Here is a 112,958-nt window from a genome sequence, read left to right on the forward strand (position 1 = left end):
TGGGAGAGGTGATGCGGGTCGCGGAGAAATATGATCTCTGGCTCGTCGAGGATTGCTGCGATGCGCTCGGCGCCACCTATGGCGGGCAGAATGTCGGCACTTTCGGCGACATCGGAACGTTGAGTTTCTATCCCGCCCATCACATCACCATGGGCGAAGGGGGAGCGGTCTTCACGGACAAGCCACGGCTCAAGCGCGTTATCGAATCGATGCGCGATTGGGGACGGGATTGCTGGTGCGCCCCGGGTATGGACAATACATGCGGCAAGCGCTTCTGCCGCAAGCTCGGTGATCTGCCGATGGGCTATGATCATAAATATACCTACAGCCATTGCGGTTATAATCTGAAGATTACCGACATGCAGGCGGCCGTCGGCCTGGCCCAGCTTGACCGCCTTGAGGGTTTCATAACGGCCCGGCGGCGCAATTTCGATTTGCTGACACAGCTTCTGAAGCCTTTCGAAGACGCATTCATCCTGCCGGAAGCCACGCCGGATAGCGAGCCTTCCTGGTTCGGATACCCGATCACCATCCGTCAGAGCGCGCCTTTTACGCGCGATGAGCTGGTGCGACACCTTGATGCGCACCGCGTTGGTACGCGGCTCCTGTTCGGTGGCAATCTCATCCGCCAGCCCTATATGCGCGGGCGCAATTATCGCGTCGTCGGCTCTCTCGACAATGCGAATTTCGTGACCGAAAGCACCTTTTGGATCGGCCTTTATCCCGGACTGGGTGAACTCCACCTGGAATATGTGGCGGAAACCATAGAGGCTTTTTTAAGGAATTATGTTAATAACTAAGCCTTGCGACTGTGACAGCGGCCGCTTGGGGCGGGGGAATTTTCGTGACTGAGTCCATTTTCAGCGACCTGTTCGTACTTGAACTGGCCAATAATCACTGGGGCAAGCTTGAGCGTGGCCTGAAGATCATCCGCGATTTCTCGCGCGTGGTGAAATTCAACAATGTCCACGCCGCGATCAAGCTGCAGTTCCGCGAAGTCGACAATTTTGTCCATCCTGATTTCCGTGACCGGGCCGATATCCGCTATATCAAGAAGACGCTCGATACACAGATGCCATGGGAAAATCTGCGACTGATGGTGGAGACCGTGCGCGACTGTGGCATGGTCACGATGGTCACGCCGTTCGATGAAGTTTCCGTCGATAAGTGCGTCGAGTTCGGCGTGGAAATCCTCAAGATTGCCAGCTCGGACGTTCGCGACAAGACTCTGTTGCAGAAGATGGCGTCGACCGGACTGCCCGTCATCGCCTCGACCGGCGGTGCCAGCCTCGAACATATCGACGAGCTCGTCGCCTTTTTCACCTCGCGCAACATTCCGTTCGCGCTCAATCATTGCGTGTCGCTTTATCCCTCCGAAGACGGCGACCTCGAACTCGATCAGATCGACTTCCTGAAGGCACGCTATCCCGGCATCGTGATCGGATATTCGACCCATGAATATCGCGACTGGTGGGATTCCACTCTGATCGCCTACGGCAAGGGTGCCCGCACCTTCGAGCGTCATATCGACATCGACTATGAAGGCGTGCCCGTCAGCCCCTATTGCACCAAGCCCGAACAGGCCAATATCTGGTTCCGCGCCATGAAGAAGGCGCAGGAAATGTGCGGCGGCGGTTCCGCTGAACGGCGGGCCGTACCGGAGGGCGAGCGCCGTTACCTCGATGCACTGGTGCGGGGCGTTTACGCGAAGCGCGATCTTTCCGCCGGGGAAATACTGACGGCTGATGACGTGTTTTTCGCCGTTCCTCTGCTCAAGGGGCAGCTCTCCACCCGAGAATTTGTCGGGGGCGAGCGCTTGACTGCTCCCATCGTGGCCAATGCCCCGCTTGACGTGCAGAGCTTGGATGCGCCGGCGCTTCGTGATCCGGCGCTGCTATCCCTGATTCTGGATCGCGGGCTCGACACCTCGACCGCGCGCACCGCGATCGCTTCCTGAGATGAACGATATGGGGCGATCAAGCGAATTCGAAGTGCGACAAGAGTCGAGCAACGCGGCCAGTGTCCGAATGCGGCTGGCGGATTATGTGGCTCGTCGCATCGCCGAGCATGGCGTGCGCCATGTCTTCATGCTGACCGGGGGCGGCGCCATGCATCTCAACGACGCGCTCGGTCGCGCCGAAGGGTTGCATTATGTCTGTTGCCATCATGAGCAGGCGGCGGCCATGGCCGCTGAAAGCTATGCTCGCCTTTCTGGGCGGATGGCGGCGGTCAATGTGACCACTGGGCCCGGCGGCATCAATGCGCTGAACGGCGTCCATGGCGCCTATACCGATTCCATTCCTATGATCGTGCTGTCAGGACAGGTGAAACGGGAAACGCTGCGGCATAACGCCACGGTCCTCGTGCGCCAGCTGGGCGATCAGGAGGCTGATATCACCGACATGGTGAAGTCCATCACCAAATTCGCGGTCACGGTTTCAAGCCCCCTCGACATCCGCTACCTGCTGGAAAAGGCGCTTTGGCTTGCCCAGAGCGGTCGCCCCGGCCCGGTATGGCTCGACATTCCCATTGATATTCAATCGGCGCTGATTGATCCGGCACAGTTGCGCGGTTTTGATCCCGTGGCGGAAGGCTATGGGCACAAATTTGCCGTTCCTGGTGAATATGGCTGGCTAACGGGCGCCGATCTGGATCGTGCCGCACAGCAGGTCATTTCCGCCATTCGCGAGGCACGTCGACCGGTCTTGATGCCGGGCACCGGCATTCGCATCGCCGGCGTGTACGAACCCTTCCTTGAACTGGCCGACAAACTGGGTATCGCCATCGCTCCGGCTTGGAATGCCCAGGATCTCGTTTCTGACGATCACCCGCTCTATGTCGGACGACCCGGAACCGTCGGTGACCGATCCGGCAACTTCGCTGTCCAATGCAGCGATCTGCTGCTGGTTCTGGGCTGCCGCCTCAATATCCGCCAGATCAGTTACAACTATGCCGGCTTCGCCCCGGACGCGAAGAAGATCATGGTCGATGTCGATGCGCCCGAACTGTTCAAGCCGACCATATCGATCGACATGCCCATTCATGCCGATCTGCGGACCTTCGTCCCCGCCATGATCAAGGCGCTTGACGGATATGAGGCGCCTTCCGCCCATCGCACCTATGTCGACTGGGCCATGGAAAGACGGCAGCGCTATCCCGCCGTTCTCCCTGAATATTGGCAGACGCAAGGGGTCGTAAATCCCTATTGCTTCACGGAACGCTTGTTCGAAGCGCTTGAGCCGGACGAAGTCATTGTAATGGCTGATGCCACCGCCGCGGTCGTCACAGTGCAGGCGGCTAAGCTCAAAAAGGGTCAGCGCCTTTATTCTAATTCAGGCGCGGCCTCGATGGGCTATGATTTGCCCGCCACAATCGGTGCCTGGCATGCGATGCCTCCCACCGCGAAGCGGGTTGTCTGCCTTGCCGGCGACGGAAGCATCATGCAGAATTTGCAGGAATTGCAGACGATCATCGGTCAAGGCATCCCGGCCAAGATTTTTCTCTACAACAATTCCGGCTATCACTCGATCCGGCAAACGCAGCAGGCATATTTCGACGGTCACTCCGTCGGCTGCGGCCCTGATTCAGGGGTTACCTTCCCTGATTTCGGCAAAGTGGCGCAGGCCTTTGGCTTTGCCTACACACGAACGTCCGAGCATGAAGACATGGTGCGTGCCATCACTGACACCCTTGCGGCGCCCGGTGCGGCAATCTGCGAAATCTTTATCGACAAAGGTCAGAATTTCGCTCCGAAGGTTTCGTCGCGACGCCTTGAGGACGGCAGCATGGTCACTGCGCCGCTTCACGATCTCGCACCCTTTCTTCCTCGGGACGAACTGGTCGAAGCCATGCGAGTGCCCGAATAATGAGCCCTGTACAGAACATCATATTTGACCTCGACGGCACGCTCATCGACAGCGCGCCCGTTTTCGTGGAAATTCTGAACGAAATGCTGCACGAGCGTGGCAGCGCCCGCCATGTGGGACTTACCGAAATCCGGCAATTCGCAAGCCTGGGCGGACCGGCACTTGTCGGCGGGGTACTCGCCCAGGAATGTGGTGATCTCCGGCAGGAGGTCGTCGATTTTCGCGCGCGCTACGCGCTGTACAAGACTCCGTTTGAATCCTTGTATGAAGGGGTCGCTGAGGGCGTAAAACAGCTCACGGCTCATGGATATAGGCTAGCTATCTGCTCCAACAAGCCGCAGCAGCTTTGCGAAAAGGTCATAGGCGATCTGGAGCTGACCTCGCATTTTCCCGTCATCGTCGGCAGTTCTCCTGATCGAATGGCCAAGCCGGCGCCCGATTTGATGGAACTTGTCATGTCCGGGTTGGGCACAACGCCAGCGGAATGCCTCTATGTCGGCGACAGCGAGATCGATCATGCACTGGCCAGGGCGACAGGTGTGCGATTCGCCTTCGTCACCTACGGATATGCAACCGATCAGTTCGGTGCTGACCAATGCGAGCAGTTCAGTCGGTTTTCCGATCTTGTCCAGTTCTTGAAGGAAGAACGGGAACCTTTGCATCCCGCGCGTGGGGTTGCCTAGAAAGGCGGCGCCAAGATGACCTTCACCGCCCATATAGCGGCAGCTTTGCGGCAAAGCGAGCATCGCATTGTCATGACCGGTGCCAGTGGATGGCTCGGCCGCGCTACATTGGACCTGTTACAAAATGCGCTTGGCGATGCGTTTGCGGAGCGGGTGTTTTGTTTCGGATCGCGGCAGGCTGAACTGCGCCTGTCCGAAACGCAACTGATCATGCAGCGGCCGTTGGCTGATCTCATTAAGCTGCCCTACCAGCCGACATATCTGCTTCATTTCGCCTTTCTTACGAAAGATCGCGCCGAAACGATGCAGGAGGCCTATTATTGCGCTGCCAATCGCGCCATCCGGCAGTCGATTCTTGATGCTCTTGATCCCATCGGCGTGGAGGCAGCGTTCATCGCTTCCTCCGGCGCCGCGCAATTTGCAGATGACATGCTCGCCAAGCCCGCGATGCGGCTGTACGGCATGCTGAAGCGGGAGGATGAAGATGCGTTCGCAGCCTGGGCTGAAAGTCAGGACAAAAGCTTGGTGATCGCGCGGATTTTCAATCTGTCTGGCCCGCACATCAACAAGCTGTCAAGCTACGCGCTGTCATCTTTCATCCTCGACGCTCTTTCGGGAGGACCGGTGATCGTCCAGGCCCGTCATGATGTACGGCGCGGCTATGTTGCGATACGCGAATTGATGTCGCTCGCATTCGCGTTGCTACTCGAGTTGCGGCATGAAGTGCTCCGGTTCGATAGCGGAGGGGACGACATTGAACTGGGCGAGCTTGCCTCTACAATTGCGTCCCGGATGGACTGCTCCGTCGAACGCCCCAGCCGAGGCGGCGGTCCCGCAGATGTCTATCTCGGCGATGACCGAAACTACCGGCGCCTCCTTGACCAGCACCGCATAGATCGCGTGTCGCTCGTCGAACAAATCAATGAAACGGCGGCCTTTTTGAAACGTGCGTCCACTCCGGGCGCTTCACAGGATTCCTATGCTTAGCCCCTCCGCAACGCCTGAAATCTCGGTTGTCATTCCCTGCCTCAATGAGGAGGAGAATGCTGCGGCGATCGCGAATGCCGTGACCAAGCAATTGGAACACCTTACCGACAGCTTCGAAATCATTTTCATCGACAATGGTTCAACAGACGGAACAGCAGCTATTGTCCGGAACCTGTGTGCGCGTGACGCACGCATTCGATTAATCATCAACACGCGAAATTTCGGCCAGTTGCGTTCCCCAGCACATGCGCTGTTCCAAGCGAGGGGACGAGGAATTATCGGCATTGCCGCCGATTTTCAGGATCCTCCCGAACTCATCCCCGACCTCGTTCAACGTTGGCGCGCGGGGACAGATATTGTGCTGGGCGTCAGCGAGACGAAAAAAACCTCTCCTCTCTACTCGAGCTTGCGCAAATTATCCTATGATCTGCAACGCAAGTTCGGCGACTATCCGATCATCCCCAATGCCACGGGCTTTGGTATTTATGATGCCAAAGTAATCCGCACTATCGGAGAGCTAAACGAGCCAGAACCGTTTGTTCGCGGGTTACTCGTAGAAACCGGATATACCATCGACACGGTGGCGTTCAAACGGCCCGATCGCGCCGCTGGCCGTTCGAAAAATGGCTTCTTTGCTCTCCTCGACTTCGCGCTATCAGCCCTTGCTTACTCCTCAAAGGGTCTGCTTCGTGCGCCACTTTATTTCAGCTTTATCGCCTTTGCGGCAACCATTATCAGCATGCTGGGCGCGGCATGGTCGATCGCTTGGGCTCAAAACCCTAGAATGTGGATGTTTGCCGCACTGCTGGAATTTCAATTTGGGCTGTTATTCCTCTTCTTAGGCATACTCGGCGTGCAGGTTCGCCTGATCTCTGACCGGACTCGGGGAATGCCACTGGTGATTGAACGGGAACGCGTTAACTTCGCGCCTGAGGACTGACGCATGGCGCCACTTTCTTCATCACGGCTAAGGGTTTGGCGTTATTATAAAGTCGGTGTCATTAACACGCTGTTTGGTTACGGCGTTTATGCGCTACTGCTGTCGATAGGCCTAAACATGTATGCTGCCCAGATCATAGGGCACATTATTGGGGTCTTCTTCAATTATTTCACCTATAGTCGGCACGTTTTTCAAGATGCGGCCGCATCGAAGCTCCGTTTCATAATCTCTTACATACTGAATTATGCTATTGGTCTCGTTTTCCTTGCAATTTGTGCAATCATCTTGCCTTCACCTTATCTCGCAGGATTGTTGGCGCTGGTGATCACCTCGATCATCAATTTCCTTGTTTTGCGGAGATATGTATTCGCGTCCGGCCCACATGCAGTGCCGTTACCACGGCCAGCGGTAGTCAGTGAGAATATTGACCATGCCTCCTTTCGATAGCCCCCGCGACGCGGACCGCCTCATCGTTTACGGCCTGGGAACCGTAGGGCAGGCCATCGTCGATGATCTGCTAGCCGAGGGTATCAACATCGAACTCATCCTTGATCGCGGAAAAGGTGGGGAGAGCTACCGGAACATTCCGATCCTGGCGATCGAGGACGCTGGCGATGACCGCCTTACTGGCAAAACAGTCCTTGTCGGACTCCACAATCATTATGTCGACATCAACCTATTGCATGCCAACCTCCTTGCAGCAGGCGCGGCCCGGATACTGACCCCTATAAATTTACCGGAGTTGGCCCCGCAAGCCCGGACACAACCGGGCTACTGGCTTGATCCAGGCTTCAGCTATGCGGCGCACCAATGCGAATTTGCGCGCATACGTAACCTGCTTGCCGACGAGATCAGTCGAAGCCTTTTCGACGCCATCCTGGCTTATCGCCAGAGCGGGAATATCGCGGAATGCCCCGTGCCCAGCCTAGAGGATGAATATACCCCGATCGGCCTGCCCCGCTTTGCGGAACCATTGCGGATCATTGACTGCGGCGCCTTTACTGGCGTTGCCATCCACAAATTCCTCAAGGCGGGATATGAAATAGCGAGTTTCGTCGCATTCGAGCCGGATCCCGCCAATTTCGCAATATTGGCTTCGCGCAATTTTCCAGTTGATCGAAGGATTTGCCTACCGCTCGGGACCTGGTCAACGACGCGGCAATTGAGCTTCGCGAGCAATGGATCAATGGCCAGCCACTTAAGCGATGCTGGCGACACAACCATTCAATGCGTTGCTATAGATGATATCCTTCATGGAGAGCAAATAAATCTAATCAAAATGGATGTTGAAGGCGCGGAAGTAGAAACTCTCAAAGGAATGCGGAATATCATCGAACGGCAGAATCCTCACCTACTCATTTCCGCCTATCACACCCCGGAGCACCTTTACGAGATTGCCGACCTAATTAATTCTTGGAACTTGCGATATAAATTTCATCTCAGGGTGCACGAATACAATACTTTTGGAACGGTTATTTATGCGTTTCCTGACGATGGAATGGGCTAATCATCCGACCTGATACGCCCCATTTATTCACAGGCAACAGCAATTACGCCAGCCGACATGCCACTTGCAGGATATGCACTTCAGATCCGGCGACTTCGGTTACAAGTTTATTCCTTTTCAAAATGTCAAATCCGCAATTTTCCAACAGAGCATCCATGGATGATTGCGAATAAAAATTCACATGTTCATGCCAGTGTCGTTTTTTATTTTCTTTATTTTCCATGCCGGTACGCATCACTTCTTCATAAGGAACCTCGATGTAAAGGACAGATTCTTTATCCATTGCTTCGCGAACTATGCGCAAGACATCCGATGGATAGGGAATATGCTCGAGAATTTGTGCACAAACTATCAAGCGATATTTTGATGATGTCGCCTCTTCGCGAGTGACAACCCTCGCATCTCCCTCGACCGCCTTGCCGCTTATATCGAATATGTCCAAACTAACGCGCCGCTTCTCGAAGGGCGTGTTCGCTCCGGTGTCACCGCCCCAGTCCAAGATGGTCAACGGATCTTTGACGAAGGCCGATAGAAAATCCTCTATGTAACCTTTGTAGGTAATAGATTGGGACAATCTATTATTCCGCTCACGATAGCCAGGCTCGTAATAATCTCGCAAACTCACATAGGCTTCTTCACGGTAACCCGAATAGATGGAATTCATCTCTTCGTCTGAAAATCTAATGTCGCAGAAAAGGTGCCCGCACCTACGGCACCTTAGCGTCTTACATATTGAATAGGCATTTCCATTTTGGATCGTTTTCAATCCCCAGCTATCGTCGATGATAACAGGCCTCCATCCAAATGCCCGATCGGCAACGAAAGGCATCAAGATAGCAGGCGAAGCGGCCAAGTCTTCTGATCCGCAGCACACACAGAAAGAAGCCAGCCGCTGAGGTGCAAATGTCGCACGCGCTAACTCATTCTTGAATTCCATTTTCAGCCCCCGAGCTCGATCTTTGTCGCATATAGTAACGACCTTAGCAAAATATTGCGAAGCGGCAGGCCACTACCCTGCATGCGATTTAGCTATGAGGACATGTGGCCACAATTTTGCATTTCAGCAAGACTTCAGCCCTTTCCGGCGCGCGGCGGTAAAACGCTCGGGCGGCTTCAAGAAAAGCTACGAGCATCGCCGGTAGAAAAGCCGCGACAGGCTACTCGCTCTCATAGTCTGTTGAATCGGTTGAAGCGAGCTACCCGCTTGCCTTTCCCTCTCACCTCCGATTTCGCTCCAGCAACCGATGCAGACTGGCGACCGGAATGAGCGTGGCCGAACCGATCTTGACCACATCGATCGCCCCTTGCCGGATCAGCTCATAGAGCTTTGACCGCCCGATCCCGGTCATCCTGACTGCGGTCCCAATGCGGACGCTGATCGGCGCGATCATATGATCCTCTGGAGCTTGAGGCTCCTCTAAAGGCAATGATCTGGGCTCGACAAAATTCCGTGTGACACGACGCATGAGAAATTCCTTTTGATAGCGATAGGGTGAAAATCAGGCCGGATTGGCGGGTCCGAATGGCCCATTGGGCCGACTCTGCTGCCAGATGGCACCGCCGTCTGCGCCGCTTCGTGGCCCGATCAAGCTTATGTCCGCGTGACGATGGCGGCCGTTGGTTGCATTGGGACTGTCGGCATCGTCTGGAGCGTTGGCAGCGGTTGGATCGATGGTTTCCGACGCTATCGGATCAAGCCGAACCGTCGGCTCCGTCCGATCGACATAGGCGGGCTGATCCGCCTTTGCGGGATGATAGCGGTCGGTGAACCGGATCACCGGAAGGTCACGCCCGAACCGCAGATAGCCGGTCAGATTGGGCAGGTTGACAATCTCGGTCGGCAAGACCAGCGGCCGCGTAACCTGTGTCCGCGAGAGGCTGACCCCGTCGCGCATGTCATTGACGCCATAGGACATGCCCTCATTGGCTTCGACCTGCTCGACCTGCCCCAGATTGCTGGAAATATGCCGCGCGGTGGGTTCGTCATTAGCCCGCAGCGCAACCCAGGTGGAGCAATAGCCGGTCAGCGCCGCCGCCTCCTGCCGACCATAGGTCGCCTCAAGCTGGGGATAGGATTGGAACCCCAGGATGCCGCAGCCACCATATTTGCGGGCACGGGCCAGGAAATCCGAAAGCGACGGCAAGCGTTGCAGCGAAGGCAGCTCGTCGATGACGCAGTAGAGCCGCCGTTGCTGGTCAGGCGTCATGCTCATGATCGCGTTGATGGCGATGTCGAGCCACATGGTGATCAGCGGGCGCAAGGTCGGCAGCTGATCGGCTTTGACGGTGATGAACAGCCAGCCATCATCCTCCTCATTAGTCACCCACCGGCGGATGGAGAGACCAGCTCTCGTGTCGTCAAGATAACGAAAGCCGCGCAGGACGGAGGCGAGTTCGGCCTGGATACCAGCCGACGTCCTCTCCCCTTCCTGCGATATGAAAGCGGCGCCGTCGGAACCCTCCACAAATTCGGCCAGGCTCTTGAGCCCCGAACGGGTGATGACGTCGAGCATCACCGAAATCAGCATCCGGTTCTGCTCCTTCAAGCCGCGCATGACCGCGACCAGCGTGCCGCGCGCCGACTTCGCCCAGAAAGGATCCTTGCCGCTGTCGGGCACGACCGATTCCGCGATCTGGTCGTAATGATAGTCGATAGGGGCATCCATCCAGGGCGCCCATTGCGACGATCGACTATCGAAGGGATTGAGGATGATGTCCTTGCCCGGGCGGAAGAAGCGTTCGACGAAGCTGCCCGCCGTGTCATAGACGATCGCGCGCTTGCCCTCCTTGCGGATACCCTCAAGCATGACGTGGAGGATGTTGGTCTTCCCCGTTCCGGGGGCGCCGCTCAGCAGCAGATGCTCCGGCTCATAGGCGGCCGGAATCTGGATGCCGCCGACCTTGAGGCAACCCTTGGGTAGCCGCCGCAAGCGCCGCCGCAACTCTCGCGCCTTGGCGAAGCTCGCCCCACGCAGGAACTGATTGGAGCCGATATGCCGACCGGACTTGGTGAAATAATACCAGACGGACAGCATGATACCGAACGCGATGAGCGCGGCGCCGCTGCCGTAGAAGATGAGATATTCCTGTCCCTCGGCCAGCGCCTTTCGGGCGGCGTTCGACTGGAGGATCGCATCGGCCCGGGTCCAGTAGCGAAAGCCACCTGGCGTCATGAACTGGATGGCGCTCGATGGACTGCCCACCACATAGACCTGAAACCAGGCCTCTCCGATCCGCTTCAGCAGATATTGCGTATAGGCCGGCACCCATTCCAGAAGCGCCCAGCCAGTGAGCATGATCCAGACGATCAGACAGGCGATGCCGGTCTGACGGATGACCTGCATCGTCATCCGCAGATTGTGAACGATGGCCTGACCGCCGCGGGTCATGGAGCCCAATGTGTCGTTGCGGAAGATGCTCATTGTCCATCCTCCTCGCCGCGGAAGCCGCCGCGCCCGACATCAGACAGCGGGTCTTCGGAAGGGTCGAGCAGCCCCCGGTCGCGCATCAGCAGGCGGGCGTTGGCCGTCCCCCGCGCGAGCAATTGCGGCGACCGGTCGGCGACCATTTCCGCGACCAGGGCGTAGGTCTGGATCGCGATGCCCATCAGTTCATCCTGGCCGGTGTAGCCGCCGCGACCGATGGCGACATCCTCGATCAGGGGACGGACGAGAGCGGAGATGGAAAGATTGGCGGTAGCGGCACGGCGCTTGAGGCGGCGGTGCAGCTCTCCTTCAAGTTGGATGGTGATCACGGGCATGTCAGTTCCTTTGTTCAGGTGCGGCCGCCACGGATGGATGGAGATATCAGCGCGCCGATGCGCATGAACAGAGGGGAGGCAATGAAGTGCGCATTGGGCATTTCATTGCCCATTGCGCACTATATTGCGCATGCTCGATAAGCCGGCCCACGCTCATCTAAGCCAGCTGGGAACGGGCCGCTTTCTGTCTCGGCCAATAACCCTATTCGCCCGATTTTATCGTTTATGAACAATGACCTATGCCCATGAATGACGCGCCGGCCGAATAAGATTATTCGGATTTTGTGATCCGCCGAATAAGCTTATTCGGCTATATCTAATTGAAATTTATCAATAAATCGACGCAGCACCCGTGCGTAAGGTGCATTACACTCGGCCTTGGCCGTGCGTCGGATACTTCGCAGCGCCCCGCCGCTGCGCCCGCATTTGAATTTCGATGGGCGGACCATCCGGCCTGTCGGTGACAGCGCCGCCCAACGGCGCTACCCGCTATCGATAATCGAACCAGAAAGAGGACCGGCGCCATGCTGCCGGCGCGCACCTATAGCATATCGATCAACCGCGACTGGCAGGCGCTCTACGAAGCGATCTGGCGACCGGAGCTCTTCCCCAAATGGGCATCGGGGCTCGCTGAATCCGACCTGCGGCAGGAAGGTGGGAAGTGGCTCGCCGATGGTCCAGAGGGGCCGATCTCGATCCGCTTCACGCCACATAACGGCTATGGCGTGATGGATCATTTCGTCGACACCGGGGATGGCAAGGAAATCCATGTCCCCCTTCGCGTCATCCAGAATGGCAACGGGGCTGAGGTGATGCTGACGCTGTTTCGTCAGCCCGGCATGGATGATGAGATGTTCGCGCGAGATGCCAAGTGGATCACCCGCGACCTGCGGGCGCTCAAGAATTTCGTCACCGGCTAGAGGGCAGCCTCAAGGGCGGCGATCTTCTCGCTACAGACGATATGGACGACGCGGCCCAGCTCCTCGACCTGGGTGCCGAGCCAGGCCAGCTCTTCCTCGCTGATGGTGTAATGTTTGGAATAGCGCGCCTTCACATAGGCGTCCTTCAGCTTTTCGAACATTGCCCGTTCTGCCCGCGTGGCACGCGGCCAGACGTTGAACAGACGGAAATCGAGACGCTCGGCTTGGGTGCGGAGGAAGCCCAGATTGTGGACGTGAGGGGTATGAAAGGTCGTTACCAATAGCACCGCGTGATACAGCCGTTCGGCGGCCTGATGATATAGGAAGGCGGCAAGTTTCTTGTCGCCGTCTCGCACAGCATAACCGGCGTTCCGCTGAAATCCTCCGGCCGATGGCATCCACTCCTCAAAATATTCTTTCGCCATCGCCAGCGCTTGCGCTGGCGTTTTCGGCCTCGGCTTGTGGAGTTCGCTGGCGTCGGCTTGGTAGAGCGCGATCCCCTCGCCGGCGACGTCCATGAAGAAATAGCGGCCATGCGCCAGCCCATCATTCACCTCCTGCAAGGTGTGGACGATGAAGTTCACCGGCGTCTTGAGCGTCTGGGTAATGGCCAGTTCGCGCATCAGCCGCTCGTCGGTCTTCTCCCAATATTGGACCCGGTCGGTGAGTTCCTTCTGGTTGACGATGATGAGCAAGTCATAGTCGGACTTGTAGCCCTTGGCGGTGTGCGGCTCGTCGACCCATCCGCCCCGCGCATAGCTGCCGTAGAGGATGATCTTGTGGATGCGGCCCGCCTTGCGCTTGCCGGTCGCCAGATTGTTGGCGTCCCCGAACTCCTCGAAGATGATCTGCACCACGCGCTCCAGTTCGCGCTGCTTGGAGGCTGGCAGATGGTCGAGGTCGGTGCGCATCGTCCCCCTCCTAGCCAAAGAGCGCCCGTCCACCAAATGAAGATGAACGGGCGCGGCCGGGAGACTGTCGCCAAAATGGCGGTTCATGGGAAAGGCCCGTCTATCTCCCGCACCAGATGCTTGAGCGCGGTGGCGAAGTGCCGCTCCACCGCGCCCACATCCTCCCCGATGCGGAAGGCGATCTGCTCATAGTTCAGGCAATCGAGGCTATGCAGCAGGAAGACGATCCGGGGGATGGCGGGAAGCCCTGCCAGCGCGGCGCGGTAGCGCTGCCGCTCGGCGGAATGGGGATCGTGGGTCATGCCGCTTCCTCCTGCTGCTCTTCCGTCTCGTGATTTTCCTCTGCCCGGAAAGCCAGCAGATAGTCGGCCGCCTTGCTGGCCTGACTGGCGGCGCGAAAGATCGCCTTGCTGTCCTCGCGCAGGACGGACAGCCATGCGCCCAGATAGTCGGCATGGCGCACGGTCGGCACGATGCCCAATTCCGCGCACAGGAAGGCGCTGGCCATTTCGGCCACCAGTTCCTCCCGCGCATAGGCGGGACTGCCAAAGCCGGTATCGGGCAGACGATTGAGGCGCGAGCGATGCCCGGTCCAGTGCCCCAACTCATGGAGCGCTGTGCGATACCAGTTGATCGGCTCATGGAAATGTTCGGGCCGGGGCACGCGGATAAAGTCATCCTGCGGGGCGTAATAGGCTTCCCCGCCGCCGATCCGTATGTCCGCCCCCGTCGCCTCGATCAGCGTTTGCGCAACGGGAAGGGTCAGCGCCTCATTCCATGTCGTGACGGCGGCCATGGCTCGGTCGCCCAATCCATCGCACTGGTCGATGTTGAACACGGTGAAGCGCTTCAGGAAAGCAATCTGTCGCGGCTCGCCATCCGGCCCGGTCGGTGCGTTGTCGCCCTCCTTGGGCGTGAACCGATCCGCATAGCAAACAGTGGTCCCCCGTTCCCCCTTGCGGACATTGCCGCCCATGGCCTGCGCCTGGGCGTAGGTCAGCCAGCGCTGCGACCCGTACCCCTCCTCGAACAGGCGGCTCCACAAGATCAGCACATTAATCCCCGAGTAACGCCTGCCGGTCCCGGCGTTGCGGGGAAGCCCCAATGCCGCCCTGCCATCATCCCATGGCCGCACCCATGGCAAAGTGCCTTCCTCGATCTGGGCGATGATCCGATCCGTCACCTCACTATAGAGAGTAGCGCCGGTCCGTCCCTTATCCTGATACCCCATTTCCTTCCTCCTTCCCGCATCGCACCGGCCGCCGGAACGGCGGGGGTGGGCGGCAGGAGCGGACCGGCAGTCCCACCGATCGAGGCGGGCCGCACCCGAAGGGCCGCAACGCAGTGGAGGAGTTGGGGCGGCGCCCCGACTTGCGGCTCGCCGCGGTGGGACTAGAGGGCAGCGACGCCCACCCCCGCCGCGCCGGAGGCCGACAAGACATCAAACAGACGCCATCGCGCCCCGCGCGATGACCGCAGCCAGAAACTTCGCGCTGCCTACCGCAGCGCTCTGCATCCATTCAACCAGACATCGGGATCATGAGGCACATCAGCCATGACGCGCCGCCGCTGACCTAGCCAACCTCGCACACTAGGATGACGCCAGATGTCAAAAACTACCCCCGAAAGGGGTATTGACTGACACGTTCCGCAAAGAGGCAGACGACGGATGACCGCCGCCTGCCATCGTCTCAATCAAGCGGCTTGCTGGGCAGGTTCATCCTCGACCGGGTCATCATGTTCTTCGCCGACCTCTGCGCCTTCCGGTTCAACCTGTTCCGGCTCGCCCACATCCTGCGCCTCCAGAAGTGGAGCCACCGTCCCCCACCGCTCGGCGCTACCGACGCCGCCCCGATCGGTATAGGCGGACGGCGGAAAGACCATCCAGCGCGGCACCCAGCCATCGCGCTTCTCCCGACCATTGGCCCCGGCCAGACAATCCCGCACAATCTGCCGCTGCACCTTGGCGGTCGCTCCGGAATTGGCGGTTGCGGCTTCCTTCCCCGCCACATCGGCAAGGACATGGCCCATCACCTCCCGGTCGCGGATCAGGTCGAGCAGTGCGTCGTCCGCCTGCCAGCATGACGCCATGTCCACCTCAAGCTGAACGCCCAGCAGCTCGATCAGCGCCGATCCCGCTTCCAGCGTCTCGCCCATGACGATAGCGAGGATGCCCAGCACCATGGCATCATCAAGCTCGAGCAGCCGCAGATAAAGCGGGATCAATTCCCTATCAAAACCCGCACCCGTCACGGTCGGCGTGTCGGGATCGAGACCCAGCAGGTCGAGCGCGATCCGCCGCTCCTTGTCGAAATCGGCCTCCGACCTGCAATTCTCGACGCTCTCGCTGATTGCATCGGTCGCCCCGCGCTGAGAGGCAACGTCGACCCGCCACAACGAAGAACCGGCAATGGAGTGGGCAACCATCAGCCGCAGGGCGATGGCAGGCGCAGCCGCGACCTTGGCCCGCACGGCGGCATGACGATGCAGGTCGATATAGCTGGCCAGCGGCGCGGACAGTTCGGGGCGAACCGCTTTCGTCACGCTGCCGCCCTGTTCCAGCTTCCGCGCCTCCTTGAGGGTGATATAGCCCTCATGGAAACTGACGTCGCCGCCATACCCCATCGTCACATAAACGCGCCCACCCTTCGCCTTGGGGCAACGCTCATGCTCCCAACTGTGGAACAACTCGCCCCTCGCCATGACGGCAATGTCCTGCCACCCAGCGTCGCGCAGTGCCTCGACCTTCTCGGCAATCGCAGCCTCCTGCATCTGCCAGAAGAGGTCGGCATCGGCGAAATAGCTGTGGTCGCCAAACAGGTCAGCCAAGATCCCGCCCTTGTAATCCGCCGGGTCGAACAGCGCCTTGTCCGTCGCGATGGCACAGCCACCGAGCAGCCATGATTTCACATGATGCCCCATGGGCGGGCGGGCATCCTCATCGTCCAGCAGCGCCAGCCATTCGCGCTGCCGCGCCTTCGACGCCAAGGTCAGATGCCGAACGGTGACGGCATCGATCGTGTCGCTGCGATAGAGATTGCGGATGCGGGGCAGAAGATTGCCCAGTGCCAGCGTCCGCTTCACCTGCAATGCGGTGAGGCCGAAGGTCAGCGAAATATCCTCGGGCGACCGTCCCTCCTTGACCAGCCGGGTGAAGGTCTCCCAGCGCGTCACCTCATCGGGATCGAGCCGGGCGATATTCTCGATCAACGATGCTTCCAGCGCCGCTGCGTCGTCGCCCGCTTCCATGATCGCGCAGCGCAAGGGGTCGACGCTCCCCTCCTCCTGCGCCACGATCAGCGCGGCATGATAGCGCCGCTTGCCCGCCACGATCTTATAGGTGGTGGGCGACCCATTCTGCCGCACGATCAGCGGCACCAGCACGCCCCGCGCCCGAACGGAGGGCAGAATGTTAGTCAGGTCCGGCGCCTTCTTCACGCCCCGCATATTGGCGGGTGAGACCGAGAGGCAGGCAATGTCGATATGCTTGAGTTCCATGACTTTTACTCCTCTTGCACATACCCGGCCCCGGAAGGCGGGGTAGGCGGCAAGAGCGCACCGGCAGGCCCGGACAAGCGGCGGGCTGCATCCGAACGGACCGCAACGACAAGTGAAGGAGCCGCGCCAATGGCCGGCTTGCCGCCCGCCGCGACGGGCCTAGAGGGAAGCGACCGCCCACACCGCCTGGCCGAACCGGCCAACGCCATCGCTGCCCAGGCGATGTCCGCCTGCGATCCGCCCGGATCGCGCGTGAGCGATCAGCACCCGTCAGGGCCGAGACAGGCGAAGCTGGCTCGGTGGAGCGAAGCGGAATAGAGCGCGGCCCGAAAAGCGAGGCGTCCTTAAATCATCCAAAGCAAAATAACTTACGGCTTATCCGACTTCCTGAAGAAGGCCATGAGAACATCATATGCCGAGGGATAGGCGGGCCATCGCCGAATTCAAGCGGTAATGCGGGGAACTCTTGCTGCGGATGTCGGTGGTGGTCAAGCGATGTCTGCATACCCGCTTTATCGCGGCGGCATACCGCCCACCAATGCCGCGACGGCAGCTTGGCGACCGCGCGCCATCTGAACTCCGAATCACCCGGCCGCTCTGGACCGTCCGACTTTCGCTCCCTTCACCTGCCATCGCAGAAAGTCTCGTCAGCCAAGCCGCAGCGGGCTTGGACTGATGAGGAAAAAATTATTTCACCCACGTCGTGGCGAGGCATGGACGCCCATGGCCGTCCATGGCCACATTGCCGAAAAGGTGTGTTGTCTCGAACACTTGACCCGATACCAGAGACCCACAATCCTGGAGCCCAAGCGCACAAAAACCCCGTCCAAGCTACAGGAATCTGTCATGAGCTCACAGCAGCCTGATCGCATTCTTCCTATCAGTGCTGTGCTGGACCGCACCGGTCTCAGCCGGGCGACGCTCTACAGGAAAGTAGCGCGCGGGACTTTTCCACCACAGATCCACGTCGCGAACCGCAGCAAGGGATGGCAGGAATCCGCCGTCAATGACTGGCTCAAAAACCCGATGTTCTGGTCGCTTGATGACGCATGCCAGAGGCAGTCATGATCCCGGTGCTCAACCGTAGTACAAACATGCCGCTGGCGATCAAAAATCCTGACGAACACGGACAATCCAAGCTCGGAGAGCGAGAGTTGAGATCGGCCATGATACTGATGTTGGGAGACGCTGTCCCGCAATCTTCTAAACCGCTTTGCTCATGCAAGCTGTCGCCAAGTTACCCAATAGCACCGAGCGTGCATCGACATGGCTAAAAATGACGCTTTCTACCCAGCGGTTGGCTCAACCGATGCGGCGGTCCTTCATCAGGGGTACACCGCTGGAACGACGCGAGCTACGGAGCGCAAGCGACGCAGCGGTGACGGGCAGTCCGCAGGCCTGCCTGTCGGGACTAAAGGCGGCCCGACCTCCGGCACCGAGGGCGAGGAATTGGTGCGTCGTGCAGTCGCTCGCGGTCCCGCCGTCGCTCTTCTCACACCATATGACATTCTATCGCGGCTCGGCATGACGAGTACCCATCCGGCAAAATGGATGCGGCGTACCTTCGACAAATACGGCGTGCCTTACCTCCATGCGTGCGGAAAGACGCGCGCGACAGAGTCACAATATCAGCTGCTCTTGGAGAAGATCACATGCTCTCCTTCCGTATCCGTGGGAAAAACGGGATTTACTATATCAGGGGAACAATCGCGCTCGGCCGCAAGCGGATCACCGTCAAGGAATTCAGTACAGGAACGAGTGACCGCGATGCTGCATCGCACCTGATGGCGGAATACGAGACGAAGCTGCGCCACCAGCTGATGTTCGGCCCCGCCGCGATCGTGGCGCAAGGCAAAATAGCTGACGCGTTTGAAAGCTACCTGACAAAGGCGAAGCCCCCCTGCCCGTCCGATGTCCTGCGCATCGGCAAGCTCAACGGATTGATCGGCGACTTTTCCCTGCGCGAGCCCAAGCAGGCGTGGGAACATTTTCGTCGCGCCTATCTGACCGGGCACGATCCGGCGGGCCAGGATCGCTATCGCTCAGTGTTCCAGGCGGCCATCAATGTCCATTACGACCTGCACGACCTTCCGCCCTTGCGCATCAAGGCCATCCCGTTCGACAATGAACGGGTGCGCTTTCTCAGCAGGGAAGACCGCGACCGGCTGATCGAGGCCTACTCACCACACATACAGCCGATCATCACCCTGCTCGCCTTCCATGGCCCACGCATCCAGACGGCATTGCAGCTCGTGTGGGGTGTCGAGGGCGTCGATATGGAGCAAGGATCGATCCGGCTTAACCACAGCAAGAATGCCGTCATCCGGTCCGTGCCGATGCATCCCCGCGTCATGGACGTCTTGCGTCCGATCTGGGAGAAGCGAGGGCAGCCGACAAAGGGGCATGTTTTCCTCAACCGGTTGGGCAAGCCCTATTCCGACACCCGCAAGGCGAAGATCCCCGGCGGCAACCCGATCAGGAACCAGCACGCCAGCGCTTGCAGGCGTGCCGAGATAGAGGATTTCACCGTCCATGACTGGCGCCACCACTGGGCGTCCCACTGCGTCATGGCCGGGATCGACCTCATCACCATCATGAACATGGGCGGTTGGAAATCGCTCCGGATGGTGCAGCGCTACTCCAGCGTCAGTGTCGACCACATGCGTGAAGCTATAAACAAACTCAATTGACGCCGCTGTAATGCAGTACCGGATTGCCGCGGTGAATGGCAAGCGTGCCCTGCGCTGGCCTAGGAGCGGCAGCCTAAGCGCCGACCATTTGAAAATCGACTTGGCAAATCGGACCTTTCCTCGCATGAAGCCCCAAGCTGGGTCGGTTCACGCGATGGTCGGATCGGACTCTCAATATCTGTCTTTTCTTAATTGATGTGAGTGATGGCCAACAGATCCCTAAAAATTGTGCCGGTAATTCTGTCCGGCGGTTCCGGTACGCGACTTTGGCCGGTCTCAACACCGGCGCATCCAAAGCAACTCCTTCCGCTAACCGCGGATGAAACTATGCTTCAGCTTACGATCAAACGGATCGAAGGCTTTAGCACTGCGCCGCTCGCCCCCCCAATCGTGGTAGCCAATGCCGCTCATGCGAGCCTCATCGAGGAGCAGATTACTCTTGCCGGGGTCAAGGATTATCTCATCCTGCTCGAACCCTTCGGCCGTAACACGGCTCCTGCTATTGCGCTCGCGGCGCTAGAAACGCCAGCAAGCAATGCTATGCTTGTCATGCCGAGCGATCACACGATCGCCGACCTGCCCTCCTTTCACACAGCCATCGCTCGCGCATTGCCGCTGGTGGCGAAAGGCTGGTTTGTCACCTTCGGCATCACGCCCGATGCCCCGGAAACTGGCTATGGCTATATCAAAATGGGCGAGACCTGCGGCGACATGATCCATGAAGTCGTACGCTTCGTCGAAAAGCCCAATGCAGATCGCGCCGCTGAAATGCTGGCCGAGGGCAATCATGCCTGGAATGCCGGCATCTTCATGTTTCGCGCTGACGCCTATCTGGCTGCCTTGGAGCGCCATCAGCCCGACATGCTCGCGGCGGTAAAGGCTTCGCTGGAAGGGGCAGAGCGGAATGGCTTGCATATCGCCCCCGACCCACAGGCCTTTGCCGCCTGTCCTTCGGACTCCGTCGATTATGCGATCATGGAACGGGAGGCCCGCGTGGCGTGCGTACCGGTCAATATGGGTTGGTCGGATGTAGGCAGCTGGGATTCCCTGCACAGCGTCAGTGCCAGAGACACGGACAATAACGCCGTTCGGGGCGAAGCGCTTCTACTGGGCGCTCAAAATTGCCTCGTCAACAGCGACGGCCCGCGAGTCACGCTGGTCGATGTCGACGATCTGATCGTCGTCGTTTCCCAGGGCGAGGTCATGATCCTGCGTCGGGGCGAATCCCAGAAGGTCCGCAAGGTGACCGAAGCGCTCAAAGCCGCGGTGTCCGTCACCCTCGCCTAAGCGCCGCCCGCCCCCTTTTCCGCAGGCTAATAAAAATATGATCCAGCCTATCTCGATCGCCGACCTGATGACACAATCAAGCGTCGCCTTTGGCACCAGCGGAGCGCGCGGCCTTGTCAGCGCGATGACAGACCGGATTTGCTTCGCCTATACCTGCGGATTTTTGCAGCATCTGGAGGATATCGGGCAGTTCGCGCCGGGAGGCCATGTGGCGATCGCCGGCGATCTGCGCCCCTCTTCCCCGCGCATCATGGCCGCCTGCGCCGCCGCGATTCGCCATAAGGGCGGGCGGGTCGACTTTTGCGGCTTCGTTCCCACCCCTGCCGTGGCGGCCTATGGCTTTGAGCGAAAGATCGCGTCGCTGATGGTGACAGGAAGTCATATCCCTGACGACCGCAACGGCATCAAGTTCAACCGCGCCGATGGCGAGGTGCTGAAGTCGGACGAACTGGGAATCCGTGCCCAGGACGTCGTTCTTCCCAACATATTCGATGATCAGGACATGTTGCGGGAGGCTGCCCCGCTCGATCCGCTCATCGACGTCGCGACCGCCTATATCTCCCGCTATGTCGATGCCTTCGGACCGAGGGCGCTAGAGGGGCTGAAACTCGGAATCTACGAACATTCAGCCGTCGGTCGCGACATTCTGGCGGAGCTGGTCAAACAATTGGGGGGAGAAGTTCATCAGCTTGGCCGATCGGAAAGCTTCATTCCGGTCGATACCGAGGCCGTCCGACCGGAAGACCAGGCGCTTGCCCGTCAATGGGCCGCAGAACTGCAGCTTGACGCCATTCTCTCAACGGACGGGGATTCGGATCGGCCATTACTGGCTGACGAGAGCGGCGCATGGATCCGCGGCGATATATTGGGCATATTATGCGCCCGGGCGCTTCGTATTAAGGCGGTCGCAACGCCGGTCAGCTGCAACAGCGCGGTCGAATTGTCGGGTCTGTTCGATATGGTGCGCCGTACCCGCATCGGATCGCCCTTCGTCATCGAAGCGATGAACGCCCTGAGCGCCGAGGGGCAGGCCACGGTCTGCGGCTATGAAGCCAATGGCGGCTTTCTTCTGGGCTCGGCGATCAATGTCGAGAACAGGCGCCTTGCGGCGTTGCTCACACGAGACGCAATGTTGCCCATCATCGCCACGCTGTCCGATGCGCGGCACCAGGGCCTGCCTCTGTCAGCGCTTCAGGCCCAATTGCCGGCGCGCTATACCTTCAGCGAGCGGCTACAAAATCATCCCACTGCTCAGAGCCAAGCGCTGATCGCCCATCTGCAGGAGGGCGATCAAAATGCGATCCTAGCGCGCCTGACGCACATGTTCGGCGGCATCGCGGGGACTGCCGACTCTGTCGACACGACAGACGGGCTGCGTATCCGCTTCGACAGCGGCGACATCATTCATCTGCGCCCCAGCGGCAATGCGCCGGAACTGCGCTGCTACACCGAAAGTGCTACGCCTGAACGCGCAGCTTGGCTCAACACAGCAGTGTTGCGGATGTATCGCTCCGGTTACCCTTGATCTGAAATTCGGTCGCCTGATCGGACAGGGAATACAAGGCTTGCAGGGCTAGGATTTTGGTAGTGCTCCGGTGAGGGCAGTGATGAGGTGGACGGCCCCCCACCTAACGGCATCGAGTCGTGCCATGATGGTGCTGTCATCGACCATCAGAAGGAAGGAGCCGCCCACATGGAGATTACCACGATCGGACTGGATATCGCGAAGAACGTTTTTCAGGTTCATGGCATCGATGACGAGGGCGCCCGAGAAAGGTTTCACTGTCAGAATTTTGCGATGGCTTCCTCATCGCAGACAATATCGAACAAGGCGCTGCGCGAAGCCTGGCTCTGTTTCCCTTCCGCTCTCTCTTCCCGCTCAGAGCTGAGCTGCGCCGGCACTTCGTTGGTCTGGGCATAGTGGCGCATGAACGTGCGCATGACGTGGGCAACGCCCTCCTCGCGTACCTCACGCAGATCGTCTGCGAAATAGGCGCCCCTGCTGTACGATCCGGTAATGATCTCATACGATGGGAAATAATCGACGTGATCGTATTTGCGCCACATCTCATCCGCCACGACACGCAGCACCGCCTTACTATAGGTTGTCGACACCAGTGCATGACGATGTTCAAACGTAGCGATGAGCGGCACCGGCGAAACAGTCAATATGATACGGCAGGCCGGGTTGAGACGCTTCAAGTGGGCGATCACCTCGTGCAGATCCTGCCGGATAGAATCCACGTCAAAGTTAATAAATTCGTACCGGGTCTCGTCCATTATTCCGCCCGCAACACCGGGGGCAAGTGGGAAGACGGCGCCATCACTGCGTGACCGCCAACCCTCGGTCAACCCAAGGGTAAAGACGAAAATGTCCATTTCACGCAACATGGTGCGGACGGCTTTATAGTGCACATCACGCGAAGCATGCAGAGCCTGCTCATCAGCATAACCGTTTGGCTCTATCTGCGGTCGGTACGGATCGACAAGGCCATGTCCCTCTTTGGCCAGCCATGCAGCCTCTTCGGGACAATAAGCGCCCTCTACCCGCTCGATGAGCTGGAGCAGCTGGCGCACTGTGTAGATGTTGCCAAAGCGGGCGCTAAAAACGCCATAATTGCACGCCTTGGCTTCCTCCTCCTCCATCCCGATGGGCGGAGATTCCGGTACGTAATAATAGAAACCGCTTGCCTTTAGGGTGCGGGCGATGTGCTGTGCGAAACAACTTCCTGCAGTGGCGACCTTGTCCTGCGGCATAATCAGGAATTTTGGACCAACGACCGGGTCCATATCCTCGGGCTGCGGCCTAGCTACCGAATTTTTCCAGAACTGCACCTTGTCGGCCCCTGCATAAGGATTGCCAACGGCCGGAACTTTCGGGGCCGAACTGCGCAGGCCCAGCTTCTCGGCAAACCCGCTGATGTCAACGTTGAGGGACTCCAATGTCTCGCGATCGTAATTTGCGAAAGTATCATAAGAAGCGCGCACGAAATCGCGTAATTCTAGCGTACCGTGAGGATCATTTATCTTGAATGCGGTGCTGCCGCGCAAGCCAAGCCTCTCGGCGATTTCCGGATAGATGGGCCAGATTGGCTGAGCCTTGAGCGGGTCAACGAGATATTCGTGCTTGCTTTCGGCAAAGTAGAACATGCCGACGCGCTGGAGCAACTCACGGGCGATGTCTTCCATCACGGCAAGCGTTGGGTGATTGCTCGAGTACATAAACGCCTTGCCACGGCTCCACTTTTCTAGCAGCCCACCAAGTGGCATCTGGCAGGCGTCGCCCTCGCTCAGCAATTGTCGGCGCGAGTCCTGCCATTGGTCGAAATAGCCAAGCCGGGCATAAACGTCGGCATTGTAAAAGGTCACAATTTCGTCGAGCGGAATACCCTCGCGATAGCCGAACACCGCCAAAGCCGAATTGTAAATATAGAGCGGCCCCAATAACGTTTCGATGTCGCCTCCTAAATTCCGCCCACGTACGAAAGTGAGGTCTGGATGATAGGCAGAGAAGGTGATGTTCGGGAAATAAGTAACCTTGTGTGCCAGCTCTGCGGGCACCATGGAGCGTAGCTGCAAGTGGGAGAAGATGAAGGCGCTATTTTCCAGAATGGCGCGCAATTGTGTAGGATTCGCCATGACCTCATGGATCATGTAGTGGTCGATCTCGAAGCCATGATTGAGCGCGGCAATGCAAGTCGCCAGGCTGTCCTTCTGGCAATTGGCGATAATGGAAAGACGCATGATGACTCCTAAACGTTAGCCTTGGCCGCGAGCATGCGACGCAAGGAATCCTCCAGCCTAAGCCCGTTAATCGGCCCCTGTGTAAGTGCTTCCAGTTTGACCACATCGCCGAGCAGACGCCATACCTCATTCTTACGAACTAAAGCTGGATTGACCTGCACACCAATCTCGTGTCCGGTTATCTCAGTCAATATGCCGAGAAGTTCCTGTATGGAAACGGGGCGTCCAGTGCACAAATTGCAAACCTCCCCGATCGCTGCCGGATTAAATGTTAGTTTTGCAATCAGATTGCATGCATCATAAATATCAATGTAATCGCGAAATACGTTGATGTTTCCAAGATAAACGTCAGGCAAACGGTCATGAAAAGCGTTAACAAGTTTGGGCATTATAAACTCGCCCGACTGCGACTCACCAATGATGTTGAAGGGACGAATAATCGTATAATTGATACGCTCAGCATGGTTCATCAGAACCCGCTCGGCGCAAAACTTACTCATCCCATAGTGGTGCACCGGTTTTGGGCATAGTGCTTCGTGAAGGAGGTCAGTGTCCTGATTTCCATAGACGCCGGCCGTGCTAATGAACATGAACCGCGCCTGATGAGGCAAAGCCAACGTAGCGTGAATCATGTTCTCGGTGCCAACCGTATTGACCCTGTAGTAGTCCTGAGCGGCCGACGAAGTAACACTGGAAATCGCTGCGCAATGTATCACGATTTCCGGTTGCACCCTATGGAAAATATCCTCGACTGCGAGCTGGTCACGGATATCGCAATAGAAGATCGGAGCATCGACCTGCGCCCGGTTGGCAGTTCCGAACACCTCATGTCCCATTTTCTCAAAATGCCGGAACAGGTGTTTCCCTAAGAATCCAGTAGCCCCAGTGAGAAGAATACGCGCCATAATCCGGGATTTCCTCTCTGCCTTATGTCGTCACGTCCGAAGTCGCTTTGACCGATCCGCTAAACAGGGAGTCGTAAGCCGCGTAGAGCTTGTCCTTTAGCATTTCAGTCGCTTCCTCCCAAGAAACTGGGTGCCATTCGCTTTTGATCCGCTCTTCCCAGGAAATCAGCTTATCCGGATGGTTGGCATAGAACGCGATCCGTTCAGCCCAGGCTGCTGCATCGAGCGGGTGGATAAATTCCACGAAGTCCCCACCCCGCTCACGCAGCGGAGGCGTGTCCGATGCCAAGCAGAATTTGCCGTAGGACAGACTTTCCGGCAGTGGCAGGCTCCACCCCTCATAGAAGCTTGGAAGCAGCGTGAAGCGCGAATGGCGGTAAAGAGTATCCAGCCCTTCGTCGCTCGGGTTGACAGTGATAATCTTGCCCTTGACCCGATTGTCCGAAGCCAGCGTGGTAAGAAAATCGTCGTTGTTCCAGCCTGGTTTGCCTACGAAGACCATCTGGAGGGGCTTCTTCAACATCTCGCGCTGCTGCATCAGCAGGTAAGCGCGATAGAGCGTCTCATGGTTCTTGCGCGGTTCCAGCGTGCCGACCGCCAGCACGAAATCCGAATTGATGCCTATTCCATTGAGATAAGAATGGTCGTGTTGCAGATTGGCCGACATGTTGGGCGTAATGTCGAAGCCGAGCATTACCGCATCGCCCTTGGGCATTTTCCATCCGCGCCGTTTCTGTAGTGCTTCGCCATCGCGCTGCGCGGTGAAGCCACCATAGGCGAGGTAGTCAAAATTGTTCGAGACAAAGTCGCAGAACGGCTCGTACCCGTCGACCGTCTCGGACTTGTGGATTTGCGGCCAGTCGGATGGGGTGAAATCGTGCATGAAGTGGGCAAGCAGCGTGTTGCCCTCCTTGGGGCGGAGGCCATTAACCAAGTGCGTATAAGTCAATTGGGGCTTACCGCTCTTGTCGTAGAAACCGAAATCAATGCCTGAGAAGAATGCGATCGACCCTGCAGGGAAGGCTTCAAGATAAGCCGGACTCTGGCGCGGGTCAGGGATATTGCGCAGCGGGCTACGGAATGACTTCCCTTCCCGCTCGTGTTGATTCCAGAAGTTATTGAAATGGTTGTAGGATTGACTGAGATCCTTGCTCTCGTCCATCCATGCTAAATAGGACGGGTCGATCTCGAAGAAATGTCCGTTGTCCGATGCGAAGAACCGCGTCGAAGGCGCGATCTCGCGAAGAGTCTTGGCGTACATCAATTCCACCCGGGTGACACCCGTGAGCGAACTATTCCAATTGAGGTAGCTCAGCGTGAGATCCATCCATATCACCGGAGGCTTGCGAGCACGGCTGCCTGAGAGATGCTCATCATAAAGCTCAACCAGATTATGGTAAGCTAAGCCCGCTGCATCAGACCAAGTCGTCATCTGCCACTGGGTTGCAATACTCTGTTCGCTCGCAGCCAGCTTTTGATGATTTTGGGCGTAGTCGATAATAGCACGTGCCCAAGCCATGATGTCGATCGGATCGATGAACTCAGCCAAGTCAGCGCCAGTTTCACGCAGCGGTGGCGTATCCGCGCACAGACACAGCTTTCCATAGGCAAAGCTTTCGGGAAGTGTCAGGCTCCAGCCTTCGTAGAAACTGGGGAGCAACGTAAACAGGCAATTGCGGTACAGCGCCGATAGCTGGTCATCGCTCGGAGTGCGCCGCAGGATACGATCCTTCACCCGCGGATCTCGAGCCATTTGATCGTTGAGATTGTGGATGCGATGCCCGTTTTGGCCGCATATCACTAATTGTGGGAGTGGGACCGGAGAAATATCCTGGGCCAGCAGATACGCACGGTAGAGCGTGTTATAGTTCTTGCGCGGCTCGGCAGTGCCAACGGCCAGCATGAATGGCTTGGTGACGCCCATCTCTGAAAGCACGGTGACATCATCCGCTCTGCCCGCAACCTCGACTATATCGGACCCGAAGCGGATCGCGCGTCCGGGCAACGTCGGCCACTTGCGCTTACGCTGCCAAGCCTCAACGTCCCGCTTGGTATTCTCTCCACCGAATAGCAGGAAATCACAATTGTATGAAATCCATTTTAGGTATTTCTCAAACTCGTCTCGATCGCTTTTCGCATAGAAATGCTCCGTTTCAGGACGAAGCATGATAATGTCATAGACAAGATACCCCAGTGCGACATTAGGCAACTGCTCCTTGAGCGTCGAGAACAGGCGTTCCTTCTGAGAATCTTTCCAGCCCATTGAGAAAATTAGGTCATTCTCTCCATAAGGGTGAAAGAAAGCGTCAGTATCGGGAATTTCCACCTGCACTTTATGCGCTTCACCGCCCTTGCGGCCAAAAAATTCCATATAGGCTTCGGCGACATTCTCAGCCTGAAGGAGCCATCGCAGTTGGCTTTCGTCGATCTCTGCAAAGCCATGGTTCGCTTGCATTGAGAAGCGCAAGGCAGGGTATATTTTTTTGAGATTGCACGCCATCTCGAGTTCGGCACGGATGATCCCAACGACCCCCGAAGTCCATTGAAGCGACGTAGTGAGATCGAACCAGAAACTGCGGAACCGCTGCCCGCCTTCGGGACGAACCGCACGGACCTGCATCGCCCACTTCTCGGCCGTTACTGGGACGATTTGATAAGGATTGGAGGATGGGGACGGCGCGGGCACAGTTCCTGCAATCATCGCGACGGACTGAGATGACGTAGCATTATCCGCGATTATAACTGGAACGGGCAACCGTGAACCGCTCTTGAACAGCCCCTTGAACATCCTAAATGCGGAGGATTTGCGATGACGTGCAGCATTCACTAGGGCAGAGTGATGCAGCCCCTTAGACTTGCACTCATCGCTTTCCGCAAACTGGATCAGCATAGTAAGCTTGGACCTTCCCTTAGCAAGAAGATCAAGGTGATGCAGCAGCCCCCCCTCGTCTGCTTCCCGATTGAGAATCAGCCGATAGCAAGCCTTCACGAATTCCGTGCCGTCCTTAGCAAGGAGTCTGTCCAGCCCAACGTCACCCACATTAACCATCCACTTCGCCATCTAGGGAATCCATCAACACCATCGTCGATACGTTCATCAGCGATCGACACAGTATGCTGGGCCACTGTAACGGTGGCCCAGCAGATTAGAAGGAAAAGCCTCGCATGTTACGGGCGAGATCAGCATCGACCATCATTTTGCACATCTGTTCAAGCGTAGTCTTGGCTTCCCAGCCCAGCACACGCTTAGCCTTTTCAGCTGAACCGATCAGCAGGTCGACCTCGGCCGGACGGTAGAATTTCTCGTCGATCTGCATCACGTGATTACCGGTGGCCGTGTCAATCGCAACCTCATCGAGGCCCTGCCCGCGGAACTCAATCTCCATGTCCGCTGCCTTGAACGTCATACGCACGAAGTCCCGAACGGTCTCGGTACGGTTGGTCGCCAGCACAAAGGTGTCGGGCTGGTCAGCTTGGAGCATCATCCACATGCCTTCAATATATTCTTTTGCATATCCCCAGTCGCGCTGGGCGTCGAGGTTTCCAAGGCTCAGGTACGGCAGCTTACCCAGCTTGATCTTGGCAACGCTGTCAGTGATCTTGCGCGTCACGAACTCGCGACCGCGCAACGGGCTCTCGTGGTTAAACAGGATACCGCTGGCGCCGAAAATATCGTAGCTTTCCCGATAGTTAACCGTTATCCAGTGCGCATAGAGCTTGGCTACACCATAAGGGCTACGCGGATAGAAAGGCGTATCCTCTGCTTGAGGGACAGCCTGTACCTTACCGAACATTTCCGAGGTGCTCGCTTGATAGAAACGCACCTTACGATTGGTAAGCCGGATAGCCTCGAGCAAATTGAGACAGCCGATGCCCGTGATCTTCGCGGTCGTAGTCGGCTGTTCGAAGCTGACCCCAACGAAGCTCTGCGCCGCAAGGTTGTAGATCTCATCCGGCTCCACGGTCTGGACTAGATGTAGATTCGCGCCAAGATCTGTCAGGTCATACTGAAGAAGCTCAAGGTTGGGATCGTCTTGAATTCCCAATTCCTCAATCCGCCAGAAATTGACCGAACTGGACCGTCGATACGTTCCATAAACCTTATAGCCTTTGGACAGAAGAAACTGCGCAAGATAAGCACCATCTTGACCAGTAATGCCCGTAATAATAGCTTTCTTCATACTATTCCAAAATTCCCTCTTTATGCGGGACCTCGCGTTCCTTAATCGATAAGCAAGATAAGATGTCTATGAAGGAATCCTTCCAAGTCGGAATCGGATTTTCACGCTCCGATGTAGCGATGGCGCCATGATCCAGCCATCCTCTGATGGAGCCGGCTAAGGCCGGAGCAGCATCTTGCGAAAAGTAGGTCACCTTTGCAAGATTCATTGCGCGAAAGACCGGCAAGTCTCGTGCCAGCACGGGAACACCGTGCGCCAGCGCCTCTACCAGTGGCAGGCCAAAGCCTTCGGCCAGAGAGGGAACGATCACGCCATGTGCTAGGGCATAGAGATGGCTGAGGAATTCGTCGCTGGCGTTGTCGAACCAGAAGAACCGTCGCCCAGCTTCTGGATGCGCGCGAATTTGCGCCTGCAGAGCCTCGGTCCGCCAACCTACACGGCCAACGAAGACCAACGACAGGTCATCGTATGAGCGCTCTTGCCAAAGCAGATTGAAGGCGGGCAGCAGACATGCATGGCCCTTGCGCGGCTCAATAGTACCGACCACAAGCAGTGTACGCCGCTTGGCAAATTCGGTGAGCAGCGGTACGGCATCAGCGGGCAATCCCGTCGTGGGCGCGGAGCTGCTGATGTCACTTCCAAGGCGCATATAATCGATTTGCAGTCGAGCGTTACCGCGCCATGGTCGCGCTGCAACCCAGGCTGCAAGCTTTTGCGCGACATCCTGCGAGATGCAGATGATCCGGTCGCTCCGCCGTGTGACAACCCTCAGCCAGCGCCGGTAGTTGCGTCGTGTTTTTGGATTGAACCAGTCCGGGCGTTGCTCCGGCAGCAGATCGTACATCACTGTAGCAATGAGGCAGCCATTCCGCCGCCATCGCGTGATCTGCCGTCGATGGCGCGGTAGGATGTTCGCTGCAAGATCCAGACCCAGAAAGATGTCCCCTTCCCCGGCTTCCACCGAGCCGGATGGCATCACAACCGGAGGGGATCTTCCCAATAGAAGAGAAGCATCCCAATCCACGTAAGCATAGCTGTCTTTGCGCGTTGCGAAGACTGGCCGCACTACATAGCCTGCGAGGTCCGCGTCCAGCAGCGCGCTCAACAGCGCACGCACGACACGCTGAATTCCTGTCTGGGAGTCGTTACGTACTATGACGGAGACATCGACTAGCAATTGACGCGTTGAAAGTTCGCGAAGCGGCCCTTCCGGCACGGCCTCGTGCCCGTTCAGCAAGCCATCGAAAGGTGATAGCATCATCGCGGCTACCTCACTGCGCGAGGTAGAATTCATAGGCTTCTGGGACGTTATCGAACATCGTCAGGTTCGCATCGCTGAGAACAGCCGCCCGTTGGCAATGTGCCTGGATATAATTGATGTCGTGCGATACGAAGATCATTGCTCTATCAGCACGACGCTCGAACAATTCAACGTGACATTTGTCATGGAAGCGCTGATCGCCAACTGCGATGATCTCATCAATGAGAAAACAATCGAATTCAATGGTCATCGAAATTGCGAAGGCCAGACGTGCCAGCATGCCTGACGAATAGCTGCCGACTGGCTCGCGCAGATAGCGGCCGAGTTCGGAGAATTCCTCCACAAACGGTACTTTCGATTCAGGATCAACGCCGTAGACCCGGCAAATAAATCGCAAGTTATCGAGGCCAGTAAGCGACGTCTGGAAAGCGCCGCCAAACGCCAGTGGCCAAGATACCGACATTTGCCGGTGGATGTGCCCGCGAGTAGGATTCTCCACACCGCTGAGGAGGCGAATAATCGTGGATTTGCCGGCACCGTTGCGGCCTAGGATGCCAAGTTTTTCACCAGGGTGGACGTCGAAATTGACATCGCGCAACACTACTTTCAGTCCGCTACGGGTATGATAGCTTTTAGAGACGTCGCGGATGGTTATCATTTGGGAACTACCGTACGGCTGACTTGTCGCAACTTGGCAAGGCTCAGCAGCGTGAGGACGCTGTTGCAGGCGATAACGTAAGAGACGCTGTAGTGCGCGGTGAACAGAGAACCGAAATAGCCGTCACGCAGATATTCCACGCAATTGAGCATAGGCAGATAGAGCAGCAGATTACGCGGGCCTTCCGGGACAATCTCCAGCAGGAAACCCGCTCCCGACAGTGGGAACAGCAAATAAGCTGTTGGATGCCAGAACTTTTCGACCAGCTCATAGTGTTCCGACAAAGCTCCCAGCAGAATGGCAAGAGCCATGCCAAACCACGCCAGGAGCGCCCAGGCAGCAATGACCTTGAGGATGTCCTCAGGCGGGTCCACCCAACCGATGTAAATGAAGATTAGGCTGAGCAGGAAGAAGGACATCGTTGCACCAGCAGCTTCCAGCAGAAGGCGGGCGATGAAGATGTCAATAAGCTTAACGTTACGATGATACATCAGCGCCAGATTGGGCTGGATAGACGAGATTGCGCGCGAGGGCATGTTACGCCACAGCAAAACGGAGGAGTAACCACTTAGCGCAAAAACGGTGATCGGCAGGTCTGAGCCGTGCTTCGCACCCATTATGCTCCATAGCGCAGTGATGCCCAGCGTGAACATCATCGGTTCCGCGAACATCCAAAGGAAACCGATATTATGGCGTCCGAACCGCGTCAGCGTCTCGCGCATCAGCAATGCGAAGATCACTCGACGCTGTAACCGCCAGGAGCGCCAGAGCGAGGTTGTGGAGTTGTTCGCAGCCATTGGCGATCAGTCTCGGTGCTCGCGCAAACCGGCTAGAAGCATTGACAGCACACCCCAAGCAACGAGACCGAGTGCCAACGTGGAGAAGATGTTTCGCAGGCGCTTGGGCTCTACCGCCTCGTCGGGCACGTTGGGCTCAACGATCCGCTCGAGGTAGACCTGTTTGCGCCGAGCGTCGCTACGCGCGCTTTCCAGCGAGGTCATGGCGCTCGCTAGCTGCCTATCGGCAAATTTACTTTCGAGGATGAGGCGCTGATACTCGACGCTGGCGCTGGCTAGGGAGCCGCCACTGCCAGTAATCTTGGCGGTCTCACGTTCAATCTCTGTGATAAGCCCGTCGATGCGGGTCTTGAGCACCGGAATCTGCGGATTGTCGGGCGTATAGGCACGCAGCTGAAGCAACTGGGTCTTCGCCGAAATCAACTCGTCTTGCAGCTTCGAGATGAGTTGCAGTTGAATACCCGCTTGCTGTTCGGGATCGACAAGGCCGCTGCGATTTCGAAAGGCAGCCAAGGCCAGCGCGGTTCGTTCCGCTTCCTTGCGCGCATCGGCCACCTCTGCCTGGGAGAAACGGATAAGATCTTCACGGCTACGATTGTTGAGACGATTGACCAACGCCTCGCCCAAATCCAGCAAACGCTTGTTCATAGTAAACGCGTCCTTGGAATTGTAGGCGCGGACCTTCAGGATACCGATCGACGAGGCCGTCTCGTTCTTAACGTCTACCCGGCGTCGAAAGAAGCGGTACTTGCCTTCGAAGGTATTCTGGCTTCCGAAGGAATAGAACCGCTCGAACCGATCCAACCCTGGTCCAGCGATCATGCGATCCACGAAACCGTCGCGATTTAGCGCCTTGAGCGCATCACGCGATTCCACATACTCCTGTACGGCATAAATCTCATCGCCAGCAACAGAAACCCCTGGCGCCTTGAGCAGAGCTCCTAGAGCAGAGGAGGTCTGCTTATCGGGGCTGCGGATAACGAATCGGGATTCCGAAACATAGACCTCGGATGCGATAAGTCCAAAATACAAAACCGCCACAATCGTCGGGATAGCAACCGTAATCAGGAAGATTGGGTCGATTTTCTTCAATCGAACAGCAGACAAATCGCGCATTGTTCCTTCCGGGCAGGGCACCATTGGTGCGCTGCGCTATTATGTGACGGCTGAACAGCCTGACCGGGGTCGAGCCAAATTTGCCGATTGTTGCAAACTGCGGCGCTTTGCCCGACATTTCCGGTGTTTGCAACACCTGTCGTGGGTGCTTCAATTCTCCGAAAAAAGTTCTCCCGCAAATTCGGTGTGGACAGCATGAACGAATCATGAATCTGGTGTGGACCTCCTTGCACCGACCACAGCGGCTGGATCAAACGAAAGAGGAAATGAGCGTTTTCCGGGGCTGTCCACACATGCAACATCGGACAGTCGAAGAAACCTCGCGATTGGCAGATGACTTTCGGTGTGCTCGGTTGTATCGCACCGAACCGCAGCGACCCTTGGTCCAAAAAAGGCAAGAAGGCTTTCAGATGATCAGACCCGGCAGTTCTCCGCTGCTTTCCACAGTCAAAAATCTCCTCAGGCTTGGAATGCTGACCTCGGCTGCTCTAACATCCGGTTGTACCGCGATAAGCGGCGCAGGTCCCTCCTCGAAGGCGATCACTCGTGCCGACGGCCAGCCTATCGACAGCGCTGGCATCAAGATCATGGATTTGACTGATGGGCTGACCCGCCAGATAGCCGCCAATCAGCATACCGCGCTCTTCTCCGAGGTATTCGCTGAACCCTCCGACGGGGACATTCTGGTCGGTAAGGGCGACCAGATCGAGATCACTATTTGGGAAGCCCCACCCGCGACCCTGTTCGGTGCTGGCAGTAGCGATATTACGACTGCAAGCAATGCACGAACGGTCGATCCCAGCCGCATCGCGCGCCAGACGGGTCTGCCGGGGCAGACCGTAGGCGCCGATGGTCAAATCAACGTGCCTTTCGTCGGTAGCGTTCAGGCAGCTGGGCGCAACACTCAGCAGATCGCCGCCGATATTGTAGCCCGACTTCGTGGCAAGGCGCATGAGCCGCAGGTCATGGTCAAGATCGCCGATAATGCAGCTACCAATGTTACTGTCGTAGGCGAGGTCGTGCACAACCTGCGCTTACCTCTTACTGCTAAGCGCGAACGGTTGCTCGACGCCATCGCGGCAGCTGGCGGCGCACGCCAGCCGGTAGGAAAGACGACGATCCAGGTCACCCGCGACAACATCGTAGAAACGCTACCGCTGGCAACCATCATTACTGATCCGCGCCAGAACATCATGCTTCGTTCCAATGATGTCGTGACCGCATTATTTCAACCTTACAGCTTCACGGCACTTGGTGCGATCGGGCGCAACAGCGAAATCGACTTCGAAGGCACCGGTCTCACCTTGGCACAAGCCCTCGGCCGGATCGGTGGGCTGGATGACACTCGGGCAAATGCACAAGGCGTCTTTATCTTCCGTTTAGAGGACAAGGCCGCACTCGGACTGGCTGACGATCACAATGTACGCACGACGCCCGACGACAAGGTTCCCGTGATCTTCCGCGTCAAGCTGCGCGATCCCGAGGCGTTCTTTCTTGCCCAATCGTTTCTGATTAAAAACAAGGATGTGATCTACGTCTCCAATGCGCCGCTCGCCGACATCCAGAAGTTCGTGAATATAATTGGCTCGCTCGTCTATCCAGCCATCAGCGTACAGAACTCCACTCGGTAATGACTGGGCGGACATATCTTCCGACACGACAGATTGGTAAGTGAGTTATGCGCATTGCTCTGGGTGCGGAGGCCCTTTCTCCCCAACTTACCGGTATAGGTCGCTATACTTGGGAGTTGGCATCTCGACTGCCGCAAATTGCGGAGGTGGAAAACGTAAAACTCTTTCGCGATAACGCTTGGCACGATAACGCTGAGCAATTCGTACGGCCGAAGAGTCGCCCTACCCCTCGCCGGATATTGCCGCGCAAGCTACATGCCTGGTTTCACAAACGCGAATTTTCGCAGCGCCTGTACCATGGCCCAAATTTTTTCTTTCCTATCCAAGCAGAGAACGCCGTTGTGACGGTTCATGATCTATCTGTCTTCCGGTTTCCCGAAACTCATCCTGCGGAACGGATCAGGCAATTCGAAAAGGAGTTCTCCCGTTCGATCGACCATGCGCGACACATCATCACCGACACCCTATTCATCAAGGATGAACTAATTGAGATGTTTGGAGTGTCCCCGCAGCGGGTTACGGCCATTCCTCTAGGCGTCTCCGAAGAATTCTTTAACCTCAGCGATGAACACAGCGACCGCGCGCTCATCGCCGAATATGGTTTGTCTAACACACGATATTGCCTGTGCGTCGCTACGATCGAACCGCGTAAGGGGTTGGACCATGCGGTTAGGGCGTTTCTGAAATATCGCTCCAGCACCAAGTCCGACGCCATCTTGGTGATTGTTGGTGCTACGGGATGGAAAAATTCCGACCTGCACAAACTATTTGATGATGCGGCGGCAACCGGTGCGGTGAAATTCCTCGGCTTCGTATCGGATCCGGCCCTGCGAGCGATCTACAGGTGCTGCTCACTGTTCCTATATCCTTCTCTGTACGAAGGGTTCGGCCTTCCTGTCCTAGAGGCAATGGCAAGCAGAGTCCCTGTTCTCGTTTCCAACCGTTCGTGCCTGCCCGAAGTATCCGGCGGAGTCGCGATGAGCGTTAATGTAGAAGACTACGACACCTTCCAAGACGCGATATCCGAGGGAATGGAGGATGAGGCATGGCGTAGACAAGTGATTGTCTCAGGCCTTACGCTAGCGAAGCGACTTAATTGGCAGGAATGCGTTAAAAAAACAGCTGCTTTATACCGTGAAATCAACTGATCATTTAAAATAAATTTATTATGATATTTTATAATATACTATAATTGAGTAATCCATTGGAGTGCAGATAGGATCAATGATTTGTATTTTTCATTGAAATACAGAAAAGAGGGATGAGACGTTCGATTTCAGCTGATGCGGTGGGGCCGCCAGCATGGTAACTCGCATGGCGTAGAGGCCTTCGCGCTGGGCTAGAGCAGAATCCGATCACTCTGGCTTATATCCTGTGTCGGTAAAATAATTGGCGCATTCTTCTGAAGTGAAGCGGGGCAATGCGTCGCGGATATCCGCTGGCAAACCGCTCAAGTCGAAGCCGATCAAGAATGCCAGATTTCTTCAATGATGAAGTCTACTAAAGGAAAAACCGTTCTAGCTTGCTAACATCAGAGCCAGTATGATCAAACAGGTATGTAGGGCTGTGGTGAAGCCTCAAAATATGATCCGCAAAATGTCCCTCAATATTAAGCACATCATCAAGCCTGAGGCAGTATCGGCTAGACAGAAAAGCAAGGATGTCTGGCCTTGGCTCGTTGGGCGCCGCCCGCAGTGCGATCTGATGGAATTTCGATTTACCTAGCGAAAGGAGTTCCTTGCCCATGATAGCGCCCAGCGCGGCAACATTTGATGATATAGTAGCAACGCCTCTGACCAAGGGCAAAAACATCTCGGATTGCGCGACCCGGAGGTGTTCCGGCGGCATGGCAATGTTAGACTGATCTGCTTCCAACTCGGCAACCAGGGATTCCGAGGGAGGTGAGTCAGATCCGTGCCATTGGGGTAGAATTGTCCATCCATTGCCAACATCGCATGCTAGCGACCGCAACAGCGAGATCGGGTCGACCAAGGGACCAATGCCCTCGTATGTTATCCAGTCTCTCGGTTGAAGCGCGACAAGCAGCGACGCCGGGCCACGCCTTGCGCTCATGTCATCGAACCATGACGTAATGCCCTTAGCCTGAGCGGCTTCGTAAATCGGATCGACCCATTTGCGATGCCAAATGTGGGTGAAATCATCGAGCTGGGGATATGCCCAACGGTTCCGCGCAAACCAATCAAGCGCGCTGCCAATCTGGTGCCCATATGGATCAAAGTAAATTGCCGTATGCAACCCAGTCCTAGGAAGCGGACCAAGTTCCATGAAGAAGACATTCCCGGTTCCGAAGACCTTCTTCAGATATCGGTTGTCGGTCACCGCTATAACGATATCGGGACAGAAGGCTGCTTTGATTCTATTTAGCTCATCTAACAGCGCTGTATTTCGATAATCTGTTCCGAAGCACAGATCGCGGCTGTATGCGGCTCGGTCAAATGAGCAGCCTTGTAGCAGTCCTACTTGTACAATCGAATATATTTCCGCGAAATATGACGATCCTAGCGCGCAAATAAAAGGCGAAGCAGCGACAGCACTCTCCATAGCGGCGCCGGAGTGCGCAGCGAAGGTGGAACAAAAGCTCCACCAACCGCCAAGGCGAAGGGGACTATCAACGTATGTGACGGGTTCTAGATAGAATAAAATCCGCTTCCGCGTCACTTTCCGTCCTTTTTAAGCATCGTTGCCTCTAACCTCTGTTATTCACCAGAATAAGGCTGAAGGGTTGGCGGGAGTAGCGCAAGGCTCTGTTGTGGAATAGGAAATTGGGTGTCGAAGCCATTGCCTGCACAGGACAGAAAATGCCACCGGCCACCCCCACCGAGAACATCGATAGCGCGCCTCTGATCTCGTTTCCAGCGATCCATCGCAAGAAGGTCACGCTGCCTTCGACGGCGGGCAGTTGACCTCGGACGGCGGGGTTTTGCTGTTGGCTCAAGCCGAGCGCACGATGGGGATTTGCCGAGAGCTTGCCGCCTGCATTGCCGATCCGCGCGATCCTTCCCATGTGATCCACAGGGTCGATGAAATCCTGCGGGCGCGGGTCCTGGCAATTGCCTGCGGCTACGAGGGTGCCGATGATCTCGACGCCTTGCGCGACGATCCAGACTTTCGTCTGGCGCTGGGCAAGCTGCCCGGTTCGGGCGCGGGCCTGGCAAGCCAACCAACGATGAACCGGTGGGAGAATGCGCCGACCACGCGGAAACTGGCGCGGATGATGGCCGCGATGATCGGGATTTATTGTGCCAGCTACCCGGAGGTGCCCACGGCGGTGACACTGGATATCGATGATACCTGCGACGTGGTGCACGGCTATCAGCAGCTGTCGTTCTGGAATAGCCACCACGGCGAGCGCTGTTTCATGCCGACCCACGTCTACGACATCGCCACGGGGCGACTCGTTGCCATGTTGCGCACCGGCGAGACGCCCTCATACGCGGAGGCTGCGGGACACATCCGCCGCCTTGTCCGGCATATCCATAGGCACTGGGCCAAAACGCACATCACCATCCGCGGTGACGGGCATTATGGGCGGCCAGAGGTCATGGCCCTCTGCGATGCGCATGGCATCGACTATGTCTTCGGCCTTCCCACCAACGCTGCCCTGCACACCAATCCCGACATCGTCGCTGCCGCCGATGCCTGCGCGTCAAGCGTGCCGAACAGGACCGGGTGGTCCTGCGTTGCTATGCCGAAATCCGCTATGGGGCGAAAAGCTGGAAAAGTCAGCGCCGCCTCGTCGCCCGGATCGAAGCCACCACGCTCGGCATGGACATCCGCTATGTCGTCACTTCCCTGACAGAAAGCTCAGCAAAGCACATCTACGACAGCCTTTATTGCGCCCGTGGCCAGGCCGAGAACCTGATCAAACAGCATAAAACTCAGCTCAGCAGCGACCGCACCTCGTGCCGGTCGGCCAATGCAACCAGATGCGGTTGATCCTCCACACCGCAGCATACTGGCTCATGTGGCGCATCCAGCAGGCCATCCCCAAGTCGGCAGCGCTCGCCAAGGCAGAGTTCGCCACCCTGCGCCTGCGCCTGCTCCAGGTCGCTACCCGTGTCATTGAAAGCGCCAGCCGCATCCGCGTCGCCTTCGCTTCCGCCTGTCCCGATGCCGCCTTGTTCCGGACCATCGCCACCAGACTCAAGGCCGCCACGACATAGCCCGCGCAGCCGTGCCGCTGAACCACAAAGCCCCGTCCTTCAACCCGAAAGCCTATCAAACAATCGCGGTGAAATAGACGCCGCAGGATCGCTCGTCTTGATCGGCAAGCCGCTGACACAAAAGACCCAAGATCGCTGAAAACACCAGCACCATGAAAGTGCGGGCTAATCGGTTGTTCAGTCTGGGGACTTCCTGCTCAATCTGCAACCGGTCAGCATAGCGCAGAACCGTCAGCAGGTCTGACAAGGGCATGTGCAAGGTCGTGTCATTACTCGATCGTATCGCCATCGATCTTGCCATCCCTGCACTCGCGCGGGAACTCTTCGCGTCCCATGTCATGGAATATCGGCACTTGGATGAACAGCTCGACGAAATCGATGGGAAGCTGATGAAGTGGCACCGGGCCAATGAGTGCAGTTGTATTATCGATGCGGTTTGGGAACTGGCAAGCCCGTCATGCGCGCGGATCGTTGCAAAAACCGGGGATAAAGGATGCGGCCCGAGCGATCGTACCCCTCGCCGCTAATGATGCGGTCAAGATGACTGCCCGCACCGCAGCATCCTGGGATGACATGAGAAAGAAAATGGCTTAAACCGTGCAAGCATTTTCCAGCTATCGGCCAGGGTAGCAACCGATGCAAACATCAACTATCTGAGAGATCAAGGCAGTCATCCAATATATTTTGAGACCTGAAGGGAATTCAACTGTGGGTGAGTTAGGCAAATACTGGGCAGGCGCGCCGAGAATTTTCTCTATAAGCCTGATTTCAAACGATAAAAGTACCACCTACCGCTGCCTTGACATCGCAGGCATCACAAGTTCAATCCTTGCCACGCCCATCACCGCTCAGCCGGCGCGGTAGAAAGCGAATAGGGCCGGGTTCCCGCTCCCCTCCCCCAGTCCCGGTTCGGCTTTGCCTGCATGGTGAAGCGCAACGTCCCGCCCTCGCGGATCTCCCCGTCCGCGATCCAGCTTCGCCGCAGCGGCCGTCCGTTTAGTTCGACCGCACCCACATAAACATTGGCGGCGGACAGATTTTCCGCCTCCACCGTGAAGCGCTTGCCGTGGGGAAGCGTCAATACCGCGCGGCGGACGAAGGGGCGACCGACGACATATTGGTTCGATCCCGGCGTCACGGGATAGAAGCCCAGCGCCGTGAACAGCAGCCAGGCCGACATCTGCCCCAGATCGTCATTGCCCGACAGTCCGTCGGGTGTCGGCTTGTACTGGCTCTCGACGATCTGCTTCAGCCGCGCCTGCGTCCGCCAGGGCGCGCCCGCATAAGCATAGAGATAGGCGACATGATGGCTGGGTTCGTTGCCATGGATATATTGCCCGATCAGCCCGGCAATATCCTCCGCATGGCTGTAGTCGAGCTTCGACACATCATAGTCGAACATGGCGTCGAGCTTCGCGATCGCCCTGGCGTCGCCGCCCAGCAAGCGGAACAGCCCCGCCTGATCCTGCGGCACGAACCAGCTATATTGCCAGGCATTGCCCTCCGTATAATCCGAACCATAGTTGATCGCGGCCGGATCGAACGGCGTGCGGAAGCTGCCATCGGCCTTGCGCGCCCGCAGCCAGCCGCTCCCGACGTCGAAGCCGTTGCGCCAGCTGGACGACCGGGCGAGGAAGCGCTTCGCCACATCGCCGCGCCCCATGGCCTGCGCCATGCGGCCGATCGCCCAATCGTCATAGGCATATTCGACCGTCTTCGACGCCGCCTCCGGTTCCCGGTCGATGGGCACATAGCCCAGCTTCATATAGTCGCCCAGCCCGCCATAGGGCGCGTAATCCGCGCTAGCGACCATGGCGGCCAGCGCCTTGTCCGGATCAAATCCCCTGAAGCCCTTCAGATAGGCGTCCGCGATCACCGGCACCGCATGATAGCCGATCATCGTCCATGTCTCCCGCCCGGCGAACTGCCAGACCGGCAATATGCCGTGCGGGCTGTGTTCCCGGCTGGCGATCAGCGAGTTGACGACGTCGGAGGTCGTCCTTTCCGGCTGGACCAGCGTCAGCAGGGGATGTTCAGCGCGGAAGGTATCCCAGAGCGAGAAGGTCGAGCGAAAGGTGAAATCCTTCGCCGCATGAACCTGATCGTCCGGCCCCCGATAGCGGCCGTCGACGTCGCTCCAGATGCTGGGCGCCAGCAGCGTATGGTAGAGCGCGGTGTAGAGATTCCTCAGCATCGGCTCCGGCGCATCCATCTCCAGCCGCCCGAGCGCCTGCCGCCATGCATCCTCGGTCCTCCTCCGGACGGTGTCGAAGCCGGCGCCTTCGGCATCGAGATTGGCGATGGCCCCGCCCTCGTCCACCCCTGAAAGCGCGACCTGGACCTCCAACGGGCCATCGAGCCTGCCGAAGTCGAGCCTTGCCTCCAGCGCCTTGCCCAGCTTCTCGGCCAGCGCGTCGCTGCCCCGCCCCGGCGCCTGGAAGCCTTTATAGGGAACCGCCTGGTCCCGGTCGATGAAGGCATGATCCTTCAGGGGTGCGGAAAAACGCATGGCAAAGAACAGCTTGCGGCCTGCCGCCCATCCCCGCGTCTCGCGAAAGCCCGTCAGCGTGCCGTCCGGGTGGAGGTGCAGACCGGACCAGAGGATCTTGCCCGGATAATCGTAAAGAGAGGAGCGCAGGTCGATCAGCAGATGCGCCTCCCGCCCCGCCGGAAAGGCATAGCGGTGGATGCCCACCCGCTCGCCCGCTGTCAGCTCCGCCCGGATGCCGCTATCGGCCAGCGTCACCGCATAATAGCCGGGCCTGGCCGTCTCGCTGTCGTGTGAGAAGCGCTGGCGATAGCCGGAGCCCGCCTGTTTCGGATCGCCCGGATCGAGCCGGACGGCGCCCGTCTGCGGCATCACCAATATGTCGCCCAGATCGGAATGGCCCGCGCCGGAGAAATGGGTGTGGCTGAATCCCTGGATCGTCGGATCATGATAGCTGTAGCCCGCCGCATGGGCATAGCAGTCGCGCACCTGGCAGGTCGTATCGGTATCGGGCGAAAGCTGGACCATGCCGAAAGGCGCGGAGGCTCCGGGGAAAGTGTGGCCTTCCGGGCCGGTGCCGATCAGGGGATCGACGAAGGCCAGCGGATCGGCAGGCGCCTGCGCAGCAACGGGCCAGGCCGAAGCCGTCAGCAGCAGCGCGCAGATGAGCAGCGGCGCCCTCATCGGGCGGCAACCAACACGGGGTTGAAGCACGGGTTTTGCCGGATCATGATCCATTGCCTCCAAATCATCGGGTTGCGTTCGTCGCGCCCTGCCCTGTTCTTCCCGCCCTGATAGCGGTCGGCAATGGAAAAGCCGCCATCCCATTGTACAAATGTTGAATTGGGCCACGCATGACGGTGCGCTCCGAACTTGCAGGGCCTGGGGCAATATGATTGGACGGCGATGATGGATGCTGAACCGATGCTGGCCGGAATCGAACTGGGCGGGACCAAGGTCCTGGTGCTCCGCGCGCGCGGCGGGACGGTTGTCGACCGGGAGACGATAGCGACCACGACGCCGCGGGAGACGCTCTCCAGAGCCGTTGCGGTGCTGAAACGCTGGCATGCGGAGGCGCCCATCGCCGCCATCGGAATCGGCAGCTTCGGCCCGCTTCGGCTCGACCGCCGCGCCCCGGACTTCGGCGTCATGCTGCCCACGCCCAAGCCCGGCTGGGCGGGCGCGGACATATTCGGCACGCTGACCGCGCCCTTCGATTGCCCCGCGATGATCGACACCGACGTCAACGGAGCCGCTCTGGCGGAGCTGCGCTGGGGCGCGGGCGCGCTGGGGGACGCGCCCTCCGACAGCCTGTGCTACATCACGATCGGGACCGGCGTGGGCGCAGGGTTCGCGTTCAACGGCCGCACCGTCCATGGCGCCATGCATCCGGAAATCGGCCATATCCGTGTCCCGCGCGCTCCCGGCGACGGCTTTGCGGGCCATTGCCCCTTTCACGGCGATTGCATCGAGGGTCTGGTGTCCGGGCCCGCGCTCGCCCACCGCTTCGGTATGCCCGGCCATGAGATCGATCCCGCCGACCCCCGATGGGACGATGTCGCCAGCGACATCGCCCATCTCGTCTCCACCATCCTGCTGGGCACCGCGGCGCGACAGGTGCTGATCGGCGGCGGCGTAGGCATGGGGCGGACCGGTCTGCTGGCGAAGGTCCGTCGAAACGTCGTCGTCCAGCTTGGGGGCTATTTGCCGCATGTCGACGATTCCAGCATCGGCCGGATCGTCATGACGCCGCTGCTTGGCGATCAGGCCGGTCCTTTGGGCGCCGTGGCCTTGGCCATGGATGCGCTGAGCGCGGAGGGCGTCAGTTGACGCCCTTCTGCCGGAGGAGCAGCGGCAGGACCATCATCGGCGCGACCATGGCGATCACGCTGGCGACCAGCAGATCGTCGACCCACCGATAGACCGTCGTGAAGAACATCAGGAAGGCCATCGTCGCCAGAACGGGAAGGATCAGGGGAACCACCCCACCCTCCATCCGCCGGCCAAGGACGCCGATCGCATCATCCATATGGCCCGTGCGGCGCTGGCCTTCAGGGCGTGCGCCGCCGGCGCCGTTTCTCATCGGCCGGTTCATGTCCTGATCCTCACTGATCTGATCAGTTTCATATAACAACCAATAACCGGACTTCCAGACGGGAAGATCGATACGGACCGTTTCCGATCTCGACAGCAAGGCGGATGCGGGTGGGATGTCCCGCACTTCCGTTGACCGCTAGAGCCAATCGACATTCAGAAGATGACGAGCCGAAAATGGTGTTTTTCCGTGACCCGGAGCGCAGCCTACTCAAAGTAGGTGAGCACCGGAAGCACGGAAAGGCGTCATTTGCAGGCCGTCAGGGCTGAATGTCGATTAGCTCTAGCCCGATAGTGCGTCCTTTCCGGATGGAGGCCCTTGCCTGACGGGAGCGACCGTTCATAAGGAACCGCATGACCACGATCCGCCTGCTCGCCCATAGCGTCGAAAAGCCCTGGGGCCGCATCGATATTCCTGCCGCCATCGCGCCTTCGGATGGCCGTCGCGTCGGCGAAGTCTGGTTCTCGCCGCCGGAGCAGGAAGAAGGCCGGCCTTTGCCGCTGCTGGTCAAATATATCTTCACCAGCGAAAAGCTGTCGGTTCAGGTCCACCCCAATGATGCGCAGGCGCGGGAACGCGGGCTGGCGGGCGGCAAGTCGGAATGCTGGTACATATTGGATGCGGAACCCGATGCGCAGCTGGGAATCGGCCTGACCCGCGGCCTGACGGCAGAGGCGTTGCGCACAGCGGCCCTCGACGGCAGCATCGAGGCGCTGATGGACTGGAAGCCGGTGCGGGCGGGCAGCTTCTACTATATTCCCGCCGGCACGGTGCACGCCATAGGCGGCGGCGTGACGCTGGTGGAAGTGCAGCAGAATAACGACGTGACCTACCGCCTTTACGATTATGGCCGGCCGCGCGAACTGCATCTGGAAGAGGCGATGGCCGTCAGCGTGGCGACACCCTATGCCCTGCCCGACCAGGTCTTCCCGATGACGGCGCAAGAAAGACTGGTGGCGGGCGGCGATGCGCCCTTCATCCTTGACATGGTGCAGGGTGAAGCCGGAACCGGGCAGCGGATCGAAGGAGAGATGGCCTGGTTCATTCCGCTGGCCGGCGCCGGCACGATCGACGGCGAGCCGTGGCGGCAGGGCGAATGCTGGCTGATAGAGGGGACCGCCGGCCTGACCATCCATGACGGGATGAGCGCGCTGCTCGCCCGCCAGCCTTGAAACATCGGCGAATCGGGGGGACTGCATGCCACGGGGAGAAATGATCGCGGACAAGCGCGTCCTGTTCGTGATGGCGGTGGAGGATGAATATGGTCCTCACCTCAGAGCCCGGTTCGACCCGCTGATGACCGGCGTGGGCCCGGTGGAAGCCGCGCTCAACACCGGCCTTGCCCTCCAGCGGCTGGATCTGGAAGGCGCGCTGCCCGACCTCATCGTCTCGCTGGGATCGGCGGGATCGCGCATCTGCACCCTGGGCGAGGTCTATCAGGTCGCCAGCGTTTCCTGGCGGGACATGGACGCCTCCCGCCTCGGTTTTCCGAAGGGCGTGACCCCCTTTTCCGACCACCCGGCCGAAATAGCGCTGCACATGCCGCTGGAACTTCGCACCGCCCGGCTGTCCACGGGGGCGAACATCGTCGGCGGGGACGATTATGCCGCGATCGACGCGGACATGGTCGACATGGAGAGCTTCGCGGTCGTCCGCGCCTGCCAGCGCTTTGGCGTGCCGGTAATGGGCCTGCGGGGCATTTCCGACGGCCCGGGCGAATTGGCGGACATGCTGGGATGGACCCAGTTGCTGGCGCTGCTGGACGAGCGTCTGGCACAGGCGGTCGATATGCTGGAGGGAGCGCTTGGGCGCTGAGGAGATGCGGTCTTCTTAAGGCGCAATGGGCCGACTGCTGCCATTTCCCTCCCGCTGGCGGAAGGGGGAATGTCCTGGATTGGCCCCCTGGGACCTTTCTCCCCTTTATCTGAGGCGCCTGACCAGAACCGCCTCAATGCCCCTCAAAGGCGATGATCGCCGCCGACGCGACGCCGTCCGCTTCCAGCGCAGCCATGCCGCCCAGATCGGGAAGATCGATCGCGAACAGCGCCATCAGCACGGTTGCGCCCTGCTCCCGGACAAGTTGCGCCGCCGCAAGCGCGGTTCCGCCGGTCGCGATGAGATCATCGACCAGCACCACCCGCGCCCCATCCGGGATCTGCCCTTCATGCAATTCCAGCCGGTCGGTGCCATATTCCAGCACATAATCGATGCCGACGGTCTTGCCGGGCAGCTTGCCCTTCTTGCGCACGGGCACGAAACCCACCCCCAGCGCATGGGCCAGCGCCGCCCCAAGAATGAAACCGCGCGCCTCGATGCCGACGATGAAGGCCGGGTCGAGCGGCCGCGCCGCCGCCGCCATCCGCTCGACCAGTTCAGTGAGACCGGCTGCGTCCGCCAGCAATGTGGTGATGTCCCGGAACTGGATGCCGGGCTTGGGAAAATCGGGAATCGTGCGGACCAGGGCCGCCAGGCTGTCTGCGCTCATCTTCGCCCTCATAAGAAAAGGGGGCCCGGTTTCCCGCGCCCCCTCCGATGTTCTGTTCCAGACCCCGTTCAGGCGGCCTTTTTCTTGTCCGCCCAGATATTCTGGTAGGCCATATAAGCCAGGCCCGTCGCGATCAGCAGGAAGAAGATCGTCGCCAGACCCGCGCGACGGCGGTTTTCCAGCTTGGGTTCGGCCGTCCAGGTCAGGAAGGCCGCGACGTCCTGCGCCATCTGGTCGACGGTCGCCTTGGTGCCGTCTCCATAGGTGACCTGTCCGTCCGCCGTCAGCGGCGGCGCCATGGCGAGGTTCAGGTTCGCGAAATAGGGGTTGTAGTGCAGCCCCTCCGGCGTCTTCGCGTCCGGAAATTCCTTCAGCAGTTCGGCCGGCTGCGCCTGGAAGCCCGTCAGCAGCGAATAGACATAGGCGCTGCCGTGATGGCGGGCCTTGGTCATCAGCGAGAGATCGGGCGGGATCGCATTGTTGTTCGCCGCCGCCGCCGCGACATTGTTCGCGAAGGGCTTGGGGAAATAATCCGCCGGGATGGGATCGCGGGTCGACATCTCGCCCGTCTTGGGGTCGACGTCGGGGGTCTTGATCGCCCACTGCTTGGCGATCGCCTTGATTTCCGCCTCGTTATAGCCAATGCCCTTGAGGTCGCGGAAGGCGACGAACTTCAGGCTGTGGCAGGCCGAGCAGACTTCCTTGAACACCTGGAAACCGCGCTGGAGCTGCGCCTGGTCGTACTTGCCGAAGGGGCCGTCGAACGAGAAGGCGACATGCTTGGGATCGCGGTGGAATTCATGCTCCACCGTGACCGCCGGCGGCTCGGTGACATAGGCCACCGCGCCCACCAGGAAGGAAACCAGCAGCCAGCCCGCGAAAAAGAGGCCGACGAGAAATGCGCCGATGCGTATCATTAGTCTTGTCCCCCTTAACCGGCGTGCGACGGCTGCGGATCGCTGCCCATGCCGGGCAGCGCCTCGCGCTCACCTTCGATCGCATGGCGGCCAAGCACCGCCTCGGTGATCGAGTTCGGCAAAGGCAGCGGCTTTTCGAAGCGCGAGATCAGCGGCAGGATGATCAGGAAGTGGGCGAAATAATAAGCCGCCGCGACCTGGGAGATCATCACATAGGGTTCCGCCGCCGGCGCGCCGCCGCAATAGCCCAGAATCAGCACGTCGACGATCAGGATCCAGAAGAACTTCCTGAAGGTCGGGCGATAATTGCCCGACCGCACCGGGGAGGTATCCAGCCAGGGCAGGAAGAAGAGCAGCAGGATCGACGCGAACATCGCCAGCACGCCCAGCAGCTTCGCCGGAACGAAGAAGAAGTCCACGGTGAAGGCGCGCAGGATCGCGTAGAAGGGCCAGAAATACCATTCAGGCACGATATGCGCGGGCGTCGAAAGCGGATTCGCCTCGATATAATTGTCCGGATGGCCCAGATAGTTGGGCGCATAGAACAGCAGGACCGCGAACAGGATCAGGAACACGCCCGCCCCGAAACCGTCCTTCGCGGTGTAATAGGGGTGGAAGGGCACAGTGTCCTGCGGCCCCTTCACTTCCACGCCGGTCGGGTTGGAGGAACCCGGAATATGCAGCGCCCAGATATGCAGGATCACCACGGCGGCGATCACGAAGGGCAGCAGGAAGTGCAGCGAGAAGAAGCGGTTGAGCGACGCGTTGCCGGGGGCGAAACCGCCCAGCAGCCAGGTCTGGATCGGCTCGCCCACCACGGGGATCGCGCCGAACAGGCCGGTGATCACCTTCGCGCCCCAATAGGACATCTGCCCCCAGGGAAGCACATAGCCCATGAAGGCGGTCGCCATCATGAGGAGGAAGATGACGAGGCCCAGCAGCCACACCATTTCGCGCGGCGCCTTGTAGGAACCGAAGAAAAGACCGCGGAAGATGTGCAGATAGACCACGATGAAGAAGAAGCTGGCGCCGTTGGCATGGGCATAGCGCATCAGCCAGCCGGCGTTCACGTCGCGCATCGTCTGTTCGACGGTGCCGAAGGCGACCAGCGTGTTGGCGCCGTAATGCATCGCCATGATCACGCCGGTGACGATCTGGATCACCAGCGCGAGGCCGGCCAATACGCCGAAGTTCCAGAAATAGTTGAGGTTGCGCGGCACCGGATAACCGGCGCCCACGGCATTGTAGACGAGGCGCGGCAAGGGCAGCTTCTCGTCGATCCACTGCATCGCGGGATGCTTGGGAGTATAATGTTCAGCCCATGGAAAGCTCATGACAGTCCCCCTCAACCCACGAGAATGGCAGTGTCGGAAGTGAAGCTGAACTTCGGCACTTCCAGGTTCTTGGGCGCGGGGCCCTTACGAATGCGGGCGGCGGTGTCGTAGGACGAACCGTGGCAGGGGCAGAAATAGCCGCCATATTCGCCCCTGTTCTCACCCTCGCCCGCGCCCAGCGGCACGCAGCCCAGATGGGTGCAGACGCCCATGGTGACCAGCCACTGCTTCTTGCCGTCGACGGTGCGTTCCTCCAGCGTCTGCGGATCGCGCAGGCTGGACGGATCGACCTTGTCGGCTTCCGCGATTTCCTTGTCGGTCAGGTGCCGGACGAACAGCGGCTGCGACCGGAACGTCGTCTTGATCGCCTGGCCCGGCTGGATGGAGGACAGGTCGACCTCCGTCGAGGCGAGCGCCAGCACGTCGGCGCTGGGGTTCATCTGATCGACCAGCGGTATGACCACCGCGACCGCACCGACCCCGGCGAAGCTCACCGCGGCGATGTTGATGAAATCGCGACGGCGAACACCGTCGCTGCCGCCTCCATCGGAGACGGACGCCCCCTCACTCTCCAAATGTTCAACGATCGCCATGCACCTCAACCCTTGCAAGAACGTCCCTGACCCCGCCGCATTGCCCATTATGGCTATGTTATCGGGAGAGCCGCGGCGCCCAAGCAGAAGGGCGCGCCTTTCCCCCTGGCGCGGTTTGCAGGCCTGATAACCGTAGGATGCGCCATTTGCCAAGCCTTTTAGACAGGCTAGGAGAATTAACCGCGCTGTTCTATGGCGCGGCGCATGCGTATCGCCCTTTATCAACCCGAAATCGCCGGCAATGTCGGCGCGATCCTGCGCCTTGCCGCCTGCTTTTCCGTGCCCGTGGACATCATCATGCCGATGGGTTTCGCCTTTTCCGACGCGAAGCTGAAACGCGCCGCGATGGACTATGGGGCGGCCGCCGACATCACCCAGCATGCAAATTTCCAGGCGTTCGACGCCCGGCGCCGGGCCGAAGGGCGGCGGCTGATGCTGATGAGCAGCCATGCTTCGCAACGCCTGCCGGAGGTGGAATTCCGCGCCGACGACGTTCTGCTGATGGGATCGGAGAGCGCCGGCGTCCCCGACAGCGTGCGCGATCTGGCCGATGTGCGCGTGCGCATTCCGATGGCGCCGGGCTTTCGGTCCTTGAACATCGCCGTTTCCACGGGCATCGCGATAGCAGAGGCCCTTCGCCAGACCGGAAGTTTCCCGCAATGACAGAGTTACCGAAAATGACGTTGGCGCTCGACCCGCAACAGCAAGCCGCCCGCGACTGGTTCGAATCGCTGAGGGACCGCATCTGCGCCGAATTCGAGGCGATCGAGCGGGAGGCGGGGTCCGACGCCCGCTTCGACTATATCGCCTGGAATCGGGAGGCGCCCGGCCTAGCGCCCGGCGAAGGCGGCGGCGGCGTGCGCGGCGTCATGAAGGGCAAGGTGTTCGAGAAGGTCGGCGTCAACGTCTCGACCGTGGGCGGCGCCTTCTCTCCGGAGTTCGCCAGGACCATCCACGGCGCGAGCGAAGACCCGAGCTTCTTCGCCACCGGCATCAGCCTGGTCGCGCACATGGCCAATCCCCATGTGCCCGCCGTGCATATGAACACGCGCTATCTGAGGACGTCCAAAAGCTGGTTCGGCGGCGGCGCGGATCTCAACCCTCCCCTGCCGCGCGAGGAGGACACGGCCCATTTCCATGATGTGCTGAAGGCCGCCTGCGACGCCCATGACCCGGACTATTATCCCCGTTTCAAGGCATGGGCGGACGATTATTTCTTCATTCCGCATCGCGGCGTCCATCGCGGCGTCGGCGGAATATTCTACGACCATCTGGAGGGCGATTTCGACGCGAATTTCGCCTTCACGCGGGACGTGGGCGAGGCGTTCCTCAAGGCCTTCCCGCCCATCGTCCGGCGGCGCATGGGGGAAAGCTGGTCGCGGGAGGATCATGCCCGCATGCTCGAATGGCGCGGCCGCTACGCCGAATTCAACCTGGTGCATGACCGCGGCACGCTGTTCGGGCTGAAGACCGGGGGCAATGTCGACGCGATCCTGATGAGCCTGCCGCCGATGGCGAGCTGGAGCTGAGCATGGGCCTGACGCCGGTTCCCGACGATCGGATCGCGACGATCGTCACCCATCTGGAAATGCGGGAGCGGCCGAAACCCGCCCCCATCCCGCCCGCCCCGTTGCGGCTGGTGCCATGGAAGGCGCCGACGCCAGAGGCCTATCGCGCGCTGTTCCGGCGCGTGGGGGAGCCGTGGCTCTGGTTCTCCCGCCTGGTGATGGACGACGCCGCGCTGAGCGCGATCATTCACGATCCCGCGGTCGAGGTCTATGCCGTCACCGATCCCCGGGGCGTGGAGGTGGGGCTGCTGGAACTCGACTTCCGTTCATTGCCCGACTGCGAGCTGGCCTTTTTCGGACTGATCCCGGAATTGACCGGCAAGGGTCTGGGCCGATGGCTGATGGCGCAGGCCAAGGCGCTGGCCTGGCGCAAGGAGGTCACGCGCTTCTGGGTGCATAGCTGCACGCTCGACAGCCCCGCGGCGCTGGGATTTTACCGCAAGGCGGGCTTCGTGCCCTACAGGCGTGAAGTGGAAATCTTCGCCGATCCCCGACTTGCGGGGCTTTTGTCGCCCGACGCCGCGCCGCATGTGCCGGTGCTGGGTCAGCTGCCCTCCGCCTGACGATAGAGCCGCGCCAGCATCACCAGCATATAGACCTGCACCACCGTCGACACGACAGCGGCAGCCACGCCGCCGATCAGCCGGCCGCCCGTCGGACCGCCGATCAACGTCCCGATCAGGCCGAACACCGCCTGCGCCGCGCCGCCGACAATGGCGGACAACAGCGTCAGCGCCACGATGAAGCCGAACAACCGCCAGAAATGCCCCCTGGTCAGCGCCCAGCCATGGCGCAGCGACGCCATGACGCCCGCCGTCCCGTCGATCACTACAGGATTGAGCAACAGCAGCCGCACGCTCGCGAAGATGGTGACGGCCACCACTCCCGCGCCGAGCAGCAGCGCCAGCGTCGCGCCCACAGGCTTGGCGATGAGCGACAGGATCGTCACCGCCAGGGTGGCGGCGATCACCGCGCCGGCCAGGAAACCGGCGACCACCAGCGCCACGCCCAGCAGCACCGGAAGCCGCGCAAAGCTCAGCCGCAGCGCCTCTCCCACGCTGATGCCCGGGCGCAGGGCGAGCGCCAACAGGGTCAGCGATCCGAACCCGATGATGATCATCGCCAGCATCATCGCCAGCCAGAAGCTGCCCGGCACCTGCGGCATGGTGGTTTCCGACAGGTTCCATTTGGCGAGTTCCGGCGGCGTCATCTCCTGAAGGATGAGGCCCGGCAGGGCGACGAACAGCAGGGCGACGGGAAACAGCAGGCTGCTTTCGCGCGCGACGAAGGCGACCGCCTCCTCCCACGCCTTGCCGATGGACATTGTCGCCATATCTCTACGCCCTGTTCTCTACCCGATGCTCTGAAAATCGCGGAGGAGACTTGATCGCTCGCTCTGCCCAAGTCAAGGAAGCGCCATGTCCTCGCCATCCCCAGTCCAAGCCCCTGCCGCCCCCAGCGTGGAATGGCGCGTGGAAAGCGCGCCCGTCGACTACCCCCGGGCGCTGGCCGAGATGGAGGGCCGGGCCGCCGCGATCTTCGAGGGGCAGGCCGCAGAGCGGGTCTGGCTGCTCGAACATCCGCCGCTTTACACGGCCGGAACCAGCGCCGATCCGGCCGAACTGCTCGACCCGCGCTTTCCGGTGCACGATGCGGGGCGGGGCGGACGCTATACCTATCATGGGCCGGGCCAGCGCATCGGCTATCTCAACATCGACCTGCGGAATCGGGGCAAGGACGTGCGCAATTTCGTCCATCACCTGGAGGGATGGATGATCGACGCGCTGGCCGATTTCGGCATAGCGGCCCGGCGCGCGGAGGGACGGATCGGCATCTGGACCGACGATGCCCAGGGGCGGGAGGCGAAGATCGGCGCCCTCGGCATCCGGGTGCGGCGCTGGATCACGCTTCATGGCTTTTCGATCAATGTCGATCCCGACCTGTCCCATTTCGGAGGCATCGTGCCGTGCGGCCTGGCCGAATATCCTGTGACGAGCATGGCGGCGCTGGGCGTGAAGGCATCGATGACCGAGCTGGACTCGGCGCTTGCCCGGCATTTCCCGGCCTTTCTCGGCCGCCTGCGCCGGTGCCCGGTGGCAGATGGAGCGGGGGTTGAGCAATGCGGGACGGGCCGCTAGGGTCGCGGCTTTCGCCAGGTGGGGGGCTGCCGGGCATGCAACGCTTTAGGAGACCCGGATGCGTCCTGACGTCAAGACGACAATGGCAATATTGGTTTCGGCCGGCTGCATGGCGCTGGCCGGATGCGGCAGCAAGAAGGAAAGCGGCACCGCCGTCCCGATGAACAATCTGGAAGTGGTCGACGGCACCGCCACCGACGCCATGACCGATCTGGACGGGGTGCAGAGCGAGGGCGTGGCCGTCGCGCTTCCCGCCAACCGCAGCGACAATGCGGCCGCTCCGGCGGCGGCGAAGAATGAGAGCGAGGGCAAGCCCGCGGCCGATACCGAAGTGCTGTCGGATCAATAGGCTGGCGTCCGCGTTCAGGCATGATACAGACGGGCGGGAGATAGTTCGCAGCGCTCGTTACAAAGAGGGATTTCAATGACATTGCGTTATGTGGGCCGTTCCATTGGGCACCGATCCCTGGGACGCCGGGTCGTGCTGGGGCTGGCCATGACGGCGGCGGCGCTGATGGCGCAGCCGGCCGCCGCGCAATTCTTCTGGTCGCCGCCCGATTTCTCGACCCCGCCCCTGACCGACGCCGAAGCCACGACCGCGCTGGGCCTGCCGGGCGCGACCGCGGCGGAGGTCAAGGCCGGGCTGGTGTGGAACCTGCGCGCGGCGTTGAACGTCGCGGCCCTGCAATGCCAGTTTGAGCCGACCCTGCTGTCGATCAGCAATTACAACGCCATGATCGCCCATCATGACGCCGAACTGGACGCCGCGCAGACGACGCTGCTCGGCTATTTCCAGCGGACGGTCGGCAAGGGCAAGCCCGGCCAGATGGCATCGGACCAATATGGCACGCGCATCTATTCCGGCTATTCGACGGTGCAGGCGCAACGCGGCTTCTGCCAGGCGGCGGCGCTGGTCGGACGGCAGGCGATCTTTGCCCAGCGGGGCACGCTGAACGATGTGGCGCGCAACGGACTGGGGTCGATCAAGAAGTCGCTGGTCCTGGCGGGCGAGCAATTTTACGGCGATCCGGGACGCAGCTATTCGCTGACCCTGCCGTCCTTCGACCCCAAATGCTGGAAGAAGGGCAAGATGCTGCCCGCATGCCAGCTCGCATGGAACCAGAAGATCGGCGTTCAGCCTTAAGGCAACGGCGCCAATCACGACATTCCTCCTCCCGCAAACGGGAGGGGGCAGGGGGGCGGGCCGGCCCGACGTCAGCGACGGTTTTCAGCGACCAGAGCGGTTTTCATCGCTCCAGGATGGAAGCTTCCCCTGAGGCAGGCCACGGCCCTCAGCGCAATCCCAGATATTTGTGCGACTGAAGGCTGAGCCGCCAGCGGGGCCGCCCCATCACCAAATCCACCGCCGCCCGCGCGTTTTCCGCTGCCTTCGGATCGTCCAGCGGCTGCACCAGCCAATGATCGAAGGCCCAGCGCTCCATATCCTCGACATCCGCCAGGCTGTGCCCCCGCCCCGGCTGCGGCCAGACCAGCTTCAGCTCATTGCCGCTGCGCTGGACCACCTCGCTGCCCGCCTTGGGGCTGATGCAGACCCAGTCCAGCCCCGGATGCGCGGGCAAGGTGCCGTTGCTCTCGATCGCAATGGCAAAGCCGCGCGCATGGAGCGCATCGACCAGCGCATCGTCCACCTGAAGCATCGGTTCCCCGCCGGTCAGCACGATATAGCGCCCCTCCCGCCCCTCGCCCCAAAAGGCGAGCGCGGCCTCGGCCAGACCGTCCGCATCCGCGAACCTGCCCCCGCCATCGCCGTCGGTGCCGACGAAATCGGTGTCGCAAAAGCGGCAGACGGCGCTTGCCCTGTCCTGCTCCCGCCCGGTCCAGAGGTTGCAACCGGCAAAGCGCAGGAAGACCGCCCGGCGGCCGGCATGGACGCCCTCTCCCTGAAGGGTCAGGAACATTTCCTTGACGGCGTAGCTCATGGCGTCAGGGCTTCACCGCATAGTCGGTGGGATCGGGCAGACCGGCCTCCACGAAACCCTTGGACCGCAGGCGGCAACTGTCGCACAGGCCGCAATGCCTGCCGTCCGGCGTCGGATCGTAGCAGGACCAGCTCAGCCCCGTATCCAGCCCCAGCCGATAGGCTTCGCGCACGATGTCCGCCTTGCTCATATGCTGGAGCGGGGCATTGATCCGGACCGGATTCCCCTCCACCCCTGCCTTGGTGGCGAGCGCGGCCATCTTCTGAAAGGCGTCGATGAACTCCGGCCGGCAATCGGGATAGCCCGAATAATCGAGCGCATTGACGCCGATGAACACGTCATTCGCGCCCGCCACCTCGGCCAGGCCCAGGGTCAGCGACAGGAATATGGTGTTGCGCGCGGGCACATAGGTGACGGGAATGCCGGTCCCGACGCCGCCCTTGGGCACGGCAATGTCCGCGGTGAGCGCAGACCCGCCAAAGGCCGTCAGGTCCAGCGGCAGCACAATATGCGAGATGGCGTTCAGCGCCGACGCGACTCGACCCGCCGCCTGCAATTCCAGCCGATGGCGCTGATTATAGTCGATCGACAGGGCGAACAGGCGATAACCGGCCTCGCGCGCCAGCCCGCCCGCCACCATGGAGTCGAGCCCGCCCGACAGCAGAACGACGGCGAATTTTCCGTTATGGGCAACCATGAGCGCCGCGCTACGCCTCCCGACGCGTCAGCGCAAGCCGGTCGCGCCTAATGGCAGGCGCCGAGCCAGCGGCCCTCCAGCGCGAAGGCGAAGGGCGCGCCGTCGGCAATGCCCTGCGACTGGATCTGCACCAGCCGGGACGTTTCGACGCGCAGGTCCGTCCGCCCATTGCCCGCCGCGCCGCATTCATAGGTGACGACCAGCCGGTTGGCGACATCGCTGACGGTGAAGCTCTTGCAGGCATGGCCAGCGTGGCGGCTTTGCAGAAGCTGGCTGAGGCTGGAGACGCAGAGCTTGCGCGCGGCGCCATCCTCGCCCCGCCCGCGCAATTCCCATTCACCCGTCTCCAGTCCCTTGGGCAGGCGCGACGCGGGCGCGGCCGCCTGCACGGCAGAAACCGCCATCATCATCGCCGCCGCACCAAGGGCGCGCCGCTTTGCCACCATTCCGATCCCCCTGTCGATCGTTACTGATCCAGATCAGCCTTGCGCGTCAATTGCGGCAATTTGATAGCAATAAGGAGGGCGCCCGCTCATTCCTCCGCAAAGCTGGCGAGCGCGACCGGGAAAAGACGCGAGCAGAAGGCGCAATCCACGCCGATAATGCCCTGATCATCCGCCATGTCCGCCCGCTCCGCCGCCGGAAAGCGGCCGATGACGCTGCGGATATGATCGAGGTCGCAACGGCACCCCTTGCTGAGCGCCGTGGGATCGGTGACGCGCACCTCCTCCTCTTCGTGGAACAGCCGCCAGACGATGTCGGACAGCGGCAGCGCGTTGTCGGTCAGTTCCGCGTCCTTGAGCGTGTGGGCCAGCGCCTGGACATGCTCCCATTCCGGATGGTCGTGGCGGACATGCAGCCGTTCCCGCCCGACTTCCCCCTCGGGCAGGTGCTGGAGCAGCAGGCCGGCGGCAAGGCACCCCTCCCCCGCGTCGTGGCGCGTGGCGATCTGGATGATGCTGGGGATCTGTTCGGACTGGAAGAAATAATGTTCCGCCGCATCGGCAAGCGATTCGCCGTCCAGCGGGACGATGCCCTGATAGCGCTCGCCGGTCACCGCCTGGTCGAAGGTGATGGCGAGATAGCCCTTGCCGAACAGGCCGAACAGCGTCGGATCGGGGCCCAGTTCGGCCAGCCGGTCGGCATCGAACTTGGCATAGCCGCGCACCTCGCCGCCCTTATAGTCCGCCACCAGCAGGCTGACGACGCCATTTTCGGTCTGCGCCTGAAGCGTGAGCTGCCCGCCCGCATCCTTGAGCGTCGAGCCGAGCAACGCCGCCAGCACCAATGCGGAGGCGAGCAGCCGCTCGATCTGCGGCGGATAGGCATGGGCGGCAAGGACATCGTCTAGCACCGGCCCCAGCCGCACGATCCGCCCGCGCGCGTGGCGGGAGGGGATGGTGAAGCCAAGGGCCTGGTCAAGGGTAGCGGAAGAGGTCAAGTCAGGCTCCGTGCGGCGCGCCGGGGCGCGCCGATCATGCAAAGGCGCTTAGATAGGTTGCGATGCCCGGGCATGCAAATGCACTTGGGTTTGGGCTTGATCGGTGGGATGCGGACGGTCTGATCGCGGCCCGCTCCTTGGGACAGGTCGTGCTCCCGCGCCGGCGGGAACCCGGTTCAGGCGATGCGATAATCTGCGAAGGGCGGGACCGGGCTCCTGGCCGCGCAGGAGCCCCAAACTCAACCAAGCCGGCCCAACGCCCAGAGCAGCACCGACTTCTGCGCATGGATACGGTTTTCCGCCTCATCCCAGATCACCGATTGCGGCCCGTCTATCACCGCTTCCACCACTTCCTCGCCGCGATGGGCGGGCAGGCAATGGAGGAACTTCGCCGCGGGCTTCGCCAGCGCCATCAGTTCCGGCGTCACCTGATAGGGCATCATCGCCTTGAGCTTCTCCTCGGCATGGGCCTGGCCCATGGAGATCCAGGTGTCGGTGACGACGATGTCCGCGCCGGCCACCGCCGCCTGCGGATCGCGGGTGCGCAGGATGGCGGCGCCACGGGCCTGCGCTTCGGCCTCGAAGGACGGGTCGGGGTCATAACCCTCCGGCACGGCGATGCGCACGCCGAACTTCATCAGGCCCGCCGCCTCGACGATGGAATGGAGGACATTGTTGCCGTCGCCCAGCCATGCCCATTGGCTGCCGGGCAATGCCACGCCATGCTCCACCACGGTCAGCAGGTCGGCGACGATCTGGCAGGGGTGCGACAGGTCGGTCAGGCCATTGATCACCGGAACGCTGGCGTAATGCGCCATTTCCTGGATCTTCGCATGATCGTCGGTGCGAATCATGATGGCGTCGGCCATGCGGCTCAGCACGCGGGCGGTGTCCGCAATCGTCTCGCCCCGGCCAAGCTGGCTGGTCGCGCCGTCCAGGATCAGCGATGTGCCGCCCAACTGGCGGATCGCCATGTCGAACGACACGCGGGTGCGGGTCGAATTCTTCTCGAAGATCATCGCCAGCGTGTGACCGGCGAGCGGCGCATCCGCATCCGCTTTGCCCTTGGGCCAAGCTTTGCGCGCGGCCTTCCGGTCGATGGCGTCGGCAATCATGGCGGCGATCGCATCGCCGCCGGCGTCACTCAGATTCAGGAAATGATTGGTCATGAGGAACCCCCTCAACCCGTTCGGGCGAACGGAGATTAATTCAGGCCGCAGCCTCCGCAAAGCTCCGCGCGCCGGCGGAAAGCCGTTCGACGCATTCCGCGACATGGCTTTCCTCGATCACGAGCGGCGGCAGGATGCGCACGACATTCTGTCCCGCCGACACCGTCAGCAGGCCATGATTGTCGCGCAGATGCGCCACGAAGGCGCGGGCATCGAAATCATCCTTCAGCTTGACGCCCAGCATCAGGCCCAGCCCACGCACATCCTCGAACATGTCGTGATTGGGGATAAGCTGCTCCAACGCCGAACGCAGGCGCGCGCCGATGCCCTTCACATGGTCGAGGAAACCCTCGCCCAGCACTTCGTCCAGCACGGTCAGCCCGACGGCCATGGCCAGCGGATTGCCGCCATAGGTCGACCCATGGGTGCCGAACACCATGCCCTTGGCCGCTTCCTCGGTCGCGAGGCAGGCGCCCAGCGGGAAGCCAGCGCCGATGCCCTTGGCCACCGCCATGATGTCGGGGGTCAGGCCATATTGCTCATGGGCGAAGAAGGTGCCGGTGCGGGCATAGCCGCACTGCACCTCGTCCAGGATCAGCAGCAGGCCCTGGTCGTCGCACAGCTTGCGCAGGCCGCTCAGAAACTCCTGCGTCGCCGGCGTCACGCCGCCTTCGCCCTGCACCGTTTCCACCAGGAAACCGGCGGTGTTCTCATCGACGGCGGCCGTCGCGGCCTCCAGATCGTTGAACGGCACCACGGTGAAGCCGGGCAGCAGCGGTTCGAAACCGTCGCGCATCTTGGGCTGGCTGGTGGCGGAGATCGTCCCCAGCGTCCGCCCATGGAAGGCGTTGTCGAAGCTGATGATCTTGTGCCGGTGCGCCTCGCCATTGGCATAGTGGTAACGGCGCGCGGTCTTGATCGCGCATTCCACCGCTTCCGCGCCCGAATTGGTGAAGAACACCGTATCGGCAAAGGTCGTGTCGACCAGACGCTGCGCGAATTTCTCGCCCAGCGGCATGCCGTAGAGGTTCGACGTGTGCATCAGCGTCGCGGCCTGATCCGCGATCGCCTTGACCAGCTTGGGATGGCCATGGCCCAGCAGGTTGACCGCGATGCCGCTGGCGAAATCCAGATAGCGCTCGCCGCGTTCCCCGATCAGATAGCAGCCCTCGCCTCGGACCGGGCGTACATCGCACCGGGGGTAAACGGGCATGAGCGGCGTAATCGACATGGTCCTTCCCTTTCTGGGCTGATGCAAACAAAGTCCGAAACGCAAAAAGGCGGCCCCCGCCGGGCCGCCCTTTGCGAGCGCTGCCTATACAAGCGCGCCTTTGAAGGCGCAACCCCGTGCAACATGCCGTCATCCGGCGAAGGCCGGGATGACGGACGCCTTCAGCCGATCTGGTTCCACGCCTCCGCGATCTCGCCGATCATCAGGCGGGCCTGCTCCACCGGCGCGGCATCATGCTCCTTGGCGCTGACGAGCAGTAGGCGCCGCGCTTCGCGGTAGATCTGGGCGAGGCCAGTGGCGATGTCTCCGCCCTTGTCGAAATCGAGGCTCGATTCCAGCGCGAAGAGGATCGACATGGCGCGGGCCTGCTTGTCCGAAACCTTGAGCCGGTCGCCATTGCGTTCCGCCAGCGCGGCGGCATCCAGCGCCAGCAGCAGCTCGTCGAACAGCACCTTGACCAGCGCGTGGGGCGTCGCACCCTCGATCCGGCTGCCCGAATGGACCGCCGCATAGCGCCGCGCCGCTGCCGTGCCGCCGAACCCGCCATGATTGTAGAACATGATATTCCGACCCTTTCGGTATTAATTGTCGTTTTTGGTCCAGAGGGCGACCTGCTGCTGGAGATAGCTTTGCGTCGCCTTCAACGCCGACAGGCGCGTTTCCATGGCCGAATAGACCTTGGTGAGCTGTTCCTGATAGTTGGTCATCTGGGTATCGAGCTTGTCGAGCTGATCCGTCAGATCCTTCGCCAGCTTCTCATATTTGTCCTGCGTGGTGGCGAGCGGTCCGCCATCCTTCTTGATATTGTCGCGCACGCTGTCCATCAGGCCGGCAAGGCCGATATTCGTGGCGGTCTTGACCGACGGGTTCAGCAATTGCGTGATCGCCTTCGGATCGGCCGCGATCGCCTTGTCCAGCGCCTTGGTATCGAGCGACAGCGTACCGTCGCGATTGGTGCTGACGCCCAGGTCGTTCAGCGTCTTGTAGGCGCCGGTGCTGCTGAGCTGGGCCGACACCATCTGCGAAAGCTGCCGCTTCATGTCGCGGATCGAGGATTCTCCGTTCAGCACGCCCGCATTGGACGAGTCCGTGCCGGTGGAGGTGGCGGTGTTCAGCGCCTTCATCAGCGTGTTGTAGGCGTCGACGAATTCGACCATCAGGTCGCGCATCGACGTGGTCGGCTCTGTCGTGGCGAGCGTGACGCTGGTCCCAGGCGCCGCCTTGTTGAGGTCGATGCGCAGATAGGGGATCGCGCCGTCGATGGTGTTGCCGGCATAATGCTGCTCCACGCCGTCGAGCAGGATCACCGCGTCCGCCGGGTCGGCGGCGCTGGCCATGGTGCTGCCGGCCGGGACGCTGGCCTTGGTCCAGGCGAACTGGTCCAGGGACGCGCCGCTGGCATCGGGGGTGGAGGAAGAAACCGTCAGCGAGATGTCGTTGGCCGCACCGGTCGGCCCCTTCATCATCAGGCGGGTGCCCTGCGAATCGGTGATGACGGAGGCGGTGACGCCGGTACCGGACGCGTTGATGGCGGCGGCAAGGCCGGCATAGCTGTTGTTGGCCGAGGTGATGGTGACGGGAACCGCCGCGCCGGAACCGACCTTCAGCATCAGCGTGCCCGTGCCCACGGTCGCCGCCGCGCCGCTTGCCGCATCGGTGTTCGCGTTGACCGCCGACACCAGCGTCCGGCTGGTCGCCAGGTTACGCACTTCGATCTGCGCCGGAAGGCCGGTGGGCGTGCCGCCGGGCAGCGCGCTGACCGAAGCGATGCTGGGGTCGTTGGAAGCCGGCGCGCCCGAATAGCCGGTGCCCGCGAGCAGGCTGTTCAGCGCATCGGCAAAGGTGTCGAGCGAACTGGAGGCCGACGCCAGGGCGGAAATCCGCGCGGTGTTCAGCGTCTGGCGACTGGTGATGGCCGTCTGGCGCGGTTCCTTGGTGGCGCTGACCAGGCTGGAGACGAGCGACGCGGTGTCGATGCCCGATCCCGCGCCTAGCGCCGTCAAGATGCTGCTGCTCACCGAAGTCATTGGCCGTCCTTTCAAGAGAGAGAACGGCCCTAGCGCGAAGACCTTTAGGAATGATTTTCAGGGGGGAAGGCAGGAGCCCACCTCACCGACGCAACATCCAGGCCGCGTGGACGAATTTCGAAATGTCCGGGATTGGCCAATCCAAGACATTCCCCTCCCGCAAGCGGGAGGGGTTAGGGGTGGGCGCGAGCGCAGCGAGCTGCTGACTTAGCCGTTGCAAAACAGCGCAGATGCCGCGCCAGCCCACCCCCTAACCCCCTCCCGCCTGAGGGAGGGGGAATGTCGGCAATCCACCCCAACCGCTCAGACCACAGTCCTGAATTTCTCAACGCCGCCTGTAACGGCACGCTCGCGAGCAGGCGCAGGAGCGCCGCGACGAACCCGGCTCAAACGCCCGGAGACAGAATCTGATCGACCGCGCCGCGACGGATGTTGGCCTGCGCCGCATGGGCATAGGCGGCCTGCTCCGCGATGCGCTTGGCGACGCGGATCGTGCTTTCCACCGCCTCCTTGGAGGCCGGGGGCAAGGGGACCAGTATCTGCGGCTCGGGCAGCATCGACTGGATTTCGTCGGCTGCTCCGTCGACCGTCACCGTGCCGCCCTGACTGCGCAATTCAGCCAGAATGTCGGCAATGCGGGCATGCACCTTGGCATATTCGGCGCTGGTCGCGATGCTTTCTTCCACGCCCGACTGATCCTCGGGCGTCGGCGCCTGCCGGGACGATCCACCGCCCTGATGCACGGTGGCGGCCGATGAAATGGGCCCAATCGCGGACACGGCGGACGGCGCGCGGGTCGCGCCGCGCTCCACCGACAGTTCAGTCCGCGAAATATAGTCGTTCATGACGCACATCCTAATGCGTCCCCGTGAAGATTATACGGATATTAAGTCCTAAACTTAAGTTAAGGACGATCGATTTTCAGGAAACCGCTGATTATCAAGATGATTTTTTGCCGTCCGCGTCGAAGCGCAGATCGTCCGGCACGGTGATGAATGGCCGGTCCATCTCGCTCGCCACCCGATTCTCCACCCGGAAGACGAAGGCAAGGACGGTCGCGACCGCCATGTACAGCCCTTCATTGACGATCTGCCCGGCGCGCGAGGTGAAGTATATGGCGCGGGCCAGTTCGGGATATTGCAGCACCGTGACCCCGTTCTGGTCGGCAAGGTCGCGGATCGCCGCCGCCACCGCGTCACAGCCGCGCGCCACCACCACCGGCGCGGCGTCCTGCCCCGGCTTGTAGCGCAAGGCGACGGCGAAATGGGTGGGGTTGGTGATGATGACGCTGGCCTCCGCCACCGCCTTGCGGGTCGAACCGCTCAGCACCTCATATTGCTTGCGGCGGATATGGCCTTTCAGCTCGGGGGAACCTTCGCTCTCCTTATGCTCGTCCTTGATCTCCTGCTTGGTCATCGACAGCCGCCTGAACCGCTGCATGAGCTGGGCGGGAACGTCGATGCCCGCGATCAGGAACAGGCCCCCCGCCATGATCAGGCAGGTCATGATGAACATGTTGCCAAGGTCCGCCATGGCGGGCGCCAGCCCCGCCTTGCCCAGCCCGACGATCTCCGTCAGCCGGTCCCAGATCATCCAGACGCCGATCGCGCCCAGCAGCGCGACCTTGGCGACGGACTTGACCAGTTCGATCAGCCCCTGGAGCCCGAACATGCGCTTGAGGCCGGCGGCGGGATTGAGCTTCGACGCCTTGGGCGCGAAGGCGCCGGGACGGAAGCCGAGCGAGCCGAGCAGCGCCGGCCCCGCAATGGCAGCCAGCAAGGTCGCCAGCAATATCCCCGCGACCGGCAGGGCGATGCCGGACAGGAGCGCGATGCCCCGGTCGGCCGGCGCGAAATTCACGATGTCCTCCCGCCGGAAACGCAACGCCTCTATCAGCATGTCGGACAGGGATTCGACCATCGATGGCCCGGTGACCGCGATCCAGCCAATGCCGGCCATCACCACCAATGCAGTGGCGAGATCGCGGGACTGGAGAATGTCGCCATTCTTGGCCGCGTCCTTCAGCTTCTTGGCTGTCGGCTTCTCGGTCTTTTCGCCGCCGCCATTGCTCCCGGCCATGGTCAGTGCCCCTCAGCGATGGTCTGGGCCTGGTCCAGCCCGGCCTTCAGGGCGGCGGTGATCCCTTCCCCCATGATCGGCGCGGTGACGGCCAGCAGGATGAGCCCCGCCATCAGCGCCACCGGCATACCGACCGCGAACAGGTTGAGCGCGGGCGCTGTGCGCGCCAGCATGCCCATGACGATCTGCACCAGCACCAGCGCGAAACCGACCGGCAGCGCGATGGTGACGCCCGCGCCGAGCAGCGCGCCGCCGAATTCGATCAGGTGCCAGACCGCATCGTTGCTCAGCATCGCGCCACCCGGCGGCAGCGCCTGATAGCTTTGCACGACAAAGCTCACCAGCATCAGATGCCCGTCCATCGCCAGCAGCAGGAAGGTCGACAGGATGGAGAGGAACTGGCCCACCGCCTGCGTCGCCTGACCCGACGAAGGATCGACCATCGCCGCGAAATTGAGGCCCATGGTGTTGCCGATAGCCTCCCCGGCCACCAGCGCGGCGGCATAGCCGATCTGCACGGCAAAACCGATGGCGAGGCCGGCAAGCACCTCACCCGCGACCAGCATCACGCCCTGGAAACTGGCGACGCCGTCGGCGGGAAGCTGGATAGGCACGCTGTTGAGCGCTGCCATGCCCAGCGCCAGCGACAGGATCAGCCGCAATTGCAACGGCACGGCGGGCGCGCCGAAGACGGGCGCGGCGATGAAGGCGGCGCCGGGGCGGATCATGGCGATCAGCCAGATCCAGAGCTGGACTTCCACATTGACAAAGCCTGGGGCGAAGCCCGGCGCGATCATTGCAGCAGGTCCGGAATGCGCTCGAAAATCTCGCGCGTGAAATCGGCGATCAGCACCATGATGGAACCGCCGAACAGCACCAGCATCGCGCCGACGACGATGATCTTGGGGATGAAGGCCAGCGTCTGTTCATTGATGGAGGTCGCGGCCTGCACCATGCCGATGACGACGCCTGCGATCAGCGCGGGAATCAGGATCGGCGCTGCCGCCAGCGCCGTGATCCACAGCGCCTGCTGCGCCAGCCCCATGAAGAAATCGGCGTTTTCCATGGATCAGCCCGCCCCGGAGCCGTCTGGAGGAGAGAAGCGCCAGCCCTTCATGTCGCGAACGATCCGGCCAGCGAACCCATGGTCAACGCCCAGCCGTCCACCAGCACGAACAGCAGCAGCTTGAACGGCATGGAGATGATCGTGGGCGACAGCATCATCATGCCGAGCGCCATCAGCGTCGATGCGACCACAAGGTCGATGATCAGGAACGGCAGGAAGATCATGAAGCCGATCTGGAAAGCGGTCTTCAGTTCCGACGTCACAAAGGCCGGCAGCAGGATGGAGAAGGGAATGTCGGCGGGCGAGCGGAAGGCCGGCGCCTCCGCCAGATTGGAGAAGAGCTTGAGGTCCGTCTCGCGGGTCTGCTTGGTCATGAAGCCGTGCAGCACCTTGCCCGAACGGCCCACCGCCTCCTCGATGGAAATCTGCCCCTTGCCATAGGGATCGAAGGCCTGGGCGTTGATCTGGTCAATGGCCGGCCGCATCACGAACAGGGAGAGGAACAGCGACAGGCCGACCAGCACCTGATTGGGCGGCGTCTGTTGCAGGCCAAGCGCCTGACGCAGCAGCGACAGGACGATGATGATGCGGGTGAAGCTGGTCATCATGAGGATCAGCGACGGCAACACCGTCAGCAGGCTCATGAGGATCAGGATCTGCAGCGATAGGGACAGCGAACGGCCGTCGCCGCTGATCTGCCCCATGGCGCGGCTCAGCGCGCCGCCATTGTCGACGGGCGCCGGAGCGGCGGGCGCGGCCTGCGCAAAGGCGGGCATGGCAAGGACCAGGGTCAGCAGCAGCAGCGCCACCACGCCCCATTTCATCATCCCCGCGCAGGCGGGGACCCATCCCCCGGCAGCAGCCTGCGGACCCGAGGTCCGGAGAGGGGTTCCCGCCTGCGCCGGAATGACGGTGGCAAGCAGGTCAGCGCCCGGCACGATAAGGGTCGCCTTCCGCGATCTTCTCGATCCGCCCCCGCGTCACGGAAAGCAGGATCTTCTTCCCCTCGAACTCCACGACGGCGAGCTTGCCGAACGTCCCCATCGGCAATGCTTCCAGCACCTTGAGCGACCGGTCGTTCTGCCCCGCCATCATGCCCGGCTGATATTTGCGCCACAGCCACAGCGCGCCGAAGGCCATGCCGCCGACCAGAGGCAATAAAATCAGCAGCTTGACGAAATACCAGATCATGAGGGCTTTCCGCGAAGATGGTTAATTCGTCATCCGTTCCGAAAGATTGGCGCGCAAGGCAAGCGGTAAATCTGCCGCCTGCGCTTCAGCCGCGCCGCTCGACGCCCGCCAGCCGGCTTTCGGCAGCCGCGATTTCGACGATGCGGATGCCGTAGCGGCCGTTCACCGTCACCACCTCTCCCTTGGCGATCAGCGCGCCGTTGACCATGATGTCGAGCAGGTCGTCGGCCTGGCGGTCCAGTTCCACGACGCTTCCTTCGCTCAGATCCATGACCTCCGCCAGCCGGAGCGAGGTCGACCCGACCTCCACCGACATGCGGACGGGAATGTCGGCCAGCAACCGGAACTGGCGGTTGTTCACCATGCGGGAAATGCTGTCCTCGCCCACGCTGTCAAGGCGGGGGGCTTCGCTCATGTCGCTCATTGTCCGGTTTCCTGTGCAAGCTTTTCGATCTGGAATGCGGCGCGGCCATCCTGTTCGCCGATGGAGCCGTGCGCGACGATACGGTCGCCCACGATCAGCGGCAGGCTGCGGTTGATGGTGACGGAAATGATGTCGCCGGCCTTGAGCTGCATCAGCTCGGCCAGGGACAGGTCAGGACGCGCCAGCACCGTGCGGGCGGGCAGGCGGATGTCGCGCATGCGGTGGGCGATGCGCGCCTGCCACACCGGGTCGGCGCGTTCGTCGTCGATCGGGATGCGACTGCCCGTCAACGACTCGACGGCGCGCAGCGCGGACAGCGGGAACAGCAGGTCGACGGGCCATTCGGCATCGCGGCTGATGCTGATCAGGAAGCGTTGCAGCACCATCTGCTCGCCCGGCTGGGCCGCGGCGGCGAAGCCGATGCCGGTTTCCCGGACGATCAGACCGGCCTCTATGGCCAGCATGTCGCTCCAGCATTCCACCAGCCGGGCCATGAAGGCATCGGAAATCCGCGCGATCAGGCGATCTTCGGTCGGCGTGAACTCGCCGCGCGGCGGCAGCGCACGATTGCCGATGCCGCCATAGAAACAGTCGACCAGCGTCGAGATCATCGCCGCATCGAGCCGCAGCAGCACCTGCCCCTTGAGCGGCGCCAGGCGATAGACGCCGATGCTGGAGGAGCCGGGCACCTCATGCGCCCAGGCGCCGAATTCCAGCGCGCGCGCGTCCTGCGCGGCGACATGCGGGCGAACCCCGGCGATCGGCTCGATCAGGGCGCGCAAACGCCGGCCGAGCTTTTCGCCCAGCCGGTCCAGCCCCGACAGCATCAGCGGCGCCTGCGATTCCCCCCGCCCGAAGGCGTAGGCTTGAACGTCGGTCATTTCAGTCCCCAGCCGTCCCGGGCGGGGGACTTCCCGCCGATCAGGCAGCCCTATTGAATAACGAAATTGGTAAAATAAACGTTATCGACGCCGCCATAGCCCGTCTTCTGCTTCAGAATGTCGTTAATAATGCCCTTGATCTTCCCCTGAAGCGCCCTTTTCCCCTCCGGCGTCGACAGCGCCTCCACCGGCTGTTCGGCCAGCATCATCAGGACCTGGCTGCGAATCGCCATCTCATGGACCTTGATCGCCTCGACAACGCGAATGTCGTAATAGGTCGAAACGGCGATGGAAATCTGCGCAAAGGCGTCCGTATCCGACATGTTGGAGGTGAACGGCGTCTGAAGCTGGAAATAGGTCGCCTGATAGGCCGCGGGATTGGCCGGGCTGGGCAGGTCGATGCCCTTGGCCGGGACATGGACGCCCGAAGGGGCATGACCCCCGCCGCCGCCCTCATGCCCGCCGCCTTCGCCGCCGCCACCGCCGGCATAGCCATGGGCCTTCGCCACTTCCTCGGCATTTTCCCCCGCCAGCACGAGCACGGGCTTGTTCGGATCTTCCTTCGGCCCTTCTTCCTTCGGGCTGAAGAAACCCGCGGCGTAAAGACCGCCGGCCGCGCCCGCCCCGCCAACGACCATGGCGATGACGATGAGCAGGATCATCTTCATCCCACCGCCCTTTTTCTTCTTCGGCTTGGCGTCGTCACTCATCGGTCAAAGTCCCCCGCAATCCATGTCGTCAGGCATAGCGCGCGCGCGCGGCGGGATTGCCGGCATGGCGCAGCTCGTCATGGTTAAGAACGGCCGGATCGCCGGAATTTTTAGGGGCGAATGCGCTATTTTCCTGGGGACGCCAACGGCCCTGCCCCTGCGATTGCGCCATGTTCTGGCCGTTGTTCGCCCATGCGTTCGCGCCCTGGGAACCCTGTTGCTGCGCGCCCTGCTGCTGGGAGGATTGCTGTTGATTGGCGCTGTCCGCCCGCGCCGCTTCCGCGACAGGAGGCGCGCGTTCGATCTTCACCTCGGCAATGCGCACCGCCGAAAGTCCGGCATCAAGGCGCAGACGGTCGCTGTCCTGGCGCAGCGCCATTTCGGCGGCTTCGCTGGCGACGGTCAGGCTGACCGCCGCGCCGTCGCTGCCCTGGCGGATGTCCACCTGCACGGCCCCAAGCTGGTCGGCGTTGATCTGGAACCGCCCCTGCGCACCGTTCGCGGACAGCCCGGCAATCTCGCGGGCGAGGCCGTCGATCCACTGGCCGGAAACGCCCATGTCGACGATCTGCGCGCCAAGGCTGGCGGACAGGTCGGCCGGCGGCGGCGCGACGGCCGACGGCACCGGCTGCGCGGAAACGGGCTGGGCGAGCGGCATCGGGGGCACGGCATCGACCGGGTCATGCTGGACGGCATGGGCCGGCACGGCATCGACCGGCGTGGCGGCCCTGCCCGTTTCGACGCGGGCCGCGAGCGGTTCCCCGGCGCGGACCGGCGTGCCCGGCTGGCGGGCAGCGACCTGATCGCGCACGAGCTGGAGCAGGGCGAGCGCCTCGGACTTCACCGGGGCGCTGCCGGGATGCGCAGCGGGAACCGGGCCTTCCGGCTGGTCGGCCGATGCCGCAGGCGCTTCAATGGCTGGCTGCACAGGGGCGTCCGCCACGGGAGTCGGTTCAACCGTCGACTGGGCGGGAACCGGCTGTCCGGCAGACTGAGGCGGCAAGGGCGCCGCTACCGGCAGATTCTTGCCGCGATCCGGCTTGGCGGGCGCCGTTTGCGCGACCGGGGCTGTGGATGGCGGCAGCGCCTGCGCCGGAACGCTTGGCGGGGCCGGCATCTGGACAGCAGCGACGACCGTTGCCGGAGCCTGTGCCGCCTCGGCCTGCTCCTTCGGCCTGTCGCTGTCGCCCGGCTCGGCTTCCGCCGGCTCGTCGGCATGCTCCACCGCCGCGGCTTCGGGCAAGGCATCCACCTTTTCCGGCCTGGTTTCCTTGCCGGGGCGCGGGGCCTTGACCTGGGGATCGGGCGTCGCGACCGGCAGTTCCGGCCCGCCGACCTCGCCCTCTTCCATCGCGACCGGCGCCGCAGCAGGCATTTCCGCCGCGACCTCCTCGACGGAACCGCTATCCACCGCAGGGCCGGCATCCACCATAGGGCCAGCATCCACCGCAGGCGCCGTCTCCCGAACGGCGGCCTCGGCTGGCGCGTCGATCTTCCTCGCAAGTCCGGGCGGCAGCGGCAGCGAATCCTTGCGGTGGCTCTGCACCGCCCTCAATGCGTTGGCCAGACCGAAAGGCAAGGGGGAAGCCGTCTCGACCTCCGGATCGCCGCCATCGGCTTTGCCGGCCTTGGGCAGTGCGGGCTCCATGCCCTCGGCTTCATCCGCGACCGCCGGGGCGATCCCTTGCGGCGGGCCCGCGATCCCCGCGCTTTCCTGCGCTTCGGGCAAAGCGGCCATCGTGCCGTTCAGCAGCTGGGCGAAATCCGCCGCCCCCTCCGCAGGCACGGCCGACGCAGCCGCGCCATCGGCGGGCATCGGCGTCGCCGCCGAGGAAAAGAGCAGCGCCTTGAGGCTGGTCAGCATGTTCACGTCAGACATCTCCTGTCCTCTGCATCCGGCGATAGCGCGGCAGAGCCGCAAGCTTGTTCTCCCGCCATTCCTCCAGGTCCGCGCGGGCGCGATCCTTGAGCTTCACGGCGATTTCGCGATCCCGATTGGCCGCGAGGGAAAGGCCTTCCTTGACCTCCACCTTGCGGCGCGCATCGTAGAGCGCACCATCCAACTGGCGCCCCGCCTGTTCCAGACGGCCCGCCAGTTCCTGCATCGCTGCAAAATTCGCGCCAGTTGCGACGCCCTGCCCGGTAAAAAGATCGTTCCGCACATTGCGCAGCCGCTCGACATTGCGGGCAAGGCCCTCCGCCTCGTCGCGGGCGCGGGCGGTTTCGGCCGCGGCCATGGCATGCTGGACATGGCGGACGCGCAGCACGCGCTGGCGGCGGGCGACTTCGCCCTTCACGCGCCGAACTCGGCGATCAGGGCATGGGCGCTGGTGTCGAGGTCGATGAAGCTCTTCTGATCCTGACGAATGAAGTCGAGGACTTCCTGTCGCCGCTGCACGGCTTCATCGATCACCGGATCGTTGCCGGGGCGGTAGGCGCCCATCAGGATGAGGTCGCGATTTTCCTCATAGGCGGCCCAGAGGCGGCGATAGGCGGCGGCGGCAAGGCGATGCTCGTCCGGCACGACATCCGCCATGACGCGGGACAGCGACTTGCCGACATCGATCGCCGGGAAGATCGCCTGTTCCGACAGATGGCGCGACAGCACGAAATGCCCGTCGACAATGGCGCGGGCGGCGTCGACGATCGGATCGTCCGTATCGTCGCCATCGGCCAGCACGGTGTAGAGCGCGGTGATCGACCCGCCAGTCCGGGCGTCGACGCCGGCGCGCTCGACCAGACGCGGGATCAGCGCCAGCGCGGAGGGCGGATAGCCCTTCATCGCGGGCGGTTCGCCCAATGCCAGCCCGATCTCGCGCTGGGCATGGGCGCAGCGGGTCAGGCTGTCGATCAGCAGCAGCACCTTCTTGCCCCGCGCCCGGAAATATTCGGCAATGGCGGTGGCGCGGGCCGCGGCGCGCAGGCGCAGCACCGGCGGATGGTCGGCGGGCACGGCGACGACGATGCTCTTGTGCATCGCGCCCTTCAATTTGGTCTCCAGGAAATCGCTGACCTCGCGTCCGCGCTCCCCGATCAGGCCCGCGACGACGATGTCGGCTTCGGCGCCCTGGATCATCTGGCCCATCAGCACCGATTTGCCGACGCCGGACCCCGCGATGATCGCGATGCGCTGGCCGCGTCCGGCGGTCAGCAGCGCATTCACCGCACGCACGCCCAGGTCGAACGGCTCGGTGACGCGGCCCCGGTCGAGCACATTGCCCTTGACGCCGTTCAATGGCCACGACCCGCCCGCGATGATCGGCCCCTTGCGGTCCAGCGGCTGACCCATGGCGTCGATGACGCGGCCGATAAGGCCTTCGCCCACCTGCACCATGGTCGCCTGGGAATCCGGTTCGACCCGCGCCCCATTTTCCAGCGGCGCGTCGCTGTCGAGCGGCACCAGCAGCGTCCTGTCGCCGCGAAAGCCCACAACCTCGGCGCGGCAGACCGTCCCGTCCGAAGCGATCACCCGCGCGCCCGCACCGATGGGACGGCGAAAGCCGGTGACTTCCAGCATGCCCGCATCATGGCTGACCAGCCGGCCGACATGGCGCGGCTGCCGGTTCTGCACCTGCATATGGTCGAACAGCGTTTCCGCCTGGGCCAGCGAGGCGCGAATCATCAGGCCTTGCCCTCCATATCGTCCAGCAGGGCGCGCAGGCGCGACAGACGCACATCCGGGCCGTCCTCGACCCAGCCGTCGGCGGTTTCAAGGCGCACGCAGCCGCGCTGCATCGCGCCGTCGGGCACCAGCTTCACGCCGATGCTCTCGCCTTCCAACAGTTCGATGTCGTCGGGATGCAGGTGCAGCGCGCCCTTTTCGTCATTGTCCTCGATGAAGGCGGCCACGCTGTCGCAGCGCTGGAGCAGCCGTTCGATGTCGATCTCGACCTCGCCCACGATCTGCTCCACCAGCCGGACCACGGTCGCGGAAAGCATGGTGGACAGCATGCCGCTGGGCGCCGGCGCCAGCAGTTCCAGCGCTTGGGCAAGCTGCTGGCGGGCCTGCGTCTCGGCCGCATGGGCTTCCGCCGTCACGCGGCTGCCTTCGTCGAAGCCCATGGCGAAGGCTTCGATCCGCGCCTGTTCCAGCACATCCTCTTCGCTTTCCGGAATGCTGTCATGCACCGGCTGGCCGGGCGCGGCATGCGCAGGCGCGAACAGGCTGCGGAAGCCGCCGCTCGTCACCTGTCCCATGCCGCCCAGCGGTATGCTGGCGACTTCCGCATTGCTCCAGAGCTTAGACAAAATCATTCCCCTTGCCGCCCAGCATGATGGTGCCCGCATCGGCCATGCGGCGCGCGGTGGCGATGATCAGCTTCTGCGCGTCGATGACCTCGGCCAGGCGGATCGGCCCGCGTTCCTCGATCTCGTCGGCAATGGCCTGCGCGGCGCGGGCGGACATGGAACCGAATATCTTCGCCTTCAGCATGTCGTTCGCGCCCTTCAGCGCGACCACCAGGATCGAACTGTCGACGGTGCGCATCAGCGTGCCCATATTCTTGTCGTCCATGTCGATCAGGTTGTCGAAGACGAACATCTCCTCCTCGATCGTCTGGGCGACCATCTTGTCCCGCTTGGCCAGCGCCTTGATGATGCGCTGTTCATTCTCCTTGCGGACATTGTTCATGATCGCCGCCGCCTCGATGGTGCCGCCGCGCTGCGAGGCCCCGCCCTGCTTCTTGGCCATGTTGCCGCGCAGCAGGAGCTGCTCCAGATCGTCCAGCGCCTCGTTCGACACGGGGCCGAGCGTGGCGATGCGGTAGACCACTTCTTCCTGATATTCGGTCGGCAGCAATTGCAGCACGTCGGCGGCGATCGGCGCCTCCAGATGGGCGAGGACGATGGCCATGATCTGCGGATGCTCCGCCTCGATCAGCACGGCGATCTCCTTGGCGTCCATCCATTTCAGCATCTCAAGCTGGGTGGAGCGGGTCGGCGGGGTGATGCGGGCCAGCATATTCTCGGCCCGCTCCTCGCCCAGCGCCTTGGTCATCGCGCCGCGAATATGGCGGGTCGCGCCATAGCCGATAGTGGTGCGCTTCTTCGCCTTGGTGACGAAATGATCGAGCGCCTCATTGACTTCCTCGACCTGCACGTCGGCCACATCGTACATCGCATAGCCAAGCTGGCGCACTTCGTCCGGCTCCAGGCGCGAGAGGATCTGCGCGGCCTCATCCTCGTCGAACAGCATCAGCAGGACGGCGGCGGCGGCGCTGCCCTTCAGCGCCGTGGCGGTGGCGGCGTCAGGCATTTTCCTTCTTCCCTTCCTTCAGAAGGTCGCGGACGACCAGCGCCGCGCGATCGGGGTCCTGCTTCACGAAATTGCGGATCAGGTCGGCGCGCTGGGCATAGTCGTAAGTGGAGGAGATCATGTCGAGCGTGACCGGCGTCGACCCATCCGGGTTGACCGTCGCCTGACGGGTGATCTCGGTCGAGATTTCGCGGCCGATCTTCTGGCCCTCGGCGGCGACCTGTTCGGCGGCGGCGGCCTGAGCGGCGGCGCGGCGCTTCAGCAGCGGCCGGCCGATGCCGAAGATCACCAGCAGGGCGACCAGCAGCGCAGAGACGTTGCGCACCAGCGGCGACACCCATCCGGCTTCATACCAGGGCGCCTGAACCACTTCTTCCTTGGCGAAGCTGCGGGCGGAAAGGGCCACCACGTCGCCCCGCGCCTGGTCGAAACCGACCGCCCCCTTCACCAAAGCCTCCAGGGCCGCGATCTCCTGCGCCGAACGCGGCTTGCCGTCGGGCCCGTTGTCCAGCGCGACCGCGACCGACAGGCGCTTGACCGTGCCGATAGCGTCCCTGGTCACGGAAACCTCGCGGCCCAGTTCGAAGCTGCGGTTGAAGGTTTCCTCGGTCTTCATCAGCGGATTGGGCGGCGTGCCGGGCTGGGCTGCGGTCTGGGCGCTGGCGGCGCCCTGCGCGACGGCCTGGCCATTGGGATTGGTCTGCGTCACGGTCGGATTGACCGGCGCCTGATTGCTGAGCGCGCCGGGAATGCCGCTCGCTTCGCCGCCCGCGCCCTGACCGCGCGGGTCGGATGCCCAGGTGCCCTGTTCGCTGCGAAGACGCGCTTCATCCTGCGGATAGGTTTCGCGGGTCGCCTGCCGCTCCGCGAAGTTCAGTTCGGCATGCACTTCGGTCGAGAATTTGCCCGCGCCCAGAATCGGCGTCAGCAGCGCGATCACCGACTGGCGATAGCGATCCTCCATCTTGGTCTGGACGGCCAACTGGCGGTCGTCGGCGGCGTTGCTGTCATTATTGCTGAGCAGACGGCCATTCTGATCGACGACCGATATGTCCTCCGGATTGAGTTCCGGGATCGACGAAGCCACCAGATGCACGATGGCGCTGACCTGCTGGTCGGTCAGCGACCGGCCGGAGGCAAGACGCAGCATCACCGATGCGGAGGGTTTGGACCGTTCGCGCAGGAAGACGCTGGGCGGCTCGACCGCAAGGTGGACCTTGGCGCTCTCCACGCTGTCGATCGCTTCGATGGTGCGGGCCAGGTCCATTTCGCGGGCGGAGCGCAGCTTTTCGCCTTCCACCGCGCGCGATGCGCCCATGGGCAGGCTGTCGATCATGCTGTTGCCGTCGGGCGCGCTCTTGGGCAGGCCCTGGGCGGCGAGCATCATCTTCGCCTTGAAATAATCGTCCTCGCCAACGGTCATGCTGCCCGAATTGTCGAAGTCGTAGCGGATGCCATTCTGGTCCAGCACGCTCGCAACCGCCGACTTGTCGGCATCGGGCAGGGCACGGAACAGGTCGCGCTGCGGCGGTTCGCGCAGGGCGAGCCAGGCCGCGCCAGCGGTCGCGACGACGCCCAGCAGGCCCAGCAGCGGCAGGCTCTTCGCCACGGCGGGCTGCTTCATGAAGCCGGTGAAGCGCGCCTTCAGCGCATCGACGCCCTTCGCGCCGCCCGGAAAGGCGGGGCTGGTGGCCGGGAGAGCGGCGGCGCCGCCGACGGAGGGGGTGAGTGCGTTCTCGCTCATATTACACCGGCATGCTCATGATGTCCTTGTATGCGGACAGCAATTTGTTGCGGACCTGAAGGGTGGCTTCGAAGCTGACGGACGCCTGCTGCTTGGCCAGCATGACCCCGGCAATATCGGTGGTTTCCCCCCGTTCGAACGAGGCGGCTGCTTCGCCCGCCTGGTTCTGCAGGCCGTTCACCTGCTCCAGCGCCGATTTCAGCGCATCGGTAAAGCCGCCCGGCGCGGTTGCGCCATTGGTGCCGACCGCGGAGCCAGGGCCGACATTGCCGGTCTGGGCGACGTCGCGCAGCGCCGCGTTCTTCTGGAGGATGGCGTTGCGGATCGCCATCACGCTATCGGTCGGAGAAATTCCGGACATGCCCTATTCCTCCTCAGGCCGCCGCCCGCTCGCGCATCTCGGCAAGCCGATAGCGCAGCGTACGTTCGGAAATGCCCAGCTTGCGGGCGGCGGCGGCGCGATGGCCATCCGTTTCGCGAAGGGCGGCGCGGACCGCCTCCAGCTTGCTGTTATGCGCCACGTCGCGCAGCCGGATCGGATCGGCCGGCGCCAGGACCTGCTCCACGATGCGCAGTTGCGGCGCGCCGGTGATGTGCAGGTCGTCGGCATCGATACGGTCGCCGTCGCGAAGGACCACGGCGCGCTGAAGGACATTGCCCAGCTCGCGGGCATTGCCGGGCCAGACATGGCCGGTCAGCTTTTCCAGCGCCGCGGCGGTCGGCCAGACGAAGGCGTCCTGCTGGCGCAGCAGCATGGCGGCGGCGATGGCGGCGATGTCGCCCGGGCGCTCGGCCAGCGGACGCAGCTCCAGCGGCATGACATTGAGGCGCCAGTAGAGATCCTCGCGGAAGCGGCCGGCAGCGACTTCGGCGGCGAGGTTGCGGTTGCAGGCCGCGATGATGCGGACATTGACCGGCACCGGATGAGTCGCGCCGACGGGCAGCACTTCGCCTTCCTGCAGGGCGCGCAGCAGCTTCGCCTGAAGGCTGAGCGGCAGTTCGGCGATTTCGTCGAGGAACAGCGTGCCGCCGTCCGCCGCCAGGAACAGGCCCTCGGACGCATTGGCCGCGCCGGTGAAGCTCCCCTTCTTGTGACCGAAGAGCATGGCCTCCATCATGGTTTCGGGCAGCGCCGCGCAATTGACGGCGATGAAGTCGCGGGTCACGCGGCCCGACTGGGCATGAAGGAAGCGCGCCATGCCTTCCTTGCCGGTGCCCGTATCGCCCTGGATCAGCACGGTGGCGTCGCTGCGCGCCACGCGGCCGGCCAGCGTCATCAGCCGCGTGCTGCCGGCGTCGCCCACCGCGGGAACGGCAGCGGGACGGGCCAGCTCCGCGATCAGCGCGAAGGCGAAACCCATATCCTCAAGGCCGAAGGCGACGCGGGCAGGCAGGCCGTTGGCGGCGGGCACCAGCGAGGGCAGGCCGTCGATCAGGTTGATCAATATGTCGCGATGGGTCGCATGGCCGATTTCGGTGGCCAGCAACACGCGCCGGTCTTCCCGCTCGCGCGGGCTCTGGGCGTCCACGATCCGGACGGTAAAGAACGCATTTTCCAGCCAGTGCTGCAGGCCCGGAACGAGCGCGCAGACTCCTTGGCTCACGTCCAACGATGACATGAACTTGTCCCCATGTTTTGGCCGGCTTGTGCCCCCGCACGCCCCTGACCCCTTCGATGCGTTGAAACTGCCCGACTGTGGTTAGCATATGGTTAATGCGGCAAACCCCTTGCCGCATAACGGCAATTTTTTTCCGCCGAGGCGGAACTTTTCGCCGCTTCATGGATATATCGGCCCCCGCAAAGGGGCTCGAATGCCCTGTTTACGGGCCTTTTCAAGAAAATAGCAGAAAAAATCATCCCCGCCCTAAAAGCTTTTTTTCCGGTGCCGTTATCCCCTTTCGAGGCCGCAAGCAGCCTGATGGCAGCGACCTGAACGAACGAAAGGGTATCAAAATGACTGTTATCGGAACCAACTCCTCGGCGCTGCGTGCATCCAATGCTTCGGCCCAGGCCAGCAAGGCGCTCAGCACCGCGATGGAACGCCTGTCGACCGGCAAGCGCATCAACAGCGCGAAGGACGACGCGGCCGGCCTTGCCATCGCATCGACCATGACCTCGCAGATCCGCGGCATGACCCAGGGCATCCGCAACGCCAATGACGGCATCTCGCTCGCCCAGACGGCGGAAGGTGCGCTGGGCGAAGTCAGCAACATGCTGCAGCGCATGCGTGAATTGACCGTCCAGGCGCTGAACGGCACCAACGACACCAATTCGAAGGCGAACATCACCTCGGAACTCGACCAGCTGTCGACCCAGATCAACAGCGTGATGACCAACACCAAGTTCAACGGCATCTCGCTGTTCCCGACCACGGCGGCGACGATCACGATCCAGGCCGGTTCGACCGCGGCCGACTCGGTCTCGCTCTCCGTCGGCGGCATCGACCTCTCGGCCGTCGTCGGCGCCAGCGCCGCCACCGTGAGCGGCTCGGCTGCGACCACCGCCACCCTGGCGCTCTATGACACGGCGCTTCAGTCGGTCTCGACCGCCCGCGCCACGCTGGGTTCGACGCAGAGCCGCCTCGAATCGACGGTCAACACGCTGACGGCCAACGTCACCAACCTGACCGACGCCCGCAGCCGCATCGAGGACGCCGACTTCTCGGCCGAAACGACCGCGCTCGCCAAGCAGCAGATCCTGAGCCAGGCCTCGACCGCGATGCTGGCCCAGGCGAACCAGAGCCAGCAGGGCGTGCTGAAGCTGATCAGCTAAGCGGCGACACTCAGATTGACCGGCTGGGGTTTTGGTCACCCCGGCCGGTCATGCCGCCCCCGGCGCATTTACAGTCCCCACCGCGCCGGGGGTAAAAACTTCGATGAAACGACCAGCATAACGAAGCCTCCGTCCCCCCGGGCGGAGGCTTCATCGCATTTGTCGATCGGCCGGTTTCCAATCAATGCGGGATCGAAACACTTGCATTGGCGGTTGTCGCACCCATGATGACGGCCATGACCAACAATTCTTCGACAGGAATCGGACGCCGCGCAGTGATCGCGGCGTCCGGCGCTGCGCTGCTGCTGCCGCATTCCGTGCTGGCCCAGAACCGGGCCGAGGCCTTTTCCTGGACCATGCTGATCGCCCGGGCACAGCGCCTCGCCCGCGGCGCGTTCATGGTGACGCCCTTCTTCCCCGGCGCCGACAGGATCGGCTATGATGCGTTCAACGAGGCGCGCTTCCGTGACGAGCGGACCATCTGGAACGAAAGCGGCGACGATACCGGCATCCGCCTGTTCCCCCTGAGCGGCACGGTGCAGCAGCCGGTGGAGATCGCGCTGGTCGAAAAAGGCCGGGCGACGCCGCTGCGCTACGATCCCGCCATGTTCGACGCGCCGCCGGGCAATGCGGTGCGCGCACTGGGCCCCGATGCGGGCTTTGCCGGCTTCCGCATCATGAATCAGGCGCGGGACGGCGACTGGCTGTCCTTTCTGGGCGCGACCTATTTCCGCGCCCCCGCCGAAAGGCAGTTCGGGCTTTCGGCCCGCGCCGTCGCCATCAACACCAGCATCGCGGGGAAGGAGGAATTTCCCCGCTTCACCCATTTCTGGCTGGAGCGGACCGGGCGCAGCAGCGTCACCGTCTATGCGCTGATGGACAGCGCGTCGCTCACCGGCGCCTACCGCTTCGCCAATGAACTGACGCCGCAGGGCGTGCGGCAGGATGTCGACGCCGTGCTGTTCACGCGCAAGGCGATCGCGGAACTGGGGCTGATGCCGATGACCAGCATGTTCTGGTACGATCAGGCCGACCGGCGCACCCGCACCGACTGGCGGCCGGAAATCCACGATTCCGACCTGCTTTCCATCGCCGGCGCGGATGGGACCGTCCATTGCCGTCCGCTGGTCAATCCCTCCGCCCCCCGCGTCGATGTCTTTGCGGAGCGCAATCCCAAGGGCTTCGGGCTGCTCCAGCGCGACCGCAATTTCGACCATTATCAGGATGACGGCGTCTTCTACGAACGGCGGCCTTCCCTATGGGCGACCAGCCGCAAGCCGCTGGGCGCCGGACAGGTGCGGCTCTACGCCTTTCCGACCGACAGCGAATATACCGACAATGTCGCGGCCTATTGGACCCCCGCCGCGCCCACCCGCGCGGGCAGCCGGATAGAGGCGAGCTATCGGCTGGACTGGTCCGCCGCCCGCGCGCCCGCTTCCGCCGGCCTTGCCACGGTGGAGAATATCTGGACCGGGCAGTCGGGCGAAGCCGGGGTCGACCGTTTCCTGGTCGACTTCGCCGGCGTGCCGACCGGAAGCAGGCCGGACATATGGGTCGACCTTGCCGGCGGAACGCTGGTCAAGAAGGCCGGCTATCCGGTCCTGCACCAGAAGGACATGTTCCGGATGGTCCTGGATATTCGTCGGGACCGGGGCAGGCCGACCGATATCCGCGCCCAGCTCAGGGCTGGCAATCGCCCGTTCAGCGAATATGTGCATTACCCGCTGGGCGCGTGAATTAAGGGCGACAAGGGAACCAGCCGGGTTCAAGGCGGTTCTGGTGACGGGTTTCGAGCCCGTGAAATCTGGCGAAACGAGTCGGGCATGAAAGCAACGGGTGGCGTGCACAGCAACAGGGCCGGCGGAATGGCGACCGTCAGGGCGTTCGAGCATCTTCCCCCGGAGAGGCCCCTGGCCATGCCCGCGCAGGATTTTTCCGCGACCCCGCGCGACCTGCCCCACCGTCCGTTCAACATCGACCTCTGGGCCCGGCGCACCCTGGTGGTGCTGCTGGCGCTGCTGCCTGCCTCCATGGCGGCGCATGAGATGCGGCGTTCCATCGGCCTGGACGGCATTTCGGCATGGGAGGGCGTCTATCTCGCCCTCTTCATCCCGCTCTTCGCCTGGATCGCCTTCGGCTTCGCCACCAGCCTGATCGGTTTCCTGCTGCTGACCATGGGGCGCGGCCCGGGCGTCCGTCCCTATCGCGCGCGGTCGACGGCGGCGCTGCGCGGGCGCACCGCCGTGCTGCTGCCTGTCTGCAATGAGGATTTTCAGGGCGTGCTCGGCCGCCTGTCGATCATGGAGCGCTCGCTGGCACAGGTCATGGGGGGCGAGCGGTTCGAATTCTTCATCCTCTCCGATTCCAACCCGGAAAATGGGGAGAAGGAGCGCGCCGCCTATCTGAAGATGCGCAAGGGCTTTTCCCGCCCCGTCCATTACCGCCGCCGCGCACTCAATGTCGGGCGCAAGCCGGGCAATATCGCGGAATGGGTCGAACGCTTCGGCGGCGCCTATGACTATATGATCGTGCTGGACGCGGACAGCGTGATGAGCGGCCAGACCATGGCGCGGCTGGCTTCGGATATGGAGCGGCATCCGCATGTCGGCCTGATCCAGACCGTGCCGTCGATCGTCGGCGCGTCGACGCTGTTCGCCCGCTGGCAGCAATTCGCCAGCCGCCTGTTCGGCCCCATTTCCGCCGCCGGCATGATCTGGTGGTCAGGGTCGGAAGGCATGTTCTGGGGCCATAATGCGATCCTGCGGACCAGGGCCTTCGCGCAGAGCTGCGGCCTGCCCGAACTGCCGGGACGCGCGCCCTTCGGCGGGCATATCATGAGCCATGACATGATAGAGGCGGCCCTGCTGCGCCGTCGCGGCTGGGACGTGCATATCGTCATGGCCGACGACAGTTTCGAGGAATTTCCCCCTTCCCTGCCCGATCTCGCCACCCGCGACCGCCGCTGGTGCCAGGGCAATATCCAGCACATCCCCCTCCTTTCTAAGATCAGGGGCATGCACCCGGTCAGCAAGTTCCAGCTCTTCGTGGGGGCGTCGGCCTATTGCACCTCGCCGCTGTGGCTGGCGCTGATGCTGGTGGTGCTGGGCGGCGCGGCGGCGGGCGTCTGGCCGCCGAGCGCCATATTGCCGTCGGGCGGCCTGCTGGCGCTGACGGCGGTGCTGCTGTTCGGGCCGAAGCTGCTGGCGCTGCTCTGGGCGCTGGCCGATCCTGCACGGCGCATCGGTTTCGGCGGCGGAGTGCGCATGATGCGCGGCGTGATCGCGGACATCGCGCTGTCGATCCTGATGGCGCCGATCAGCATGCTCACGCAGACCATCAACCTGTTCGGCATATTGATGGGCCGCAAGAGCAGCTGGAACGGCCAGACCCGCGACCGCGACGGCATGCGGATGCTGCCGGCGATCTGGCTGTTCAAATGGCATATCCTGCTGGGCGTGGGGCTGACGCTGCTGGCGGTCGAGTCCGATACATCGCTGGGCTGGATCGTGCCGGTGGCGGCGGGTCTGGTGCTGGCGCCCTTCTTCGCGGCCTTCACGGCGCGCAAGGATTGGGGCAGCCATGTCGCGAAAAGCGGGCTGTTCCAGGTGGCGGAACCCTGGTGGCGGATGCAGAATTACCAGAAGACGCGCTATCGGCAGTTGCAGTTGGACAATGCGCCGATCAAGGACTTCTCCAACGCCGCGAACGACAGTTAGTCGATCCTGAAACACCGTGTTCCTGCGCAGGAGCACGGCACGCCTGAAGGAAAGCGAAGGGACTCAGTCCCAATCCCGCAATTTCTCGCGCAGCCTGTCCAGCGCAGCCTTCTTGATCTGGCACACCCGCGCCGCGCCGATGTCCAGCGTCGCGCCGATCTCCTCCAGATTGAGTTCCTCGACGAAATAAAGCTGAAGCACCAGCGCCTCCCGCTGCGGCAGGTCGCCTATGCATTTGGCGAGCGCGGCTTTGAGCGATTCCCGCTCCATCACATCGTCGGCGCGATCCTCGACATCGGCAAACCACATGGACTGGTCGGAATAGACCTCGTCCATGCTGCTATGCTGCACCATCTCGCAGCCATCCGCCACTTCGCGATAGGCGGCGGGGTCCAGCCCCATTTCGGCGGACATCTCCGCCTCCAGCGGCGCACGGCCCAGCTTCTGCTCCAGCCGGTTGCGGATGGCCCCTAACTGCTTGCGCTGCGACATGGCGGAACGCGTCATCGTCGCATGGCGGCGCAGATGGTCTATCATCGCCCCGCGCACGCGCATCTGCGCATAGGAGGCGAAGCCAAGGCCCCGATCCTCGAATCCATTGGCCGCCTCGACCAGCGCGACCATGCCGATCTGGAGCAGGTCCTCGATCTCGATGGCGCTCGATACCCGGCCATGGACATGCCAGGCGATCTTGCGCACCAGCGGCATATATTGGCGCGCCAGCCGTTCGGGCGAGTTGGCATGGGCGGACCGGCCATAGGTGTTGGCGTCGGAACCGGCGACGACCCTATTCATGAACATCGGTCAGGCTCCTCAGGCAACGCGTTCGCGTGTCGGCAGGGGGTCGTGGCGCGGCGCGGGCCGCTGCTCGCCGCCGACCACGGCGACGACTTCCACGCCCTTGCCATCGGGAATTTCCAGGAAGGACAGCACCGGCGTCTCCGGCAGATGCGGCTTGAACAGCCGGGCCAGCGCCCGCCGCGCGAGCGGCGAGGTGACGATGGCGAAGTTGCGCGCCTGCCCCAGCAGCGGACGGGCCGCCGTGACCACCGCCTCTATGATGCGGTTGGCGAGGGCGGGTTCGATCGGGTGCCGGGCATCGCCCGCGACCCGCATCGCCTGCGCCAGCAACGCTTCCAGATCGCCGTCCAGCGTGATCACCGGCAGCGGCATCTTCACCGGCACCAGCCCCTGGATGATCAGCGAACCGATGCGCTGACGCACCGCCTCGACCAGTTGGTCCAGCGTCATGTCGGGCCGCGCCGCGTCGACCATCGCCTCGCAGATGCGGCGGAAATCCTTGAGCGGAATGCCCTCCGCCAGCAGGGCGCGGCAAAGCGCGCTGATCTGCGTCAGGTTCAGCAGCCCCGGCGTCAGGCCGTCGACCAGTTGCGGCGCGGCGTCCTTGAGGTTGTCGAGCAGCTTGCGCGCTTCGTCCAGGCCGAACATCTCGCTGGCGTTCATGGCGATAAGCTGGTTGAGATGGGTGGCGACCACCGTCGGCGGATCGACCACCGTATAGCCCGCGACCACCGCTTCGCTGCGCTTGGCGGGCGAAATCCAGACGGCGTCGAGGCCGAAGGTCGGGTCCTTCGCCTCGCGGCCGGACACCGTTCCCTCCAGCGCGCCGCTGTCCAGCGCCAGCAGGTCGTCGGGGAAAATCTCGTCCTCGCCCACGACGACGCCGGCGATGGTGATGCGATATTGATTGGGCTCCAGCGCCAGATTGTCCTTCACGCGGACCATCGGCACGACGAAGCCCAGTTCCTTCGAAAGCTGGCGGCGGATGCCGGTGATGCGGGCCATCAGCGGCGCGCCCTTGCGCTCGTCCACCAGGCTGATCAGGCCATAGCCGATCTCCAGCCCCAGCACGGCGCCGTCCGACACGTCGTTCCATTCGATCAGCGCCGGGTTGGGCGGCGGGGCGGCGGCTTCGGGCTCGGCCGCCTTGCGCTGGCTCGACTTGCGGAGGTGCCAGGCGATGCCGCCCGCCACCGCGGCGGCGGGCAGGATGATCATGTGCGGCATGCCGGGCAGGATACCCAGGAAAGTCAGGATCGCCGCGACCGGCATCCAGGCCTTGCCCGAACCGAACTGGCTGGTGATCTGGTTCGACAGATCGTCCTCGCTGCCGACCCGCGTCACGATGGCGGCGGCGGCGATGGAGAGCAGCAGCGCCGGAATCTGCGCGACCAGCGCGTCGCCGATGGCCAGGATGATATAGGTCTGGGCAGCTTCCCCGATGCTGAGCTTGTGGCTGACCACGCCCAGTATGATGCCGCCGACGATGTTGATGGCCAGGATCAGGATGCCTGCGACCGCATCGCCCTTCACGAATTTGGAGGCGCCGTCCATCGATCCGTAGAAGTCCGCCTCGGTCGCCACTTCACGGCGGCGGACCTTGGCCTCTTCCGGGGTCAGCAGGCCGGCGTTCAGGTCGGCGTCGATCGCCATCTGCTTGCCCGGCAGGGCGTCCAGGGTGAAGCGGGCGCTGACTTCCGACACGCGGCCCGCGCCCTTGGTGATCACGACCAGGTTGATGATCATCAGGATCGCGAAGACGAAGATGCCGACGACATAATCGCCGCCGATCAGGAAATGGCCGAACGCCTCGATCACATGGCCTGCCGAATCGGTGCCTTCATGCCCGTTCACCAGCACGACGCGGGTCGACGCGACGTTCAGCGCCAGCCGCAGCAGCGTCGCGAACAGCAGCACCGTCGGAAAGCTGGAGAAGTCGAGCGGCTTGGCGGCGTTCAGCGCCACCATCAGCACGGCCAGGCTGATCATGATGTTGGTGATGAAGCCGACGTCCAGCATGATCGCCGGCACCGGCACCATCATGAACAGCACGACCATCAGCGTCGCAATGGGCAACACCGCTCCCTTGGCGGCGCTCATCCAGATCTTCGCTTTGACTTGGGCGGGAGTCATATCGGGCCGTTACCTTCCGAGGGTGGCGAGCATGAGATAGGCGAGGCGCGCCGTCTGCGGTTCGGGCCGGACGGTCACGTCGGCGGCGGTCGCAAGGCGCTGGGTTTCGATCCGCACATAGTCGGCGGGCTGCACGGTCTTCGCGCCGGAGGGCAAAGACGCATCGGCATATTGAATGTCGCCGCCGCCGACCGAATCGAAGCCCTTCTGGAGCTTGGCGGCGAAGCGGTCGCGGATCTCCGCGAAGCTGCGGGCATTGCCCTGCCTGTCGTAGAAGATGGAGCGGTTGGCGCGGGCGGCGGCCGGGAACATGCCGGCGGCGGCGGCATTGGGCGCGCGGTCGTTCATCGACAGGAACCTGCTGGCCCCGCCGACGCCCAGAAAATGGGCCATGTAAAGGTCGACCGGTTCCGCCTCGCGGCCCAGCCGCTGCTCCAATGTGGCCTTGTTGTCGGCGGCATGTTGGGCGGCCATGACGGATGCGGTTTCGGGATGCTTGCGCAGGTCCAGTATCTGCTGGCGAAGGTCGGGATCGGCCACATAATAGCGGCCATTGCTGCCCCGGCTGATCGCGTCGGCGGCCCAGCCCAGCCCATATTCGCCGCCATGCTGGTCGATGACCGCCAGCCAGCTCTGGTCGACGAACTGGTAAAGCCCGGTCGCGGAGGAGGTGGTCGCGCGGGCGGTGGGATTGAGGCTGCTCTCGATCTTCGCCTGCCCCAGCAGATAGGCGAAGTCCACGCCCGTCCGCCGGCTGGCCATGGCGATCGCGTTGGTCACGCGATTGCCCGTCGAAGCGCCCGTTGCCGCGCCCGTTCCTGCGATGTCTGCGAAAGCCGACACTGGTTCGATCAATCCCCGTTGGTACCGGGGGTCATTAGAGCAAGTGACGTGCCAAGATTTGGTTAACGCGCGCTCATGATTTGATTTTCGGGAATGGAGCCTGCTCCGGTCAAATCAAGCCGCGCCCACCCGCTCCTGCGCAGGCAGGAGCCCAGTCCGCCGTCAGTGGAAAGCAAAAAGGGCGCCGTGGCGGGCGCCCTTGCAACGTCTCGGAGGGTCGGATTTTCAGCGCCCGTAAACCAGAGGCGCCGTTTCCGCGCCGCGCGCCGCGAGTATCGCAAGCCGCTGATTCGCATGATCCGCGAGCAGGTTGGTACGAATCCGCGCCGATTCCATCATCGGCTGGAGCGCCCTCAATCGATCCTTCACCGCTTCGTCGGACCGCCATACGCCGATGGCGCGAACAGCGGACGCGGCTTTGGCGATCCGCTGCGTCGCCGCTTCGATCACCGCCGCATCCACGCCGTCCAGTGCCCCGCGCAGCTCTTCGAAAGCCGCGCCCAACTCATCCAGCGCTGCAAGACCGAGCGGCATGGGGTCAACCGGCCGCCGGCAGGTCGAGCGCCAGCATGCGATCCGCGATCGCCGCCGGATCGACGGGGTAATTGCCCGAAGCGATGGCCGCCTTGATCGCGGCGACGCGATCCATGTCGACCGGCGCGCCTTCGGCCGCCATGCGGGCGACGGGGCTTGCCGAACTGGCCGAAGAAGCGGAAGTCGCGGCCGAACCGGTCGAAGAAGCGCGCGTCGTCCTGCCGCCTTCCTTCAGGCGGGCTGCCTCTATGGCGGCGCTGATATTCTGGCCGACAGACTTGATCATCGTTTCAATCCTTCATTCGTCCCGCACAGTCTATATACGGCCGGGTTCAAAAATTGTTAAATCCCGGAACACGAACAATTCCCATTTCCACGACCTGCGCCAATATCGGCGCGGATTTCCTGTCTTCCCGCACGCGGATCGTCTCGCCCACGGCGCCGTCCTCGTCCGCGACCATCATGCGCGAGACGCTGAAGGCCGCATTGCCCGCCATCAATTGCACCGGGTCGCCCTTCTTGACGGCGGCCTCCCTGGGCGCCGCCCGCGCCGAAGGGGCGTAGCGCGCCACCGGCCCGGAAGCGGCAGCGGCGCCGCCGGCCACCAAAGGCACGCGGATTCGCCAGCCCAACGCATCGCACTTGACGATGGCGGCGCCAAAGACAGGCCCGTCCACGCTGGGCGTCGCCGGACAGGCGGCCAGCCGCAAACGGCGGTCGACCGGCGCCATCGGCCCGCCCGGTTCGCCCAGATTGGCGCCGACGGTCATCGCGACCAGACTGTCGATCCGATCCAGATTCTCGAACTTCTGCTGCGCCAGCGCAGGATCGGACGCTGAAACGGACAGCGCCAGAAGCAGGATCTTGGGCAAATTCGTCACGGTATCTCTCCGAAAGCGGACAGGATTAACCATGAACCACGCAAAATTCGTGCCATATAATGGACGCTGCTGCTGGGGAGGGTGAGCCGTGCAAAAAAACAGCAGCACCTTTGGGGCGGTCGACGCCTAACGTTCCGCGACAATCAGGATCACCTGCCCCTTGCCGCCCTCGCCATCCAACTGGTCCAGCCCGCGCAGCACCAGCCGGTCGCCGCCAATGCCTTCCGCCTTCAGCGCCCGCGCCACGGCGCCGAGGCGCGCCGCCGACAGGTCCCAGCCGTCGAAGCGCTGATGCCCCGCATCCGTGCCGCGGCTGCTGACCTCCAGCCGCTCGCGACCCAGCGCAAAGCGATCCGCCACGATCTTCAGCCGCTTCCGGCCCTGCTGCGTCAGCAACGCCTCACCGGGCAGGAACAGTTCGGCGGCGTGGATTTCCATGGGACTGCTGGCATGGCCGCCAAATTGCTGCCGCACCTGCGCCAGCATGGCGTCACGCCGCTGGCCGCTGGCCTGAAGCATGACGAAAAAGCCGAGCAGCAACAGCAGCAGGTCGGCGAAGCTGATCGCCCAGCGGCCGCGCCGCGCCCCGGCAAGGGCGGAGATATTCATGCCACCTCGCGGATCGAGGCGCGGCGCATCGGCACATTTTCCCGCCGCGCGATGGCGGCCATGCGATCAGTGACCTCCTTCTGCCAGGCGAGTTCGCGTTCCGACAGGTCGGCAAGCCGCGTCGCTACGGGCGCGGCGATGACATTGGCAATGACTACGCCATAGAAGGTGGTGAGGAGCGCCAGGGCCATGGAGGGGCCCAGCGCCGCCGGATCGTCCATCGCGGCGAACATGCCGACCAGGCCGATGATCGTGCCCGCCATGCCCAGGGCCGGGGCGGCATCCGCGATGGACAGCCAGACCTTGCAGGCAGCGCCATGGCGCTGCGCCCGGTCCGCCAGCGATTGCGCGGCCCACAGTTCGAACTGCTCCGTCTTCTCGCAATTGGCGAGCTTGCGCGCGGCTTCGGTCAGATAGGGATTGGCCGTCTTCACCCGGTCCGTGCAGGCAAGGCCGCGCAGTTGCGCGACCTGATCGATCTTCAGCATGGCCGCCCGCGCAGCATCCCGGTCCTTCGCTGGATCGGCGCGCAACAGGGGAACAAGGGCGGCAAAGGCCCGCCCCAGCGCCCGCGCGCCATTCTGGAACAGCGCCACCAGCCCGATCCCCGCGACCATGGCCAGCAAGGTCAGGGGGTCGAACAAATGCGCCATGATCCCGATCATCTTCACGTCCCCGCTTACGCCCGGCCGGCCGGCGGCAAAGCGCTGCCACCCGCCGGCAAAATTTTGCCGCCCTTGCCGCCATCCTCACGCAATCCCCCAGATTTCCGCCATTTTCCGCCATGCCGATGCGTCACCCACGCAAATTGGCACGGCTCTTGCGAATATCAGGCTGGATCACCCGCAGTTCACGCCATCAGGCCTCAGAACGGCGGGGGAGACGGAAGTTTTAGGCCCATCGGGGCGGAAAAAAGCGGAAAGACGACAATGTCGCTGGAAGACGGATTGTTCGGGATACATGGAAAGGCGCTGGCGCTTCGCTCGCAGCGCCTTTCCCTGCTCGCGTCCAATATCGCGAACGCTTCGACGCCGGGATACAAGGCGCGCGACATCGATTTCGAGTCCGCCCTCAAGGAAGCCACGACGCGGCAGGGCAAATCCGCCGCCGACGTGTCGCAGGCCGTCGACGATTCGATGGGCTATCGCGTGCCGCTGCAACCCAGCCTCGACGGCAACACGGTCGAACTCAGCACCGAACAGACGCTGTTCGCGGAAAACGCCGTCAAATATCGCACGACCCTCTCCTTCCTGGAGGGCCGCATCAACACCATCACCCGCGCGCTTAAGGGAGAATGAGCATGAGCGGCCATGGCCCCCTGAACGTCTTCGACATCGCCGGCCGCGCCATGAGCGCGCAGCTCGTGCGGCTCAACGCCACCGCCTCCAACATGGCGAACGCCGGCAACGTCACCGGCAGCGCGGCGGAGGCCTATCGCGCGATCAAGCCGGTGTTCCAGTCGGTCACCGACAGCCCCGGCGTTTCGACCATCAAGGTCCAGAATGTCGTCACCACCAATGCGCAGCCCACCAAGCGCCACGACCCCAACCATCCGCTGGCCGACAAGAATGGCGATGTCTGGGAAGCCGCCGTGGATAGCAGCGCGGAACTGGTCGACATGATCGAGACCGCCCGCATGTACCAGAATAACGTGCAGGTGCTGAACACCGCCAAGTCCCTGATGATGGAAACCATAAGGATCGGCAAATGACGACCACGACCGCCACCGACAGCGCGGGCCTGTCCGTCTATAACCCCTATGCCAATGTCGGCACGGGCAAGTCGGAAATGGGTCAGGCGGACTTCCTGCGCCTGCTGACCGCGCAAATGCAGACGCAGGACCCGTTCGAACCCGTCGATAACGCCCAGATGGTCGCGCAGATGGCGACCATCACCAACAGCAGCGGCATCGCGGAAATGAACCAGACGCTGAAGAATCTGGCGTCGCAACTGACCGGATCGCGCCTTGGCGACGCGGCAAGCTGGATCGGCAAGTCGATGCTGGTGCAGAGCAACATCGCCGCGCCCGATGCAGCCGGCCAATATATGGGCCAGGTCAGCTTTGCCGACGCCACCAGCGGCGCCAGCGTCGACCTGATCGACGGCAACGGCAATGTCGTCAAGACGATCGAACTGGGCGACCAGCCCAAGGGCGACATCAATTTCTATTGGGACGGCAAGGATGAAGCCGGCAACACCATCGCCACCGACGCGCTGAAGATCAAGGTCAACGGCGCCAGCCCCAGCCGCGTCGCGAGCTGGGCCACCATCGCCGCCGTCCAGTCACCCGCCGACGGCAGTTCGTCCAAGCTGATCACTGCGCTCGGCACCTATTCGCCGTCCGACGCCATCTCGCTCGCCTAACCGACCAATCCTTTTCACACCGATTTTCCTTTTCACCCAAGGAGCAACGCCATGTCCTTCTACATCTCGCTTTCCGGCCTGAAGGCCGCCCAGACCGACCTGTCGACCACGGCGAACAATGTCGCCAACGTCAACTCGACCGCCTTCAAGAAGAGCAAGGCCGTGTTCGGCGACATCTTCGCCGCCGCGCCGATGCAGACCACGACGCAGGTCGCCGGCCAGGGCGTGCGCGCCCAGGGCATCAGCCAGCAGTTCACCCAGGGCACGATCGAGACCACCGACAAGACGCTGGACCTCGCCATCACCGGCGAAGGCTTCTTCACGGTGAAGCGCAGCGCCGACAATCAGGTGGGCTATACCCGCAACGGCGCCTTCTCGGTGGAGGAGGACCGCTATGTCGTCGACACCACCGGCGCCCGGCTTCAGGTGATCCCGCTCAATCCCACTACCGGCGCGCCGACGGTGACGGGCACCCTGACCCCGACATCGCTGACCGACCTCAAGATTCCGACCAACTGGCCCGACGGCGGCACCGGCAACCAGCTCACCAGCGTGGGCGTGTCGGAAGAAGGCAAGATCACCGGCGTTTATGCCGACGGTTCCACCGTCTATCTGGGCGCAACCGCCATCGCCGCGTTCAACAGCCAGGAAGGGCTGCGCCAGAGCGGCGATGCGCACTGGACCGCGACCAACGCGAGCGGCACGCCGATGCTGGGCACCGGCAATAGCGGCCTGTTCGGCTCGGTCCGCTCCGGCGCGCTGGAACGCTCCAATGTCGACATCACGGAAGAGCTGGTGAACCTCATCTCCGCCCAGCGCAATTTCCAGGCGAACTCGAAGGCGATCGAGGCGGCGAACACGCTGTCGACCACCATCGTCAACATGCGGACCTAAGCTTCCGCATGAATTGAACCGTCATTCCCGCGAAAGCGGGAACCCATCTCCCGACCTCGCACAAAGCGGCAACGCTGGAAGATGGATCCCCGCCTCCGCGGGGGTGACGGAAATAAATCAGCGCCCGCAGTCAACAACAGGACACCCCCATGGACCGGCTCGTCAACACGGCACTCACCGCGATGCGCGGCGCGATGGCGCGGCAGGCGGCGATCTCCAACAATCTGGCGAACGTCAACACCACCGGCTTCCGCGCGGAAATCGCCAATGCCGAGACGCGCTGGATCAAGGGCAGCACCTTCGACACGCGGGCGCAGGCGTCCGAACAGGTGATCGCCGCCGACATGGCGCAAGGCGCGGTCACGGAAACCGGCAATCCGCTGGACGTGGCCATGAACGGCGATGCGATGCTCGCCGTTCAGGCCGCGGACGGCAGCGAAGCCTATACGCGCCGCGGCGACCTCAAGGTCAGCGACAGCGGCCTGCTCATGACCGGCGACGGCCTGCCCGTGCTGGGCGAAGGCGGCCCCATCACCCTGCCGCAGATGGACAGCATCTCCATCGCGAAAGACGGCAGCATCTGGGGCGTGCCGCAGGGCGGCGACCCCGCCAATCCGCAACAGGTGGACAAGCTGAAGCTGGTCAGCCCGGTCGGCTCCAGCATCGCCAAGGGCACGGACGGGCTGTTCCGCGAAGCCAATGGCGGCGCGCTGCCCGACGATCCGCTCGCCAGCGTGACCGGCGGATCGCTGGAAGGGTCGAACGTCAACGCCACCTCAGCGCTGGTGCAGATGATCGAGGCGAGCCGCGCCTGGGAAACCCAGGTCAAGATGATCGACACCGCCAAGCAGCTCGACGATGGCGGCGCATCGCTGATGCGCCTGGATTGATGGTTAATTTGGCACGGCTCTTGCTTTTCGACAGGCAAGCCTGACGGCCCTACGGAGATTTTGAGCCATGACCAACGCAGCCCTTCATGTCGCCCGCACCGGCCTTGACGCGCAGAACACGAAGATGCGCGTGATCGCCAACAACCTGGCGAACGTCAACACCACCGGCTTCAAGCGCGATCGCGCCGATTTCGAAACGCTGGCCTATCAGCAGATCGTGGCCGCAGGCGCGAACAGCGACAGCGAGAACAAGTTCGCCACGGGCCTCAACCTCGGCTCGGGCGTCGCGATGCAGGGCACGGCCAAGATCAACAGCCAGGGCACGCTCAACCAGACCGGCAACACGCTGGACATGGCGATAGAGGGTTCGGGCTATTTCCAGGTGCAGCAGCCGGACGGCTCCATCGCCTATACCCGCGCCGGCAATTTCACGACCACGGCGGAAGGCGTCGTCGTCACCAGCGAAGGGCTGCCGCTGATCCCGCAGATCACGGTTCCGGAAGGCGCCACCAGCGTCACCATCGGCAATGACGGCACCGTCTCCGCCACGCTTCAGGGGCAGGCCGAACCGACCCAGCTAGGCCAGATCGAACTGGCGAGCTTCATGAACCCGGGCGGCCTTCAGGCGGTCGGCGGCAATCTGCTGAAGGAAAGCGCCGCCAGCGGCACGCCGCAGGTCGGCGTCGCGGGGCTGGACGGGCGCGGCGTCGTCCGCTCCGGCTATCTCGAAACCTCGAACGTCAACGTGGTCGAGGAACTGGTCGACATGATCGAGACCCAGCGCGCCTATGAGGTCAATTCCAAGATGATCAAGGCGACCGACGAAATGCTCCAGTACGTCAACCAGCAGTTGTGAGCCGGATGATGCGCAGAACGGCCATTTTCTTCCTCTTCGGAACCGCCCTCGCCGCATCCCCGGCCATGGCCGGCAAGAAGCGCGATGCCGAACGGCAATTTTATGCCCCCACGGTCGTTGCCGCCCCTGCCGCCCCTGCCGCCAACGGTTCGATCTTCCAGGCGTCGATGGGCTATACCCCGCTCACCAGCGGGGCGCGGGCGACCAGCGTGGGCGACATCATCACCATCGTGCTGGTCGAACGGACCCAGGCGACCAAGAGCAACAGCGCCGACACCAGCCGCGACGGCAGCATCGCCCTGACCCCGCCCAGCACCGGCCCGCTCTCCAAGATCTTCTCCGCCAGCGACATCGGCTCCAGCGGCAGCAACAGCTTCACCGGCAAGGGCGCGGCCACCCAGTCCAATGCCCTGAATGGGGAGATCACCGTGACCATCGCGGCGACCTATCCCAACGGCACGATGCTGGTGAAGGGCGAAAAGGCGCTGACGCTCAATCGCGGCGACGAATATATCCAGATCAGCGGCCTCGTCCGCCAGGCCGACATCGGCCCGGACAACCGCATCGCCTCGACCCGCGTGGCCGACGCGAAGATCATCTACACCGGCAAGGGGGAAATCGCCCGCGCCAGCCGCCAGGGCTGGCTGCAGCGCTTCTTCTCCATGATCAGCCCCTTCTGATGGACATGCACGCCATGACGTCCTTCGCCCGCCTCCCCAACTTCGTCATTCCCGCGCAGGCGGGAATCCATCTCCGGACCTCGCGTCTGGTGCAACGTCGGGAGATGGATTCCCGCCTGCGCGGGAATGACGGCGTGTGGTTGGGCAAGCGTTTAGCGCGTCGCGTAATACTCGCCCTTCTCACCGCCCTCACCCTGATCGCAGCCCCGGCCCATGCGGAGCGGATCAAGGACCTCGGCAATTTCCAGGGCGTGCGCCCCAACCAGCTGACCGGCTACGGCATCGTCGTCGGCCTGGCGGGCACAGGCGACGACAGCCTGGACTATGCGACGCAGGGCATGAAGGGCGTCGTCTCGCGCTTCGGTCTGACGCTGCCGCAGGGCATCAACCCGGCGCTCAAGAACGCGGCGGCCGTGCTGGTCACCGCCGACCTGCCCGCCTTCGCCAAGCCCGGCCAGCGCCTCGACGTCACCGTCTCCGCGCTGGGCAAGGCGAAGTCGCTGCGCGGCGGCACCCTCATCATGACCCCCCTGCGCGGCGCGGATAACGAAATTTACGGCATGGCGCAGGGCAATCTCGCCGTCGGCGGCCTGGGCGTGTCCGGCGCGGACGGCAGCCAGGTGTCGGTCAACATCCCCTCCGCCGGCCGCATTCCGGGCGGCGCGACGGTGGAGCGCGCCGTCGCCACCGGCTTCGACACCGCCCCCACCCTCACCTTCAACCTGTCCGAAGCGGACCTCACGACCGCCCTTCGCGTGGCGGACGGCATCAACCGCACCTATGGCGACCATCGCGCCAAGGCCGTGGACGCCGTGTCGATCACCATCGACGCCGCGCCGGGCGCCACCGACCGCATCATGATGATGGGCATGATCGAGAATATCGAGATTTCGCCCGCCGACGCCCCGGCCAAGGTGATCGTCAACGCCCGCACCGGCACCGTCGTCATCAACGGCGCGGTGAAGATCCATCCCGCCGCCATCGCGCACGGGAAAATCACCGTCAGCGTCAACGAATCCCCCCGCATCGTCCAGCCCGCCCCCTTCTCGCAAGGGCAGACGGCGGTGGAGCAATCCAGTTCGATTTCGATCGATCAGGAAAAGAAACCGATGATTAATTTTAAAGGTGGAGCCTCTCTGGCCGATATAGTCAAAGCGGTGAACGCCATCGGCGCCTCCCCCGCGGACATGGTCGCGATCCTCGAAGCGCTCAAGCAGGCAGGCGCGCTCAAGGCTGAACTGGTGGTGTTGTGATGCGGATTGGTGCGACTTCGGAAACGACGGCTCCGCCGGGCGGAACGCAGGACAGGGCCGCGCTGCAAAAGGCGGCGCAGCAGTTCGAGGCGATCTTCCTGCGCCAGATGATGGGCGCGATGCGCTCGGCCAGCCTGGCGGAGGGCATCAGCGATTCCAGCGCCACCGACCAGTTCCGCGACATGGCCGACGCCCGCACCGCCGACAGCATGGCGAGCCACGGCACGCTGGGCATAGCGGAGATGCTGATGCGCCAGTTCGGCGCCAAAGCCGTCGCGCCTGCCAGCGCAAATGCCGCGGATAAGGCCGAATGAGCGACCTCTTCATCATCGGCGCGTCGGGCACCAAGGCCTATCGGACCGCCATGGCCGCGATTTCCGAGAATATCGCCAATGCCAGCACGGAGGGCTATTCCCGCCGTTCGGTGACGACCATCGAATCCGGTTCGTCCACCGCCACCATGGCCGTCTACATCTCCCGCGCCAATTTCGGCGGGACGGAGGTCAAGAGCGTCAACCGCGCGACCGATCCCTATCTCGACGCGACGGTGCGCTACACCAACATGCAGCTTGGCAGCGCGGTCGCGCGGATGCGCTGGCTGACCGATTCGGAAACGGCGCTCAACGACACGGAAACCGGCATCGGCCAGCTCATGACCGGCATGTTCCAGAACATGGACAAGCTGGCCGCCAGCCCCACCGACAACTCCCTGCGGGTGACGACGCTGGACAGCATCGGCCGCGTCGCCCAGGCCTTCAACCAGACCTCGGCCGACCTGGTGCAGGTATCCAGCGGCATCGCGACCGAGGCGCAGGCTTCGGTGACGACGATCAACCAGGCCCTCTCCGCCCTCGCGGACATCAACAACAGCCTGCTGCGCGCGCAGCCGGGCACATCGGCCTATGCGCAACTGCTCGACAGCCGCGACGCGGCATTGGGCACGCTGTCCACCAATCTCAACATCGACATCGGCTTCGGCACGCATGACCAGGCGCAGGTGACGCTGAACGGCCAGACGCTGGTGCAGGGGAGCAGCGCCACGCCGCTGGCCCTCACCGTCAACACCAACGGCACGCTGGCGCTTGCGACCGGCGGCAGCACCGCCCTGGCCGCACCGACGAGCGGCACGCTGGGCGGGCTGTTCTCCGCCGCCGGCACGGTGTCGCAGCGCCGCACCAGCCTCGACACGCTGGCGCAGCAGTTCGTCGCCAATATGAACAACTGGCATGCGCAGGGGCTGACCAACGGCAGTCCGGGCGCGGCGGGCGCGCCGCTGCTGTCCGGAACGACGGCCGCGACCGTCGCCGCCCTCATCACCGACCCGGCGCAGCTTGCGACCAAGGCCGCCGACGGCACGCCCAACGGCAATCTGCTGACCGTATCGACCGTGCTGCGCGGCAATGGCAGCGTCGAACAGGGCTGGACCAACCTGATCGCCACCCACGCCAACCTGCTTTCCTCCACCAAGGCGGAGCAGACCACGGCGCAGAACCGCAGCGACCAGGCCGTGGCCGCCCGCGAAGCGGTAAGCGGCGTCGACCTCGACATGGAGGCGGCCGAACTGCTGCGCATCCAGCAGGCCTATTCGGGCAGCGCCAAGATCCTTCAGGTCGCGAAGGAAACCGTCGATGCCATTCTGCAGATCATCTGAACGGGAGCAACGGGACCATGGTCGGCATCACCAACAAGATCCTTCTGGCCGAGATTCGCCGTCAGCAGAAATTGTCGCAGGACATCGTCGATGGCCAGACCGCCATCTCGACCGGCCAGACGCTGAACAGGCCGTCGGACGACGCGCTCGCCTGGGTGCAGGTGTCGGACATCGGCCGGGCGCAGGCGCAACAGGCCGCCTGGCAGTCGAATATCAGCACCGGCACGGCCCGCGCCAACACGGCGGAGGCCAATCTGGGCGAGATGAACTCCCTGCTGACGCGCGCGCAGGAATTGATGACGCGCGCCCGCAATGGATCGCTCAGCACGACCGACAAGACGGCCATCGTCCAGGAAATGACGACGATCCGGTCGACCATCGATTCGCTGTTGAACCAGAAGGATTACAGCGGCGTACCCGCCTTCGACGATGGGCAGAGCGTGCTGGTCCCGGTCAGCCGCGGCCTCAACCTCGCGGTGGTCGGCACGCGGCAGGAAGTGTCGGAAGGGATCGACGTCAACGGCACGCCGATGACGCTCGACGCCATATTGGGCCAGAGCATCGCCGCGCTGCAAAGCGGGACCGACAGCGACGTCGCGGCCGGGCTCGACGCGATCAAGGCGGCCCAGAACCACATCGTCCTGGAACAGACCAAGCAGGGCGTGCGCAGCGACCGGCTGGACGTGATCGGCACGCGCCTCACCAATGTCGACCTCGACCTCAAGGAACGGCGCGCAGGCCTGGAATCGACCGACCTGCAGGATGTGATCTCCTCGGTATCGGCCAAGCTGCTCCAGCTTGAGGCGGCGCAGTCCGCCTTCGCCCGGATCAACCAGCAGACCCTGTTCGACCTGATCAAATAGGCGCCTGAAGCGATCCCATGGTCATCATGTTCCTGCCCGGGCAGGAACACGCCATGGCTTGGACGAACCTTCCGAAACAGAAGGATCTTTCGCCCGGAACCATCGCCATCGATTTTTCGGTCGCGCCCTAAACCACGGCATCGCCAAGCCGTATTAACCAATCGAGAGCGTCTTTCATGCGATGCTTCGATCAAGACGGCGCCTTCGGGCAGAATTTCGGGGATAATCATGTTCGCAATCATCGGCCTGGTCGTGCTGCTCGCCATGGTGTTCGGCGGCTTCATCTTTACAGGCGGCGACATCGGCCCGGTTCTGCACGCGCTTCCGCACGAAATGATCATCATCGGCGGCGCGGCCGTCGGCGCGCTGATCATCGGCAATTCGGGCTCGGACCTGAAGGCGCTGGGCGGCGGCCTGGGCAAGGTGTTCAAGGGCCCGAAATACAAGAAGCAGGACTTTCTCGACTGCATCTTCCTCGTCTCCAAGCTGATGAAGACGCTGCGCGTCGAAGGGCCGGTGGCGCTGGAACCGCATATCGAGGACCCGGCCAGCTCGACCATCTTTTCCGAATATCCGCGCCTGATGGGCGACAAGACGCTGATCCACCTGATCAGCGACACGCTGCGTCTGGTGGTCGTCTCCTCCGGCACGCTCGATCCCCATGCGGTCGAGGAAGTCATGGATAATGCGCTCAAGACCCATCATCATGAAGCGCTGCGTCCCGCGGACAACCTCCAGGGGCTGGCGGACGCATTGCCTGCCCTCGGCATCGTCGCGGCGGTGCTGGGCGTGGTGAAGACCATGGGCTCGATCGACCAGCCCCCGGCGATCCTGGGCGGCATGATCGGTTCGGCGCTGGTCGGCACTTTCCTCGGCGTTCTGCTCGCCTATGGCATGGTCAATCCCTTCGCCAACCGCTGCCGCGCCGTGATCGAGGCGGACGGGTCCATGTACCATGTCGTCAAGCAGATCATCGTCGCCTCCCTGCACGGCCATCCGCAGCCGCTGGTGATCGAGGCCGCGCGCTCCAGCCTGACCCATGCGAACCAGCCGGCCTTCGCCGAAGTGTTCGACGGCATGCGGGGCAAATAAGCCATGGCCGAGAAGAAGCGCGGCGCGAACGAGCCCGAACCCAGACCGATCATCGTCAAGAAGATCGTCGTCGACGGTCATGGCGGCCATCATGGCGGCGCGTGGAAGGTCGCCTATGCCGACTTCGTGACGGCGATGATGGCCTTCTTCCTGCTGATGTGGCTGCTGGGCGCGACCACGGAAAAGCAGCGCAAGGGGCTGGCCGACTATTTCACGCCGACCCTGGTGCAGCTCAAGGAAGGTTCGGCCGGGTCGAACGGCATGTTCGGCGGCGACAGCATGACGGCGAAGGAAAATTATCCGACCACGGGCGGTCAGGGCAATCTCGCCATCACCATCCCGCGCGACGCATCGGGCACGAAGGACCAGGGCGGCAAGGCCACCAAGGCCGCCGACCGGGTGAAGTTCGAATCGATCAGGAAGGAACTGGAGGCGCGCATGGCCCGCCGCCAGGGCATCCGCAAGCTGCTGAAGAACATCCGCTTCACCGAAACGCGCGAAGGGCTGCGCATCGACCTGATAGACGAGGCGGACTTCGCGATGTTCGCCATGGGCACCGACCGCCTGCTGCCGCAGGCGCGGGAACTGGTGAACGAGGTCGCGGCGACAATCCGGACCATGCCCAATCCGCTGATCGTGCGCGGACACACCGACGGCCTGCCATACAGCGCGGGCCAGACGATGAACAACTGGATGCTCTCCTCCGCCCGCGCCGAAGCGACGCGCAAGGCGCTCGCCGCCAGCGGCATCGGCAACGACCGCTTCGCCCGGATCGAGGGCGTGGCCGATCGCGAACCCTTCGCGAAGGGCGACGTCTACGACCCGCGCAACCGGCGCATGTCGATCATCCTGGGGTGGAGCCGCGGCGCGAACGACGGCGATGCGGACGAACAACCCGACGCCGAAACCAGGGCCGCGATCAAGGAACGCGACAACCCGATGACCATGGCCCGGACCGAAGCGCGCAAGCTCGACATGGGCGGCACCAGCCTCCCCGCAGGCGCGCAGTTGATCAACCCGACAGCACCGGGGACGTCGAACAAGCCCGGCAAGCATTGAACCAACCCGGCTGCCTTGGGTGGATTGCGGAATGGCGGCTCACGGGAAGGCGTAGGCCGACAGCGGACATTTCACCGTGACGGAAAACCCTGCTGGCGAGGTTGTCGGGCACTTTCGCAATCCGACAGTGATTCTCGGACAGTCGGAGGTTCAACACAACCGTGCAAGGTCATCTGCGACGCGATTTCCGCAAAATTACGTGGCGACTGCACAGGAATCATGTAATTGCCGTCAGGCCCCTCACTCCGGTCGGGAGGCGGATTTCTGACGTTAGCCTCTGCCAAAATGATTTGATAACTGTACTCCTGCTAGTCGAGCGTCGATTTGTCAGGAGGAACACAGATGGGCGCGGGGCAGTTGATTACGACCAAGCATAGAGGTCTTGATACTGGTTACATTTCCCTGAGGTCCGCTGATGAAGATCTCGCGGCAAGGCTACCGGAACTTCGCCTGCCCAGAATGAGTGAACAAGCGCGCGCCGCGTTTCGAGCCGTGTTGGCCTATGAAAGGCCACCCGCCAATGGATCAGTCGCTGACGTGTTACGGCTTGTCGAGGCTCGCGGCTTTTCTGCGCATCCGTGCGACTGGATTCCAGAATATAGCTGGCAATTAGGTGGCAGGCATCCTGCGCTATATCAGCCTTGGGTCGATTGGTTGTCCGAACAGGGGCTGACCAAATTTCACAAAGGTAACACGCTGACCGCCGAGAATTGCAAACGGTGGAGTAAAGGGCAGCGTCGTTGGGCACTCATAGAAATGATCCGCAATGGCCGCGACGACGATTTCAGAGCCCTGAAGGATTTCGCATCAACCCAACCCGGATCAATTCGAGCACAACTTGTCGAAGAAATTGACGCGTGGGGAAGTTTTGTTGGGTGTTATCCATGGCAAACACCGCTGCTGGAATATTTCCTGAATGACCGAGTTGCGGTCGTCAGAGACATTGCAGCCCATAAACTCGGAAAAATGGGTGCGTTCACAACTGAAGAAGCATATGCGCAAAAGCTGGCCGGCGAACTCATCGTGACAGCAGATTGTGTAAGATATCGCGAGCCGCCAGAAGCGCACATGATGTTCGTCCATTTCTATAAGGACTTTGCTTGCGTCAACTTCGATGCCCTCGCTGCTGCACTGGGCCTTGCGCCGACTGATCTGGCAAGGCGTGCTGATTTAGATGATGTCGGGCAACAGTTGATAAATGTTGCGGCAAGGACAGGCGATGCCGAGGTTCGCTCAATTCTCGCCACGCGCCTCCTCGATCTGGGCAAGGCGGGAGAGCATATCCCATTGGCCATGTTTCTGGGTGTGGCCCCACCTTCATGGAAAGATGGGCTGAGAGCAATGTTTGCATCACCATATTGGAACAGCGTGGAAGATTATCTGGGAAGCAAAACCGGGAGTCTTGACAGTGCGATGATGCGAGAATGGCCTTGTTCTCACTATATTTCGAAGACGGTAATCGCCGAGCTTGAACGGGGCGAATTGCCGGTAAACATGGCGTATGATCCATTGCGTGTTCTGGGCAAAGTCGTGGACAAGCATGCAGCGGCCGAAGTGCGGGACGAAGCGTTGGCCGCAGGAATGGCACCAGACAACCCCAGATTGACTATGCTGAAGCTCAATCTGGCACTTTAGTCAGCTACTCCAGTCACCAAAAAACTCGCGCCTTCATGGCATCCTATGTACGAAAATCAGGTGTTTTCCTTCAGCGTCCGCTTTGGAGTGCGGCAGAAAGCCAACCGAGCGACCAGCTGTGGTCGTTTCCAGACGCCACCTCCAGCGCCTGAGTGGCAGCCTTCGATCAGGCGTTACCCGAAAACCACAGAAAGCTCCAAAAACATCCTATTTCTCCAACAGGGGCCGATCAGGCCTGTCCTATTCCGCACCCGCCCGCTTATCCCACCACCCTCTTTGAAACGTCCGACCCATCCCCCCTCACGCCCACGCGCGCCCAGGCACGCGCGCGCATACACTGTGAACTTCGGACCAGAAATGACGGATTTCCGCCCTTTCCAACACATCACCCCCGCCCCGAACCGGGAACCCGCCTCCTACACCGACAACCCCACTGGAGGCGCGCGCCCTAACCCGCTATCCCCTCCCCCCATGGCCCAGAATCATCTCTATCTCGTCGACGGCAGCGGCTATATCTTCCGCGCCTATCACCAGCTTCCGCCGCTCACCAACAGGCATGGCCAGCCCGTCGGCGCAGTCTATGGCTATACCACCATGCTCTGGAAGCTGGCCGACGAACTGGGCAAGGCGGAGGGCCCCACCCACCTCGCCGTGGTGCTGGACAAGGGCAGCCACACCTTCCGCAACGACATGTACGACGCCTATAAGGCGAACCGACCGCCGCCGCCGGAGGATCTGGTCCCGCAATTCCCGATGATCCGCGACGCCACCCGCGCTTTCTCCCTCCCCTGCATCGAGGAAGCGGGGTTCGAGGCGGACGACATCATCGCCAGCTACACCAGGGCCGCCGTCGCGGCGGGCTGGCACGTCACCATCGTCAGCTCCGACAAGGACCTGATGCAGCTGATCCAGCCCGGCGTCGACATGTACGACACGATGAAGAATGAGCGGCGCGGCGCCGACTATGTCATGGCGAAATTCGGCGTCCAGCCGGAACAGCTTGGCGACGTGCTCGCCCTGATGGGCGACAGCGTCGACAATGTCCCCGGCATCCCCGGCATCGGCCCCAAGACCGCCGCCAAGCTGATCACCGAATATGGCAGCCTGGAAGCCGCGCTTGAAGCCGCCCCTTCGATGAAGAAATCGAAGATGCAGGAAAATCTCATCGAACATGCCGACATGGCCCGCCTGTCGCGCCGGCTCGTCGCGCTGCATGACGCCATGGACCTGCCCGAGCCGCTCGACGACCTGACGCTGAAGGGCATTCCGCTGGAGCCGCTGCAGGCCTTCCTCGAACATCACGGCTTCAAGTCGCTGCTCGCCCGCGCCGGCGCGCCCGCCGCGGCTGTGGCGGTCGCGACCGCCGCCGCCGCCGTCACCGAACTCGCCGCTCCCGCCGCCCCCGTGCTGGAGGAGGAACCGCCGATCGACCGCAGCCTCTACGAAACGGTGGTGACGGAAGAAGCGCTCGACCGCTGGATCGCCGCCGCCCATGCCGAGGGGCTGGTCGCCGTCGATACCGAAACCGACATGCTCGACTGCGTGTCCTGCGCGCTGGTCGGCGTCAGCCTCGCCGTCGGCCCCAACGCCGCCTGCTATATCCCGGTCGGTCATGGCGGCAAGGACATGTTCGCGGAGAAACCCGACCAGCTTCCCCTCGCCCTCGTCCTCGCGAAACTCAAGCCGCTGCTGGAGGATGACAGCGTCCTCAAGATCGGCCAGAACCTCAAATATGACATCACGGTCCTGCGCCGCCATGGCATAGAGATCTTCCCCTATGACGACACCATCGTCATGAGCTTCGACCTCGACGCGGGCCAGAGCCTCGCAGGCCACGGCATGGATGAGGCGGCGAAGGTGCACCTCAATCATATATGCATCAGCTTCAAGGATGTCTGCGGCACCGGCAAGAGCCAGATCAGCTTCGCGGAAGTCCCCCTCGACAAGGCGACCGAATATGCCGCCGAGGATGCCGACGTCACGCTGCGCCTGTGGAAGCTGTTCAAGAGCCGCGTCGCGAATGAAGGCGCGACCCGCGTTTATGAACTGGTCGACCGCCCGCTCGTCGCGGTGATCGCGAAGATGGAGCATGAAGGCATCAAGGTCGACCGCGAGGCGCTCTCCCGCCTCTCCGCCGAGTTCACCGCCGAGATCGCCAAGCTGGAAGGCGAAATCCACGGCCTCGCCGGCCAACCCTTCGCCATCGGCTCCACGCAACAGCTTGGCGCGATCCTGTTCGACAAAATGGGTTACAAGGGCGGAAAGAAGGGCAAGTCCGGCGCCTATTCGACCGACGTCACCATCCTGGAGCAGCTCAAGGCCCAGGGTGCGGAAATCGCGGGCAAGGTGCTCGACTGGCGGCAGCTTTCGAAGCTCAAGTCGACCTATACCGACGCACTTCAGGCCCAGATCAACAGGGACACCAGCCGCGTCCATACCAGCTACAGCCTGTCCGGCGCGCAGACCGGCCGCCTGTCCTCGACCGACCCCAATCTCCAGAACATCCCGATCCGCACCGAAGTCGGCCGGCAAATCCGCCACGCCTTCGTCGCGGAACCGGGCAATGTCATCCTGGCGGCGGACTACAGCCAGATCGAACTGCGCCTCGCCGCCCATATGGCCGACGTGCCCGCGCTGAAGGAGGCGTTCGCGAACGGCGAGGACATCCACGCCGCCACTGCCCAGCAACTCTTCGGGGAGGTCAACCGCGACACGCGCGGCCGGGCCAAGACGATCAATTTCGCCATCCTCTACGGCATCAGCCGCTGGGGCCTCGCCGGACGGCTGGAGATCAGCGCCGACGAAGCGCAGGACATGATCAGCCGCTATTATGAACGCTTCCCCGGCATCAGCCTCTACATCACCGACACGATCGAAAAGGCGCGCTCAAGGGGCTATACGGAAACGCTGTTCGGCCGGAAGACATGGTTCCCCCGCATCAAGGCGTCGATCCAGCATGAACGACAAGGCGCCGAACGGGCCGCGATCAACGCACCTATACAGGGCACCAGCGCCGACATCATCAAGCGCGCCATGGCCCGCATGGGCCCGGCGCTCGCGGCGGAAGGGCTGCATCAGGTCAAGATGCTGCTGCAAGTGCACGACGAACTTGTCTTCGAACTGCCGGAAGGCGATGTGGAACAGGCCAGCGCCGTCATCCGCCGCGTCATGGAAGGCGCCGCCGAACCGATCGTGAAGCTGAGCGTGCCGCTGGGCGTCGAAATCGGCCACGGCCCAAGCTGGGGCGCGGCGCACTAGAGCCAATCGACATTCAGCCCTGACGGTCTGCAAATGACGCTTTTCCGTGCTTCCGGTGCTCACCTACCTTGAGTAGGCTGCGCTCCGGGTCACGGAAAACACCATTTTCGGCTCGTCATCTTCTGAATGTCGATTGGCTCTAATCCTTGAAAGCGCGGCGCGCCAGGAATTCACCCCCGCGCGTACCGGTCCTCATACCGAACGATGTCGTCTTCCCCCAGATAGGTTCCCGTCTGCACCTCGATGAACACGACGGGAATCTTCCCCGGATTCTCGACCCGATGCTTCGCCCCCGCCGGGACATAAAGCGACTGGTTTTCCGTCAGCAGCGTCACCTCTTCATTCACCGTGACCTTGGCCGTCCCTTCGACGACGATCCAATGTTCCGACCGATGGAAATGGCTCTGCAGGCTCAATGACTGCCCCGGCTGCACGACGATCCGCTTCACCTGGAAGCGCTCGCCCGCCAGCAGGCCCTCCACCCAACCCCATGGCCGGTGATCCTTGGGGAAACTTTCCGCCTGCGCGGCGCCCTTCTTCTTGAGCGCCTCGACGGCCAGCTTCACATCCTGCGAGCGCGCCTTGTCCGCGATCAGCACCGCGTCGTTCATCGCCACCGCAATGATGTTGCTGAGCCCGATGCCGACCAGTTCCATGCCTTCACTGTCGGACCGCAGCAGCGTATCGCTGCAATCGATCGCCGTCGCCCCGCCGCTCACCGTCACTCCGGCCGTATCCGGACCGGCATGGCTCCACACCGCATCCCAGCCGCCCAGGTCGGACCAGCCAGAGCCATAGGGCACGACCGACAGATTGTCGGCCCGCTCCATGACGGCATAATCGATGGAAATGTCCGGCGCGCTGTCCCATGCTTCCGCCGCCAGCCGCAAAAAGCCCAGATCGCCTTCCGCCGCCTCGACCGCCGGCCGCACCGCCGCCAGCACGTCGGGCGCATGGGCCTCGAAGGCGGCGACCAGATCCTTCGCCGCAAACAGGAAAATCCCCGCATTCCAGAGATGATCGCCGCTCGCCAGCATCTCTGCCGCACGAACCGCATCGGGCTTTTCGACAAAGCGCGCCAGCTTGATCGGTTCGCCCGATCCATCCGGCCGGGCGACGACCTGCAAATAGCCATAGCCGGTTTCCGGCCGTGTCGGCTGAATGCCGAAGGTCACCAGATCGCCGGCATGCGCCGCCGCCAAGCCTTGGCTCACCGCCGCACGGAAGGCCTCTGCATCGGGCACCACATGGTCCGATGGCGCGACCAGCATCACCGCCCCTGGATCGTCCGCCATCAAATGCAGGGCCGCCGCCAATATGGCGGGCGCCGTGTTGCGCACCGAAGGCTCGATCATGATGGCCCGCGGATCGGCGCCTTCCTGCGCCAGTTGTTCGGCTACGATGAAACGGAACGCCGCGTTGGTCAGGACGACAGGACGGCCAAAGGCGAAACCCTCGCCCGCACCCGACAGCCGCCGCACCACGGAGCGGAACAGCGTCTCCTCGCCCAGCAACGGCACGAACTGCTTGGGATAGGATTTGCGCGACAGGGGCCACAACCGCGTCCCCGATCCACCGGCCAATATGACTGGCGTAACCTGCTGAAATTCTTTTCCTTCGATACCCGGCATGCAACTCACTCGAACAAGGCGATCCCTCCCGATGGGACCATATCCGCCCCTCTTATCGCCATTCCGTGAAAGCACCTATGAAGAAGCCGAAAAAAAGCGGCCCGCACCGGGGCCGCTTATCGTCAGTCGAACAGCTCTTCGAGAAAGCTCTTCTTCCGCTTCTTCTGATAATATCGCCCGTCGTCACGATGGTCGCGGTCCGGCCGATAGCTCGGCTGTGGAGCCGGAACCCCGCCCGCCGACCGTTCGATGATCTTGTCCAGTTCACCCCGGTCGAGCCAGACGCCCCGACATTGCGGGCAATAGTCGATCTCCACGCCTTGCCGGTCCGTCATGGAGAGCCCCACATGACAGACCGGGCAGAGCATGGCCGACACCGCGGCCTGATCCCGCATCCGGGTTACTCCCGCTCGCCGGTCAGGCTGAGCAGCATCTGGAACAGGTTGACGAAGTTCAGGTAGAGCGACAGCGCGCCCATCACCTGCATCTTCTGCGCGACTTCATGGCCGGCATAGGCGAAATATTCCGACTTGATGCGCTGCACGTCCCAGGCGGTCAGGCCAGTGAAGACCACCACGCCGATGATCGAGATGACCATCGCCATAGCCGACGAGCCGATGAAGATATTGATGAGGCTCGCGACCAATATGCCGATCAGGCCCATGATCAGGAACGACCCGAATTTCGACAGGTCGCGCCCGGTGGTATAGCCCCACAGCGCCATCGCCAGGAACATCACGGCGGCGGAGAAGAAGGCCTGCGCGATCGACCCGCCGGTGAAGACCAGGAAGATGCTGGCCAGCGACACGCCCATCACCGCCGAAAAGGCGTAGAAGGCCATGCGCGCGCCCGCCGTCGTCATCTTTTCGATGCGGAAGCTGAAGAAGAACACAAAGGCTAGCGGCGCGAAGATCGCCACCCATTTGAGCGGCGTGCCGAAGATCGCGGCGGCCAGCGCCGGCGTATTGCCGATGAAAGCGGCGACCAGCCCGGTGATGACCAGGCCGATGCCCATGTTGCGGAAAACGCCCAGCATGTGCGCGCGCAGCCCGGCGTCGGTCTGCGCCGTCTGGCTCGCACCATAGCCCGGCATACGAACGGGATTGTTCACGGCGTTATCACTCCATCCAAAAACAGTCTTGACGGATCGAGTGGCCCGGCGCGGTCTTCGTGCTACGTCAGAGGGGGGCAAACGCACACGAACCTGCACCGAGCACACTCGATGCGGTCCGACATCGCGGCTGGATGTCACATCCAACCGCCAGAGGGGCCCGGCCCGCACAAGCAATATCGGTGGGCCAACGCGCCATTGCAAGGGATGGCGCAGAGCGTCGGTCCGCCAGCAACAATTTATTACAATCGTCCGCTGACGTCGGGGTCCGGATTTTGCGGCGACATGCTCCGCCGGATCTTCGCCGCGCCGATCACGACGCCGCACACCAGACCCAGCGCAACGCCCGCTGCGACATTGCCGGTCGCCGCGCCGATCCCTGCACCCAACGCCAAGCCAAGACCGACAAAACCCGCTTTCATATACAGTCTTCCCTTTTTCGACGCCAAGCATGGCAAGAATGCCCCGGAGGATATTAAACCGGAACTCTCCCAAATAGCGAGGGCTGTTGACGCTTCGAGCGAACCGCCGCATGGCGTCATCCCATGAGCGACCAGTTCACACCCGCCCAGCAGCATGCCGATGCGCCTCTGCGCCTGTTCAACAGCCTGACGCGCACGGTGGAGGCCTTCGCCCCGATCGAGCCGCACCACGCCCGCGTCTATAGCTGCGGCCCGACGGTCTATAATTACGCCCATCTCGGCAACCTGCGCGCCTATGTCTTTACCGACACGCTGCGCCGCACCTTGCTGTGGAAGGGGCTCACCGTCACCCATATCATCAACATCACCGATGTCGGCCATCTGACGTCGGACGCGGATGCCGGCGACGACAAGATGGAAGCCGCCGCCCGCGCCCAAGCCAAGAGCATCTGGGACATAGCGGCGCGTTATACCCAGGCCTTCAAGCAGAACATCGCCGACCTCAACATCATCCCGCCCAGCGAATGGACGGTCGCCACCGACTATGTCCCGCAGATGATCGCCTTTGCGGAGAAGATCGCGCCGGCCCATTGCTACGAACTGGAAACGGGTCTCTATTTCGACAGCAGCACCGTGCCTGATTATGGCGCGCTGGCCGGGGGGCGCGACGATGCCGCCCATGCCCGCATCGATCCCGTCGCCGGCAAGCGCAACCCCAGCGACTTTGCGATCTGGCGCAAATCCCCGCCCGGCGAACAGCGCCAGATGGAGTGGGACTCGCCCTGGGGCAAGGGTGCGCCGGGCTGGCATCTCGAATGTTCGGTGATGAGCGAGGCGCGGCTTGGCCATCCGTTCGACATCCACACCGGCGGCATCGACCATCGGGAAATCCACCATCCCAACGAGATCGCGCAGAATCAGGCATTCCATGGCTGCTGCGGCGAAGCGGACGCGGCGACCGCAGGCTTCACCGGCGCGAAATGGTGGATGCACAATAATTTCCTCGTCGACCGGCAGGGAAAGATGAGCAAGTCCAAAGGCGGCTTCACCACTCTCTTCTCGCTGATCGACGCGGGCGTGCATCCGCTCGCCTATCGCCTGCTGTGCCTGGGCGCGCATTATCGCAGCGAGTTGGAGTTCAGCGCGGACAGCGTCGGCGCAGCGCTCACCCGCCTGAAACGCCTCGTCATGGGTGTCGAAAACCTGAAGGCGCGGGCCGAGGGCGTGACATGGCAGTCGCTGCGGCTGGACTGGCTGCGCGCCAATCTCCACCCCAAGCTCGCGCCCTTGCTCGAACAGTTCGACGCGGCGATCAGCGACGACCTGATGACGCCCCGCGCGCTGCCGCTTCTGGAGGAGACCATCGCCATCAAGAAGGTGCCGGTGGACGAGAAGCTCTGCCTGCTCGCAGCCTTCGATCAGGCGCTGGGCCTCAACCTGCTGACCATCGGCCGCGCAGACCTGCGCATCCGGCCCGGGGACGCGGCGATCGCGCCCGAAGAGATCGAAGCCGAACTGGACCGTCGCCAGCAGGCGCGCGCCGAAAAGGACTTCGCCCTGTCGGACGAGATACGCGACGCCTTGATCGACCGGGGGGTCGAGGTGATGGACGGCGATCCGCTTCGCTGGGACTGGCGCCTCACCCTCAACGCGACATAAGGTTCCGGCGGCTGAGCCGGACCGTGCGGCGGATCAGCCGGCCCGTTTGTACATATGTCAGGCAAGCGGGCATATTCCGCGCATGCTAAAAGCCGCAACCGCAGCGTTCATGGGAATTGGCGCCATGACGATACCGACCGTCGCTGCGCCTGCGCAAAGTTATATGTTCGAGACGGGAACGACCCTGCTCGCCAAATGCCGCAACAAGGCGCCGGAATATGCCCTGGCCTGCACCGCCTATATCGTCGGCGCGGTGGACGGCATCAAGAAGGATGTGTTCATCGGCCGGGCCAAGCCCAATTGCTGGCCCGCCCAGATGAATGCGGAGGAAGTGAAGCGCATCGTCCTCACCTATCTGACCCGCTATCCCGACCAGCGGCAGGCGCCTGCCTCGGTCCTGGTCAGCGTGGCGCTCAACGAACATTATCCTTGCCAGAAATAACGTGCCCCCGCACGCAGCCGCTATAAACTTGCGTTAGCCACTGGTTGCGCGTAGGTGCGGCCCCTATTTTACGATCTTTGGGAGACTCGACGTGGCGGCGAAGTGGACGCCGGAAAGCTGGCGCAGCCAAAAGGGCATCCAGATGCCCGTCTATCGTGACGCCCAGGCGCTTGCCGCCGTGGAGGCTCAGCTCAGCCAGTTTCCCCCGCTCGTCTTTGCCGGCGAAGCGCGCAGCCTGAAGGCCGAACTCGCCAGGGTGACGAATGGCGAGGCGTTCCTGCTTCAAGGCGGCGATTGCGCGGAGAGCTTTGCGGAGTTCCATCCGAACAATATCCGCGACACCTTCCGCGTGCTGCTGCAGATGGCGGTAGTGCTGACCTTTGCGTCCAAGCTGCCGATCGTGAAAGTCGGCCGCATGGCTGGCCAGTTCGCCAAGCCGCGCTCCGCCGATACGGAGACGATCGGCGGCGTCGAACTGCCCAGCTATCGCGGCGACAATGTCAACGACATCGCCTTCACGGCGGAGGCGCGCGAACCCGACGCGGGGCGGATGATCCGCGCCTATAACCAGTCGGCGGCGACGCTCAACCTGCTGCGGGCCTTTTCGACCGGGGGCTATGCCAGCCTGGACCGGGTCCATGGCTGGATGCTGGATTTCATGGGCCGCAGCCCCTGGGCCGCGAAGTTCGAGGCGATGGCCGACCAGATCGGACAGGCGCTCGACTTCATGCGCGCCTGCGGCCTGTCGCCCGAAACCGTGCCGCAATTGGGGGGAACGAGCTTCTACACCAGCCATGAGGCGCTGCTGCTGCCCTATGAACAGGCGCTGACCCGGCAGGATTCGCTGACCGGCGACTGGTACGACACCTCCGCGCATATGCTGTGGATCGGGGATCGCACCCGGTTCGAAGGGTCGGCGCATGTCGAATATCTGCGCGGCATCGGCAATCCGATCGGCATGAAATGCGGCCCCAGCCTGGAGCCGGATGCGCTGATCCGCCTGCTGGACGTGCTGAACCCCAGCCGGGAAGCGGGCCGGATCACGCTCATCACCCGCTACGGCCATGACAAGATCGAAGCGGGCCTGCCCAGGCTGGTCCGCGCGGTGCTGAAGGAAGGCCATCCGGTGGTCTGGTCCTGCGACCCGATGCACGGCAATGTCATTAAGGCGGCCAATGGCTACAAGACGCGGCCGTTCGACCGCATCCTGGCGGAGGTACGCGGTTTCTTCGCCGTTCACCGGGCGGAGGGCAGCTTCGGCGGCGGCATCCATGCCGAAATGACCGGCCAGAATGTGACGGAGTGCACCGGCGGCGCCGTGGCGATCACGGACGAAGGCCTTGCGGATCGTTACCACACCCATTGCGACCCGCGCCTCAACGCGGCGCAGAGCCTGGAACTCGCGTTCCTGCTCGCAGAAATGCTGAACGAGGAACTGAAGGAACGCCGGGCAGCCGCCTGATCCTTCGAAACGGAAATGATCCCGCCGCGACCATGTCTCGCGGCGGGATTTTTCTTGGCGCAATCCCCTGTGCTCGTTTGAGCGCCCTATGTCGCGGGCGCCGGATTAGCATCCCTTCTCGTTCGCGCTGAGCTTGTCGAAGCGCCACTCTTCCTTGGGAAAGCGCAGGACGGCGACAGGCTCAGTCCGAACGGATGGGCATGGACGAGGAATGATCGGCACTGGCCATCGAAACGCGCCAGCGGACCAATCCATCATCCTCTTCGACGGCGGGCTGGTAATCGAGGGTCCGGCAGGGCCCGTCACATGCACGTAACAATCCCATGATTCAGCCCTTGCTTTGGCGGTGCAGCAAGATAGCCTCCGCATATGGCAAAGGAACCGCAAGTGGCGACCATCGCCGTCTACAGCCTGAAGGGCGGGGTCGGGAAAACCACCTTCGCGATCAACCTCGCCTGGGCATCCGCAAGCATTTCGAAACGGCGGACATTGCTGTGGGATCTCGACCCACAGGCCGCGTCGAGCTGGCTGATCTCCACGGACAGCGAAAGCCGCGACGCCGCGCAGGCGATCTTCAGCAAGGATGTGGAGGTCCGCAAGCTGATCCAGCCCTCGACGGTGCAGGGCCTCGACCTGATCGCCGCCGACACCTCGCTGCGCAGCCTCGACCATCTGTTCCGGGAGATGGACAAGAAGAAGCGTCTCGCCAAGCTGATCGAGAGCCTGGGCAAGGATTATGACCGGATCATCCTGGATTGTCCGCCCGGCCTCACCGAAACCAGCGAGCAGGTGCTGCGCGCGGCGGACATGATCGTCATTCCGGTCATCCCCTCCCCCCTCGCCCAACGCGCCATGGGGGAGGTCGCCCGCTATCTGGTGCAGCGCGGCGGCAGCCATCCGCCGATCATGCCGGTCTATTCCATGGTCGACCGCCGCCGTGGCCTGCATCGCGCGGCCCTGGAATCCCAGCCCGGCTGGCCGGCCATTCCCATGGCCAGCGCGGTCGAACAAATGGCTGTCCGCCGCAAACCGCTGGGCGCCTTCGCGGCCTCATCCCCATCCGCCCAGGCCTTTGCCGGACTTTGGACGACGATCGAGCGGCAGCTCCAGAAACATTAGGGCGGCGACAGGATTTGGCGGGTCACCGCCTGCCAACAGCCCCCGCCTACTTCAACCTCGCGATCGCGCCCGGATCGCACCGCTTCTCCCCATGCGGCACGGGCGACCAGCCGGGCACCAGGATCGACTGCCCGACCCGAAGGGGCGCAAAACGCCGCCGTTCAATGCCTGCGCAACGCAGTTGGAGTTCCAGCATTTTGGGCGGGGTATCCCATTTCTCGTAGGAAAGGCGGAACGTCCCCCAATGGATGGGAATGGCGGTCGAGGCCTTGAGCGTTTCGAAAATCTGCACGGCCTGTTCCGGCCCGATATGGGAATCCGACTGCATTTGTCCGGGATGGAAGCGGAAGGCGCCGATCGGGATCATCGCCAGCCTGATCGGCCCCAGCCGTGCCGCGTCCGCGGGCCAGGCCATATCGCCAGCGCCCGTGTCGCCCGCGAAGAAGATATTGCCCGCCCGCGTGCTGACGAAGAAGCTCGACCAGAGCGCCCGGCTGCGGTCAGTGCCCCAGCGGCTGCTCCAATGATGGTTGCGCAGCACATGAACGCGATAATCCGGGCAATGCTCATAATTTTCGCACTGGATCACCGTGCCGTCGCCCAGGCCGTTCAACGCCGCGCCGCTTATCGATTGCCCCCAGTCGAGCGCCGTCGACGGAATGCCGTTGGCTTTCAGGATCGCGTCATTGCCCAGGCTGGTGACGATCTTCGGCCTGTCCCGTTTCCACAGCCTTTTCAGCGTGGGGATGTCCATATGGTCGTAATGATTGTGGCTGAGGAGGATGAGGTCGATCCTCGGCAGATCGTCGAAGCGCACGCCCGGCTGCGCCACCCGCCGGGGCCCCAGGGGCGGAAAGGGGCTGGCATGGTCGGACCAGATCGGATCGGTGAGGATATTGAGGCCCGCCGCCTGCACGAGTACGGTGGCATGTCCCACCCAGGTGGCGATCATGCCACGCGGCGCGGCGAAGGCAGGCGGGCGCGAAGGCTTGACCGCCACCATGTCGGGCCATGAGGGCCGGTCGTCCTGACCCAGCAGCCACCGCGCGATGAAACCGCGCGGGTTGCCGCCCGCCGGTGCGGGAGAGCGGATTTCCCCATCGGGATTGAAGAAGCGTTCCCCGTCATAATGGCGGCTGACCGGCCCTTCATAATAGATGCGGTCGAGAAAGGGTGGAACGACGGTCACCGCCAGGCACAGGGCCACAACCAGAAACAGCAGCGCAACGCCCAAGCCTTTGACGATTTTCCCGACGATGCGGCCCATGCCGTCTCCCGCTCCGATGACCGGACGGACATAGCGCGGTTCAAGGTATCGGCAAGCGTGGA

110 protein-coding genes and 2 pseudogenes (1 of these 112 running past the window's edge) are annotated in these 112,958 nt (G+C 62.4%); 48 read left to right on the forward strand and 64 right to left on the reverse strand.

What is annotated here, in order from left to right; genetic code table 11:
• The 8 genes in view from rfbH to EWH10_RS03460 are tightly spaced (at most 44 nt apart) and all read left to right on the forward strand, a layout consistent with a single transcriptional unit that may run on beyond the window.
• Positions 1-800 carry the 3' portion of a lipopolysaccharide biosynthesis protein RfbH gene (gene rfbH / locus EWH10_RS03425; protein WP_130029795.1) on the forward strand. The gene continues 574 nt to the left of window position 1, outside the view, so the window shows 800 of its 1,374 coding nt (coding positions 575-1,374); its start codon lies off the left edge, out of view; its stop codon occupies positions 798-800.
• Between the two features lie 44 nt (positions 801-844).
• On the forward strand, positions 845-1,957 hold the full coding sequence (locus tag EWH10_RS03430) for an N-acetylneuraminate synthase family protein (protein WP_130029796.1): 1,113 nt from the start codon (positions 845-847) through the stop codon (positions 1,955-1,957).
• A gap of 1 nt (position 1,958) precedes the next feature.
• Complete coding sequence (locus EWH10_RS03435) at positions 1,959-3,866, forward strand: thiamine pyrophosphate-binding protein (RefSeq protein WP_229742357.1); 1,908 nt, start codon at positions 1,959-1,961, stop codon at positions 3,864-3,866.
• Entirely contained in the window at positions 3,866-4,549 is a 684-nt protein-coding gene (locus EWH10_RS03440; protein WP_130029798.1) for an HAD family hydrolase, read from the forward strand. The genes EWH10_RS03435 and EWH10_RS03440 overlap by 1 nt, the downstream gene beginning before the upstream one ends.
• Before the next feature lie 15 nt (positions 4,550-4,564).
• Complete coding sequence (locus EWH10_RS03445) at positions 4,565-5,536, forward strand: NAD-dependent epimerase/dehydratase family protein (RefSeq protein ID WP_130029799.1); 972 nt, start codon at positions 4,565-4,567, stop codon at positions 5,534-5,536.
• Positions 5,529-6,476, forward strand: coding sequence for a glycosyltransferase family 2 protein (locus EWH10_RS03450; protein ID WP_130029800.1), 948 nt, complete (start codon positions 5,529-5,531; stop codon positions 6,474-6,476). The genes EWH10_RS03445 and EWH10_RS03450 overlap by 8 nt, the downstream gene beginning before the upstream one ends.
• A 3-nt stretch (positions 6,477-6,479) precedes the next feature.
• Positions 6,480-6,923, forward strand: coding sequence for a GtrA family protein (locus tag EWH10_RS03455; protein ID WP_130029801.1), 444 nt, complete (start codon positions 6,480-6,482; stop codon positions 6,921-6,923).
• A complete protein-coding gene (locus EWH10_RS03460; RefSeq protein ID WP_130029802.1) occupies positions 6,907-7,983 on the forward strand; it encodes an FkbM family methyltransferase in 1,077 nt (358 codons plus the stop codon). The genes EWH10_RS03455 and EWH10_RS03460 overlap by 17 nt, the downstream gene beginning before the upstream one ends.
• Positions 7,984-8,026: 43 nt before the next feature.
• Here the strand turns inward: EWH10_RS03460 and EWH10_RS03465 are convergent, their stop codons facing one another.
• The 4 genes from EWH10_RS03465 to EWH10_RS03480 form a co-directional block, all read right to left on the reverse strand.
• Positions 8,027-8,920 (reverse strand): class I SAM-dependent methyltransferase, encoded by an 894-nt coding sequence (locus EWH10_RS03465; protein WP_130029803.1) that lies wholly within the window; start codon positions 8,918-8,920, stop codon positions 8,027-8,029.
• A 280-nt stretch (positions 8,921-9,200) separates the two neighbouring features.
• Positions 9,201-9,374: a helix-turn-helix domain-containing protein gene (locus EWH10_RS03470; RefSeq protein ID WP_130029804.1), complete on the reverse strand. Its 174-nt coding sequence runs from the start codon at positions 9,372-9,374 to the stop codon at positions 9,201-9,203.
• Between the two features lie 108 nt (positions 9,375-9,482).
• Positions 9,483-11,405 carry a type IV secretion system DNA-binding domain-containing protein gene (locus EWH10_RS03475; RefSeq protein ID WP_130029805.1) on the reverse strand — a complete coding sequence of 641 codons (1,923 nt, stop codon included), beginning with the start codon at positions 11,403-11,405 and terminating at the stop codon, positions 9,483-9,485.
• Entirely contained in the window at positions 11,402-11,743 is a 342-nt protein-coding gene (locus tag EWH10_RS03480; protein ID WP_130029806.1) for a CopG family transcriptional regulator, read from the reverse strand. The genes EWH10_RS03475 and EWH10_RS03480 overlap by 4 nt, the downstream gene beginning before the upstream one ends.
• A gap of 524 nt (positions 11,744-12,267) precedes the next feature.
• Between EWH10_RS03480 and EWH10_RS03485 the strand changes: the two genes are divergently transcribed.
• Positions 12,268-12,663 carry a polyketide cyclase gene (locus EWH10_RS03485; protein ID WP_130029807.1) on the forward strand — a complete coding sequence of 132 codons (396 nt, stop codon included), beginning with the start codon at positions 12,268-12,270 and terminating at the stop codon, positions 12,661-12,663.
• Here EWH10_RS03485 and EWH10_RS03490 read toward each other — a convergent pair.
• From EWH10_RS03490 to EWH10_RS03505, 4 genes are all read right to left on the reverse strand, one after another.
• Complete coding sequence (locus EWH10_RS03490) at positions 12,660-13,574, reverse strand: HEPN domain-containing protein (protein ID WP_130029808.1); 915 nt, start codon at positions 13,572-13,574, stop codon at positions 12,660-12,662. The two genes, EWH10_RS03485 and EWH10_RS03490, sit on opposite strands and share 4 nt — an antisense overlap.
• Positions 13,575-13,657: 83 nt before the next feature.
• The gene (locus tag EWH10_RS21640) at positions 13,658-13,876 is read right to left on the reverse strand and encodes a sigma factor-like helix-turn-helix DNA-binding protein (protein WP_165363311.1); all 219 of its coding nucleotides are present in this window, start codon (positions 13,874-13,876) and stop codon (positions 13,658-13,660) included.
• Complete coding sequence (locus EWH10_RS03500) at positions 13,873-14,805, reverse strand: ArdC family protein (protein WP_130029810.1); 933 nt, start codon at positions 14,803-14,805, stop codon at positions 13,873-13,875. Before EWH10_RS03500 ends, EWH10_RS21640 begins: the two co-directional genes overlap by 4 nt.
• A 464-nt stretch (positions 14,806-15,269) precedes the next feature.
• On the reverse strand, positions 15,270-17,072 hold the full coding sequence (locus EWH10_RS03505; protein ID WP_130029811.1) for a ParB/RepB/Spo0J family partition protein: 1,803 nt from the start codon (positions 17,070-17,072) through the stop codon (positions 15,270-15,272).
• An 846-nt stretch (positions 17,073-17,918) separates the two neighbouring features.
• Between EWH10_RS03505 and EWH10_RS03510 the strand changes: the two genes are divergently transcribed.
• From EWH10_RS03510 to EWH10_RS03525, 4 genes are all read left to right on the forward strand, one after another.
• Positions 17,919-18,140, forward strand: a complete 222-nt coding sequence (locus tag EWH10_RS03510) for a helix-turn-helix transcriptional regulator (protein ID WP_130029812.1) — start codon at positions 17,919-17,921, stop codon at positions 18,138-18,140.
• Positions 18,141-18,724: 584 nt separating this feature from the next.
• On the forward strand, positions 18,725-19,762 hold the full coding sequence (locus EWH10_RS03515) for a tyrosine-type recombinase/integrase (protein ID WP_130029813.1): 1,038 nt from the start codon (positions 18,725-18,727) through the stop codon (positions 19,760-19,762).
• Between the two features lie 204 nt (positions 19,763-19,966).
• Entirely contained in the window at positions 19,967-21,049 is a 1,083-nt protein-coding gene (locus tag EWH10_RS03520) for a mannose-1-phosphate guanylyltransferase/mannose-6-phosphate isomerase (protein WP_130029814.1), read from the forward strand.
• A gap of 37 nt (positions 21,050-21,086) precedes the next feature.
• The gene (locus EWH10_RS03525; RefSeq protein ID WP_188453283.1) at positions 21,087-22,574 is read left to right on the forward strand and encodes a phosphomannomutase; all 1,488 of its coding nucleotides are present in this window, start codon (positions 21,087-21,089) and stop codon (positions 22,572-22,574) included.
• On the opposite strand, the pseudogene EWH10_RS22210 reads toward EWH10_RS03525, so the two are convergent.
• The 9 genes and pseudogenes from EWH10_RS22210 to EWH10_RS03565 all read right to left on the reverse strand — a co-directional run.
• A pseudogene (locus EWH10_RS22210) lies at positions 22,558-22,674 on the reverse strand (IS5/IS1182 family transposase); the annotation flags it as partial. The gene EWH10_RS03525 and the pseudogene EWH10_RS22210 overlap by 17 nt on opposite strands.
• Positions 22,675-22,834: 160 nt before the next feature.
• Positions 22,835-24,793 carry a GSCFA domain-containing protein gene (locus tag EWH10_RS03530; RefSeq protein ID WP_130029815.1) on the reverse strand — a complete coding sequence of 653 codons (1,959 nt, stop codon included), beginning with the start codon at positions 24,791-24,793 and terminating at the stop codon, positions 22,835-22,837.
• A gap of 8 nt (positions 24,794-24,801) precedes the next feature.
• Complete coding sequence (locus EWH10_RS03535) at positions 24,802-25,698, reverse strand: NAD-dependent epimerase/dehydratase family protein (protein ID WP_130029816.1); 897 nt, start codon at positions 25,696-25,698, stop codon at positions 24,802-24,804.
• A 22-nt stretch (positions 25,699-25,720) separates the two neighbouring features.
• A complete protein-coding gene (locus EWH10_RS03540) occupies positions 25,721-28,759 on the reverse strand; it encodes a glycosyltransferase (RefSeq protein ID WP_130029817.1) in 3,039 nt (1,012 codons plus the stop codon).
• Between the two features lie 85 nt (positions 28,760-28,844).
• Entirely contained in the window at positions 28,845-29,879 is a 1,035-nt protein-coding gene (gmd, locus tag EWH10_RS03545; protein WP_130029818.1) for a GDP-mannose 4,6-dehydratase, read from the reverse strand.
• Position 29,880: 1 nt separating this feature from the next.
• Positions 29,881-31,140, reverse strand: coding sequence for a glycosyltransferase family 4 protein (locus EWH10_RS03550; protein WP_165363312.1), 1,260 nt, complete (start codon positions 31,138-31,140; stop codon positions 29,881-29,883).
• A gap of 10 nt (positions 31,141-31,150) precedes the next feature.
• Positions 31,151-31,798: an ABC transporter ATP-binding protein gene (locus EWH10_RS03555; RefSeq protein ID WP_130029820.1), complete on the reverse strand. Its 648-nt coding sequence runs from the start codon at positions 31,796-31,798 to the stop codon at positions 31,151-31,153.
• Positions 31,795-32,595, reverse strand: coding sequence for an ABC transporter permease (locus EWH10_RS03560; protein WP_130029821.1), 801 nt, complete (start codon positions 32,593-32,595; stop codon positions 31,795-31,797). Before EWH10_RS03560 ends, EWH10_RS03555 begins: the two co-directional genes overlap by 4 nt.
• A gap of 6 nt (positions 32,596-32,601) precedes the next feature.
• Entirely contained in the window at positions 32,602-33,711 is a 1,110-nt protein-coding gene (locus EWH10_RS03565; RefSeq protein ID WP_188453282.1) for a KpsE/RkpR family capsule polysaccharide export protein, read from the reverse strand.
• A gap of 410 nt (positions 33,712-34,121) precedes the next feature.
• On the opposite strand from EWH10_RS03565, the gene EWH10_RS03570 reads away from it, so the two are divergent.
• Together EWH10_RS03570 and EWH10_RS03575 are read left to right on the forward strand one after the other, a co-directional pair.
• Positions 34,122-35,342, forward strand: coding sequence for a polysaccharide biosynthesis/export family protein (locus tag EWH10_RS03570; protein ID WP_229742349.1), 1,221 nt, complete (start codon positions 34,122-34,124; stop codon positions 35,340-35,342).
• 47 nt (positions 35,343-35,389) lie between these two features.
• Entirely contained in the window at positions 35,390-36,490 is a 1,101-nt protein-coding gene (locus EWH10_RS03575; protein ID WP_130029823.1) for a glycosyltransferase family 4 protein, read from the forward strand.
• Between the two features lie 352 nt (positions 36,491-36,842).
• Here the strand turns inward: EWH10_RS03575 and EWH10_RS03580 are convergent, their stop codons facing one another.
• Positions 36,843-37,904: a hypothetical protein gene (locus EWH10_RS03580; RefSeq protein WP_130029824.1), complete on the reverse strand. Its 1,062-nt coding sequence runs from the start codon at positions 37,902-37,904 to the stop codon at positions 36,843-36,845.
• A gap of 257 nt (positions 37,905-38,161) precedes the next feature.
• Here EWH10_RS03580 and EWH10_RS03585 point away from each other — a divergent pair.
• Positions 38,162-39,526: pseudogene (locus tag EWH10_RS03585) on the forward strand (IS1380 family transposase).
• A gap of 55 nt (positions 39,527-39,581) precedes the next feature.
• Here EWH10_RS03585 and EWH10_RS03590 read toward each other — a convergent pair.
• Complete coding sequence (locus tag EWH10_RS03590) at positions 39,582-39,773, reverse strand: hypothetical protein (RefSeq protein WP_130029825.1); 192 nt, start codon at positions 39,771-39,773, stop codon at positions 39,582-39,584.
• A 4-nt stretch (positions 39,774-39,777) separates the two neighbouring features.
• Here EWH10_RS03590 and EWH10_RS21865 point away from each other — a divergent pair, with 4 nt between their 5' ends.
• Positions 39,778-40,053 carry a hypothetical protein gene (locus EWH10_RS21865; RefSeq protein ID WP_188453281.1) on the forward strand — a complete coding sequence of 92 codons (276 nt, stop codon included), beginning with the start codon at positions 39,778-39,780 and terminating at the stop codon, positions 40,051-40,053.
• Between the two features lie 314 nt (positions 40,054-40,367).
• Here the strand turns inward: EWH10_RS21865 and EWH10_RS03600 are convergent, their stop codons facing one another.
• Positions 40,368-42,698, reverse strand: coding sequence for a GH92 family glycosyl hydrolase (locus EWH10_RS03600; RefSeq protein ID WP_065846368.1), 2,331 nt, complete (start codon positions 42,696-42,698; stop codon positions 40,368-40,370).
• 240 nt (positions 42,699-42,938) lie between these two features.
• Here EWH10_RS03600 and EWH10_RS03605 point away from each other — a divergent pair, with 240 nt between their 5' ends.
• Positions 42,939-43,844, forward strand: a complete 906-nt coding sequence (locus EWH10_RS03605; RefSeq protein ID WP_044662804.1) for an ROK family protein — start codon at positions 42,939-42,941, stop codon at positions 43,842-43,844.
• Here EWH10_RS03605 and EWH10_RS03610 read toward each other — a convergent pair.
• A complete protein-coding gene (locus tag EWH10_RS03610) occupies positions 43,837-44,109 on the reverse strand; it encodes a hypothetical protein (RefSeq protein ID WP_229742347.1) in 273 nt (90 codons plus the stop codon). The genes EWH10_RS03605 and EWH10_RS03610 overlap by 8 nt on opposite strands.
• Positions 44,110-44,462: 353 nt before the next feature.
• On the opposite strand from EWH10_RS03610, the gene EWH10_RS03615 reads away from it, so the two are divergent.
• Both EWH10_RS03615 and EWH10_RS03620 read left to right on the forward strand, forming a co-directional pair.
• A complete protein-coding gene (locus EWH10_RS03615) occupies positions 44,463-45,281 on the forward strand; it encodes a class I mannose-6-phosphate isomerase (protein WP_044660301.1) in 819 nt (272 codons plus the stop codon).
• Positions 45,282-45,321: 40 nt separating this feature from the next.
• Entirely contained in the window at positions 45,322-45,924 is a 603-nt protein-coding gene (locus EWH10_RS03620) for a 5'-methylthioadenosine/S-adenosylhomocysteine nucleosidase (protein WP_044660302.1), read from the forward strand.
• A 133-nt stretch (positions 45,925-46,057) separates the two neighbouring features.
• On the opposite strand, the gene EWH10_RS03625 is transcribed toward EWH10_RS03620, so the two are convergent.
• The 4 genes from EWH10_RS03625 to petA form a co-directional block, all read right to left on the reverse strand.
• Positions 46,058-46,594 (reverse strand): adenine phosphoribosyltransferase, encoded by a 537-nt coding sequence (locus EWH10_RS03625; RefSeq protein WP_044662806.1) that lies wholly within the window; start codon positions 46,592-46,594, stop codon positions 46,058-46,060.
• A gap of 68 nt (positions 46,595-46,662) precedes the next feature.
• Complete coding sequence (locus EWH10_RS03630; protein ID WP_044660303.1) at positions 46,663-47,511, reverse strand: cytochrome c1; 849 nt, start codon at positions 47,509-47,511, stop codon at positions 46,663-46,665.
• A gap of 14 nt (positions 47,512-47,525) precedes the next feature.
• The gene (locus EWH10_RS03635) at positions 47,526-48,845 is read right to left on the reverse strand and encodes a cytochrome b (RefSeq protein WP_044660304.1); all 1,320 of its coding nucleotides are present in this window, start codon (positions 48,843-48,845) and stop codon (positions 47,526-47,528) included.
• An 11-nt stretch (positions 48,846-48,856) separates the two neighbouring features.
• Positions 48,857-49,438: a ubiquinol-cytochrome c reductase iron-sulfur subunit gene (petA, locus tag EWH10_RS03640; RefSeq protein WP_025548526.1), complete on the reverse strand. Its 582-nt coding sequence runs from the start codon at positions 49,436-49,438 to the stop codon at positions 48,857-48,859.
• A gap of 192 nt (positions 49,439-49,630) precedes the next feature.
• Here petA and EWH10_RS03645 point away from each other — a divergent pair, with 192 nt between their 5' ends.
• The 3 genes from EWH10_RS03645 to EWH10_RS03655 are packed head-to-tail and all read left to right on the forward strand — an operon-like array spanning position 49,631 to position 51,569.
• The gene (locus EWH10_RS03645; RefSeq protein WP_044660305.1) at positions 49,631-50,101 is read left to right on the forward strand and encodes a tRNA (cytidine(34)-2'-O)-methyltransferase; all 471 of its coding nucleotides are present in this window, start codon (positions 49,631-49,633) and stop codon (positions 50,099-50,101) included.
• A 14-nt stretch (positions 50,102-50,115) separates the two neighbouring features.
• Complete coding sequence (hemF, locus tag EWH10_RS03650; protein ID WP_103000816.1) at positions 50,116-50,967, forward strand: oxygen-dependent coproporphyrinogen oxidase; 852 nt, start codon at positions 50,116-50,118, stop codon at positions 50,965-50,967.
• A 2-nt stretch (positions 50,968-50,969) separates the two neighbouring features.
• Positions 50,970-51,569: a GNAT family N-acetyltransferase gene (locus EWH10_RS03655; protein WP_044660307.1), complete on the forward strand. Its 600-nt coding sequence runs from the start codon at positions 50,970-50,972 to the stop codon at positions 51,567-51,569.
• Here the strand turns inward: EWH10_RS03655 and EWH10_RS03660 are convergent.
• On the reverse strand, positions 51,551-52,339 hold the full coding sequence (locus EWH10_RS03660; protein WP_044660308.1) for a DUF7847 domain-containing protein: 789 nt from the start codon (positions 52,337-52,339) through the stop codon (positions 51,551-51,553). The two genes, EWH10_RS03655 and EWH10_RS03660, sit on opposite strands and share 19 nt — an antisense overlap.
• Before the next feature lie 85 nt (positions 52,340-52,424).
• Between EWH10_RS03660 and lipB the strand changes: the two genes are divergently transcribed.
• From lipB to EWH10_RS03675, 3 genes are all read left to right on the forward strand, one after another.
• Positions 52,425-53,144, forward strand: a complete 720-nt coding sequence (gene lipB, locus EWH10_RS03665) for a lipoyl(octanoyl) transferase LipB (RefSeq protein WP_044660309.1) — start codon at positions 52,425-52,427, stop codon at positions 53,142-53,144.
• Positions 53,145-53,202: 58 nt separating this feature from the next.
• Entirely contained in the window at positions 53,203-53,493 is a 291-nt protein-coding gene (locus EWH10_RS03670) for a hypothetical protein (RefSeq protein WP_044660310.1), read from the forward strand.
• A gap of 75 nt (positions 53,494-53,568) precedes the next feature.
• A complete protein-coding gene (locus EWH10_RS03675; protein WP_044660311.1) occupies positions 53,569-54,288 on the forward strand; it encodes a hypothetical protein in 720 nt (239 codons plus the stop codon).
• A 148-nt stretch (positions 54,289-54,436) separates the two neighbouring features.
• Here the strand turns inward: EWH10_RS03675 and queE are convergent, their stop codons facing one another.
• The 25 genes from queE to EWH10_RS03800 all read right to left on the reverse strand — a co-directional run bounded on the left by queE (position 54,437) and on the right by EWH10_RS03800 (position 76,617).
• Positions 54,437-55,084 (reverse strand): 7-carboxy-7-deazaguanine synthase, encoded by a 648-nt coding sequence (gene queE / locus EWH10_RS03680; RefSeq protein ID WP_025548539.1) that lies wholly within the window; start codon positions 55,082-55,084, stop codon positions 54,437-54,439.
• A gap of 4 nt (positions 55,085-55,088) precedes the next feature.
• Positions 55,089-55,781: a 7-cyano-7-deazaguanine synthase QueC gene (gene queC / locus EWH10_RS03685; RefSeq protein ID WP_025548540.1), complete on the reverse strand. Its 693-nt coding sequence runs from the start codon at positions 55,779-55,781 to the stop codon at positions 55,089-55,091.
• A 47-nt stretch (positions 55,782-55,828) separates the two neighbouring features.
• Entirely contained in the window at positions 55,829-56,227 is a 399-nt protein-coding gene (locus tag EWH10_RS03690) for a DUF3617 domain-containing protein (protein WP_082166205.1), read from the reverse strand.
• 86 nt (positions 56,228-56,313) lie between these two features.
• A complete protein-coding gene (gene hslO, locus EWH10_RS03695) occupies positions 56,314-57,222 on the reverse strand; it encodes an Hsp33 family molecular chaperone HslO (protein ID WP_025548542.1) in 909 nt (302 codons plus the stop codon).
• Between the two features lie 239 nt (positions 57,223-57,461).
• The gene (gene argF, locus EWH10_RS03700) at positions 57,462-58,391 is read right to left on the reverse strand and encodes an ornithine carbamoyltransferase (protein WP_044660312.1); all 930 of its coding nucleotides are present in this window, start codon (positions 58,389-58,391) and stop codon (positions 57,462-57,464) included.
• A gap of 40 nt (positions 58,392-58,431) precedes the next feature.
• A complete protein-coding gene (locus tag EWH10_RS03705) occupies positions 58,432-59,622 on the reverse strand; it encodes an aspartate aminotransferase family protein (protein ID WP_044660313.1) in 1,191 nt (396 codons plus the stop codon).
• 161 nt (positions 59,623-59,783) lie between these two features.
• Positions 59,784-60,182, reverse strand: coding sequence for a flagellar export chaperone FliS (locus EWH10_RS03710; protein WP_025548545.1), 399 nt, complete (start codon positions 60,180-60,182; stop codon positions 59,784-59,786).
• Positions 60,183-60,203: 21 nt separating this feature from the next.
• Positions 60,204-61,649: a flagellar filament capping protein FliD gene (fliD, locus tag EWH10_RS03715; protein WP_025548546.1), complete on the reverse strand. Its 1,446-nt coding sequence runs from the start codon at positions 61,647-61,649 to the stop codon at positions 60,204-60,206.
• Between the two features lie 386 nt (positions 61,650-62,035).
• A complete protein-coding gene (locus tag EWH10_RS03720; protein ID WP_065847394.1) occupies positions 62,036-62,494 on the reverse strand; it encodes a hypothetical protein in 459 nt (152 codons plus the stop codon).
• 94 nt (positions 62,495-62,588) lie between these two features.
• Positions 62,589-63,728, reverse strand: a complete 1,140-nt coding sequence (gene flhB / locus EWH10_RS03725; RefSeq protein ID WP_044660314.1) for a flagellar type III secretion system protein FlhB — start codon at positions 63,726-63,728, stop codon at positions 62,589-62,591.
• Positions 63,729-63,730: 2 nt separating this feature from the next.
• Entirely contained in the window at positions 63,731-64,525 is a 795-nt protein-coding gene (fliR, locus tag EWH10_RS03730; RefSeq protein WP_044660315.1) for a flagellar biosynthetic protein FliR, read from the reverse strand.
• A complete protein-coding gene (gene fliQ / locus EWH10_RS03735; RefSeq protein ID WP_025548552.1) occupies positions 64,522-64,794 on the reverse strand; it encodes a flagellar biosynthesis protein FliQ in 273 nt (90 codons plus the stop codon). The genes fliR and fliQ overlap by 4 nt, the downstream gene beginning before the upstream one ends.
• 47 nt (positions 64,795-64,841) lie before the next feature.
• Positions 64,842-65,621 (reverse strand): flagellar type III secretion system pore protein FliP, encoded by a 780-nt coding sequence (gene fliP / locus EWH10_RS03740; RefSeq protein ID WP_025548553.1) that lies wholly within the window; start codon positions 65,619-65,621, stop codon positions 64,842-64,844.
• Positions 65,622-65,718: 97 nt separating this feature from the next.
• A complete protein-coding gene (locus tag EWH10_RS03745) occupies positions 65,719-65,985 on the reverse strand; it encodes a FliO/MopB family protein (protein WP_025548555.1) in 267 nt (88 codons plus the stop codon).
• 85 nt (positions 65,986-66,070) lie between these two features.
• Positions 66,071-66,409, reverse strand: a complete 339-nt coding sequence (gene fliN, locus EWH10_RS03750) for a flagellar motor switch protein FliN (protein ID WP_025548556.1) — start codon at positions 66,407-66,409, stop codon at positions 66,071-66,073.
• A complete protein-coding gene (locus EWH10_RS03755; protein WP_065847392.1) occupies positions 66,406-67,290 on the reverse strand; it encodes a flagellar motor switch protein FliM in 885 nt (294 codons plus the stop codon). The genes fliN and EWH10_RS03755 overlap by 4 nt, the downstream gene beginning before the upstream one ends.
• A gap of 50 nt (positions 67,291-67,340) precedes the next feature.
• The gene (locus EWH10_RS03760; protein WP_025548560.1) at positions 67,341-68,000 is read right to left on the reverse strand and encodes a flagellar basal body-associated FliL family protein; all 660 of its coding nucleotides are present in this window, start codon (positions 67,998-68,000) and stop codon (positions 67,341-67,343) included.
• Positions 68,001-68,028: 28 nt separating this feature from the next.
• Positions 68,029-69,879, reverse strand: coding sequence for a flagellar hook-length control protein FliK (locus tag EWH10_RS03765; protein WP_130029826.1), 1,851 nt, complete (start codon positions 69,877-69,879; stop codon positions 68,029-68,031).
• A complete protein-coding gene (locus EWH10_RS03770; protein WP_025548561.1) occupies positions 69,872-70,297 on the reverse strand; it encodes a hypothetical protein in 426 nt (141 codons plus the stop codon). Before EWH10_RS03770 ends, EWH10_RS03765 begins: the two co-directional genes overlap by 8 nt.
• A complete protein-coding gene (locus EWH10_RS03775) occupies positions 70,294-71,622 on the reverse strand; it encodes a FliI/YscN family ATPase (protein WP_025548563.1) in 1,329 nt (442 codons plus the stop codon). The genes EWH10_RS03770 and EWH10_RS03775 overlap by 4 nt, the downstream gene beginning before the upstream one ends.
• The gene (locus EWH10_RS03780) at positions 71,622-72,254 is read right to left on the reverse strand and encodes a FliH/SctL family protein (protein ID WP_037482187.1); all 633 of its coding nucleotides are present in this window, start codon (positions 72,252-72,254) and stop codon (positions 71,622-71,624) included. Before EWH10_RS03780 ends, EWH10_RS03775 begins: the two co-directional genes overlap by 1 nt.
• Positions 72,241-73,254 carry a flagellar motor switch protein FliG gene (gene fliG, locus EWH10_RS03785; RefSeq protein ID WP_025548566.1) on the reverse strand — a complete coding sequence of 338 codons (1,014 nt, stop codon included), beginning with the start codon at positions 73,252-73,254 and terminating at the stop codon, positions 72,241-72,243. Before fliG ends, EWH10_RS03780 begins: the two co-directional genes overlap by 14 nt.
• The gene (gene fliF, locus EWH10_RS03790; protein ID WP_044660317.1) at positions 73,247-74,998 is read right to left on the reverse strand and encodes a flagellar basal-body MS-ring/collar protein FliF; all 1,752 of its coding nucleotides are present in this window, start codon (positions 74,996-74,998) and stop codon (positions 73,247-73,249) included. Before fliF ends, fliG begins: the two co-directional genes overlap by 8 nt.
• Before the next feature lies 1 nt (position 74,999).
• A complete protein-coding gene (gene fliE / locus EWH10_RS03795) occupies positions 75,000-75,359 on the reverse strand; it encodes a flagellar hook-basal body complex protein FliE (RefSeq protein ID WP_025548568.1) in 360 nt (119 codons plus the stop codon).
• A gap of 13 nt (positions 75,360-75,372) precedes the next feature.
• Complete coding sequence (locus EWH10_RS03800) at positions 75,373-76,617, reverse strand: sigma-54-dependent Fis family transcriptional regulator (protein WP_044660318.1); 1,245 nt, start codon at positions 76,615-76,617, stop codon at positions 75,373-75,375.
• A gap of 335 nt (positions 76,618-76,952) precedes the next feature.
• Between EWH10_RS03800 and EWH10_RS03805 the strand changes: the two genes are divergently transcribed.
• The 3 genes from EWH10_RS03805 to mdoH all read left to right on the forward strand — a co-directional run bounded on the left by EWH10_RS03805 (position 76,953) and on the right by mdoH (position 81,487).
• On the forward strand, positions 76,953-77,771 hold the full coding sequence (locus EWH10_RS03805; RefSeq protein WP_025548572.1) for a flagellin N-terminal helical domain-containing protein: 819 nt from the start codon (positions 76,953-76,955) through the stop codon (positions 77,769-77,771).
• A gap of 224 nt (positions 77,772-77,995) precedes the next feature.
• Positions 77,996-79,507 (forward strand): OpgD/OpgG family glucan biosynthesis protein, encoded by a 1,512-nt coding sequence (locus EWH10_RS03810; protein WP_044660319.1) that lies wholly within the window; start codon positions 77,996-77,998, stop codon positions 79,505-79,507.
• An 87-nt stretch (positions 79,508-79,594) separates the two neighbouring features.
• Positions 79,595-81,487: a glucans biosynthesis glucosyltransferase MdoH gene (gene mdoH / locus EWH10_RS03815; RefSeq protein WP_044660320.1), complete on the forward strand. Its 1,893-nt coding sequence runs from the start codon at positions 79,595-79,597 to the stop codon at positions 81,485-81,487.
• 63 nt (positions 81,488-81,550) lie between these two features.
• Here the strand turns inward: mdoH and EWH10_RS03820 are convergent, their stop codons facing one another.
• The 8 genes from EWH10_RS03820 to EWH10_RS03855 form a co-directional block, all read right to left on the reverse strand.
• On the reverse strand, positions 81,551-82,288 hold the full coding sequence (locus EWH10_RS03820; RefSeq protein WP_025548576.1) for a sigma-70 family RNA polymerase sigma factor: 738 nt from the start codon (positions 82,286-82,288) through the stop codon (positions 81,551-81,553).
• 12 nt (positions 82,289-82,300) lie between these two features.
• Positions 82,301-84,421 carry a flagellar biosynthesis protein FlhA gene (gene flhA / locus EWH10_RS03825; RefSeq protein ID WP_025548577.1) on the reverse strand — a complete coding sequence of 707 codons (2,121 nt, stop codon included), beginning with the start codon at positions 84,419-84,421 and terminating at the stop codon, positions 82,301-82,303.
• Between the two features lie 9 nt (positions 84,422-84,430).
• On the reverse strand, positions 84,431-85,264 hold the full coding sequence (locus EWH10_RS03830) for a lysozyme family protein (RefSeq protein WP_044662807.1): 834 nt from the start codon (positions 85,262-85,264) through the stop codon (positions 84,431-84,433).
• A gap of 225 nt (positions 85,265-85,489) precedes the next feature.
• On the reverse strand, positions 85,490-85,798 hold the full coding sequence (locus EWH10_RS03835; RefSeq protein ID WP_044660321.1) for a hypothetical protein: 309 nt from the start codon (positions 85,796-85,798) through the stop codon (positions 85,490-85,492).
• A gap of 4 nt (positions 85,799-85,802) precedes the next feature.
• On the reverse strand, positions 85,803-86,084 hold the full coding sequence (flgM, locus tag EWH10_RS03840) for a flagellar biosynthesis anti-sigma factor FlgM (protein WP_025548582.1): 282 nt from the start codon (positions 86,082-86,084) through the stop codon (positions 85,803-85,805).
• A gap of 46 nt (positions 86,085-86,130) precedes the next feature.
• Entirely contained in the window at positions 86,131-86,679 is a 549-nt protein-coding gene (locus EWH10_RS03845; protein ID WP_044660322.1) for a flagella basal body P-ring formation protein FlgA, read from the reverse strand.
• Positions 86,680-86,805: 126 nt separating this feature from the next.
• Positions 86,806-87,288 carry a flagellar motor protein MotB gene (locus tag EWH10_RS03850; protein WP_044660323.1) on the reverse strand — a complete coding sequence of 161 codons (483 nt, stop codon included), beginning with the start codon at positions 87,286-87,288 and terminating at the stop codon, positions 86,806-86,808.
• Positions 87,285-87,953, reverse strand: a complete 669-nt coding sequence (locus EWH10_RS03855) for a MotA/TolQ/ExbB proton channel family protein (protein WP_044660324.1) — start codon at positions 87,951-87,953, stop codon at positions 87,285-87,287. The genes EWH10_RS03850 and EWH10_RS03855 overlap by 4 nt, the downstream gene beginning before the upstream one ends.
• A gap of 264 nt (positions 87,954-88,217) precedes the next feature.
• Here EWH10_RS03855 and flgB point away from each other — a divergent pair, with 264 nt between their 5' ends.
• The 15 genes from flgB (at position 88,218) to polA (ending at position 103,783) form a co-directional block, all read left to right on the forward strand.
• Positions 88,218-88,586, forward strand: coding sequence for a flagellar basal body rod protein FlgB (gene flgB / locus EWH10_RS03860; protein ID WP_025548588.1), 369 nt, complete (start codon positions 88,218-88,220; stop codon positions 88,584-88,586).
• Between the two features lie 2 nt (positions 88,587-88,588).
• On the forward strand, positions 88,589-88,999 hold the full coding sequence (gene flgC / locus EWH10_RS03865) for a flagellar basal body rod protein FlgC (RefSeq protein WP_044660325.1): 411 nt from the start codon (positions 88,589-88,591) through the stop codon (positions 88,997-88,999).
• Entirely contained in the window at positions 88,996-89,652 is a 657-nt protein-coding gene (locus EWH10_RS03870; protein ID WP_044660326.1) for a flagellar hook assembly protein FlgD, read from the forward strand. The genes flgC and EWH10_RS03870 overlap by 4 nt, the downstream gene beginning before the upstream one ends.
• Positions 89,653-89,703: 51 nt before the next feature.
• The gene (locus EWH10_RS03875; protein WP_025548594.1) at positions 89,704-90,546 is read left to right on the forward strand and encodes a flagellar hook-basal body complex protein; all 843 of its coding nucleotides are present in this window, start codon (positions 89,704-89,706) and stop codon (positions 90,544-90,546) included.
• Between the two features lie 149 nt (positions 90,547-90,695).
• Positions 90,696-91,436: a flagellar basal body rod protein FlgF gene (locus EWH10_RS03880; RefSeq protein WP_044660327.1), complete on the forward strand. Its 741-nt coding sequence runs from the start codon at positions 90,696-90,698 to the stop codon at positions 91,434-91,436.
• 67 nt (positions 91,437-91,503) lie between these two features.
• On the forward strand, positions 91,504-92,292 hold the full coding sequence (gene flgG, locus EWH10_RS03885; protein ID WP_025548597.1) for a flagellar basal-body rod protein FlgG: 789 nt from the start codon (positions 91,504-91,506) through the stop codon (positions 92,290-92,292).
• Between the two features lie 5 nt (positions 92,293-92,297).
• Positions 92,298-92,972: a flagellar basal body L-ring protein FlgH gene (locus EWH10_RS03890; protein WP_371873048.1), complete on the forward strand. Its 675-nt coding sequence runs from the start codon at positions 92,298-92,300 to the stop codon at positions 92,970-92,972.
• Positions 92,973-92,986: 14 nt separating this feature from the next.
• Positions 92,987-94,225: a flagellar basal body P-ring protein FlgI gene (locus EWH10_RS03895; RefSeq protein ID WP_226869722.1), complete on the forward strand. Its 1,239-nt coding sequence runs from the start codon at positions 92,987-92,989 to the stop codon at positions 94,223-94,225.
• Positions 94,225-94,539 carry a rod-binding protein gene (locus EWH10_RS03900; protein WP_044660328.1) on the forward strand — a complete coding sequence of 105 codons (315 nt, stop codon included), beginning with the start codon at positions 94,225-94,227 and terminating at the stop codon, positions 94,537-94,539. Before EWH10_RS03895 ends, EWH10_RS03900 begins: the two co-directional genes overlap by 1 nt.
• Positions 94,536-95,876, forward strand: a complete 1,341-nt coding sequence (flgK, locus tag EWH10_RS03905) for a flagellar hook-associated protein FlgK (RefSeq protein WP_044660329.1) — start codon at positions 94,536-94,538, stop codon at positions 95,874-95,876. Before EWH10_RS03900 ends, flgK begins: the two co-directional genes overlap by 4 nt.
• A 17-nt stretch (positions 95,877-95,893) precedes the next feature.
• Positions 95,894-96,739 carry a flagellin gene (locus EWH10_RS03910; protein ID WP_025548605.1) on the forward strand — a complete coding sequence of 282 codons (846 nt, stop codon included), beginning with the start codon at positions 95,894-95,896 and terminating at the stop codon, positions 96,737-96,739.
• A 228-nt stretch (positions 96,740-96,967) separates the two neighbouring features.
• On the forward strand, positions 96,968-97,831 hold the full coding sequence (gene motA / locus EWH10_RS03915) for a flagellar motor stator protein MotA (protein ID WP_007682571.1): 864 nt from the start codon (positions 96,968-96,970) through the stop codon (positions 97,829-97,831).
• Between the two features lie 3 nt (positions 97,832-97,834).
• Positions 97,835-98,890 carry a flagellar motor protein MotB gene (locus EWH10_RS03920; protein WP_044660330.1) on the forward strand — a complete coding sequence of 352 codons (1,056 nt, stop codon included), beginning with the start codon at positions 97,835-97,837 and terminating at the stop codon, positions 98,888-98,890.
• Between the two features lie 342 nt (positions 98,891-99,232).
• Positions 99,233-100,525: a hypothetical protein gene (locus EWH10_RS03925; protein WP_130029828.1), complete on the forward strand. Its 1,293-nt coding sequence runs from the start codon at positions 99,233-99,235 to the stop codon at positions 100,523-100,525.
• A 471-nt stretch (positions 100,526-100,996) separates the two neighbouring features.
• On the forward strand, positions 100,997-103,783 hold the full coding sequence (polA, locus tag EWH10_RS03930) for a DNA polymerase I (protein WP_044660332.1): 2,787 nt from the start codon (positions 100,997-100,999) through the stop codon (positions 103,781-103,783).
• 170 nt (positions 103,784-103,953) lie between these two features.
• Here polA and EWH10_RS03935 read toward each other — a convergent pair whose 3' ends face one another.
• The 4 genes from EWH10_RS03935 to EWH10_RS03950 all read right to left on the reverse strand — a co-directional run bounded on the left by EWH10_RS03935 (position 103,954) and on the right by EWH10_RS03950 (position 106,947).
• A complete protein-coding gene (locus EWH10_RS03935; RefSeq protein WP_044660333.1) occupies positions 103,954-105,414 on the reverse strand; it encodes a mannose-1-phosphate guanylyltransferase/mannose-6-phosphate isomerase in 1,461 nt (486 codons plus the stop codon).
• A gap of 122 nt (positions 105,415-105,536) precedes the next feature.
• The gene (locus EWH10_RS03940) at positions 105,537-105,809 is read right to left on the reverse strand and encodes a TFIIB-type zinc ribbon-containing protein (protein ID WP_025552169.1); all 273 of its coding nucleotides are present in this window, start codon (positions 105,807-105,809) and stop codon (positions 105,537-105,539) included.
• A 5-nt stretch (positions 105,810-105,814) separates the two neighbouring features.
• Positions 105,815-106,507, reverse strand: coding sequence for a Bax inhibitor-1/YccA family protein (locus tag EWH10_RS03945; protein ID WP_044660334.1), 693 nt, complete (start codon positions 106,505-106,507; stop codon positions 105,815-105,817).
• Between the two features lie 260 nt (positions 106,508-106,767).
• On the reverse strand, positions 106,768-106,947 hold the full coding sequence (locus EWH10_RS03950; RefSeq protein WP_044660335.1) for a hypothetical protein: 180 nt from the start codon (positions 106,945-106,947) through the stop codon (positions 106,768-106,770).
• A gap of 123 nt (positions 106,948-107,070) precedes the next feature.
• Between EWH10_RS03950 and cysS the strand changes: the two genes are divergently transcribed.
• The 4 genes from cysS to EWH10_RS03970 all read left to right on the forward strand — a co-directional run bounded on the left by cysS (position 107,071) and on the right by EWH10_RS03970 (position 111,629).
• Positions 107,071-108,606 (forward strand): cysteine--tRNA ligase, encoded by a 1,536-nt coding sequence (gene cysS / locus EWH10_RS03955; RefSeq protein WP_044660336.1) that lies wholly within the window; start codon positions 107,071-107,073, stop codon positions 108,604-108,606.
• A 124-nt stretch (positions 108,607-108,730) separates the two neighbouring features.
• On the forward strand, positions 108,731-109,048 hold the full coding sequence (locus tag EWH10_RS03960) for a Rap1a/Tai family immunity protein (protein ID WP_044662810.1): 318 nt from the start codon (positions 108,731-108,733) through the stop codon (positions 109,046-109,048).
• 91 nt (positions 109,049-109,139) lie between these two features.
• Positions 109,140-110,510, forward strand: a complete 1,371-nt coding sequence (locus EWH10_RS03965; RefSeq protein ID WP_044660337.1) for a class II 3-deoxy-7-phosphoheptulonate synthase — start codon at positions 109,140-109,142, stop codon at positions 110,508-110,510.
• A 369-nt stretch (positions 110,511-110,879) separates the two neighbouring features.
• A complete protein-coding gene (locus EWH10_RS03970) occupies positions 110,880-111,629 on the forward strand; it encodes a ParA family protein (protein ID WP_044660338.1) in 750 nt (249 codons plus the stop codon).
• 46 nt (positions 111,630-111,675) lie between these two features.
• Here EWH10_RS03970 and EWH10_RS03975 read toward each other — a convergent pair whose 3' ends face one another.
• Complete coding sequence (locus EWH10_RS03975) at positions 111,676-112,896, reverse strand: MBL fold metallo-hydrolase (protein WP_065846151.1); 1,221 nt, start codon at positions 112,894-112,896, stop codon at positions 111,676-111,678.
• Positions 112,897-112,958: the final 62 nt, after the last annotated feature.

This window comes from Sphingobium fuliginis (assembly GCF_004152845.1).
GTDB classification, from domain to species: domain Bacteria; phylum Pseudomonadota; class Alphaproteobacteria; order Sphingomonadales; family Sphingomonadaceae; genus Sphingobium; species Sphingobium fuliginis.

What these genes read in the sequence shown, in the direction of transcription:
- EWH10_RS03435 (WP_229742357.1), top strand. Translation starts at nt 1,959, where the DNA reads ATGAACGATATGGGGCGATCAAGCGAATTCGAAGTGCGACAAGAGTCG.
- EWH10_RS03440 (WP_130029798.1), top strand. Translation starts at nt 3,866, where the DNA reads ATGAGCCCTGTACAGAACATCATATTTGACCTCGACGGCACGCTCATC.
- EWH10_RS03445 (WP_130029799.1), top strand. Translation starts at nt 4,565, where the DNA reads ATGACCTTCACCGCCCATATAGCGGCAGCTTTGCGGCAAAGCGAGCAT.
- EWH10_RS03450 (WP_130029800.1), top strand. Translation starts at nt 5,529, where the DNA reads ATGCTTAGCCCCTCCGCAACGCCTGAAATCTCGGTTGTCATTCCCTGC.
- EWH10_RS03455 (WP_130029801.1), top strand. Translation starts at nt 6,480, where the DNA reads ATGGCGCCACTTTCTTCATCACGGCTAAGGGTTTGGCGTTATTATAAA.
- EWH10_RS03460 (WP_130029802.1), top strand. Translation starts at nt 6,907, where the DNA reads ATGCCTCCTTTCGATAGCCCCCGCGACGCGGACCGCCTCATCGTTTAC.
- EWH10_RS03465 (WP_130029803.1), bottom strand. Translation starts at nt 8,920, where the DNA reads ATGGAATTCAAGAATGAGTTAGCGCGTGCGACATTTGCACCTCAGCGG.
- EWH10_RS03470 (WP_130029804.1), bottom strand. Translation starts at nt 9,374, where the DNA reads ATGATCGCGCCGATCAGCGTCCGCATTGGGACCGCAGTCAGGATGACC.
- EWH10_RS03475 (WP_130029805.1), bottom strand. Translation starts at nt 11,405, where the DNA reads ATGAGCATCTTCCGCAACGACACATTGGGCTCCATGACCCGCGGCGGT.
- EWH10_RS03480 (WP_130029806.1), bottom strand. Translation starts at nt 11,743, where the DNA reads ATGCCCGTGATCACCATCCAACTTGAAGGAGAGCTGCACCGCCGCCTC.
- EWH10_RS03485 (WP_130029807.1), top strand. Translation starts at nt 12,268, where the DNA reads ATGCTGCCGGCGCGCACCTATAGCATATCGATCAACCGCGACTGGCAG.
- EWH10_RS03490 (WP_130029808.1), bottom strand. Translation starts at nt 13,574, where the DNA reads ATGCGCACCGACCTCGACCATCTGCCAGCCTCCAAGCAGCGCGAACTG.
- EWH10_RS21640 (WP_165363311.1), bottom strand. Translation starts at nt 13,876, where the DNA reads ATGACCCACGATCCCCATTCCGCCGAGCGGCAGCGCTACCGCGCCGCG.
- EWH10_RS03500 (WP_130029810.1), bottom strand. Translation starts at nt 14,805, where the DNA reads ATGGGGTATCAGGATAAGGGACGGACCGGCGCTACTCTCTATAGTGAG.
- EWH10_RS03505 (WP_130029811.1), bottom strand. Translation starts at nt 17,072, where the DNA reads ATGGAACTCAAGCATATCGACATTGCCTGCCTCTCGGTCTCACCCGCC.
- EWH10_RS03510 (WP_130029812.1), top strand. Translation starts at nt 17,919, where the DNA reads ATGAGCTCACAGCAGCCTGATCGCATTCTTCCTATCAGTGCTGTGCTG.
- EWH10_RS03515 (WP_130029813.1), top strand. Translation starts at nt 18,725, where the DNA reads ATGCTCTCCTTCCGTATCCGTGGGAAAAACGGGATTTACTATATCAGG.
- EWH10_RS03520 (WP_130029814.1), top strand. Translation starts at nt 19,967, where the DNA reads ATGGCCAACAGATCCCTAAAAATTGTGCCGGTAATTCTGTCCGGCGGT.
- EWH10_RS03525 (WP_188453283.1), top strand. Translation starts at nt 21,087, where the DNA reads ATGATCCAGCCTATCTCGATCGCCGACCTGATGACACAATCAAGCGTC.
- EWH10_RS03530 (WP_130029815.1), bottom strand. Translation starts at nt 24,793, where the DNA reads ATGCGTCTTTCCATTATCGCCAATTGCCAGAAGGACAGCCTGGCGACT.
- EWH10_RS03535 (WP_130029816.1), bottom strand. Translation starts at nt 25,698, where the DNA reads ATGGCGCGTATTCTTCTCACTGGGGCTACTGGATTCTTAGGGAAACAC.
- EWH10_RS03540 (WP_130029817.1), bottom strand. Translation starts at nt 28,759, where the DNA reads ATGGCGAAGTGGATGGTTAATGTGGGTGACGTTGGGCTGGACAGACTC.
- gmd (WP_130029818.1), bottom strand. Translation starts at nt 29,879, where the DNA reads ATGAAGAAAGCTATTATTACGGGCATTACTGGTCAAGATGGTGCTTAT.
- EWH10_RS03550 (WP_165363312.1), bottom strand. Translation starts at nt 31,140, where the DNA reads ATGATGCTATCACCTTTCGATGGCTTGCTGAACGGGCACGAGGCCGTG.
- EWH10_RS03555 (WP_130029820.1), bottom strand. Translation starts at nt 31,798, where the DNA reads ATGATAACCATCCGCGACGTCTCTAAAAGCTATCATACCCGTAGCGGA.
- EWH10_RS03560 (WP_130029821.1), bottom strand. Translation starts at nt 32,595, where the DNA reads ATGGCTGCGAACAACTCCACAACCTCGCTCTGGCGCTCCTGGCGGTTA.
- EWH10_RS03565 (WP_188453282.1), bottom strand. Translation starts at nt 33,711, where the DNA reads ATGCGCGATTTGTCTGCTGTTCGATTGAAGAAAATCGACCCAATCTTC.
- EWH10_RS03570 (WP_229742349.1), top strand. Translation starts at nt 34,122, where the DNA reads ATGATCAGACCCGGCAGTTCTCCGCTGCTTTCCACAGTCAAAAATCTC.
- EWH10_RS03575 (WP_130029823.1), top strand. Translation starts at nt 35,390, where the DNA reads ATGCGCATTGCTCTGGGTGCGGAGGCCCTTTCTCCCCAACTTACCGGT.
- EWH10_RS03580 (WP_130029824.1), bottom strand. Translation starts at nt 37,904, where the DNA reads ATGGAGAGTGCTGTCGCTGCTTCGCCTTTTATTTGCGCGCTAGGATCG.
- EWH10_RS21865 (WP_188453281.1), top strand. Translation starts at nt 39,778, where the DNA reads ATGTGCAAGGTCGTGTCATTACTCGATCGTATCGCCATCGATCTTGCC.
- EWH10_RS03600 (WP_065846368.1), bottom strand. Translation starts at nt 42,698, where the DNA reads ATGAGGGCGCCGCTGCTCATCTGCGCGCTGCTGCTGACGGCTTCGGCC.
- EWH10_RS03605 (WP_044662804.1), top strand. Translation starts at nt 42,939, where the DNA reads ATGCTGGCCGGAATCGAACTGGGCGGGACCAAGGTCCTGGTGCTCCGC.
- EWH10_RS03610 (WP_229742347.1), bottom strand. Translation starts at nt 44,109, where the DNA reads ATGAACCGGCCGATGAGAAACGGCGCCGGCGGCGCACGCCCTGAAGGC.
- EWH10_RS03615 (WP_044660301.1), top strand. Translation starts at nt 44,463, where the DNA reads ATGACCACGATCCGCCTGCTCGCCCATAGCGTCGAAAAGCCCTGGGGC.
- EWH10_RS03620 (WP_044660302.1), top strand. Translation starts at nt 45,322, where the DNA reads ATGATCGCGGACAAGCGCGTCCTGTTCGTGATGGCGGTGGAGGATGAA.
- EWH10_RS03625 (WP_044662806.1), bottom strand. Translation starts at nt 46,594, where the DNA reads ATGAGCGCAGACAGCCTGGCGGCCCTGGTCCGCACGATTCCCGATTTT.
- EWH10_RS03630 (WP_044660303.1), bottom strand. Translation starts at nt 47,511, where the DNA reads ATGATACGCATCGGCGCATTTCTCGTCGGCCTCTTTTTCGCGGGCTGG.
- EWH10_RS03635 (WP_044660304.1), bottom strand. Translation starts at nt 48,845, where the DNA reads ATGAGCTTTCCATGGGCTGAACATTATACTCCCAAGCATCCCGCGATG.
- petA (WP_025548526.1), bottom strand. Translation starts at nt 49,438, where the DNA reads ATGGCGATCGTTGAACATTTGGAGAGTGAGGGGGCGTCCGTCTCCGAT.
- EWH10_RS03645 (WP_044660305.1), top strand. Translation starts at nt 49,631, where the DNA reads ATGGCGCGGCGCATGCGTATCGCCCTTTATCAACCCGAAATCGCCGGC.
- hemF (WP_103000816.1), top strand. Translation starts at nt 50,116, where the DNA reads ATGACGTTGGCGCTCGACCCGCAACAGCAAGCCGCCCGCGACTGGTTC.
- EWH10_RS03655 (WP_044660307.1), top strand. Translation starts at nt 50,970, where the DNA reads ATGGGCCTGACGCCGGTTCCCGACGATCGGATCGCGACGATCGTCACC.
- EWH10_RS03660 (WP_044660308.1), bottom strand. Translation starts at nt 52,339, where the DNA reads ATGGCGACAATGTCCATCGGCAAGGCGTGGGAGGAGGCGGTCGCCTTC.
- lipB (WP_044660309.1), top strand. Translation starts at nt 52,425, where the DNA reads ATGTCCTCGCCATCCCCAGTCCAAGCCCCTGCCGCCCCCAGCGTGGAA.
- EWH10_RS03670 (WP_044660310.1), top strand. Translation starts at nt 53,203, where the DNA reads ATGCGTCCTGACGTCAAGACGACAATGGCAATATTGGTTTCGGCCGGC.
- EWH10_RS03675 (WP_044660311.1), top strand. Translation starts at nt 53,569, where the DNA reads ATGACATTGCGTTATGTGGGCCGTTCCATTGGGCACCGATCCCTGGGA.
- queE (WP_025548539.1), bottom strand. Translation starts at nt 55,084, where the DNA reads ATGAGCTACGCCGTCAAGGAAATGTTCCTGACCCTTCAGGGAGAGGGC.
- queC (WP_025548540.1), bottom strand. Translation starts at nt 55,781, where the DNA reads ATGGTTGCCCATAACGGAAAATTCGCCGTCGTTCTGCTGTCGGGCGGG.
- EWH10_RS03690 (WP_082166205.1), bottom strand. Translation starts at nt 56,227, where the DNA reads ATGGTGGCAAAGCGGCGCGCCCTTGGTGCGGCGGCGATGATGATGGCG.
- argF (WP_044660312.1), bottom strand. Translation starts at nt 58,391, where the DNA reads ATGACCAATCATTTCCTGAATCTGAGTGACGCCGGCGGCGATGCGATC.
- EWH10_RS03705 (WP_044660313.1), bottom strand. Translation starts at nt 59,622, where the DNA reads ATGTCGATTACGCCGCTCATGCCCGTTTACCCCCGGTGCGATGTACGC.
- EWH10_RS03710 (WP_025548545.1), bottom strand. Translation starts at nt 60,182, where the DNA reads ATGTTCTACAATCATGGCGGGTTCGGCGGCACGGCAGCGGCGCGGCGC.
- fliD (WP_025548546.1), bottom strand. Translation starts at nt 61,649, where the DNA reads ATGACTTCGGTGAGCAGCAGCATCTTGACGGCGCTAGGCGCGGGATCG.
- EWH10_RS03720 (WP_065847394.1), bottom strand. Translation starts at nt 62,494, where the DNA reads ATGAACGACTATATTTCGCGGACTGAACTGTCGGTGGAGCGCGGCGCG.
- flhB (WP_044660314.1), bottom strand. Translation starts at nt 63,728, where the DNA reads ATGGCCGGGAGCAATGGCGGCGGCGAAAAGACCGAGAAGCCGACAGCC.
- fliR (WP_044660315.1), bottom strand. Translation starts at nt 64,525, where the DNA reads ATGATCGCGCCGGGCTTCGCCCCAGGCTTTGTCAATGTGGAAGTCCAG.
- fliQ (WP_025548552.1), bottom strand. Translation starts at nt 64,794, where the DNA reads ATGGAAAACGCCGATTTCTTCATGGGGCTGGCGCAGCAGGCGCTGTGG.
- fliP (WP_025548553.1), bottom strand. Translation starts at nt 65,621, where the DNA reads ATGATGAAATGGGGCGTGGTGGCGCTGCTGCTGCTGACCCTGGTCCTT.
- EWH10_RS03745 (WP_025548555.1), bottom strand. Translation starts at nt 65,985, where the DNA reads ATGATCTGGTATTTCGTCAAGCTGCTGATTTTATTGCCTCTGGTCGGC.
- fliN (WP_025548556.1), bottom strand. Translation starts at nt 66,409, where the DNA reads ATGAGCGACATGAGCGAAGCCCCCCGCCTTGACAGCGTGGGCGAGGAC.
- EWH10_RS03755 (WP_065847392.1), bottom strand. Translation starts at nt 67,290, where the DNA reads ATGACCGACGTTCAAGCCTACGCCTTCGGGCGGGGGGAATCGCAGGCG.
- EWH10_RS03760 (WP_025548560.1), bottom strand. Translation starts at nt 68,000, where the DNA reads ATGAGTGACGACGCCAAGCCGAAGAAGAAAAAGGGCGGTGGGATGAAG.
- EWH10_RS03765 (WP_130029826.1), bottom strand. Translation starts at nt 69,879, where the DNA reads ATGTCTGACGTGAACATGCTGACCAGCCTCAAGGCGCTGCTCTTTTCC.
- EWH10_RS03775 (WP_025548563.1), bottom strand. Translation starts at nt 71,622, where the DNA reads ATGATTCGCGCCTCGCTGGCCCAGGCGGAAACGCTGTTCGACCATATG.
- EWH10_RS03780 (WP_037482187.1), bottom strand. Translation starts at nt 72,254, where the DNA reads ATGATTTTGTCTAAGCTCTGGAGCAATGCGGAAGTCGCCAGCATACCG.
- fliG (WP_025548566.1), bottom strand. Translation starts at nt 73,254, where the DNA reads ATGCCTGACGCCGCCACCGCCACGGCGCTGAAGGGCAGCGCCGCCGCC.
- fliF (WP_044660317.1), bottom strand. Translation starts at nt 74,998, where the DNA reads ATGAGCGAGAACGCACTCACCCCCTCCGTCGGCGGCGCCGCCGCTCTC.
- fliE (WP_025548568.1), bottom strand. Translation starts at nt 75,359, where the DNA reads ATGTCCGGAATTTCTCCGACCGATAGCGTGATGGCGATCCGCAACGCC.
- EWH10_RS03800 (WP_044660318.1), bottom strand. Translation starts at nt 76,617, where the DNA reads ATGTCATCGTTGGACGTGAGCCAAGGAGTCTGCGCGCTCGTTCCGGGC.
- EWH10_RS03805 (WP_025548572.1), top strand. Translation starts at nt 76,953, where the DNA reads ATGACTGTTATCGGAACCAACTCCTCGGCGCTGCGTGCATCCAATGCT.
- EWH10_RS03810 (WP_044660319.1), top strand. Translation starts at nt 77,996, where the DNA reads ATGATGACGGCCATGACCAACAATTCTTCGACAGGAATCGGACGCCGC.
- mdoH (WP_044660320.1), top strand. Translation starts at nt 79,595, where the DNA reads ATGAAAGCAACGGGTGGCGTGCACAGCAACAGGGCCGGCGGAATGGCG.
- EWH10_RS03820 (WP_025548576.1), bottom strand. Translation starts at nt 82,288, where the DNA reads ATGTTCATGAATAGGGTCGTCGCCGGTTCCGACGCCAACACCTATGGC.
- flhA (WP_025548577.1), bottom strand. Translation starts at nt 84,421, where the DNA reads ATGACTCCCGCCCAAGTCAAAGCGAAGATCTGGATGAGCGCCGCCAAG.
- EWH10_RS03835 (WP_044660321.1), bottom strand. Translation starts at nt 85,798, where the DNA reads ATGCCGCTCGGTCTTGCAGCGCTGGATGAGTTGGGCGCGGCTTTCGAA.
- flgM (WP_025548582.1), bottom strand. Translation starts at nt 86,084, where the DNA reads ATGATCAAGTCTGTCGGCCAGAATATCAGCGCCGCCATAGAGGCAGCC.
- EWH10_RS03850 (WP_044660323.1), bottom strand. Translation starts at nt 87,288, where the DNA reads ATGAATATCTCCGCCCTTGCCGGGGCGCGGCGCGGCCGCTGGGCGATC.
- EWH10_RS03855 (WP_044660324.1), bottom strand. Translation starts at nt 87,953, where the DNA reads ATGATCGGGATCATGGCGCATTTGTTCGACCCCCTGACCTTGCTGGCC.
- flgB (WP_025548588.1), top strand. Translation starts at nt 88,218, where the DNA reads ATGTCGCTGGAAGACGGATTGTTCGGGATACATGGAAAGGCGCTGGCG.
- flgC (WP_044660325.1), top strand. Translation starts at nt 88,589, where the DNA reads ATGAGCGGCCATGGCCCCCTGAACGTCTTCGACATCGCCGGCCGCGCC.
- EWH10_RS03870 (WP_044660326.1), top strand. Translation starts at nt 88,996, where the DNA reads ATGACGACCACGACCGCCACCGACAGCGCGGGCCTGTCCGTCTATAAC.
- EWH10_RS03875 (WP_025548594.1), top strand. Translation starts at nt 89,704, where the DNA reads ATGTCCTTCTACATCTCGCTTTCCGGCCTGAAGGCCGCCCAGACCGAC.
- EWH10_RS03880 (WP_044660327.1), top strand. Translation starts at nt 90,696, where the DNA reads ATGGACCGGCTCGTCAACACGGCACTCACCGCGATGCGCGGCGCGATG.
- flgG (WP_025548597.1), top strand. Translation starts at nt 91,504, where the DNA reads ATGACCAACGCAGCCCTTCATGTCGCCCGCACCGGCCTTGACGCGCAG.
- EWH10_RS03890 (WP_371873048.1), top strand. Translation starts at nt 92,298, where the DNA reads ATGATGCGCAGAACGGCCATTTTCTTCCTCTTCGGAACCGCCCTCGCC.
- EWH10_RS03895 (WP_226869722.1), top strand. Translation starts at nt 92,987, where the DNA reads ATGACGTCCTTCGCCCGCCTCCCCAACTTCGTCATTCCCGCGCAGGCG.
- EWH10_RS03900 (WP_044660328.1), top strand. Translation starts at nt 94,225, where the DNA reads ATGCGGATTGGTGCGACTTCGGAAACGACGGCTCCGCCGGGCGGAACG.
- flgK (WP_044660329.1), top strand. Translation starts at nt 94,536, where the DNA reads ATGAGCGACCTCTTCATCATCGGCGCGTCGGGCACCAAGGCCTATCGG.
- EWH10_RS03910 (WP_025548605.1), top strand. Translation starts at nt 95,894, where the DNA reads ATGGTCGGCATCACCAACAAGATCCTTCTGGCCGAGATTCGCCGTCAG.
- motA (WP_007682571.1), top strand. Translation starts at nt 96,968, where the DNA reads ATGTTCGCAATCATCGGCCTGGTCGTGCTGCTCGCCATGGTGTTCGGC.
- EWH10_RS03920 (WP_044660330.1), top strand. Translation starts at nt 97,835, where the DNA reads ATGGCCGAGAAGAAGCGCGGCGCGAACGAGCCCGAACCCAGACCGATC.
- EWH10_RS03925 (WP_130029828.1), top strand. Translation starts at nt 99,233, where the DNA reads ATGGGCGCGGGGCAGTTGATTACGACCAAGCATAGAGGTCTTGATACT.
- polA (WP_044660332.1), top strand. Translation starts at nt 100,997, where the DNA reads ATGGCCCAGAATCATCTCTATCTCGTCGACGGCAGCGGCTATATCTTC.
- EWH10_RS03935 (WP_044660333.1), bottom strand. Translation starts at nt 105,414, where the DNA reads ATGCCGGGTATCGAAGGAAAAGAATTTCAGCAGGTTACGCCAGTCATA.
- EWH10_RS03940 (WP_025552169.1), bottom strand. Translation starts at nt 105,809, where the DNA reads ATGCGGGATCAGGCCGCGGTGTCGGCCATGCTCTGCCCGGTCTGTCAT.
- EWH10_RS03945 (WP_044660334.1), bottom strand. Translation starts at nt 106,507, where the DNA reads ATGCCGGGCTATGGTGCGAGCCAGACGGCGCAGACCGACGCCGGGCTG.
- EWH10_RS03950 (WP_044660335.1), bottom strand. Translation starts at nt 106,947, where the DNA reads ATGAAAGCGGGTTTTGTCGGTCTTGGCTTGGCGTTGGGTGCAGGGATC.
- cysS (WP_044660336.1), top strand. Translation starts at nt 107,071, where the DNA reads ATGAGCGACCAGTTCACACCCGCCCAGCAGCATGCCGATGCGCCTCTG.
- EWH10_RS03960 (WP_044662810.1), top strand. Translation starts at nt 108,731, where the DNA reads ATGACGATACCGACCGTCGCTGCGCCTGCGCAAAGTTATATGTTCGAG.
- EWH10_RS03970 (WP_044660338.1), top strand. Translation starts at nt 110,880, where the DNA reads ATGGCAAAGGAACCGCAAGTGGCGACCATCGCCGTCTACAGCCTGAAG.
- EWH10_RS03975 (WP_065846151.1), bottom strand. Translation starts at nt 112,896, where the DNA reads ATGGGCCGCATCGTCGGGAAAATCGTCAAAGGCTTGGGCGTTGCGCTG.